This window comes from uncultured Alcanivorax sp. (assembly GCF_947258575.1).
GTDB lineage: Bacteria > Pseudomonadota > Gammaproteobacteria > Pseudomonadales > Alcanivoracaceae > Alcanivorax.
This window is the reverse complement of sequence record NZ_CAMYIV010000005.1, coordinates 56706-170126: the sequence shown is the minus strand read 5'-3', so window position 1 is coordinate 170126 and position 113421 is coordinate 56706. Positions and strand designations below refer to the sequence as shown.

Here is a 113421-nt window from a genome sequence, read left to right as displayed (position 1 = left end):
TTCCGCTTCCACCCGTTCGCTGGGCTGCGGGTAAGCGGCGGACTGGGTGTCATAGATATCGAACTCCCGGGCTTCCAGCTTCTGGTACTGGTAACCGAAGTCCAGACGCACCGGGTAGGCCAGCAACCACGGTTCCTTGAACTCAGCGGCCACACCCAGGCCAACGATCCACTTGTCGCTATCCAGATAGTTAACGTCCACGGAGGCGTCGGAATCCAGCGGTGATTCGCTGAAGGCCAGGCCACCATTGAAGGTAAAGGTGTCGTTGAGGCGGTACTGGGCGCCCAGCCGCGGGATCACCACATCCTTGAAACGCAGCTGACCCACATCGCCATTGACGGTCTGGTCCTTGATGGTGTCGCGCTCGAATTCCTCTTCCAGCGCCGACCACTCCTGCCATTCTACGCTCACCCCGGTGCGCCAGCGACCGGACTGGTAATGCAGGCCACCGCTGAGGATGTTGGGCTGGTAGGAATCCAGGGTGTTGATGGCCAGCATCAGGCCCGGGCTGGAAATTACCCCGGGGATCACCGCATTGGCGTTCACTTCCGTCTTGGTATTGGAATAGCCGCGATAGGCCAGCGCGGTTTCCAGACCATTGAACCAGCAGTCGTCGCCTTCGGCGCAGAAGGTCTCGCCCCAATCCATGTTGATGCCGAAGATCGGCCGGATGGCGGGCTTGGCGGACACTTCCAGTTTTTCATAGCGGGTGTTACCGGCCAGGTCCGTGGTGGCGGCCAGGTCGGCTTCGGCATGCAGGGTAATCCGGGCGGTGGCACCCACGTCGATCCCCCGCCACAGCTGGGTGGCACCGCCCAGATTCAGAAACAGGGGCTGACGGCCATACTCGAAGTACTGCCCTTGCTGGGAGGTCTGGGATTCGAAGGCGAGCATTTCCTCACCGTATTTTTCCACGCCCAGCATCAGGCCCAGATAGAGCGGATGATCGTATTGGGTCAGCGAGGTGAGATCGGTCTTCATGCCGATCAGCACATGCTGGGAGGGAGAGTCCTGAATCACATCACCGTTCCGTACCGGCGCATCCGCGCCGCCCAGGCTGTTAGCGCGCAGCTCATGGTCCGCGTGCATGAAACCGGCGGTGAGTTCGCCGCGCGAATCCTTGGCCAGATAGGCCGGGTTGTAATAGGTGGCTGAGGTCTGGCTGTTGAACAGGCTCAGGGCTTGGGCGGTGGCCAGATCGAAAGGCAACACGCCGTAGGTGGTACCGATGTTACCCATGCTGCCCATGGCAACAGACTGCATCAGCAAACCGCCGGCAACGACGGCAGCGCGTCCCTTGAATGAAACAGACATTGTGCACTCCTGATTTCTTTTTCTGTGTCGCGGGGGTGGCGACAGGGGGATGACACCCTAGTCAGGAGTACACAGGCATTCACATAGGAAGAAAGCGGTAATCGGCGTAATCCGCGACAGATATACGTAAAATTGTTGAAAACAGTGATGCACTTGGCAGGAGAAAGGGGCGCCACGTCCGGCACGAATGTGCCAAAAAGTCGGCAGCGGCCAGGGCACAGATCAGGATATCGGGGTCGTCCGGGCTTCGCCTTGCCAGCAAGGCGCCAACGGGTCGAGGATATCTGCTTCAGGGAAAACAAAAAAAGCCCCGGACAAGCCGGGGCATATTTCAAGGAACTACTGGAGAGAAATCACTGAATGGATGCGCTCTGGTAGCTGAGGTTGATGCCGCCCAGCGGAATCTGCAGCAACACCTTGCCACCATCGAAACCGGCCAGGGTGATCTCCAGGTCCACATCCAGGGCTTCCTGGTTTTGCAGACCGATGAACAGGCGCCCATCGGGCAGGAAGTCCAGCGGCCCTTCCAGTTGTACATTGTCGATGGGCAGGCTCTTCACATTGTGCTCCAGACCCAGCGGCAGGCTCAGTGCCGGGGCATCGAACAGCAGGTCGAACTGGATACGGAACACCAGGCCATCCGGGGTATCCACGATAAGGCCTACCGGCGGCACGGTGCGCGGGCTGTTCGGATCATTGGGATCTTCCGGCTCGTAGCGCACCCGCAAGATGTTGGGGCCGGTGGCGGTGGGCACAGGTGCCAGGCCGATGTTGTCCAGCCCGACCGCCTCAATGAGGTTATCGATGCCAGTGGCACCCAGCAGCCCATCCACAACACCCTGAAGCAGGTCACCGACCACCGGGATAATACCGAGCAATCCACCGGTTTCATCATCCGAGGTCAGTCGCAGACCAATAACCGCCGTCGCATCCAGGTTGGTCAAGGCCACGGCAGTAGGATAGATCACCACGGGGACACCCTGGTTTTCGGCATCGAAATCCAGAATTTCCGTATTCAGCAACCCGGTGATGTAAATGATCTTGTCACCGTCACACTGGGTGGGCTCACCACTGGCTACGTTGTCAAAACCGCAACCGGTATTGGCGTAAGCCACCAACCCTTCCCCACCGGTACCGCGAGGCACAATCATGGTGGCATTGGCCGGTGTATTGGCCGGATCAATGGTATCCCCGGTCAACACCGGTTCGTTGCTGTCGATCTGGAAGTTGTTGTTCACATCAGCACTGGGCAGGTTACCCAGCTCCTGGAAGATGGTATCTACAGCGGTTTCACCCCGGAACAGAATCTCCATGTCAGGGCCACCGTCTTTCAAACCGCCACCGAGCAACGGAGCCGTTTGCAGGGGAAGCCCGTCGGCGGAGCAGATGCCGGCACAACCGGTACCGCCACCATTTCCGGCCATCACATAACGGTACAGGGTGTCACCGGTGTCATCCCAGGGCTGATTGGGTGTAAAGGTGAAGCCACGGGTTTCTACTGTGAGCTCACCCTCCACATCAACCCAGGTGCCGTTGTCGTCCGCTTGTACCAACACGGTATCGCCAAGCACCAGGGTGCTCGGGTCCATGTTCTGGGAGAAACGCACCTTGACCGGGCGGTTGGCCGGCAACCCAACGATGGGCAGCTGGTCAATCACAACCTGATCCGCTTCCGGACTGGAAGACACACACACGCCTTGAGTGCCGGCGTCAATTTCGCCCTGGCTGGCAGTGCTGCTGGCGCAAGGGAAGCCCGGGTAAACGGTGGACGCGAACGGCCCACGGCGAACATCGTCGCCACCGTCATCCACCACGTATTCCGGCAGGGTGAAGTCCAGGGAGTTGTCGCCTTCCAGAGAGTCGAGCATCTGTAGCGGGTTACCGGCCAGGTCGGTGATTTCCGGTGTGGTGGTCACCACATATTCCACGCCGTATTCCACCGGGCTATCCGGGGTAATCACCAGCGCATTACCGCTGAGTTCCCAACTGAAGGGCTCGGCAACGCCACCTTTGCTGAGCATCAGCGAAGTGCCCGCGTTGATGCTTTGCGGCTCCAGCGCTTCGCTGAAGTGAATAACAATGGGCTCACCCGGTTCCATGCGGTCTGCCACATTACCTGGCTGCCAGGACAATTCCGGGCCGTTATCCCCATTCAGAACGGGAACGATGGGATTCACGGAATCGATCGGCTGGATCGGCGCATTTTCCTGATCCAGGTAGGACTCCATACGGAAGCTGAGCACCCCGTAGCTGTTTTCCACGCCCAACACGCGCGGCTCCACCACGGTGATGGCATCGGTATTGAGCTGGCCATCTTCAATCAGGCCAGTGCCCACCAGCTCCAGATGCATCAGGTTCTGGGTAAACGCCCCATTGGCGCGGGCGTCGGAGGTGGAGGTAGCCACATCCATCATCAACCGCAGCTGCTTGGGCGCATCGTCGCTTTCGGCATTGGGGTTGGGGAACAGATAACCGGTAGCATCGGAAATGATCTGTACCGTCACTTCCCCGGAATCAAAGCCCACCGGCACTTCACCGCCAATAAAGACTTCCAGCGCATCACCGGTAAGAATGCCGCCCTTCTTGACCCGCAGCGGGGTGACATCCGGGAAGTTGGGGGTAAACGCCAGCTCCGCATACACGTCACCGGACTGCTTGGATACGGTCTTGTCCTGCAGCAGGGTACCAATCACCGGCACGCAGTTGATCGGCTGACCGGTCAGTTCGGAGGTGATCACCCCTTCATCCAGACAGCCCAGGGAATCATCCGCCGGCGGTGCATTGGTCACCAGTACCGCCCGCTCACCGGTGGTGGGAGAGGTGGTGTCCTGGGGCACGGTGGAATGCGTAAAGCCGGCAATGGTTTCGCCGGACTGGCTGAGCACGCCGTTGACACCCAGCTCATAGGTCTGGCCGGGGGTCATGTCTTCCAGCGGGTCCACGGTAATCGCGGTACGGCCAACCAGCAGTTGTGCCGGCACCAGTTCGCCGTTGCTCATCAGGCTGACGGTGTCACCATAAACCGCCGTGGACGCATCAATGGGCTTGGTGGTGCGCAGCCGGAAACTGGAGAAATCCATGCTTTCGAACTGGTCGTCATCCGGGAAGATGGACTCCACTTCAAAGCTGGCGGCGGTCTGCTGGGTATCCAGCGGTCCTTCCAGAGCGGCGCGGGTGGTGAAATTGAGCTCGCCGTCCTTGAAAGTGGTGGTTTCACCGAGCACGGTGACGCCATTCATGACCACCTTGTAATCCGTTGCCGGAGACAGTGCATCCACAGGGGTCAGCACCACACCCCGGCCATCTGCCACGGATTCCAGGGTGAAGGCCACATCCGCGCCATCCGCATCCTGGAACACGAAATTATCTGCCGTGGCCGATACGGTATGGCTGAACTGTAATGCCACAATGGCACGCGGCGCCAACTGGGTCTGGTTATCCAGCGGGTAGGTGTAGTGCAGGTTGCGTGCATTGAAGGTGGGTGTATCGAAACTCACCCTGTCCTTGTCCCCGCCACAGCCTGCCACCGCAAGGGCGGTCAGTGCTGTCAGGGCGATATTATTCTTTTTCATGGAACACCTCCGTTAGAACTTCACCGTGATAGCGCCGGAAAACACATGGACATCGCCATCAGCGGTTACCACTTCATAGGGGTTCGCCACACCGGGACGGGTGGTGGTCAGCTCGAAATCCCGCTCTTCCAGTTTCTGGAACTGGTAACCGAAATCAAGGCGCAGCGGATAAGCGAGGATGGGCGGGTTCTGGATGATCAGGGATGAGCCCACGCCGACAATCAATTTGTCACTGTCCAGGTAGTTCACGTCCGGGGTCTGGATGCTTTCCAGCGGACTTTCCTGATACGCCACACCGCCGGACAGAATCAGGTGATCGTTCACCGTCCACTCTGCACCAATACGCGGTACCACGATATCCTTGAACTCGGCGAAGGCCTGGTCCTTGACCGTGTCGCGGGCCAGTTCATCTTCCAGGTCACTCCAGTTCTGCTGTTCGACGGTAACGGCAGCGCGGAAGTTGTCGGTGAAGTGATACAGCAGGCCGGCACTGAAGATATCCGGCTGATAGGAATCGATGGTATCGATCAACACGGTAATACCCGGATCAATAACGGTACCGGGAATGGTCAGATTGGATTCCACCGCGGTGCGGGCCTCGGTGTGCCCGCGGAAAGCAAAAGCGGTCTCCAGACCGGTCCAGATGCCGCAGTCTTCCTTGCCGCAGAACACCTTGTCCCATTCCAGATTCATGGACAGCACCGGACGAATCACCGGCTTGGCAGACACGGTCAGCTCTTCGCGCTGGGTTTCACCGGCCAGGTTGGCGCTGGCGATCAGGGTAGCCTCAGAACGCAGGGAAATGTGCGCGGAGGCACCGGTGGTAATACCGTTGGCCAGTTCGAGGCCGCCACCGAGATTGAGGAACAATGGCTGTCGGCCGTAGTTGAAAAACTGGCCTTCCCGGCTGGTGCTGGAATCAAACGCCAGCATTTCCTCACCAAATTTTTCCACGCCGGCAATGATCGCGAAGTAGATCGGGTGTTCAAACTTGGTCATGTCGGTGAGATCGGTTTTCAGCGCAATGACCTGCTGCTGAGACATGGTGTCATTCAGTACGTCACCATCACGAATCACTGACGGCGCGCCACCGTTGGGGTTGCCCTGGCTGACGGCACGTAGTTCCTGATCGCCGTGCAACAGGCCCACGGTCAGCTCACCGCGGGGATCCCGGGTCAAGTAGGCCGGATTGTAGTAAAGCGCCGATGCCTGGGGGTTGAACATGGAAAGGCCCATGGCTGTCCCCACATCAGCGGGAAGCAGGCCATAGGTGCTGGCCGTGTTGCCCATGGCAGCAAAAACAGGGCTCGACAGGGCAGTGCTGACAATGACAGCAGCTCCCCAGCGGGTAAGGGTCTTGGTAGTCATAGCGCTTCTCCGGCGTTTGTTATTAGGGTTTTCGCCTCAGGTTAAGCTCCCAGGCGACAGGAGAACAACACGTGAAGCTATGCAGCCTCTCGCCTATTCCCCCCTGTGTATATGCAATAAGTCAAACAAAACGACGGTGCCAGCGCCGTTGGCAAAAAGTTGGGAATAGTTGAGAAAAGTAGGTGGGAGCACCGGTATTGTTAACTGATGTAACCGGGCGGTTTCGGTTTGCCTTCAGAAAGGCGGGTATGTGACGGGAGGGTAGATGACCATAAAAAAGCCGGCCCGAAGGCCGGCAAGGATTTCATCATCCCGGGATTACTGCTTGATGGGCTCACCCAGGTATTGGAGCTTGACTCCGCCAGCCGGGATTTTCAGGTAGATCTTCGGGCTCAGGATCAGCACTGACAGATTCACATCCACAGCGATATCGTTGCTGTTGAGCTGTTCGATCACCATGCGGCCATCCGGCAGGAACGTCACCGGCCCGGCCAGGTTCATGGTCAACGGGTAGCTGTGCTGGTTGTGGGAACCGTCCAGCAGGATGTGCATGTAAGGGGCATCCAGATACAGGTTCACATCGGCACGGAACTCCGGGCCGTCCGGGGTTTGCACGATCCAGCCTGGAATCAGGCCCTGACGCTCCCACTCATCGAAGACAAAACTGCCATCCGGGTTCTGCTTGCCGCAGAAGTTCTCGGCATCCTCCGGCCAGGCGACACAGCTGTAACGCATGCGCATGAACTGGGTTTCCGTGGGTGTATCACTTTCTGCAATACCGAGAATTTTCACTTTCAGGGTGACAGACGACGCCTGGATCAGGGTCGGGTACAACCCTACCCTTACCGCCGGCCAGGCTTCCACGTCCGCTGTCGAGGGGTCATCGTAGGGCTCGGTAGCGCCGATCACCTCGGAGTTGAGACCGCCGACCACATGGATACCGCACTGCTCCGGCTGATCACAGATCAACGCAGGGTCGGTCACCCCTCCTTCGCTGCCATTGTTTCCCTTGCTCTGATCAATGATCAACGCCGTGGTGTTGGCACCGGGTTCGCCCCCCTGGTACCCCGGTTCGCCCACATCAAAGCGGCCATTACCATTGAGATCTGCAGTGGGCAGATTCTTGAGTGGCTGGAAGACACTGGCAACCGGAGCACTGGCAATGAAATGCAGATGCATGTCCGGCCCGCCCATGTCGCCCGCCGGCGCTCGCAGCATGGCTGTCTGCAGACGCTTGCCATCGCTGGAGCAGATAGCCTCGCCGCTGCTGCAATCATCGGGCTGCTGGGCAGAGGTCTGGTTCACGCTCATCAGGATATAGCGATAATAAGCGCCGGCTTCCCAGGGCTGGTCCGGCGTGAATACCAGGCTGCGGGTGCCCACTTTCAGTTGCCCCGTTACCCCGGTTTCACAGCTGTATTTGCGCTTGCCACCTTCGTCGTAGCGCAACGGGCGACCGGTGCTCGGGTCCAACGCCACTTTTTCCACCCGGAAACTGCCCACGTTGCAGGCATCGGTGTTTTCGAACACCACGGACTCTGCCGCGATATCCTGGGAGAAATTCACCCGGATAGCGCGATCCGCCGGTAGATGCGGCACCGGGTTACGGTCGTCATCGGTGCTAACACCCTGACAGAAGCCATGATTACCGGCTTCGATTTCCCAGTGCTCCTTGTCAGCAGCACAGGGGAAACCCGGGTAACTGGTAAGCACCATGGGCGCGGCATTGCCACCGATACGTTCCGGCAAGCTGAATGCGTCGCTCACGGGGATAACCGGGTTACCGGCCAGGTCGGTGACCTGATCGCTGACCATGGCGGTGTAGCTTTCACCAAATGCCAGCGGCGTGACCGGACGCATGACCAGCGATGCGCCATCCAGGTACCAGTCCACCGTCACATGGCTGCCATTGTGTTGCAGGCCGAAGGTATCACCGGCTCGCAGGGTGGCGGTGTCCAGTGGCTCACTGAAATTCAGGATCACCGCATCGCCGGGGCGTGCATTCATCGCCATACCCTCCGCATCCACCGCTGGCACCATGGATTGCCGTACCGGTGCGGTCATGTCCGGCACCGGTTGCGGGGCATTTTCCTGGTCCTCGTAGGACTTCATGTGGAAGCTGAGCAAGCCAAAGGCGGTTTCCTGGCCGAGTACTTTCGGCTCCACGATACCCACCGCATCAATTTCCATGCGGCCCTCTTTCACCAGTGCCATGCCGTTGAGCTCCACATGCATGAGGGTCTGGCTGAGAGCGCCATTGGCCTCCGGGTTCTCCGCAGTCATGGACACATCCATGTACAGCTTCACCTGTTTGGGCGCCTGATGGGCATCGCTGTAGGGATTGGGCAACAGGTAACCGGACGCATCGGACAGGAAGGTCACCGAGATGGCGCCGGTCTCAATGCCGGCGGCCACTTCCCCGGCCACCTTGACGGTCACGTTGGTGCCGGTGAGCAGGCTGTTGCGGGGAATGCGCAGTGGCGACACATTCGGGTAGTTGGGCAGGTGGGCCAGCTCCGCAAACACATTACCGGTCTGCATGGTGGCGTCCTTGTCACCCAGCAGGGTGGACTGAATCGGCACGCAGTTCATGGTGGCGCCGGTGAGCTTGGCTACCAGGGCACCGGAAGCGTTGCAGGGGTCGTCCTGGTCATCACTGGCACTCAGAACATCCTGTACCAGGGTAGCGCGGGGCATGGAATTACCGGCGACCCAACTCTTCTCGAAGCCACCGGTCAGCTGGGCCTGATCCACACCGCGTACCGACGAGGTGAACTTCAGGGTGTACTGCTGGCCCGGGGTCAGGTCATCCAGCGGGTCCACGGTAACCGCATTGCCCTTGACCAGCAGCGCCGCAGGCACGGTGTCACCCTGGTGCTCCAGCTCCACGGAGGCACCCGCGCCGGTGTCGCCGTACACCAGCGTGGCCGGGTCGAGCATCTGGTTGAAACGTAGCCGCAGGGTGGAAAAATCCATGAACGGCAGGGCATCACCATCGGGAATGATCTGACTGATGGCCAGATCCGGTGTAGCCATCTGGCTGGACATGGGGCCGTCTTCGCTGAGACGGGTGACAAAATCCAGGCCGCCGTCCGGGAACACCGGACTACCCTGGCTGGTTTCGATGCCGTCGATGACCAGCCGATAGTGGGTATGCGCCTGCAATGGGGAAAGCGGCTGCAGGCTGACCCCCTTGCCGCTGTCCAGCGCCTGGGGGGCGCTCAAGGCCACCCGATTGTCGCCGGTATCCGCGCAGCTATCATCCACTTGCCCACAGCGCAGCAGGGTGAAGTGACTGGCATCCACCTCCATGGCGTGGGAAAAGCGCAGTACCAGCGGCGTTTTCGGGGACAGATTCTGCTGCCCGTCATAGGGGTAACTGTAATAGACCTCGGCCTGCTGCCAACCGGCAATGGACGGGGTGTCTCCGGCATCGCCGCCACAGGCGGCCAGGGTCACGGCGGCTGTGACCAGCCATAGATTTCTTGTTCTCATCGCCGATCTCCTAGAATTTCAGGGTGATAGAGCCGGAAAAGACATGGACATCCCCGTCCGCTTCCACGCTTTCGTAGGGCTGCGGGAACGACGGAGAGCGACGGTCGTAGAGATCAAAGGTGCGCGCCTCCAGTTTCTGATACTGGTAGGCCAGATCCAGGCGCACCGGGTAGGCAAGCACCGGCACCGACTTGTAGCGGGCCGTCAGCCCCAGGCCCACAATCCATTTGTCGGTATCCAGATAGTTCACTTCCAGGGAACCGTCGGAATCCAGCGGCGATTCGCTGAACGCTACCCCGCCGGTGACCATGTAGGTGTCATCCAGATGGAATTCGCCGCCCAGACGGGGCACCACGATGTCCTTGAACTCAAGGCGATAGTCATCCTGTGCGGCATTCACCGCCTGGTCCTTGATGGTGTCGCGTTCCAGCTCTTCTTCCAGCCGTGACCATTCCTGCATTTCCACGGTCAGGCCCACCCGCCAACGATCACGACCGTAGGCCAGACCCGCGGCATAAATGTTCGGCTGGTAGGAATCCACGGTGCTGATGGCCAGGTTGATGCCCGGGTCCAGCACCGTGCCGGGGATGGTGATGGTGGAGTCCACCGTGGTGTTGGTGTTGGAGTAACCGCGAAAGCTGAAGGCGGTTTCCAGACCGTTGTACCAGCAGTTATCGCCCTCGCCACAGAAGCTCTCGCCCCAATCCATGTTCATGCCGAAGATCGGACGAATGGAGGGCTTGGCAGACACGTTGAGCGTCTCGTAGCTGGTCTCCCCACCCAGGGTCGAGGTGGCCACCAGTTCTGCCTCGGAGTGCAGGGTAATGCGGGCAGACAAGCCCATATCCAGGCCACGCCAGATCTTCGTGCCACCGCCCAGGTTGAGAAACAGAGGCTGGCGGCCGAATTCAAAGTACTGACCTTCAACGGAAGTCTGGGAATTGAACGCCATCATTTCCTCACCGTACTTCTCCACCCCCAGCATGAACCCCAGGTACATGGGGTGGTTATAGCGGGTCAGTGAGGACAGGTCGGTCTTCATGCCCAGCAGGGTGTGTTGGGAGGGTGAGTCCTGCAGCGTATCGCTGCTGCGAGGTAACGGCGCAGCACCACCCAGGCTGCTCCCACGCAACTCATGGTCCGCATGCAACAGGCCGGTGGTCAGCTCGCCGCGATCGTCATGGGCCAGGTAGGCCGGGTTGTAATAGGTGGCGGAGACCTGGCTGTTGAACAACGACAGGGCCTGAGCAGAAGCCAGATCAGAAGGCAGCACCCCGTAAGTGGTACCGATATTGCCCATGCTGGCCAGTGCCGGCGACATGCACACAACCCCAACACCCGCCAACATGGCTGGCAGCAGTTTCCGTATTGTCATGAAGCTCTCCAAAAAAGACGCGCCCGTAACGGGGCTGTTTTTATTTTCAAATTGCATACACAGTTATGTGCGCAACAAGTTGGCATAAACGTACCAACTTTCCTTCACAAATACATCACGGCAAATGCCTAAACCGTCACCAAATTTACATATATACACAAAAATAAACGCTTCGATATCGAAGCAGGTAGAAGGATGTTCGTAGCTTTTTCGGGGGAGTTAGGCTTTTTGCAGGGGGGAGCGCGGACGGGGAGGAGAATCAGTTCCGGGGCGAGTTCAGTCGTTCGGCACGTCGGCGGGTCAGTACCATCACTGGAATCAGCCCCAGCAGTACCAGGGTCAACGCCGGCGCAGCGGCTCGTTGCCACTCCCCCTCGGCGGTCAGCTCGTAAATGCGCACTGCCAGGGTGTCCCAGCCGAAGGGGCGCAGCAGCAGGGTAGCGGGCATTTCCTTCATTACATCGATGCCCACCAGTAACAGCGCCGTGAGCAGACCCGGCAGCATCATCGGCACATAGACCCGGCGCCCCACTTCCGCCGAGGATGCCCCCAGGGTACGAGCCGCCTCCACCAGGCTGGGGCGCACCTGCTGCAGGGCATTTTCCACCGGCCCGAAACCCACAGCCATAAAGCGCACCACGTAGGCCAGCAGCAACGCGGCCAGGGTGCTGACCAGTACGATGCCCAGCCCCAGATCCGCCAGCCAGCCCTCCACCGCGCTGAAGCTGATCATGATGCCCACTGCCAGCACCGAACCCGGCAAGGCGTATCCCAGGGTCGCCAATCGCACGGCCACGGAGACCGAGGGTGACGGCTGATGCCGCTTCACCCAGGCCAGCCAGCCGGCCAGTGTCAGCACCAGCACGGCAGCCATGGTGCCGAGCAGGAAGGTGCGCCAGATCAGGTTGAGGAAACGGGCATCCACCTGCATCAAGCCATTGTCGATAACCCAGTACAGCAGGCGACTGACCGGCAGCAGGAAGGCCAGAAACAGTACCGCAAAGGCAAACAGGGTGACGCCCCAGGCCAGCCGCGGGCGGCTGCGCAAGGTCTGGCGGCCGCCGATCTCACTGTAGCGGGCGCGGCTGCGGCCACGCCGCTCCAGCCACAGGGCCACCACCACGAACAGCAATAACAGGGAGGCGAGCTGGGCGGCGGCCTGCAGGTTGAACAGGCCATACCAGCTCTTGTAGATCGCCGTGGTAAAGGTATCGAAGTTGAAGATACTCACCGCGCCGAAGTCGGCCAGGGTTTCCATCAGTGCCAGCGCCAGACCCGCCGCGATGCCGGGGCGCGCCATCGGCAAGGCCACCCGGAAGAAGGCGGAAGAGGCCGTGTCGCCGAGGATACGGGCCTGTTCCAGCACCGCCCGCCCCTGGGCCTCGAAGGCCAGCCGGGCAAGCATGTAGACATAGGGATAGAGCACCAGGGACAGGGTGATCACCACCCACAGGGGATGACGGGCGCTGAAATCCAGGGCCGGCAGCCACTGGCGCAGGAAGGTCTGGACGGGGCCGGCGTAATCCAGCAGGTCCACCATCACGAAGGCCAGCACATAGGCGGGCATGGCCATGGGCAACAACAGCGCCCATTGCAGCCAGCGCCGCCCGGGGAATTCCAGGGTGGCCACACACCAGGCCAGGGAGACCCCGAGCAGCAGCACCCCGGCGGTGACCCCCACCATCAGGAACAGGGTGTTGCCCACCAGCCGCCACAGCACCGTGTCGAGCAGGTGCTGCCAGGTGGCCCACTGTTCCTGCTGCCAGGCGGCCAGCAGTACCACAATGGGCACCAGCACCAGCAAGGCCAGCAGCAGAACGCTGGCACCGCTGGCGGAAAGGGCTCCCCGTGTTCGCACCGGTTAGCGGTACCCGGCGCGATCCATCAGTTTGACGGCATCCACCTGCAGGGCGCCGGCCACACTGACGTTCAGATCATCCGATTTGAATTTCCCCCAGGAGGCCACTTCCTCGGCAGGCTCCACGGCGGCATTCACCGGGTATTCCATATTGCGGTCGGCCAGCAGTTTCTGGGCCTGCGGTTGGCTCATCCATTCCAGCAGGTCGCGGGCTTTTTGCGGGTGCGGCGCATGGCGGGTGATGCCGGCGCCGGAGATGTTCACGTGGACACCGCTGCTTTGCTGGTTGGCCCAGAACAGGGACAGGGGCAGCTGCGGATTGTCCTGCTTCATGCGGCCAAAGTAGTAGGTATTCACGATGCCCACATCACATTGCCCGGCGACGATGGCTTCCATCAGGGCGGTGTCGTTGGAAAACACGTCGGTGGCCAGATTCGCCACCCAGCCACGCACAATTTCCTCGGTTTTTTCTTCGCCAAGGCGCTTGATCATGGTTGCCACCAGGGACTGGTTGTAGACCTTCTTGGAGGTGCGCAGGCACAGACGGCCCTTCCATTCCGGTTCCGCCAGCGCTTCGTAGCTGGACAGTGCCGCCGGGTCCACCCGGTCTGTGGAATACACCAGGGTGCGGGCCCGCACGGTCAGGCCGAACCAGCGGTTTTCCGGGTCGGTCAGTTCCGTCGGCACGTTGGCAGACAGTACCGGAGACTCCAGCGGTTGCAGCAGGTCCTTGTCCGCCGCATTCCAGAGGTTGCCGGCGTCCACGGTGATCAGCATATCCGCTGGAGAGCGCTCACCTTCCGCCTGCAAACGGGCGGTCAGGGCGGCGGCGTTGTCGGTGATATAGCGGATTTTCACGCCGGTGGCTTCGGTATAGGCATCGAATACCGGCTTTATCAGATGGTCATTCCGCGAGGTATAGACCACCAGTTCTTCTTCGGCGGCGGGTTCGGAGCAGGCCCACAGCCCGGTAAGCATGACAGCGGCGGCGGCCAGAAACGCAACGGCTCGCATAGTAGAGGACTCCATCAAATGCACAAGGAAACAAGAATGATTCTTAATTGAGGCGCAAGTATGGCAGGATTTCATGCCAAGCTCTAGCCTGATTTGCGTGCCTTACAGACCCTGAGATTGCGGCCGTGCGCGCGCCGGCAAATCCGCACCGCGGCCCATGGCCTGGCTGGCAAAGAGTCGCTTGAGCGGCCCGCCCTGATTGACCCAGCGCATGCCTGTGTTGCGCAGCCAGCGCACCGGCAGGGCTCGCTGGCCAAACAAGTGCTGAAACCCGCGCATGGCATTCTGCATGATCAGGTTCTCACCGCGGCGCCGACGCTGATATCGGGCAAGGGCCGCACTGTCCGCACAGGAACGCCCGCTGCCAACGGCTCGCTCCACCTCTTCCGCCAGCACCGCCGCGTCCAGCAGGCCCAGGTTGACGCCCTGCCCCGCCAGCGGATGAATCACGTGGGCGGCATCGCCCACCAGCGCCAGGCCCGCCGCCACATAACTGCTGGCGTGGCGCTCCTGAATGGGAAAGACCGCCCGCTCGCTGAGCAAGGTGACGTCGCCGAGCGCATCGCCAACGGCCGCTTGCAGTTCGGCGGCAAACTCCGCCGGCGCCTGATCACGCAGCCCCGCAATTCGCTGCGGCCAGCCAGACCAGACAATGGAACACTGCCGCTGCTCACCCTGCTGCGGGTCACTGTAAAGCGGCAGCAGCGCCAACGGCCCGGATTCCATGAACACCTGGCGAGCGCAGGCATCATGGGGCAGCGCAGTAGAGATGGTGGCCACCAGGGCATGATGGCCACTGTCGCGGGCTCCGCCACTGATACCGGCCCAGTCCCGCACCCGGGAGCGGGCGCCATCGGCCCCCACCAGCAGAACCGCCTGCCAGCTCTGGTCCCCGGCGCGCACCTGCCAGCCACCCTGCTCACGGCGGGCGCTGTCCACCGCTGCATTGCAGCGCCAGTCCAGATTGGCAAAGTCCGCCGCCCGCCGGTACAGCGCCGCCGCCAGGTGACCGTTTTCCAATAGCCAGCCCAGGGACTGCGCGCCCACCTCTTCCGCACGGAACAGCACTTCGCCGGTGCCATCCTGATCCCACACCTGCATGGCGTCGTAGGGCTGCACCCGGCTCATGTCCAGATGCTCCCAGACGCCGCTGTTTTGCAGCAACCAGTAACTGGCCTCAGTGAGCGTGGACACCCGCAACTGGGCCGGACCGGAGGGCATCACCGGCGCCGGCGCCCCGTCCAGCACGGTCACATCCAGCCCCTGCTCCGCCAGCAACACCGCCAGCAAGCCCCCGGTCATACCACCGCCGACGATGACGATATGTTGGGAATCAGGCTGTTCTGTCATGGCCGCATTCTTCAAAGGTCGATGCTCGCTGTTGATATGTAGGAGCGCCGCTTGAGGCGCGAATGTCCACGATCTTTAACGCGTGCTGCTGCGTTTGCATTGTCAGCCCGCCTTTATCAAACGCCGAAGCAGCTGCAAGCTCTTCGCGCCTCAAGCGGCGTATTCGCTTCGCTCACGCCTCGGGCCGCACGGAACTACGTGCGTTACTCCGCTACACTCCGTTCCTACAGCAGCTCCGTAGCCTGGTTTTCGCTGTTAACTATTCACTATTAACTGTTAACTGCCTTTCAAAGCCCCATGGCCCGCCGCGCGAACCCCTGCCGCAGGCCGGGCAGAATATCCATGGCCACCAGCCCCAGCTGCCGGCTGTGAGCAAACAACGGTTGCTGGGCCCGGAACATTTCCGGCACCCAGCGCGAGGCCTGGCTGATCAGGGCCTGGTCCTGCTCCCGGCGCTGCACGTATTGCTGCAACAGGGACAGTTTTCCCGGTGCCGACGCGCCGCCCACGGTACATGCCAGCTGAACCAGATCGCGGACGGTCAGATTGAAACCCTGGCCTGCCACCGGGTGCAGGGTGTGGGCGGCATTGCCTACCACCACACCGAAGGGCACCGCCTGGGCACAGGCATGGGTGAGTATCAGCGGGTAACGCTGACGTTCGCCGATGCCGGTAATCCGGGGCGCCTCTGCCGGGCATTGCTGCTGCAACTGCTCCAGCAAAGCACCGGACTCCATTTCCATCCAGGCATCCACCTGATCACGGGGGCCGGTCCAGACCAGGCCAAAACGGCGGTCCGGCAGCGGCAACAGCGCCAACGGCCCATCGCTGAGAAAACGCTCGTAGGCAATACCCTGGTGGTCGCTGGCCAGTGACAGGTTGGCGATCATGGCATCGTGGCCGGTATCGCTGTCCCGGGCGCTCACTCCCAGCCATTCGCGGGTACGCGACTTGGCACCATCCGCAGCGATCAGCAACGGCGTGGTCAGGGTGCGGCCGGATTCCAGGGTGGCCTGATAACCGTCTTCGAGACGGCGAATGGCGCTGAGCCGTTCCGGTGCCAGCACCTGGATAGCGGCATCCGCATACAGGGCCCGCAACAACACAAAACCCAGCCAGCGGTTTTCCACCACCGCCCCCAGCGCCGGCACCCCTTCTTCGCTGGCGCGCAGGCGGGTGATGCCGAGTCGCGAGCGGCGAGATACGTGCACGGTATCGATAGCGGCGGAATGTTCACGAATGGCCTCGGCCAATCCCAACTCATCCAGTACCGACAGGGTGCCGGCGGACAGCGCGGTGCTGCGCGCATCGAAGCTGGGCGTCAGCGGCGGTTCATCGGGCAGGGTCAGAGGATGGCTTTCCACCAGCGTCACCGCCGACGCACCGTGATGCCGCAACAACAAGGCCAGCAACGCCCCGGCCATGCCACCGCCGACGATAAGAATGGGGTCTTGCCTCTGTTCCGTCATCCAGGTTTTCCCGAAACCATATAAGGGGTATCTGCAGGAGCGTATTAGCACCGGTTTTCGCTGTTAACTATTCACTATCAACTGTTAACAGCTTTTTTCATCACCGCTTCGATATCCGCTACTTCCTTCGGCACTTCATGGCTAAGCACATCACAGCCGTCTTTGGTCACCACCACATCATCCTCAATGCGGATACCGATGCCGCGCCACTGTTCGTCCACACTGTCGTCGTCCGGCGCCACATACAGCCCAGGCTCCACGGTCAGCGCCATGCCCGGCTCCAGTTGCCGCCACTGTTCCTGCACCCGGTAGTCGCCCACATCATGCACATCCAGCCCCAGCCAGTGACCGGTGCGATGCATGAAGAAGCGGCGGTAAGCTTCGGTTTCCACCACCTCGTTGAATTCACCTTTGAGCAGTCCCAGATCCAGCAGACCCTGGGTGAGGATATGCACCACTTTTTCGTGGGGGACATTCCAGTGATTGTCCGGATGGGTAGCCTCAATAGCCGCATGCTGGCTGGCCAGCACCAGTTCGTACAAGGCTTGCTGCGGTTTGCTGAAGGTACCGCTCACCGGGAAGGTACGAGTGATGTCCGAGGCATAGTTCTCCAGCTCGCAACCGGCATCCACTAGCACCAGGTCGCCGCTTTTCAGCTTCTGGCTGTTTTCGATGTAGTGGAGGATGCAGCCATTGGCACCGCCACCGACAATACTCGGGTAGGCGGGACTGCGTGAGCCGTTGCGCATGAATTCGTGGATGTATTCCGCTTCCAGCTGGTATTCCATCATGCCCGGTTTGACCGCCTGCATGGCGCGCACATGGGCACCTGCGGAAATGCTGGCAGCGCGGCGCATCAACTTGATTTCAGCGGCGCTCTTGAACAGGCGCATGTCGTGCAGATGGTGGGCCAGGGCAACGAACTCTCCGGGCGGCTGGGCACCGGAACGGACCCGCTCACGGATACTGTTAACCCAGCCCATCAGGCGACGGTCGAATTCCGCATCGTGGCCCAAGTCGTAATAGACCCGTTCACGGCCTTCGATCAGGCCCGGCAGGATCTCGTCGATATCACCAATGGGGAAGGCGTCGTCCGCATCAAAGTCTGCCACGGCACCATCCGGCCCAGCCCGGTAGCCGTTCCAGATTTCCATGGCCCGATCGCGTTCGCGGCAGAACAGCACATACTCGCCGTGCTCCCGGCCAGGCAGCAGCACCATGATCGCTTCTGGTTCGCCAAAACCGGTGAGGTACCAGAAATCGCTGTTCTGCCGGTAGGGGTATTCCACATCCCGATTACGGGTGCGTTCCGGGGCAGCCGGCAGGATGGCAATGCTGTTGGGCCCCATGATACCCATCAGCTCCTGGCGGCGACGATCGAATTCCTGACGGTTGATACTCAAGAGCTCTCCTTGGTAGTGGCAGCGATAACGGCGATTCTCAGTGCCGGGTAGGTGGCGTTTGCGGCGCTGGTGCCGGCTTGTCCTGGTTGCGCATGACCAGCTCAGTGTAAATCATCAGTGCTGCCATCCGGCAATGCTCCGCCACTTGCTCGAACATATCTTCCTGCTCGTCCCCGTCATCGTCCGGCGTGGCCACCTGACTGATCGCTGCCAGGTCGGACAAGGCTTCCTGGATACCCGGCGACAGGTCCTTGTCATGGGTGTTGGCCGATCCGGTACCGAACCCCACCAGAAAGCCTTCGCACCACTGGGCCACTGCCGCCACACGCAGGCCCAGCTCTTCTTCATCGCCGGGCAGCAACAACGCCAGATCGAGACCGGTACCCTGGAACCCTTCGTGAAGCTGATCACGCAATGAAAGCAGTGCCACCGAGAGAGCGCCGTCAAAGCCACCATCAATATCTGTATGGGCCGCCAGTACGCCCATCACTTCTTCATCGTGACCGCCATGGCCAGTGGCCAGCAGCCCCGCCATGACACCTTGCAGTTCACTGGGGGAATGGGCCACACCGGCGGCAGCCAGGCCCTGGGCCAGGGCTTCAAAATCAATCGGGTTGGACATGACTCTATCCGTTTTGCGGGAATGGGAAGGTTATCTCGGCTCCTGTCCGGACGCCGTAAAGGTTCTCAGGCAGCCCGTGAATAATGTGCGCTAAGTGGCTACCAGTATTGAATTTCGTTGACCCCTGCAAACCCCACACCTATAGTTGAAACAACCTGTAATCCGGGTGGGAATGCCATTGCCGGAAAATACCGGCAGGGTGAGGGCCAATAAACAGGCTCTACGGGAACGCCGGGCCGAGAAAGGTCCACACCTTAGGCGAACAGCGTACATTTTGCCATGACGACGGAACAACAACTACGGCAACTGGAAGCCCGCGTCGATGACCTGCTGCGCATCAGTGCGCGCCTGCGTCAGGAAAACCAGTCCTTGCATGAACGCGAGGCCAAGCTGGTGGAAGAACGGGCCCAACTGCTGAAAAAAAACGATGTGGCTCGCAACAAGGTCGAAGCCATTATTTCGCGTCTGAAATCCCTGGAGCAGGAGTCCTGAGCGTGACATCCTGCCTGACACTGATCCACAGCCAATGCGGTGCCCTCGGCCATGTCTAACGAAAACTCCCTGGTAATTCATCTACTGGACAAGGAGTATCGCGTCGCCTGCCCGGCCGGTGAGCAGGACAACCTGCTCGCCGCCGCCCGCTATCTGGACAAACAACTGCGTGAAGTCCGCGATGCCAATGTGATCGGCCTGGAACGCATTGCCATCATGACCGCCCTGAACATGAGCCACGAATTGCTCAACGCCCGCAAGGCGGTGTCCGAAGACTCCGAAAGCGAAGCCCGCGTCCAGGCCCTGCTCACTCGCCTGGAAGACGAAATCCAGGCCTTCGAAGACGCCCGCCGCAAGCTGTAGTCTCTTCCCTCCACGTTTCTACCCCCCCCCTGTAGGAGCGCGGCTTGAGGCGCGAACCGAGCCTTGGCGAGGAAAAGCCCCGACCAACACGCATTCCTTTCTGGAAAGACCTGTCGATCCCCGGCATCCCTGATCGCCCTGCGGGCGATTTCCACGCTGACGCGTGGTTCGTCCCCTGGAAGGGAACTCCTACAGCGACTCCGAGTAAAGGCCAACGAAATCCTTTCCCTGTCAAGTCCTGACCTGTCCCCGATACCACTGTTATACTGCACCCGAGTGCTTCCTGGCCCGTTCGCCAGAGGGTCATGTCCCCGAGCCGATAAAGTAATACCCGGGGGCAAATATTGCCCTGCCTGTGTGCATGTCCGCCTATTGAGCGGAAAGCCTGAAGGTGGGGTTGCTGCCTCCACCTTGAACCTGCGGTTCAAGGGTCAAACCCGCAGCGGCGGACCGGGAAGCACCCTTTATTTCTGCATTGGCCAGCCCATGACCGCAGCTACGCGGCGGCAACTGCGCCGCCAGTTCCGACAGCAACGCCGCTCCCTGACTCCTGGCCAGCGCCGCCGGGCCAGCCACCGTGTCGGAGCTCAGCTGGATCAGGCACTAGGCCATCGCCCGGCCCGCCATCTGGCGCTGTATCTGGCCAACGACGGCGAGCTCGATCTGCTACCCGGGCTCGACCACAACCGCTTCCAGCTTGCCACTACCTACCTGCCACGCCTGGACCCGATCCGCCGTGGCCACCTGCAGTTTCGCCTCTGGCAGCGGCACCACCCCATGCACCCCAACCATTACGGCATTGCCGAACCGGCACACCACTATCGGGGTCGGGCGTTGTGGGCACTGGACGTGATTCTGCTGCCGGCAGTGGCGTTTGACGCCTGCGGCTATCGGCTAGGCATGGGGGGAGGGTATTACGACCGCACGCTGGCAGAGCTGGCGCGCAGGCCAAGGCGACCCATACTGGTGGCGGTGGGTTATGACTTTCAAAAGGTTACGGAGGGAACGCTACCGGTAGCCCCGTGGGACCAACCGGTAGATCTGACTGTTACTACTGGATGTGACTGACAACAACGCCGGCGCTATCTGCGTAGCGTTGGTAATCGTTTTCGTTGCCGCCGTAGGTCAGGCTGCTGATCAGCACGCCCAAGCCGAATATCACAGCCAGTAGCACCAGGGCGTCCGGCTTCTTCTTCATTTTTCTATCCCCAAAAAGCGGTACAGCAATACTCAAAGCGACCCGAAAGTCGTAACAAGAGTGTCATCTTAAAGCTATTACAAAATGTAAAATGCCAACCGGGTCAAAATTTGATCATTTCGCAATGTAAAGTCAAGCACTTAGCCGGCTTTGCTGACGTTTCTTAACAAAAAGGCCCATTAACTGGCTAAAAACACCCGCTTTAAACGCAAATAGTGATTGTGCCAACTATTTCAATTCTGGCCTTCCAGCAAAGTCGCCATGGAGTGACCGAACCACCGCTATTTAGTTCAGTATTAGTCCAGAAACAGGCGGTAGGCCGGGTTGTCGCTTTCCTCGACCATGGGATAAGGCACCTTTTTGAGATCAGCAAGCAGTCGGGAATACTTCCCGGCCTCCACCTGAAAGCCCACCAACACCCGGCCATAGGCCGCGCCATGGTTACGGTAATGGAACAGGCTGATATTCCACTTCTCTCCCAGGGACTGGAGAAACTTCATCAGGGCACCGGGGCGTTCGGGAAATTCCACCCGGAACAGCCTTTCCTGCATATCCTGGCGTGGCGCATGCCCTCCTACCATATGGCGGATGTGCAACTTGGCCATTTCGTTGCCGCTCATATCCACCACTGGGTAACCACGCTCCTCCAGGTCTGCCATCAAGGCCTGAAGGGCTTCCCCGCCCGGTCGCAGCTGGATGCCCACAAAGATGTTGGCATCCCGGTCATCGCTGTAACGGTAGTTGAACTCGGTAATACCACGCCGACCCAGGGCCTGGCAGAAAGCACGAAACGCACCAGGGCGTTCGGGAATGGTCACCGCCAGAATAGCCTCGCGCTGTTCACCCAGCTCCGCCCGCTCTGACACATGGCGCAGACGGTCGAAATTCACATTGGCGCCACTCTGAATCGCCACCAGGGTCTGGTTTTCCACCTGGTGTTTGGCTACCCAGTTCTTCAGACCGGCCAGGGCCAACGCGCCGGCGGGCTCGCAGATGGCCCGGGTATCCTCGAAGGCATCCTTGATGGCCGCACAGATTTCATCGGTGGTGGCGGTAATCACTTCATCCACGTGGTGACGCAGGATCTTGAAGGTTTCCTTGCCAATCTGTTTCACCGCCACGCCATCGGCAAACAACCCCACCTCAGGCAGGATTGCACGGCGATTTTTCTCAAGCGCCACCTTCAGGCAGGCGGCATCTTCCGGTTCTACCGCGATGATTTTCACATCCGGGCGCACATATTTCACATAGGCCGCCACACCGGCGGCCAGCCCCCCGCCGCCCACAGGGATAAAGATGGCATCCAGGTCGCGACTTTGCTGACGGAGGATTTCCATACCGACCGTGCCCTGCCCGGCAATCACATCCGGATCGTCATAGGGGTGCACAAAGGTCAGGTTGTCACGCGCTTCCAGCTTGCGGGCATGAGCGAGAGCCTCATCGAAACTGTCGCCGTAGAGCACCGCCTTGCCACCATGATTGCGCACCGAGTTCACCTTGATGTCCGGCGTAGTGCGCGGCATCACGATGGTAGCCTTGATACCCATGGAACTGGCTGCCAGCGCCAGCCCCTGAGCATGGTTGCCGGCGGAGGCACAGATCACCCCGCGCTGAAGCTGCTCATCGTTGAGCTGACAAAGCTTGTTATAGGCGCCGCGCAGCTTGAAGGAAAACACCGGCTGCAGGTCTTCCCGCTTGAGCAACACCCGGTTGCCAATACGCTTGGAAATCAACGGCGCCGCATGGATGGGGGTTTCCACCGCCACGTCGTAGACGCGGGATTGCAGTATCCGTTTGACGTATTTATCCAGCATGGGGAGTTCCGGGTTGGTGTTTGGTGCGCAGAAGGGTCTAGTCTAGGGGCTGGCCGGGATAAATGCGATAGGTCGGGACTCTCCAGGGTCGAGTCATCGCCACGCCTGCCCTATAATTCCCGCACATTTCTTTTACCCGCACGACAGGACAATTTCATGGACCAGGATGCGCTGAAAAAACAGGTCGCCGAGGCGGCGCTCCGCTTTGTACCCGAGGGCGAAGTCATCGGCGTGGGGACCGGCTCCACCGCCAACTTCTTCATCGACGGCCTGGCCAGCCTGAAAGACCGCATCAAGGGTGCCGTGGCAAGCTCCGACGCCACCGCAGAACGACTCAAGAGTCACGGCATTCCGGTGTTGTCACTGAACGACGTGGACAGCTTGCCGGTGTATGTGGACGGCGCCGATGAAGTAAACGGCCATCGGGAAATGATCAAGGGCGGTGGCGGCGCACTGACTCGCGAAAAAATTGTCGCCGCTGTGGCCCGACAGTTTATCTGTATTGTTGATGGGTCCAAGCAAGTAAAACGGCTGGGGAAATTCCCGCTACCGGTGGAAGTGATCCCCATGGCGCGCTCCCATGTGGCTCGTAAACTGGTCGCTCTGGGTGGTCAGCCAGAGTACCGGGAAGACTTTGTTACCGACAACGGCAACATCATTCTCGACGTGCACAATCTGGATATTCTTAATCCCATCGAGATGGAAGAGAAAATCAATAATATTGTCGGCGTGGTTACCAATGGGCTGTTTGCCAAACGGCCTGCGGATGTGGTGCTGGTGGGCGAGAACGGCAGCGTCAATCAGTATTAAATTCTGTATTCCAAGCAATAAAAAAGGCCGCAAATTGCGGCCCTTTTTTTTCGCAAAGCGAATGACTTAATCCCAGAAGTTGAACCAGGCTTTTTCGCTGGCGTTCTCTTTGGCATTGGCATTCACATTTGCGTTAGCCTTGGCACCGTTGCCATTGACTTCGGCACTGGCATTAACATCGGCTTCAGCGTTGGCCTTGGCGGCTTCCTTCATGTCTTCAGCAGCTTCACGCTCTGCTTCCATGCGATCTTCTGCGGCTTCGCGCTCTGCTTCAGCACGCTCTTTGGCTGCTTCTTTTTTGGCTTCAGCCTCTTCCTTCATGGCTTCTTTCTTGGCCTTGGCTTCTTCTTTCTTTGCTTCAGCCTTCTCTTTGGCAGCTTCCTTGCGAGCCTTGGCCTCTTCCTTCATTTGTTCGGCTTTGGCTTTGCCTGCATCACGCTGATCACGGACAGACTGCTCGGTGGCTTTGGCATCCGCTTCGGCGTTAACAGCAGCGTTGATACCCGCGTTCAGGTCGGCTACTGCTACCTGACTCATCATTGCGGCACCGGCGGTCATCGCCAGCATCCATTTCTTATCCATGCTTTGTCTCCTTGAAACAACAATCAAAAGGCATATTGCCAATATGTGACGCTACCATCGGGAAATTTGCGTCACAGCTCAAGTAACAAAGCGTAAAATCGATAATCAGTCGAGATATTGATCGATAATCGCGAAAATTTTCCGGCGAAACCCCTCATCCTCGTTAACCAGCTGATGGCGCGCTCCTGGCAGCATATGAATATGCGGATCCTGGAATTTTTCCTGAATTACCTTCAAGTTATAACGCCAGTCGACGGTTTCATCCATGTCCCCCTGTATCACCACCGGCGACACCTTAATTCGTGATGCCTTCTCAAAACCCGGCAGCCATTTTTTCAGCGCGGATACCCATACCGCCGACATCCGGCGCGCCTGGAGCGGATCCTGATTTTCAAGAAAATCCAGAAAATCCGGGTCATTGGAGTTGATGGTGAAAACCCGTTTGATACTGCGAGCAAAGGGACGGATAAACGTATGTAGCCAGCGCGCCGACGACCACTTGAACGGCCGTACCAGTGGCGCCAGCAGGATCACATGCTCAAAGGGGTTGGCATCGCCGTCACCGCGACTTAACAGGTAGTCCATCACGATGGCGCCGCCAGTGCTCTGGGCGATTACATGCCAGGGCCCGGGAAAGTGGTTATCCGCCAGCGCCAGACATTGCTCGAGCACATCCCGGTAGGTACGAAAATCATCGATCACCGCCTGGGGGCCAGAACTGAGACCATGGCCGGGCAGGTCATACGCCAGCACCGCATAACCCAGCTCCAGCACATGACCAATGATATGGCGGTACAGGCCCACATGGTCAAAGTAGCCGTGGCAGACCAGCACGGTGCCGCGCGGCTCCCTAGGGCGCCAGGCATGCACCGACAGCTGGTGACCGGCCGCCTCGAAATAACCGAAGCCATGCTCCAGATCCGGCAGGCGCTCTGCGAAATTCAGGCCATAGTAGGCAACGTAGCGCCGGGTGGATTCACTGAGCGGATCAAACGCTTCCCAGTTGAGGGGCTGCCACTGCTGAACAATATGCTCACGGTCGAAAGGATTTGCCATAGCCGGTAAGAGGTCTCCACGGTTTACTCACGGCGGCTTCTGATAATACGGCGCCAGGAGGACGCACACCATGCACCTGACCGCCGATACTCTCAAGGACCTGCCACGCCAACAACGGGTCAACCTGATCAACAGCCTGTCCGGCTTCAAGAGCGCAAACCTGCTGGGCACCCGCGCCAGTAATGGCCAGGAGAACCTGTCCATTGTCAGCTCCTGCTTCCATCTGGGCGCCGACCCGGCCCTGATCGGCATGATCATTCGCCCCCACTCCGTGGACCGGCACAGCCTGGAGTACCTGATGGAAACCGGCTTCTATACGCTCAACCAGGTGCATGGCGATATGGTGCCTGCCGCCCACCAGACCGCCGCACGCTACCCGCGCGAGGTGTCCGAGTTCACGGCCACCGGTCTGACGCCGGCTTACCTGCCTGATTTCCCGGCACCGTTTGTGGAGCAGGCACGCATCCGCCTGGGCATGGTGCTGCTGGAAACCCACACCCTGCAGATCAACGACACCGTGATGGTGATTGGCGCCATCGAACATATCCAGTTGCCCGGCTATGCCCTGGGCAGTGACGGTTATGTGGATATTGAGAAGGCAGGGACTGTGGCCCTTTCCGGCCTGGACAGCTATCACCTGACCCACCGTCAGGCACGCTGGAGCTACCCTAAACCGGACCAGCCCCTGACTCACCTTGAGCCAGTTAACCCGGTCAACGATCAGGGTTAGCCTGCCAAGGGAAACTATTGCACCCTGGCGGGGACTAATTCATTCAAGACGACTCAATACCGCGTCATCGAGAAGGACCCGATATGCAACCACTCAAACTTTCCCTGCTGGCAGGCGCCGCCATGGCTCTGGCCGCCTGTAGCAACCATCCCGCAGGAACCACTGCCATGGTAACCACCGAGCAACTGCAGGGCAGCGCCTGGCAAGTCAACACCGTCAATGGTTCCGAGGTGGGCGACGCGCTGGTTACCCTTAACTTCCACGAACCCGGTCGACTGGCTGGCAAAGCCGCCTGCAACAATTACATGGCCAGCTATACGCTGGAGGATGACAGTTTCACGGTGAAGACCGGTGGCGTCACCATGATGGCCTGCCCACAGCCGCTGATGAAACTGGAGCAGCAGTTTCTGGATGCCCTGGAAGGAGTGAACCAGGCCGATCTCAGTGAGGACGGGCAACTGATCCTCAGCGGCGCTGACGATGTCAGGATCCAAGCCTCCCGTCAGAAATAACCGCGCCAGACACAACAAGGCCCCGCATTGCGGGGCCTTGTTGTGATACCGGTGCTGTTTTGCCGCACTGGATTACTTGACGCGCGGATCCAGCTCGCCGGCTTCGTAGCGCATGAACATGCTTTCCAGGCTGATCGGCTTGATCTTGTCCGCATTGCCGGCGGTGCCAAAGGCCTCGTAACGGTCAATACAGATATCACGCATGGCGGTGATGGATTCTTTCAGGTACTTGCGCGGGTCGAATTCGGCCGGGTTATGGGCCAGGAAACGACGAATCGCACCGGTGGACGCCAGGCGCAGATCGGTATCGATGTTCACCTTGCGCACGCCGTGTTTGATGCCTTCCTGAATCTCTTCCACCGGCACCCCGTAGGTCTCCGCGATCTCGCCACCGTACTCGTTGATGATGGCCAGCCAGTCCTGCGGTACGGAGGAAGAACCGTGCATTACCAGGTGAGTATCCGGGATGCGCTTGTGGATCGCCTTGATCTGCTCGATGGCCAAAATGTCACCGGTGGGCGGACGGGTGAACTTGTAGGCACCGTGGCTGGTGCCGATAGCGATCGCCAGGGCATCCACCTTGGTTTGCTTGACGAAGTCCGCCGCCTCTTCCGGATCGGTGAGCATCTGATCGTGGCTCAGGGTCCCTTCGGCACCAATACCATCTTCTTCACCGGCCTGGCCGGTTTCCAGGGAGCCAAGACAACCCAGCTCGCCTTCCACGGAGACGCCACAGGCGTGGGCCATGGCCACCGCTTCCTGGGTCACGCGCACGTTGTAGTCGTAATCCATCGGCGTCTTGCCATCTTCACCCAGAGAACCGTCCATCATCACCGAGGAGAAGCCCAGCTGGATGGAACGCTGACACACGGAGGGGCTGGTGCCGTGATCCTGGTGCATCACCACCGGGATATGCGGAAACTCTTCGGTGGCCGCCAGAATCAGATGACGCAGGAAAGGGGCACCGGCATATTTCCGGGCGCCGGCGGAGGCCTGCACAATCACCGGGGAATTGGTCTGGTCCGCGGCTTCCATGATGGCGCGCATCTGTTCCACGTTATTGACGTTAAAGGCCGGTACGCCATAGCCATATTCGGCGGCGTGATCCAGCAACTGTCGCATGCTTACGAGTGCCATTGTGTTTCCCCTTCGGTTCCGTGGGCAGCGATGCTGCCCGTTTCCTGTTCAGTCATTGCAAAGACCGCCGCAGCGACCTTTTCTTCAGTCTTTCGCCCGCGCTTCCAGCATGGCTACCGCCGGCAACACCTTGCCTTCCACGAATTCCAGAAAGGCACCGCCACCGGTTGAGATGTAGCTGATGCGATCGGTAATACCGTACTTGTCCACCGCTGCCAGAGTGTCACCGCCACCAGCAATGGAGAAGGCATCAGAGTCGGCAATGGCTTCTGCCATTTCCTTGGTGCCCTCGCCAAACTGGTCAAACTCGAACACACCCAGCGGGCCATTCCAGATAATGGTCTTGGCTTCCTTCATCAGCGCCGCGACGATGTGGGCAGTCTGCGGGCCAATATCCAGAATCAAGTCATCGTCGGCCACCTCTGCCACCTTCTTGGCAGTCGCTTCAGCGGATTCGGCAAATTCCTTGGCGGTAACCACATCCACCGGGATCGGGATATGGACCTTGTCGGCAATTTTCTGCGCCGCCGGAATCAGGTCTTTCTCATAAAGGGATTTGCCTACCGGGTGGCCGGCCGCCGCCAGGAAGGTGTTGGCGATACCGCCGCCCACTACCAACTGATCGACCACATCGGACAGGGATTCCAGCACTTCCAGTTTGGTGGACACCTTGGAGCCCCCAACAATCGCCACCAGCGGTTTTTCCGGTGCGTTCAGCGCCTTGCCCAGGGCATCCAGCTCATTGGCCAGCAGCGGCCCGGCACAGGCTACCGGAGCAAACTTGCCCACACCATGGGTAGACGCCTGGGCCCGGTGAGCGGTACCAAACGCGTCCATGACATAGATATCACACAGGGCAGCCATCTTTTGTGACAGTGCCTCGTCGTCTTTTTTCTCGCCCTTGTTAAAGCGCACGTTCTCGCACAACACCACCTGGCCTTCTGCCACATCCACGCCGTCCAGCCACTCTTTTACCAGCGGCACGTCGCAATCCAGCAGCTTGCCCAGATGATCGGCCACCGGCTGCAGGGAAAATTCCTCGGCATACTCGCCTTCGGTGGGGCGGCCCAGATGGGACATGAGCATTACCCTCGCACCAGCCTTGAGAGCGTGCTCGATGGTGGGCAGGGAGGCGCGGATACGCGCGTCGCTGGTGACCTTGCCGTCTTTCACCGGCACATTCAGGTCTTCACGGATAAGAACACGCTTGCCTGCCAGATCCAGGTCGGTCATGCGTTTGAAGTTCATGTCGTACTTACCTCATTCACGGCCACCCGCTCGGGTGCATCCATTCATTCAAGCTTGATGTGATTCAGCCAGCGTCGCCACCCAGTCGAGCAGTCGGTTCGCATAGCCCCATTCGTTGTCGTACCAGGCCACCACCTGCACCATCTCGCCCTGCACCCGGGTCTGGGTGCCATCGACGATGGCAGATTCCGGCTGATGGTTGAAATCCACGCTCACCAGCGGTGCGTCATTGTACCCAATCAGCGCGCTGGCTTCTTTCGATTGCTGCTGCAGCCACTGGTTCAGGCTGTCACTATCCGGGGTACGCTCCAGCAGCAGGGTCAGCTCCACCATGGCCACATTCAGGGTGGGCACACGGATGGAATGACCGCTTATCTTGCCCGCCAGTTGCGGCAACACCTGTTGTACCGCCCCAATCGCACTACTGGTGGTCGGCACGATGTTCTGTGCCCCGGCCCGGCCCCGGCGCGGATCCCGATGGACATGGTCCAGCAGGGTCTGGTCCGAGGTGTAGGAGTGGATCTCCTTCATCAGCACCTGGCGGATGCCGTAGGCCTGATCCAGCCGGGTCAGCAGCGGCGCAATGCAATGGGTGGTACAGGAGGCCGCCGACAATACCTTACTGTCGTCGCGCACACCCTCATGATTCACGCCATACACCACGATCTGGTCGGCCTGATCAAATGGCACCGCCCCGATAATGACCCGTTTGGCACCGGCAGTCAGATGCCGTGAGGCGCCCGCGTGGCTACGAAAATGGCCAGAGCATTCCAGCACCAGATCCACACCCATCTCGGCCCAGGGCAACTGCTCCGGCTTCGGCTGTTCCAGTAGCCGGGGCGCCTGGTTACCGATACGCAGCATGCCTTCAATCAGCTCCGCCGGCTCCGCCAGACGACCATGGGTGGTGTCATAGCGGGTCAGGTAAAGCAGGTCTTCCGGGCGACCCTTGTCATTGATCGCCGCCAGGGTAAACGGTGCCTGCCAGCCGGCGCCTTCGCGCTCGGCCAGGGCACGGACAAAGGAACGCCCGATACGGCCATAGCCGTTAATCGCGACTTTCACTTAGAGCAGGCTCTCCACGGCCTGCTGCACTGCCTCGGCAGTGATATTGAAGTGCTTGAACAGATCGCCAGCCGGGGCGGAGGCGCCGAAACTGTTCATGCCCACGATCTTGCCGTCCAGGCCCACGAAGCGGTACCAGTAATCGGCGATGGCCGCTTCCACCGCTACCCGGGCACGCACACCGGAGGGCAGCACGCTTTCCTGGTACTCACGGTCCTGGGCCAGGAACTCTTCCACGCAGGGCATGGACACCACGCGCACATTCTTGCTGGTGAGTGCTTTGGCCGCCGTCACCGCCAGCTCCACTTCAGAGCCGGTGGCGATAATGATGGCGTCCGGGGTGCCTTCACCGGTCTGCAGCAGGGTGTAGCCACCTTTCTCGGCATCGACCAGCTGCGCGTCGCCACGCTCCATGCAGGGCAGCCCCTGACGGGAGAAGATCAGGGCGGAGGGACCGTCCTGACGGACAATGGCTTTCTTCCAGGCCACGGCGGATTCCACCGTGTCACAGGGGCGCCAGGTACGCATGTTCGGCGTCAGGCGCAGGTTGGCCATTTGTTCGATGGGCTGGTGGGTCGGGCCGTCTTCACCCAGACCGATGGAGTCATGGGTGTAGACCAGAATGTTGGGCTGGTGCATCAGCGCCGCCATGCGCACCGCGTTGCGGGCGTATTCCATGAACACCAGGAAGGTGCCGCCGTAGGGACGCAGACCGCCGTGCAGACACAGACCATTCTGGATCGCGGTCATGGCGAATTCACGCACCCCGTAATGGATGTAGTTGCCGCTGGCATCATCGGCGGTGACCGACTTGCAGCCTTTCCAGATGGTGTTGTTGGAGCCGGCCAGGTCGGCGGAGCCGCCGGCCAGTTCCGGCAGCAACGGGCCGAAGGCATCCAGGGTGTTCTGGCTGGCCTTGCGAGTGGCAACCTTGTCACCCTTCTCCTGGCACTCGCGGATGTAGGCATCCGCCTGCTCCAGGAAGTTGGCGGGCAGTTCACCGGCCTGGCGACGCAGGAAGTCCGCCGCCAGTTCCGGGTAGGCCGCTTTATAGGCATCGAAACGCTGCTGCCAGTCACTCTGGGCGGCGGCACCCTTTTCGCTACCATCCCAGGCCTGCTTGATCTCGGCGGGAATCTCGAAGGGACCGTGCTTCCAGCCCAGCGATTCCCGGGTCAGGGCAATTTCATCTTCACCCAGGGCGGCACCGTGGGATTCTTCCTTGCCCTGCTTGTTGGGGCTGCCGAAACCGATAACGGTCTTGCAGCAGATCAGGGTGGGTTGATCGGTATTGGCGCGGGCATTCTCGATGGCCACCTGCACCTCTTCGGCATTGTGGCCATCCACATTGGGAATCACCTGCCAGCCGTAGGCACGGAAACGTTCCACGGTGTCATCGGTGAACCAGCCTTCCACCTCACCATCAATGGAAATGCCGTTGTCGTCATAGAAGGCTACCAGCTTGCCAAGGCCCAGGGTTCCGGCCAGGGAGCAGGCTTCGTGGGAGATACCTTCCATCATGCAGCCATCACCCAGGAAGCAGTAGGTGTAATGATCGACGATAGCGTGCCCTTCACGATTGAACTGACCCGCCAGCATCTTTTCCGCCAGCGCCATGCCCACCGCATTGGCAATACCCTGGCCCAGCGGACCGGTGGTGGTTTCGATGCCCGGGGCGTCGCCGTATTCCGGGTGGCCGGCGGTGGGGCTACCCAGCTGACGGAAGTTCTTGATGTCGTCCAGGCTGACGCCGTAGCCGCTCAGGTGCAGCAGGCTGTAAAGCAGCATGGAGCCGTGACCATTGGACAGCACGAAGCGATCCCGGTCGGGCCAGGTGGGATCCTGCGGGTTGTGCTTGAGGAAGCCGCGCCAGAGTACCTCGGCGATATCGGCCATTCCCATGGGCGCACCGGGGTGCCCGGAATTGGCTTTCTGTACCGCATCCATACTCAGGGCACGGATAGCGTTGGCGAGTTCACGGCGGGCGGGGGCACTGGACATGCAGGGCTCCAAACTGGCTGGTGGCTGAAAAGGGGCGCTATTGTCCCTCATGGGGGTAATCGCTACAAGCCGCAAGCTGCAAGCCAGAAGGCAGTCCGCAAACCACTGAAAGGCGGCCATGACGGCATCGGCGACATATCCCTCCCCCCGCCAGCCCGATGCCTTGCCGGTGCCCGCAAAAACCTATATCAATTTATTTTGATTTAGCTGTTCATTACGCTAGAATCCGTCCCTATGAATGCACAAGCACCCGACGCACCGGAGATCACCGATCATCTGGCGGGCTTCCTCAAGGCCGCTGGCGACCCGTTACGTTTGCAGGTGCTGCAGGTGCTGGGCCAGAACAGCTTCGGGGTGCTGGAGCTGTGCGACATCATGGCCATGAAACAGTCCGGCATGAGCCACCACCTGAAGGTACTGGCCCAGGGCGGACTGGTAGAGAAACGGCGGGAAGGCAACTCGATCTTCTACCGCCGGCGCCTGCCCCAGGCGGACAGCGTGGAGGGTGCACTTCACGGCGCCTTGCTGGATGAGCTGGATGATGGCCACCTGGATGCCGGTGTTGCCGAGCGACTGGAGCAGGTACAAAGCCAGCGGGCGGCGCAAAGCCGGGCCTTTTTTGCCCGCCATGCGGAACTGGACGACCAGCAGGAGCTGATTGCCGACTACGGCCAGTACGCCGAGCAGGCCCTGGAGCTTCTCACCCGGGCCTGCCCGGAGGGCCCAGAGAACAAGAGCGCCCTGGAAATCGGCCCCGGAGATGGCCAGTTCCTGCTCGAGCTGGCCGCCCGTTTCGATACCGTGCAGGGCCTGGACAATGCCGAGGCCATGCTGGAACGGGCCCGCCAGAGCCTGGCTGTCGCCAAACGGCAAAATGTGGAACTGATACTGGGGGAATGGCCGGCCAGCGCCACCACCCTGCCCACAGTCGATGCTGTGGTGCTGAACATGGTGCTGCATCATTTGCCCGCCCCCGCCAGCGCCATTGGTGCGGCGGCCCGGCAATTGAATGCTGGCGGCACCCTGCTGATCACCGACCTGTGTCGGCACGATCAGCACTGGGCCCATGAGGCCTGTGGTGATTTCTGGCTTGGCTTCGAAGAAGCCGATCTGGTGGACTGGGCCGGCCGTGCCGGTCTTGAGTTGCAGGAAAGCCAATTTCTGGCCCTGCGCAATGGTTTTCAGGTGCAGGTACGCACCTTCAGGAAGAGTTGAAAGTTTTTGGCGCCTGTTGAAGGCAACGTAACGCACACTTGAATAACGGGAGCACTCCAGTAATGAGTGAATATTCCATCTTTACCTCCGAATCTGTATCCGAAGGCCACCCGGATAAAATGGCCGATCAGATCTCGGACGCCGTTCTGGATGCCATCATCAAGGATGACCCCCATGCACGGGTGGCGGTGGAAACCATGGTGAAAACCGGTATGGCCATCGTCGCCGGTGAAGTCCGCACCAGCACCTATGTGGAACTGGAGGACATCGTTCGCCAGGTCATTCTGGACATCGGCTATGACAGCTCCGACAAGGGTTTCGACGGCGCCAGCTGTGCAGTACTCAACGGCATCGGCAAACAGTCCGCGGATATCGCCATCGGTGTCGACGAGGCCGAAGACAAGGAAATGGGCGCCGGCGACCAGGGCCTGATGTTCGGTTTTGCCACCGACGAAACCGACACCCTGATGCCGGCGCCGATTTATTACTCCCACCGTCTGGTGGAGCGTCAGGCTGAACTGCGCAAGAACGGCACCCTGCCGTGGCTACGCCCGGATGCGAAAAGCCAGGTCACCCTGCGCTACGACAACGGCAAACCGGTGGCCGTGGATGCGGTGGTGCTGTCCACCCAGCACGCGCCGGAAATCAAGCTGGCGGACCTGCGTGAAGCGGTGATGGAAGAAATCATCAAGCCGGTGCTGCCAGAGGAGTGGCTGCACAAGGACACCCTGTACCACGTGAACCCCACCGGGATTTTCGTGATCGGCGGTCCCATGGGTGACTGCGGCCTGACCGGTCGTAAAATCATCGTGGATACCTATGGCGGCATGGCCCGCCATGGTGGTGGCGCCTTCTCCGGCAAGGACCCGTCCAAGGTAGACCGCTCAGCGGCCTACGCCGGTCGCTATGTCGCCAAGAACATCGTTGCCGCTGGCCTGGCCAGCAAGTGCGAGATCCAGGTGAGCTATGCCATTGGCGTGGCCGAGCCCACTTCCATCTCCGTCAACACTTTCGGCACCGGCAAAATCAGCGACAACGCGATTGTCGATCTGGTCCGCGAACATTTCGATCTTCGCCCGCGGGGCATCATCGAAATGCTCGACCTGCGCAAGCCGATCTACCGGCCCACTGCCAGCTACGGCCACTTCGGCCGCGAAGGTTTCAGCTGGGAGAAAACCGACAAGGCTGCAGACCTGGCCAAGGCGCTTTAACAACGACATCACTGCCGGCGTCGTCTCTGCGACGGCGCCGGCAACATCCCGATAACGTCAGCCCAGTGAGGGGCGCTGCAGCGGCATGACCGCGAGGCTCGCAGGGCTGACACAGAAAGAGCAACGGCGCCCATTCGTCAAAAACGAATGGAGAACACCATGAACGCAAAAGCGGACACTTTTACCGACTTTAAAGTGGCAGATATTTCCCAGGCCGCCTACGGTCGCTCCGAGATTCATATTGCCGAAACCGAAATGCCGGCACTGATCACCATCCGCGAAAAGTACCGGGCCGAACAGCCGCTGAAAGGCGCCAAGATCATCGGCTGTATCCACATGACCATTCAGACTGCGGTGCTGATCGAAACCCTGGTCGCCCTGGGCGCGGAAGTGCGCTGGTCAAGCTGCAATATCTTCTCCACCCAGGACCACGCCGCTGCCGCCATCGCTGCCGCCGGCGTACCGGTATTCGCCTGGAAAGGAGAAACCGAAGAAGAGTACATGTGGTGCATCGAGCAGACCTGCCGCGACGGCAACGGCGAGCTGTGGGACGCCAACATGATCCTGGATGACGGCGGCGATCTGACCGGCTACATCCACGACACTTATCCGCAGATGCTGGACAACATCCACGGCATCACCGAAGAGACCACCACCGGTGTGCACCGTCTTTACGAGATGCTCAACAAGGGCACCCTGAAAGTGCCGGCGGTGAACGTGAATGACTCCGTCACCAAGAGCAAGAACGACAACAAGTACGGTTGCCGCCACTCTCTCAATGACGCCATCAAACGCGGCACCGATCACCTGCTGTCCGGCAAGAAAGCGCTGGTCATCGGCTATGGTGATGTGGGCAAGGGCTCTGCCCAGTCCCTGCGTCAGGAAGGCATGATCGTGAAGGTCACCGAAGCGGATCCGATCTGTGCCATGCAGGCATGCATGGATGGTTACGAAGTGGTCAGCCAGTTCAAGGATGGCATCAACGACGGCACCGAAGCGTCCATCAACACCGAACTGCTGGGCACCACCGACCTTCTGGTTACCACCACCGGCAACTTCAATGTCTGTGACGCCAACATGCTCAAGGCTCTGAAGAAAGGCGCCGTGGTCTGCAACATCGGCCACTTCGACAACGAAGTGGACACCGCCTTCATGCGCAAGACCTGGGAATGGGAAGAAGTGAAGCCGCAGGTGCACAAGGTATGGCGCGACAAGGCCGCCGGTGACTTCCTGCTGCTGCTCTCCGAGGGTCGCCTGGTGAACCTGGGCAACGCCACCGGCCACCCCAGCCGCATCATGGATGGCTCCTTCGCCAACCAGGTACTGGCGCAGATGTACCTGTTCGACCAGGGCTACGCCAAGCATTCTGACACCGTGAAGGAAAAAATGCTCAAGGTGGAAGTGCTGCCCAAGCACCTGGACGAAGAAGTGGCTCGCTATATGGTGCAGGGCTTCGGTGGCGTGATCACCAAGCTGACCAAAGAGCAGGCAGACTACATCGGCGTGGACGTGAACGGCCCGTACAAGCCTGAGCACTACAAGTACTAAAGGCTGTTTTTACCACAGCGGGCACAGAGTTCACCGAGGAAAAACAATGCGTATATTGATGGCGATGGTTTTAACTCTGTGTGCTCTGTGACCTCTGTGGTGAAACGGCTTTTGATCGAAAAGGCACTAGCCAAATGAGCAAAAGAATCAGTTTTGAATTTTTCCCGCCGAAAACCGATGCGGGAAAAGAAAAGCTGCTGGCTACCCAGCAGAAACTCTTGGCCAAGAACCCTGCGTTTTTTTCCTGCACCTTTGGTGCCGGGGGCTCCACCCGTGACAACACCCGCGACATGGTCAACCAGTTGCGCAATCAACATGGCGATACGGCTCCGCACCTGAGCTGCATTGGCCAGAGTCGCGACGAAATCCTTGAACTGGTGAACGGTTACAAGGATGCCGGCGTGACCCGCATCGTCGCCCTGCGCGGCGACCTGCCCTCCGGCATGGGTTATGCCCAGAGCGAAATCAAGTACGCCGACGAGCTGGTGCAACTGATCCGCGAGGAAACCGGCGATCACTTCACCCTGGAAGTGGCCGGCTACCCGGAAATGCATCCCCAGGCGCGCAGCTTCGAAGACGATATTGCCCACTTCAAGCGCAAGATCGACGCCGGCGCCAACAGCGGCCTGACCCAGTATTTCTACAACGCGGATGCCTACGGCTACTACCTGGATGCGCTGCAGAAAATCGGCTGCGACGCGCCGGTTTATCCGGGCATCATGCCGATCCTCAACGTCGCCAACCTGGTACGCTTCTCCAGCACCTGCGGCGCCGACATCCCCCGCTGGCTGCACAGCAAGCTCAACGACATCAAGGATGATGACGCGGCAGTGAAAGCCTTCGGCGAGGAAGTGGTCACCCGGCTGTGTGAACGCCTATTGGCCATGGGCGCACCGGGCCTGCATTTCTACACCATGAACCAGGCCGGTCCGAATCTGCGGATTCTGGATAATCTGGGGATGTGACAGGCAGTGAACTGTGAACAGTGAACAGTGAACAAGATAGGCTGGTGTAGCTGCCTATCTTGTCAATTTTTTGGCTCTTGATTTTCGCTATTAACTGTTAACTATTATGCCATTCCGCTATTTCCCTTAGCGTATAACCGTATTTCCCCACCTGCACCCTCCTCCCTAAGCTTGAATATGAACATTCACAGAGCTGGCCCAGGGCCGGTCACAAACTGTCCCTGCGGCGGCTCGCTATTCCCGGCCTACCATCTCCGGGAGGAGGTCTATCATGCCTGCCCGCGCACTGGCTGATTTTCTCGACAACAACAATGTGAACTATCACTGCTATAACCACCCGCCAGCCATTACCGCTTCCGAGGTGGCCCAGTCCAGCCATATTCCCGGACGACACATGGCCAAAACGGTTATCGTGGATGTGGATGGCGAACTGGCCATGGCGGTGCTGCCATCGGATCAATACCTGGAACCGGACCGGTTGCGCCAGGCGCTGAATGCCAACAGCGTCCGGCTGGCTCAGGAGGAGGATTTCAAGGATCGCTTCCCGCTTTGCGAACCCGGTGGCGAACCACCGTTCGGCAATCTCTACAACATGAAGGTGTATGTGGATGACACCATGATCAGCGAAGACTGGCTGGCCTTTAATGCCGGCACCCACACGGAAGTGATCAAGATGGGCATGGGCGATTTTCTCCGTCTGAGCGAAGCCCAGTCCTGCTCCTTCGCCATGCTGCATTGATTTTCACCAGCATCACGATCCCCTCTTACCCCCGCCTTCGCGGGGGTATTTTTTGTCTGCTCACTGCCGACACACTGTCATCCCTCCGCCAGATCACCATGGTATGCTGAGCAAAAATCAGCTGATGGAAATGCTTCGAATGTCCCGCTCCCCCCTGCGCCGTACCAAGATTGTCGCCACCGTTGGCCCTGCATCGTCCTCCGAGTCTCGACTCGATGCCCTGATCCGGGCTGGCGTCAATGTGTTCCGCCTGAACTTTTCCCACGGCAACGCCGACACTCACCGGCAAACCGCGCAAACCATTCGCCACTGCGCCGAGCAATGTGGCGAGCACGTGGCGATTCTGGCAGACCTGCAAGGTCCGAAAATCCGTATCGGCAGCTTTCCCGGTGGCCCCATCCTGCTGAAGGCCGGCCAACCCTTTGCCCTGGATACCGCCCTGGCAGACGATGCCGGCAACGACCAACAGGTCGGCGTGAGTTATCCACCACTCCCGGACGATTGCCAACCCGGCGATGTGTTGCTGCTTAACGACGGCCTGCTGGAGCTGAAAGTCACCGCCATCAACGGCACCCGGGTGGACTGTACGGTGCTGGTGGGCGGCGAGCTGTCGGATCACAAGGGGGTGAACCGCAAGGGGGGCGGGCTCAGCGCCCGGGCGCTGACCGACAAGGATCTGGCTGACATCATCACCGCCGCCGATATGGACGTGGATTTTCTTGCTCTCTCCTTTCCTCGCGATGCTGACGATGTGGAAGAAGCCCGCCTGCGCTATCAGCAGGCCGGCGGCCAGGGCGGCATTATTGCCAAGATTGAACGAGCCGAAGCAGTGGCAGACGACGCCACTCTGGATGCCATCATCGAGGCCTCCGACGGCGTCATGGTGGCGCGCGGTGATCTGGCGGTGGAGATTGGCGACGCCGAACTGGTGGGAGTGCAGAAACATATTATTCGCCGGGCACGAGCACTGAACCGTTTCGTCATCACCGCCACACAGATGATGGAATCCATGATTCATAGCCCACAACCCACCCGTGCGGAAGTCTCCGATGTGGCCAATGCAGTACTGGATGGCACCGATGCGGTAATGCTGTCAGCGGAAACCGCAGTAGGTGAATATCCGGTAGAAACCGTACAGGCCATGGACCGCATCATTCTTGGCGCAGAGCGTACCTGGCAGGAAAGGCGCACGGACCGTCCCATCAACGACAATACCGACAACATCGATGAAGTCATTGCCATGGCCGCCATGCAGGCTGCCAACCGTCTCAGCAACGTCACCGCCATCATCGCCATGACCGAAAGCGGCAACACTCCGCGGCTGATGTCGAGACTGCGCTCCGGCATTCCCATCTATGCCTTTACTCCCTACCCCAGCAGCCAGCGCCGGGTGGCGATCCTGCGTGGCGTGCGCGCTATCCCCTTTGATAGCCATGCCATTGCCAGCGATGAAGTAAACCGCCGTGCAGTGGCGATCCTGGAAGAAATGGGGGTGGTACAGGAGGGCGACCGGGTACTGATCACCAAGGGCAACTACAACGATGCCCACGGCGGCACCAACACCCTGAAGGTGATCCAGGTGGGCGGCAATATTCAGTAGCGCATCGTCGCCACCTTGCGCCTTGTAACAGCCCCTAACCAATCCCATACGCAAAAAGACGTCAGTAACGGAACGGCGGTACTAGACTCATTGTTACCCTTCCCACAGGAAGCATAACAATGAGAATCGGTCTGGTTGTGGACTCGGGTTGTGATCTGCCCAAGGACTTTATTGACGCTAACAACATCCTGGTAATGCCGGTGCCCATCCGCATCGGCAAGGAAATTTTCGTGGATGACCGCGACCCGCAACGGGCCCGGGAGTTTTACGCCCGCCACGAAGTGGACAAGAACCACGACGCGGAAACCGCACCGCCAACGGTGGATCAGATCCGCACCCTGTTCCTGGAACAGGCAGTAGGGGAATTCGACTACGCTCTGGTGCAGACGGTGCCGAAAAGCCGTAGTCCGATTTTCGAGAACGCCACCGACGCCGCCCATGCCATCCTCGCCGACTACAAGAAATACCGGGAAGCGGCTGGCCGGGAAGGACCGTTCCGTATCCGCGTCAGTGACAGCCAGACGCTGTTTGCCGGCCAGGGTGTGCTGGCTGCGGAAACCATGCGGCTGATCAATGACGGCATGAAAGTCGGCGATATCCGCCAGCGCGTCAGTGACCTGACCCCGAAAACCGTAGGCTATGCCGTGGTGCCGGATCTCTATTACGTCCACAAGCGCGCCCGCAAGAAAGGTGACAAGAGCGTGGGTTTCGTCGGGGCCCTGATGGGCTCGGCACTGGACATCAAACCCATCCTCTGTGCCCGCCAGGACCAAACCTTCCCGGTGGCCAAGGTGCGCGGCTTTGAAACCGCCGTGGCAAAGATGTTTACCCACGCCTGCGCCTGCGTGGAACAGGGGCTATTAACCCCCATTGTCTGCGTCAGTTATGCCGGCGACCCGGATGCGGTCTACCAGATGCCTGGCTTCAGCCAACTGAAAGCCACCACAGAGAAACACGAGGTGGACCTGCTGATCAGTCACATGGGGCTTACCGGGGGCGTCAATATCGGCCCCGGCGCCATCAGTGTGGGCTTCATCACCGACCAGATGGATTTCGCCTGACCCTGTCCTGCGGGATGAATTCAGGAGTCGGCAGCGCTATCAGCCCGCCAAACCGCCGAAAAGGGATGGCTGTGCTTTCTTGAGCGCCGCCCGGCAACGGCTTTTCGGCAACACCCATCCTCCTCTATTGCTGGCATAGTAGCGCCAGCCATAGGCAGGCTGCGCCAGACAGCCTGTATTCAGGGCGCCCCGGATTCTGCTTCGGGGCGCTGCATAGAAGGAGGAACCATGTCTGATTCCATCAGTACCTTGAAGAACAAGGGGCTGCCAGCTGACGCGCTGGCCTTTATCGAGTCCCTGCCCGCCGATCAGGCCGGCAAACTGGCCGATGCCGTCCTTGCGGCTCTGGAAACCAAAGACGCCAGAGTCGAAAAAGCGATGAACAACGCACTTAACGTCGTGCCCGGGCCCTTCCGCCGCCCGGTGAAAAAAATGCTGTTCGGTTAAGGAGACAGACATGCATATTGAAACTCAGGCCGAACTGCTCAAACTCAGCCGCTTGCTGGAAAACCAGGAAAGCGATCTGGCTTTCCTGGACGGCCAGAATCTGGACACTCTGGCGTCGTTCCGCAGTGCCATCTCCGGTTTTTTCTACGAGCAGCACCAGGACAGCTATCAGCGCCTGGCCGGCATCAGCAAACTGGTGCCCACCGGTGCCAGCGCCAAACTGGCAACCACCGTGCTCGGCTCGGTACTGGCCGCCGGGATTGCCTCCGAGCTGCCCCCGGAGCGCGCCATCAAGCTGGCTGACAAGCTGCCCGAAGACTTCCTGGCCAAGCTATGCATCCACCTGGAGCCCAGGTACTCCCGGGAACTGCTGGCCGCCATGCCCGACAAGATTGTCGCCTCCGTTGCCAAGACTCTGCTGACCATGGGCGAGCACATCACCCTGGCCCGCTTTGTGGCGGTGATTCAGCCCTCTGCCCTGAAAGCCGTCACCAGCAACATCGATGATGGCGAAGCCATGGTGAAGATTGCCCTTTACCTGGAAGACAAGAGCAAACTGGACACCGTGCTGGCCTTGCTCAGCGAAGCGCAGCAACGGGCCACCCTGAAAGCCGCCACCGACCATGAACTGTGGCCGGCAGTGCTGTCCCTGAACGGGCACCTGAATACCGAACTGCGCGGCCAGATGGGCAACCTGGTGGCCGAACAGGGCGAAACCGTCATCAGCCACATCATCGAAGTGGCCAGTGAACAGCGCCTCTGGACCAACCTGCTACAAGCCGTGAATGCCATGGACAACCAGCATCAGCAGATGGTGGTAAATGTGCCCAAGCTGCGCGAAGCAGACATCATGGAAAGCCTGATTGCCACCGTGGCCAGTGAAAACAGCTGGGATGAGCTGCTCACCCTGTTGCCGCTACTGGATCAGGAACACCTGACGCCGGCGGTGGATGTGCTCACCAGTAGCCAGCCGCAGGCACTGGGCCAGGCGCTGGGGCAGGCCCACGACAGCAAGCTGCTGGGCCTGTTCGGCCACCTGCCTGAGGCGGAGCTGCCCCGTGTGGCCAAGGTGCTCAAAAGCCATGCCGCCGATAACTGGCAAGCCTTCGCGGCACGCAACGGTGATGCCCACGAAATCGAGGCACTGAAAGCGCAAATGGCGTAACAAGAAATGCCGGGCCATCGCCCGGCATTTTTTTATCCCGCGCCTTCGGGATACTGCGGCAAGCCATCATCGATGGCCCACCAGTTACACGCCGAATCCGTATAGATATGAAACGCGGGCCGCGTGGCCAGCGGCTCATTCAGCAGCCCCGCCCGAATCCGTACCACGCCCGGCTTGCTCTCATGGCAGCTGTAAATCGGCGAACCACACTCCCGGCAAAACACCCGCTGCTTGCCCGGCGAAGATTCATAGCGTTTCAATAACGCTTCACCCCTGACCCAATGCAGCTTTCCTCTGGCCACGGGAATATTGGTCACCAGTGCCGTGCCCTGGGCCTTGCGACATTGCTGACAATGGCAGACCTGAATCGGCGCCAGCTCACCGGCGATTTCAAAGGTGATGCCGCCGCAAAGACAGCTTCCCGTATACATATCCACTCCGTTTTAGTTGCTGTAGGAGCTCCTACAAAAAGGCTTCAGCGTCTTTCAACGCACCATACCCTCCACCAGAAAATCCACAAACTGGCGCACCTTGGGCGACAGATGCCGGTGGCGTGGATAGACCACCCACACCGCCGTGTGGGTGCAGGCGTACTGACCCAGCACCGAGACAAGGCGACCGTCGGCCAGATCATCCTCCACGTAATAATCCGGTAGCTGCGCCAATCCCAGGCCCTTACGGGCTGCATCCAGCAGTGCCATGCCGGAGTTGCCCTTCCAGCTTCCCTGCACTTTCCATTGCCGGTGCTGGCCATCCACATCCACCGCCCACTGGTCCGCGGAACCAAGCAGGCAATTGTGCTGGCTCAGCTCCCCTAACGTGTGGGGGCGGGCATGGCGCTGGAAATAGTCGGCGGAACCGACAATGTATTCCCGACGCGGGCAAAGCTTGCGGGCAATCAGCGATGAATCCGGCAGGGCACCGGTACGGATGGCTACATCAAAACCCTCGTCGATGATATCCACCCGCCGGTTGGTGAAATCCAGCTGTATCGACAGTTGCGGATGGCGGGCCAGAAAATCATTTACCAGCGGCGCGATATAGCGCTCACCAAAGGTGGTGGCGCAGGTCAGCTTCAGCACCCCGGTGGGGCGCTGCTGATAATCACTGATCGCCGACAGCGCCTCCTGGAAACCGTCAAACAACTGACCACAGTGGTCGAAGTAGACCGCCCCCGCATCGGTGAGCTTCAAGCGCCGGGTGGTGCGGTAAAGCAACTGGGTGCCCAACTGGGTCTCCAGTCGCGACACCAGCCGGCTCACGTGGGAGCTGGACACCCCCAGGTGCCGGGCGGCATCGGCGAAGGAACCCCGGCGTACTACTTCTACAAAGGCTTCAATACGATCCCAGTGCTGCATTGTTGCTACCTGACAATAATCTCTTGCCAGATTGTGCCTTATAGCCTTATTCGTGTCTGCGTATAGTGAATCAACCATTCGCAATGCTTGCAGCGCGAATCGCGTTAACGCCCTCTACTCGTCAAGAAGGAATCACCATGAAATCCCGTGCCGCTATCGCCTGGGAAGCAGGCAAACCCCTACAGATCGAAGAAGTGGATGTGGCCGGCCCCAAGGCCGGGGAAGTGCTGGTGCAGATCGTCGCCACCGGCGTTTGCCACACCGATGCCTACACCCTGTCCGGCAAGGACCCGGAAGGTATCTTTCCTTCCATTCTTGGCCATGAAGGCGCCGGTATCGTGCAGGAAGTGGGCGAAGGTGTGACCAGTCTGAAACCCGGTGACCACGTGATTCCGCTCTATACCGCCGAGTGCCGCCAGTGCAAATTCTGCCTCAGCGGCAAAACCAATCTGTGCCAGGCGGTGCGCGCCACCCAGGGTCAGGGCCTGATGCCGGACAGCACCAGCCGCTTTTCCCTGAACGGCAAACTGCTGCATCACTACATGGGCACCAGCACCTTTTCCGAATACACCGTGGTGCCGGAAATTTCCCTGGCCAAGGTCAGCAAGGAAGCCCCCCTGGACAAGATCTGCCTGCTTGGCTGTGGCGTCACCACCGGCATCGGCGCGGTGCTCAATACCGCCAAGGTGGAGCCCGGGTCCACGGTGGCCGTGTTCGGACTCGGCGGCATCGGTCTGTCGGTGATTCAGGGCGCGGTGATGGCCAAGGCAGAACGCATCATCGCCATCGACACCAACCCGGCCAAGGAAACCCTGGCCCGGCAGTTCGGCGCTACCGATTTCATCAACCCGAAGGATTACAACAATTCCATTCAGGAAGTGATTGTCGAACTCACCGACGGCGGCGTGGATTATTCCTTCGAGTGCATCGGCAACGTGAACGTGATGCGTTCGGCGCTGGAGTGCTGCCACAAGGGCTGGGGCGAATCCATCATCATCGGCGTGGCCGGCGCCGGCGAGGAAATTGCCACACGCCCGTTCCAGCTGGTTACCGGTCGGGTCTGGAAAGGCTCCGCTTTCGGCGGCGTCAAAGGCCGCACCGAACTGCCCGGCTATGTGGATCGTTACATGAACGGCGAGATCAAGATCGACGAATTCGTCACCCACACCATGGGCCTGGACGAGATCAATACGGCGTTTGATTTGCTACATGAAGGCAAGAGCATTCGTTCGGTGATTCTTTTTTAAGATGCAATGAATTCCGACTGTAGGAGCACCTCTCGAGGTGCGAATCTGCTTTAGAGGGCTCCTTGCCAGACCAGGTTCGCACCTCGAGAGGTGCTCCTACAGCGGCTTCGTCAGAAAGGATAAATCATGTCTGATATCGAACTGGTTTCTGCCACCAAATCCTTTGGTGGCTGGCTGAAACGCTACAAGCACCGCAGTCAGGTACTCAACTGCGAGATGATCTTCGCCATTTATCTGCCACCGGCCGCCGATGAAAACCACGTTCCTCTGCTGTGGTGGCTGTCCGGCCTTACCTGTACCGATGAAAACTTCATGCAAAAAGCCGGCGCTCAACGCACCGCCGCCGAGCTGGGCCTGGCCATGGTCTGCCCGGACACCAGTCCGCGCGGCACCGATCTGCCCGGTGAGCACGACAGCTATGATTTCGGCTCTGGTGCCGGTTTCTATGTGAACGCCACCCGCGCCCCCTGGAGCCAGCACTACCGCATGTACGACTACGTGATCGATGAGTTGCCGGCACTGCTGCGTGACCATTTCCCCCTTAATGGTCGCGAGGCCATCAGCGGCCATTCCATGGGTGGCCATGGCGCCCTGATCTGCGCCCTGAAAAACCCGGGGCGCTACACCTCGGTCTCCGCCTTCGCGCCGATCAGCCACCCGATGCAATGCCCCTGGGGTAAAAAAGCCCTGAACGGTTTCCTGGGTGATGATCAGGAAAGCTGGAAAGCCTGGGATGCCTGCGAGCTGGTCAAGGCCTATGGCAGCGACCTGGCCTTGATGGTGGACCAGGGCGATGCGGATAACTTCTACACCGACGGTCAACTACAACCAGAAGCTCTCAGCGCCGCCTGCGAGGAAGCCGGCGTGCCAATCACCCTGCGCATGCAGCCCGGTTATGACCATTCCTATTTCTTTATCGCCAGCTTTATTGACGATCATCTGAAATATCACTTCCACCACCTGACGCAATAAATCTTTCGAGCAGAGCGCCATCACGTAGGGTGGGTTAGCCGAAGGCGTAACCCACCAGCCAGACACCGCCAAACCACGGCGCAGGTCGATGGTGGATTACGCCTTCGGCTAATCCACCCTACCGTTCTACCGCTTGGTCATCCGCTGTTGTGGATTCTCACGCTTCCATGGCAACGTAACCCGGTTGCTGTTCAACCCGTTTCAGCCAGGCACGAATCGCCGGATAATTCGCCAGAGAAAAACCGCCCTGCCCGGCCACATGGGTGTAGGCATACAAGGCAATATCGGCAATGGAATAATCACTGCCGACAAAGAAGTCCCGCTCTGACAAATGGGTTTCCATAACACTCAGGGCGTCATGGCCTTTCTGCTGTTTTTCCGTCAGTGCCTCAGCGTATTTTTGCTTTTCTCCCAGCACATGAATCCAGTAGCGCGAGGTGGCGATATTGGGCTCGTGGTTGTATTGCTCGAAAAACATCCATTGCAATATCTGGGCTTGCTGAAACGCATCCACGGGCATCAGTTTACTGTCTCTGGCCAGATACCAGAGCGCCGCACTGGATTCGGGCAGCACCCTGTTATCAGGTGTCACCAATACAGGTATACGACCATTGGGATTGATGGCGAGAAATTCTGCGGTGCGGGTTTCACCGCGGGTGATATCCTTTTCGATACGCCGAAAGGGTATTCCCAACTGGGCCATGGCCAGCCGCAGCTTGTAGCAGTTGCCGGACGAGGCAAATTCATAAAGCGTAAACATCACTTTTCCTTGTGATAGAGAGAGACGTATTACCGGTATATCCTTTCAAACCCTTCGGCACTGAAACCGTTCATCCGTCGCTTGCCCACCAGAATAACGGGGACCCCCTTGCCTTCCAGTGCGTCAAATCGTGCCTGGGCTTTCGGATCGTTATCAATATCGTATTCGGTAAAGGGGATATTATTGTCATTGAAGTAACGACGGGCTTTCTTGCACACCCCGCACCACTGAGTGGCATACATGATGACCCTGGCACCACGCGCTGCCGGCTCCGGCACGCCCTTGCCGAGGCTTTCGTAGGTCACGCTCTCGAATGTATTGATGCGGACGTTGACGGCCTGTGCCCGGTCATTGTCGGCAGGCTTGTCACCAAAATGGACACGCCCCTGCGCATCGGTCCAGGTATAGATCTCTGCGCAGGCCTGTCCTGCCAACAGCATGGCACTGGCAAACAGCAGTAACGCTATGCATCCCTTCATGACCCCCCCTCCTTTTGCGTGGTCAGCTTACCGTCAAATCTCACACCGAGAAACCCGCACAGGCGACAGGCATAGCACAGGGTGGATTAGCCGAAGGCGTAATCCACCATTGAGCGGTGGGGTGATTGGAGGCGGCTGGCTGGTGGATTACGCCTTCGGCTAATCCACCCTACGGCCACGAGCATCAAAAAAAAGCCAGGGCATTGCCCTGGCTATGGCTCGGGAGAGCGAGACTAAAACCGGGAAGAGTCAGTCGTTGATAAAACCCGCAAGGCGCTGATTGATGGTGCCCACGCACTCGCTGATGATGTCATCAATAATTTCCGCACAGCTGGGATAACTGTCGATCAGCCCCTGAACCATGCCGGAGGTCCAGATGCCGCCATCGATTTCACCGGAGGTCAGTGCCGCCTTGCCTTTCACGCCCGCGACCAGGTCCTGGATGTAATCGAACTTCATGCCCTGCCCCTTTTCCCGCTCAATCTCGTTGACCTGGGTGGCAACCGCATTCTTGAAAACGCGAGCGGTATTTTTCAACGGACGGAAGATCAGGGCGGTATCCAGCTCGGACGCTTCGGCAATGGCACGCTTCATGTTTTCATGCACTGGCGATTCTTTCGACGCCAGGAAACGGGTGCCCATGTTGATGCCGTCCGCACCCAGCGCCAGGCAGGCCGCCATCTGTGCACCGGTACCGATACCGCCGGACGCCAGCATGGGAATCTTGATCACTTTGGCCGCCGCCGGCAGCAACACCAGATTGGGGATGTCGTCCTCCCCCGGGTGACCGGCACATTCGAAACCGTCCACGGAGACTGCAGCCACCCCCACTTTTTCTGCCTTCAGCGCGTGACGCACGGAGGTGCATTTGTGCACCACCTTTACACCGGCGCCTTCGAACAGAGGCATGAAGGGTTCCGGGTTGCGGCCAGCGGTTTCCACAACGGAGATATTGTTTTCACAGATCACCCGGGCGTATTCCTCGTAGGGCACCGGCTTGATGGTCGGCAGAATGGTCAGGTTGACGCCGAAGGGCTTGTCGGTCATTTCCTTGCAGCGTTTGATTTCCTTGTCCAGATCTTCCGGAGTGGGCTGGGTCAGGGCAGTGATGATACCCAGGCCGCCAGCGTTGGATACCGCCGCCGCCAGTTCGGCATAGCCCACATTCTGCATGCCGCCCTGCACAATCGGATACTGGATGCCCAGTAATTCGGTAATACGTGTCTTCATGAATGGGGTCCCTTTACTGAATTCAGGCCAGCCCCACAGAACCTGCTCCACGGGGCGTTTGGATGGCGCCAACGTACTCAAGGCCACTATTTTGCAGCAATGACAGGAATGTTCACCCCCTCGGGAATTTTGGATAGCACTGGCCCTGGATCAGCCACCAAGCTGCTGTTTTATAACGCTTTCCATTTTCATAAAGGAAAACTATCAATGCGCATGGATTAGACAGCAATATCGCTTTTGTATGCACTCGCCAGGGCTTTTCTGGCCTTGCCCGGCGAGCTGCCGGTCCAGCGCCGCCAGGCGCGACTGAAGGCGCTGTGCTCGGAAAATCCCAACAACAGCGCGATGTCACCCAGGGTCAGAGAGGGTTCCGCCAGATAATGACGGGCCAGTTGCTCACGGGTGCGATCAAGTAGCTCCCGCCAGGTCAGTTGTCGCTCGGCAAGGCGCCGTTGCAAGGTACGCACAGACATGTGCAGCTCTGCAGCCAGGCGCGGCAGGGTTACCGTCGCCTCCGGCATCAGTCTCACCATGGCCTGCTGCAGGGCCCGGTCGAAACTGTCGGAGTCCGGCAGCGCCAACAACATGGCGCGGGCCTGTCGATCCAGCAGATTACGCATGCTGGGATCACTGTGCGGCAGCGGCATGGCAAGAAAGTGAATCGGGAAACTGACGCAGGTGTGGGACTGGGAAAACATCACCGGGCAACCAAAGAACGCCTCATAGGCCTGGCAGGCTTCCTCCGATGGCGATGAAAACACGAAGGACACCGATGTCGGTGAGGGTGGGTCATCGACCAGCCGGCGCAGAAAGGTAATCAGCGCTGCGATGGCCACGGTATCCGCCAGCTGCCCCACGGAGTCTTCCGCGGGCCAGCGCACCTGGATCTGCTCCCCCGCCCCCAACACTTCCACCATGTCCCGGCCGTAAAACAGCGTCTCGTATCGCTGATACGCCTGCATGGCCTCGCCCAGGGTGCGGCAGGTGAGAATCAGGTAGCCGAGCATGCCCACATGGCGGGGCTGCACCATGGCGCCGATGGCCAGGCCCGGCGCCACCTGGTCCGGTCGCAGCGACACCGCCTGCTGTAACAGGTCACGCCACAGCGGCAGGGGCACCAGGTCCGCCGGGCTGCGACTGTCCAGCACGGTGCGTAGAGCCGGTGCCGGCAGGTTTTCCCGGTCCAGCCAGTCCGTGAGCAGCTGCACCCAGGCTCCGGTCACACGCATGGCTGTGGCCATGATCCTCTCCCGCCGTTTGTCCGATGGCATAGATTGTCAAAAATACGGCATGGAACGTCAATACAAACCCGCCCCTCCATCGCACAATGATTCCCTCATCAATCACAACGGGAACGGTGCCCATGGCTCTGATGGACTGGTTCAACAGCGTGTGGCAGAACAGCGGCCTGGCCCCGCTGTGGGAAACGGTGGCTCCCTGGCTGGCCCTGGACGAACGGCAACTGATCTTCATGGTGGCCACGCCCTTTTTTATTGGCGTGTTCCTGTGGGAGTTCCTCAAGATCCGTCACAATGCCGAGCTGGTGGATACCCGGGAATCCATTCGTAATTTCATGCTGGGTGCCGGTTACCAGACTACCGAGTTGCTGTTCGCCGGCCTGATCGCCTTCCCGGTGTATGCCTTTGCCTACCACCACCGGCTGCTGGATATCGAGCTGACCTGGTTCACCGGGGCTCTGTTGTGGGTGCTGACCGATTTCTGCTTCTACTGGATGCACCGCACCTCACACCGGGTGCGCTGGTTCTGGGCCGCCCATGTGACTCACCACTCCTCCGAGCGGATGAACTTTTCCACCGCCATGCGCCAGAACGCCACCAACATTTTCAATGGCGGTTGGTTGTTCTATGTACCGCTGGCCTTTGTCGGCTTCAACCCGGTGTGGATCGGGGTCTGCTACGCCCTGTCACTGGTCTACCAGTTCTTTATCCACACCACCCTGGTGAAACGGCTGCACCCGGCCATCGAGTACGTCTTTAACACGCCGAGCCACCACCGGGTCCACCACGGCCGCAACCCGGACTATATCGACACCAACTACGGCGGCGTCTTCATCGTCTTCGATCGCCTGTTCGGCACCTTCACCCCGGAGCGGGACGAAGAGCCGGTGGAATACGGCATCACCCGCCCGGTGTACAGCAACAACCTGCTGGTAGCCTGGTGTCATGAATACGTGGACATGTTTCGCGACATGAAAAAAAGCGGCTCTATCGGGCAGCGGTTGAAACATCTTTGGAAGCCGCCGGAGTGGGAAAGGGAAAACAGTGAATAGTTAACAGTTAATAGTTGCGCGAATAGCGCCAACAGGGATTTGAACGCATGAGGCCGCGCCCAACCATTGAGCGCGGCCTCATGCGTTCCAGAAAAAACAGCGCCCACTCGCGTCGCTGTTCACTGTTAACTATTCACTGTTAACTGCCGTCGCTAGCGCCTGCTGATAAAACCCCCACGCCATCACCCCCGCCAGCAGATTGCCAAACGCCGCCCCCAACGCCAGGCCACCGAAGTCGCCCAGTTGGTAGCCCAGCCACAACAGGGGCAGGTAGCACAGGAACAGGCGCAGGAAGGAAATCAGCATGGCGCGCATGGGCCAGCCCAGGGCATTACTGGCGGAGACCACCAGCATGCAGATGCCGAGCAGGCCATAGCTGGGTGGCAGCCAGCGGATCAGTACTGCCAGGTAGGCCTGCACCGGCGCCGTCTCCACCAGCAGGCTGGCCAGCGGCGCCGCCAGCAAGGCCATCACCAGTCCCAACAAGACCTGCCAGCCAATCACCATGGCCGCCGCCACGCGCATCAGGCGGCGCACTGTCTCCCAGTCGTTGCCGCCGTAGCAACGGCCCAGCCAGGGCGGCAGGGCCATGGTCATACCCAGCACCAGCACGATGGAAAAACTTTCCAGGCGGCTGGCCATCCCCCAGGCGGCCACCGCCTGGTCACCGGCCCGGGCCACCAGGGCGGTGGCCAGCATGGCCGCCAGTGGCGGCATCAACTGGCTGATCATGGCCGGGCCGGCAATCTGCGCGAACGGCCAGGCGGACACCCGCATCTGTACCAGCATGCCATGGCGCTGCACCCAGCCTTTGCCGCGCAGGGCCAGCACCAGAATGCCCAGGCCGATGGCAAAGGCCAGCAGGGAGGCCAGCGCCGCACCCGGCAGGCCGAAGCCGTCCCAGTCACCCGCGCCAAAGATCAGCAGCGGGTCCAGCATCAGGTTGAGCAGGCTGGTGAGCACCATCATCAGGCCCGGAAAGCGGGTATTGCCGTGGGCCCGGAACAGGCTGTAACCGAAGTAGAGTACTCCGCCCACCCACATGGCCAGCACCTGGATCGCCCAGTAGGGGCGAATCAGTTCGCGAATGGCCTCACTGGCACCGATCAGGGTGAACGCCGGGGTCTGAATCAACCACAGGAACAACACCAGGGCTCCCAGCATCAGGCCACCACCGGTAAGCACCAGGGCACCGAGCCGGTTGGCCTGGTCCTGCTGGCCGGCGCCGATGGCCCGGGAGATCAGCGCGGCGATGGCAATGCCGATCCCCACCTGCACGCCGATCACCAGAAACGCCAGTGGAAAGGTAAACGATTGCGCTGCCAGCGGCGCTGTCCCCAACCGCGCCACAAAGATGCTGTCCACCAGGTAGAACCCGAGTAACGACATGACCCCCAGCGCCATGGGCCAGGTCTGCTGCCAGAGCTGGCGGACGAGGGAGAGGGTGGAGGGAGGAGCGGTCTGGGACAATGGGCAACCTTGGTGATGATTCCAGGTCAGGTGAGACTAGCAGGGGTTTGGTTAACAGTTAACAGTGAATAGTTAACAGCTGCGCGATCAGGGCCTGCTTTGAATTTAAACGTATGCGGCCGCGTCCTGATGTTCAGCACGATCTGATACGTTGAAGGAAGCAACACTGCCTTGTGTCGCTGTTTACTATTCACTGTTAACTGTTCACTGGCTGTCAAAGCGGCTGGATACGATCCATCAGCTTGCCGCTTTCCACCAGCTCCAGGAATTCATCGCCCAGCCGCTGGCTCTCACCCACCGCCTTGCGCCAGTAGGCCTCACGGCCAGCATCATCACCCAGGTAATGCTTGAAGTCGGTGCGGTCGGGCAGCTTGCCGTGGGGCAGGCTGGCCAGGTACTCCCGGGAGGGCGACACCAGCAACAGCCGACGCAGGCGCTTGGGGTCGCCGTTGCGCCAGCGCAGGGGCTTGTCGAACCAGCCGGGGATCACCCGGTCGGTGAAGTGCGGGTAGAGGACAATCCCGGCGCTCTGGTAAGGCAGGTCCAGGTGGTAGTCGAGCATGCCGCCGTCCCGATAGACCCCGTCCGGGGCCCCGGGCAACTCGCTGACCCCATCGAGCACCATGGGAATGGCAGCACTGGCCAGCAGGGCCGCGCGCAGGTTCTCCGCCCGCAGGGAAATATGGTGGGTGGTGAAATCATTGAGCGGCCCCACCGGCAAGTCACTGCCATCCGGGTAGACCAGCCCGCGCTCCATGAACAGGCCGGTGGCCTGGCGGCTGAAAAAGTTGGTGCCAATCAGCCCGGCCAGGCCCAGACCCAGCCCCAGACCGCCGTTGCGAGCCATCAACCCGCGGCTGCGAATCACCACGATCACCAGCCGGTAGTCCTGGTTATGCAGAATGTGCTGGTCGCGGTCCTGCAGCAGCTCGGAGAGCATGGCCGCACAGCGATGGCTGACTTCTTTTGCGGTAATGCCTTTGGGAAAACGTTGGCGGGTGTAGAGCTCCGCCAACCGCGCCAGCCCCTGGGCCGGATCCTGGCCCATGGCGATGGCGGCAAAGCGCCAGCTACCGATAGAGGCACCAATCAGGGTACGACGGCGAGGCGCCCGGGGCAGAAAGTCACCGAAAACCGCCCGGTCCAGCCCGTTGATGCCCAACGCCTTGGGCCCACCGGCCGCACCGGGAACAATGTCCACATCCTCGGCACGCAGGCCATATTCGCGCAAATGGGCAATAGCGTCGGTGCCCGCGCGTAACGTCAAGGCCGGGGCTTTGCTGTGAATGGCGACCACCTGTTCTCTCCGAAACCTGCTCAGGAAAGCTATGCATCCTACCCGCTATTGGCAGATTTCCGAAATTGCATTCCGCTATTAGTGAACGCGGCCGCAAGCAGACGGATTGCTGCCTGGCCTGGGCTCAATGCCCCTCGGCAACAGGAAGGCTTGTGCCGCATCCATTCTCACCCTCACTCCTTGCCTGCCAGAAACTCGCCAAACGCCCGGGTAAACGCCAACGGCTGGCTCATCAACGGCACATGACCGGAACGCGGCAGCACCACATGGCGGGCACCGATCAATTCGGCAAAGGCCGCCTGACCTTCGGCGGGATAGAGGGGGGAGCGGGCGCCGGTAATCACCGTGGCCGGCACCGGAAAATCCGCCGCCGTGGGCCGATAATCATGGCTGCCAGACAGGTAGGCCTGCAGATAGGCACGGATATCCGCCAGCTCCGCCACCGGCAGCAGGCGAGCCCACAGCCCGGACCAGCGGGACGTGGCTCGAAAGGCAGAATGCAACTCGGGGCGACCGGCCACCTGGGCGAGAATATGGGTCAGCTGACGCAGCACTGCCTCGCGGACCCCGGCGGCCAGATTGGCGATTCGCCCGTGATCCGGCGCGCCTTCGAGCAATGCCAACAAGTCCCGCAGTTGCGAGAAGAAGTGTTCCTGACGGTCACCGAACAGGCCATGGGCCCAGTCCGGCTGATTGGCGATGCAGGGCGTCTGATCAATATGCAGATAACGGCCCACCGCAGAGAAATCCCCGTGGGCATGCCAGTGCAGGCTGGTGGTGGCGCCCAGGGAATAGCCCACCAGATGGAAATCCTGCAGGCCGAAATGAGCCACCAGATCTTCCATGTCCTGCATGTGGTTATGGAAGACATCCGGCTGATTGAAACGGGCAGAGGCAGAATGTCCCGCCCCGCGCAGATCCGGCATGTAGAACTGGTAACGACGCAGGAATGGCAGCACAAAGGGAAGCCAGTCGCGCCCCTGCATACCCAGCCCGTGCAGCATCAGCACCGGCTGGCCACGCCCCAGAATTCTCACATGCAGCGACTGGCCGTCCCTGGCAGGAAATAAAGGCATCCCGCTCCCCCGTTCTTCCGTATTGTTATTCGCCGTACAGACACAGGTAGGCGGTATCCACTTCCACCTTTACCTGAAAACGGCTGTCTGCCACCACTTCAAAGGTGTCACCGGCAGCAAATGTCTGCCAGTCGGCAGCGCCGGGCAGCTTCACGGTCAGCGCGCCGCTTACCACCGTCATGGTCTCGTGCTCGCTGGTGCCGAACTCGTAATCGCCCGGCGCCATAACGCCGACGGTGGCTGGTTTCGTTTCGGCTTGAAAGGCAATGGATGCCACCTTGGCATCGAAGTATTCGTTGACCTTGAACATGCAAGGGCCTCCGCTGAGTCAATGGAGGCGCGAGTATGCCAAAACCCGCGGTGCCGTGCCGCTTATTTCCAATCCGTGGCGATCGGGGTGCCCTGGCGAACGGTATTGGTGACCGGGGTTTTGCCGGCAATCTCCAGCAGGCGCTGGCGCTGCTCCTCACTCAGCTCACCGCTGCAGGTCAGGGTACGATCGATATATTCCTTGCCCGCATCATCCCGATAAAAGTGTAGCCCCACCTGGATCTCGCCCAGCTCCCAGCCCTTGCGTTCGGCATACATGCGCAAGGTGATGGAGGTGCAGGCCCCCAGTCCGGATAGCAACAATTCGTAGGGGTTGGGGCCGCTGTCACTGCCGCCCAGGCTCTCCCCTTCATCAGCACTGAGCCGATGCTGCCGGGCATCAATCTGCTGCACATACTTCTCAACGCTATGTACCTGTACTCGCGCCATTGCGCTCTCCTTTTCTTTATCGTCCGCCGCTTTCATACTGAAAACCCTTGTTCAATGACTATGCCATGGAGGCGGCCATGAGCAACACCAATGCCAGCGGCGAGATGGTGGAATGCCCCAACCTTGCCGGCAAACCCACTCTCAAGGCAGTAGCTTCACGCAAAAGCATTCTCGGCAGCGGCCTGCCGATCATTCGTCACCTGCCCAGTCGCGATCAACGTTTGATTGGCCCCTGGTGTTTTCTCGATCATATCGGCCCCACCTCACTGGCCGCCGACAATGGCGTCGATGTGGGAACGCATCCCCATATCGGCTTGCAGACCGTCACCTGGCTGTTCGAGGGCGCCTTGCTGCATAAAGACAACCTGGGCTATGAACAGGAAATCCGCCCCGGCCAGCTCAACCTGATGACCGCCGGGCATGGCATCTGTCACTCCGAGGAGAGCCCTGACGGCTTCAGCGGCGCCATGCACGGCCTGCAATTCTGGATCGCCCTGCCCGCCGAACACGAAGACACCGACCCGGCCTTCAGCCATCACACCGATCTGCCGCAATGGCATCAGGATGGTGCGGATATCACCCTGGTGGTGGGCGAACTGGATGGCCGCCGCTCCCCCGCCCAGGTGTTCTCCCCCCTTGTCGGGGCCGATATCGTGGCGAAAGACGCCTGCTCCCTTACCTTGCCGCTGTCTGCGGACTTCGAGCTGGGACTGTGTATCAACGAAGGCAGCGCCGAGGTGGATGGGGAAACCCTGCAGGTCGGCGAGCTGTATTACCTGGGGTGCGGGCGGGACCACCTAACGCTTACCCTGAGGGCCGGCAGCCGGGTGATGCTGCTGGGCGGCGAGCCCCTGGGGCAGCCGGTACTGCTGTGGTGGAATTTCGTGGGCAGGGATCAGGCGCGCCTGGAAACAGCCATTGCGGACTGGAATGACTGGCCCAACAAACGGTTCGGCGATGTAGAGGCCTATCAGGGCAAGCCCCTGAAGGCACCCAGCCTGGACCCGTCGGTACGGCTTAAATGATGCAAATTGGCCCGTAGGAGCCATGCTCGCATGGCGAACCGCTCAACATGTTCGCCATGCAAGCATAGCTCCTACGACGGCCCGCCAAATTCATTTCACTCTTTGGAATGGGAACACCAGTCCATTATCAAGACCCGCGCACCTGCTGGCAGAATATCTCTACGACTTCACTGTCATACGCCGGGTGAGTGATGATGACGTCATAGCTTTTTCCTTTCTCGATCTCACAATCAACCTGATCCACACCGCTCCACATCGCATAACGGAAAACATTCAGTTCCAATGTCTCGTCAGAAGCAGGGACAACGGTTTCATAGTCAGTCGCCTGACCAAAAATAAAGCCATCAACCAGGGCGTCACCACCGACAGATACAGTCAAAGGCTGTCCGCTTAATCCTGAAAGCGCATGAATCAATCGAATCCGGACCTCACCGTCAGATACAGCTGCCACACTCTGCTGGTAATTTCTCAGAATTGGATCGGCGCCACCTGTGCCACTAACCTGCCCCATCAATACAAGGGTGTAGCTCTGTCCGGCTTTCAACTCTAAAGACTGGTCATCCACCAGGGTAGTCGTGTCGTTATTCACATCGAATACAACACTCTCGACATCTGCGTTGAGTTTGAAGGCCACGCCATCCTGCTCGGTGGTGGAATACTGGCGATTTTCAAACAATGGCTCAGAGAGGTTGTTGCGGGCGACCAGGTCTACGGTGGTATCGGCCGCTGTCGTTCCCGCCAACTGGTTATGAAAGAAGAGTCCGGAAGGGTCACGCAGCAGATCCTCCACCTCATCATTGTCGCCACCGCAACCGGACAACACCACAACCCCGGCCATAGCCAGCAAACCCAGCTTTTTCATTGTTTTCTCCCGAATAGATTACCGCCGCCAGAATTACCACGGCGTGCGGTGTTTTTTTGGTAACAGTTGGCAGTTTGGAGGGGTTCGAAAGGGGGAAGTTCCAGCCGTTCAGTTGAACGGCTGGCAGAACAGGGCGATCTGATCATCGTCGCTGTCGAAACGACGGTAGGCAATGATGGCATCGTAGCTACGGCCACTGCTGACGCTACAGCTTACCTGGTCGATCTCCAGGCCCTGGGTTTCGTTATTGACCGTCACCTCCAGGGTGCCACTGGCATTGACCGACACATAGTTGCTGCCTTCGGCATACTCCAGACCGGATACCAGCGACTGGCCGGCAGCGCCCGGCGTAACAACGCTGAGCTCATCGCCGGAAAGGCGCGACAGGGTATTGATGAAGCGCACCCGGATCTGGCCGCTGGTTACCGTCATTTGCTGGTGCCGGTAGGTGCGCAGTTGGCGGTTGTCCAGGGTGGTGTCGCCCATCAGCACCACGGTATAACGATCACCCGCTGTCAGGGTGCGATTCAGGGGACCGTTGACCAGGGTACTGCCGGAGCTGCTGCCTCGGGCATCGAACGACAGCGACTCGCTGTCGTCATCCAGCTCGATGGATTCGGCGCTGACATTGCCGGTAATGGTGTAGCCCACATCGTCCTGCACCGGACTGTTCTGGTTGTCCACGAACAGGTCCACGGTGACGTCATCTTCGCTGCCGCCACCCACCTGGGTCAGCTGGTTATGGAAATAGATTCTGGCGTTGTCGGAAAACAGGCCGTCGTCGTCTTCCTCATCACAGCCAAAGGTGGAGAGGCCCGCCACGGACGCCGCCAATACCAGACGCAAGAAAATCATGATGCCTCACTCCCGGGTGACTCCTCGCTGCTGCCCTGCTGTTCCAGCAGGGCGGCGGGGCTTTCACCCTCATTGAATTCGCGTATGAAAATGCCCCAGAAGGCCACAAACAGGGCAGCCAGCAGAGGCCCCAGGGCGAAACCGGTGATGCCGAACATGGCCAGACCGCCCAGGGTAGAAAACAGCACCACATAGTCCGGCAATTTGGTGTCTCGTCCCACCAGGATCGGACGCAGGATATTGTCCACCAGCCCGATGACAAAAATACCAAACAGCACCAGGATGGTAGCATTCAATATATCACCCACCGCATAGAGGTAGAGTGAAACCGGCAGCCAGATCAGACCCGCCCCCACCGCGGGAATCAATGACAGCACCGCCATCACCACCCCCCACAGCAAGGCACCGGGGATGCCCAGCCACCAGAAGATCAGCCCCCCCAGGGCACCCTGGGTGGCCGCGACCAGCAGGTTGCCCTTGATGGTGGCGCGGGTCACTTCGGCAAACTTGGCGAACAACAGTTTTTCACGTTCGTCGCCCAGGGGCAGAGCGCGGATCAGCATACTGACCATGGCATCGCCATCGCGAATCAGGAAGAACGCCAGGTACAGCATCAAGCCCAGATTAAGGAAAAACTGGAAGGTGTTCTGGCCCACCGCCAGGGCGCGCTTGGCCAGGAACTGGCCGGCGCCGGTGAAGGCTTCCACGGTCTGCGACTTGATCCGCTCCAGATCGATATCGAAACGCTCGGCAGCGGATTGCAGCCAGGGGAATGCCTGCTTGATGCGATCCACATAGTCGGCCAGGTTGAGCTCGCCGCTCTGCACTTTCTGGAACAGGGACACGCCTTCGGTGACAAAAGAGGACGCCACCACCAGTACCGGAATTACCACCAGCACCACACACAAAAACAGGGTGCACAGGGACACCAGATTACGACGGTGGGGCCACTTGGCGAGCAGGCGTTTCTGGAACGGGTAGAAAATCACACCAATGGCGCAGGCCCAGAAAATGGGGGCGAAGAAGGGTTTCAGCAACAACGCGAACGCCACGCTGACCGCCACCAGCGTAAACAGAAACGTGCCCCGCTCCAGCTTTACCGATATATCCGTATCCTGCATCGCCATCCATTCCCTTTCTGCAAATTCACTGGCTGGTTCAGCTGGCAGCCATCAGCACGCCACCGCCCAGGTAACTCATATAGGCCACAAAGACCAGCAGCAGACCGATACCATTGCCGCGGGTAATCTGCCCCTTGCGACCCCACAGACCAAACCCCATCACAAACAGAGCCATGGTCAGCACCATCATCAGGCTCCAGTCTCGCTGCAGCACCACCGTCTCAACACTCATGGGCTGGATGGCACCGGCGATGCCGACGACCGCCAGGGTATTGAACAGGTTCGAGCCTAGCACGTTCCCAAAGGCAATATCGTGCTCGCCCTTGCGCACTGCGGCGATGCTTGAGGCCAGCTCTGGCAGCGAGGTACCGATCGCCACAATGGTCAAACCGATGACCAGGTCACTGACCCCCAGCGACTGGGCAATATCCACTGCCCCCCACACCAGCAGCCGGGAACTCGCCACCAGCAGGGCCAGGCCCACCACCAACCAGAACAGGGCGGTTTTCAATGGCAGGGGATGCTCGGCCAGATCGGTTTCCACTTCCCCGGCCAACACATCGCCCTTGCCGCTCATGGCAGCATAAATAGACCAGCCCATCAGCAGCCCCAGCACGGCAAGCAACACCCAGGCATCCACCCGGGAAATGCTGCCATCCAGCAACTGATATCCCGCCAGCAACGTCACCAGCGTCAGCACCGGCAGCTCTTTTTTGAGAACCGCAGAATTCAGCGCGATGGGGCTCATGACGGCGACCACCCCGAGAATCAACGCAATGTTGGAAATATTGGAGCCATAGGCATTACCCAGTGCCAGCGAGGGGTTGCCATCCAGGGCGGCCATGGCCGACACCACCATCTCCGGTGCCGAGGTGCCGAAACCGACGATCAACATGCCGATCAGCAGCGGCGGCATACCCGCATGAGCCGCCGTACCGGCCGCGCCTTCCACAAACTTGTCAGCACTCCACACCAGCACAATCAGGCCAGCGATCACGGCGGCAATAGCCAGCAACATGGGGACTCCTTGGGGTAGTGAATCGTGTCAGGCGGGCATTGTGGCAGAGAGCGGGAAGGCTGGCACCTGTCTGTGAGTTGCAAGTTGAAAGTTTAAAGTTGCAAGGCGCGGGAAAGGGCAGATGCCAGACGATCAGCGCCTGCGCCGCGCTTTAAGCTTGCCCCAATAAAACCGTAAAGGCCGCGCTATGTCACTGAGCGCGGCCTTTACAATTACAAACTCTGCCGGATGGTTTTCGCAGCCACATTACCGGCAATCGCGGGCAGGGCCTGAGTCAGGTGGCACCCAGCCCTACCGCGCCTTGCAACTTTAAACTTTCAACTTGCAACTCCTTCACACGTGCTCCTCCCTCCCCGGCTTGATGCCATAGGCCAGGGTATAAAGCACCGGCACCACAATCAGGGTCAGAATCGTGGCGAAGCCCAGGCCGAACATGATCACCACCGCCATGGATTCGAAGAAGGCATCGAACAACAGCGGGATCATGCCGAGGATGGTGGTTACTGCCGCCATGCACACGGGTCGTACCCGGGAAATGGAAGCCGTCATCACCGCCTCGAAGGGCTCCAGGGTTTCCATCTCCAGCTTTATCTGTTCCACCAGCACGATGCCATTCTTCACCAGCATGCCGGACAGGCTGAGAAAGCCCAGTAACGCCATAAAGCCGAAGGGAGCATTAAGCAGCAGCAAGCCCAGGGTCACACCGATGATGGCCAGCGGCACCGTGGCCCAGATCACCAGCGGCTGACGCAGGGAGTCGAACAACAGCATGGTGATAATGAACATGAACAGATAGCCCATGGGCAAACTGCCGAATACCGCCGTCTGCGCATCCTTCGATGCCTTGTACTCGCCGCCCCATTCCAGTGAATACCCCGGCGGCAATGCCAGCTCGGCAATGGCCGGGCGAATCCGGCGCAGCACCTGATCGGCGGTTTCATCGCCAAGCACATCCGGCTCCGCCTGCACGGTCAGGGTGCGCTTGCGATCGCGCCGCAGGATCAGCGCATTCTCCCACTCGGTGCGGAAGTCGGACACGACCTGGGTAATGGGAATATAGGTGGTGTACACCGGCGACCACACCTGCACATCATTAAGATTATCGGCGCTGAGTCGTTCTTTCTCCGGCGGGCGGGCGACAATCGGCAGCAACTGACTGCCGTCACGATAGAGGCCCACATTGCGGCCACTGAAGTTCAACGCCAGGGTATTATCCAGATCTTCCCGGCTGATCCCGGCACGGCGCGCCTGTGCCTCCTGGAACTGGGGACGAATCACTTTTTCCTGCTGGCGCCAGTCATGGCGAATGCTTTCCAGGCCACCATCCTCGCGCATGATCGCCTGGGCCTTCAGGCCCAGCTCGCGAAGGGTCTGTGGGTCCGGGCCGCTGAAGCGGGCCTCGATGGACGCCGGCGGGCTGGGACCGATCATCAGCCGTTTCACTTTGGCAAAGGCCTGCAAATGCTCCTCACCAATTAGCTGCCGGGTGGCGGACAGGGCCGCATCAATCTGCTCGCGCTCGCTCACCTGAACAATCAGCTGGGCATAGCTGGGGTAACTCTTCTCCGGGTTGTAGGGCAGCATGAAGCGCTCGGCCCCACGGCCGATGGTGCTGGTCACCCCGGTGACCTCGTCCATGTCCAGTAGCGATGATTCCAGGCGCTCCACTGCTTCGCGGGTGGCACGGATGTCACTGCCCTGGGGCAGCCAGTAATCCACCAGGAACATGGGCGTATTGGAGGGCGGGAAAAAGGCCTGTTTCACCGCCCCGAAGCCCACCACTGCCACCACCAGCAGAATGCCCATGCCGGACAGGGTCAGCACCCGGTGATGAATGGCCCGGTCCAGCAGGCGTCGATAGATCACGAACAGTTTGCCCTTGTAGGGATCTTCGGCCTCCCCGCCAGCACCGCCCACATCCTTGTCGGAGAAAAACAGGTCCGCGAAGAACGGCACCAGGGTCACCGCGGTGATCCAGCTGAGCAGCAATGAAATCAGCAGCACCCAGAAAAGGGTATTGGTGTATTCCCCGGTGGCATCCTCGGACAGGCCGATGGGCGCGAACGCCATGATGGCGATCACCGTGGCGCCCAGCAGCGGCCAGATGGTCTGGCGGACGATATCCACCGCCGCCTCCAGTTTTGACATGCCCCGCTTCATGCCCACCAGGATGCCCTCGGTGACCACAATGGCATTATCCACCAGCATCCCCAGGGCGATAATCAGTGCCCCCAGGGAAATCCGTTGCAGATCAATGGCCAGCACCTTCATGACGATAAAGGTGCCTAGGATGGTCAGCAGCAGTACGCCGCCCATCAACAGACCGGAACGCACTCCCATGAACACCAGCAACACGGCGATGACGATGGCAATGGCTTCGCCCAGATTGAGCAGAAACGCGCCCACCGAGCTATCCACTTCCTCGGGCTGGTTGTACACCGTGGCCAGTGCCATGCCCGCCGGCCGCTGGTATTCCAGCTCCGCCAGGCGTTGCTCCACCCGCGCGCCGACTTCCACCACATTGACCCCCGTGGAGAAGGAAATCCCCAGGGTCAGGGCGGCGTCACCGTTGAAGCGATAAAGGTGGTCCGGCACTTCCGCATAGCCCCGTTCAATGGTGGCCACATCACGCAAGTAGACCAGCTCATCGGCGCCCGGATCGGAAATCAACAGATCGCCCATGTCCTGTACGGTAGGAAATTCACCGGTGGGGTAGATGCGAATGTACTCATCCCCGACCCGCACCTTGCCGGCCGGATTCACCGTGTTCTGGGTCTGCAACAGGGAAAAGATCCGCTCCGGGCTGATGCCCAGGGACGCCAGCCGGGTGCGGGAAATTTCCACCAGCACCTGCTCCTGACGCTGGCCGCCCACCACGACTTTGCCCACGCCTTTCACCAACACCAGCTCACGGGTCAGGTAGTCGGCGTAATCCTGCATTTCCTGGTAGCGATAACCGTCTCCGGTGATCGCCATCAAAATGCCGTAGACATCACCGAAGTCATCCAACACCTGAATGGTACCGACGCCCGGAGGCAGCTCCGGCTGCAGGTCAGTGAGCTTGTGGCGCAGCTCGTCCCAGATCTGCTTGAGCTGGCTGGCCCGGTAGGTGGGCTTCATTTCCACCTGCACCTGGGACAAGCCATTGCTGGAAATGGAGGTGACGTAATCCACGTAGGGCAAGTTCTGAATGGCCATTTCCACCGGCAAGGTGACTTCTTCTTCCACCTGACGCGGCGACGCGCCCGGGTAGCTGGTAATCACCATGGCGGTCTTGATGGTGAACTCCGGGTCTTCCAGCTGGCCAAGGCGGGAAAAGCTGACGATCCCGCCCACCAGCAGAATCAGGGTGAATAACCAGCTCACCACCCGGTGGCGAATGCTGTATGCGGCGATATTCATTACAGCCCCCGCTCTTTCACCAGCTCACGTACCGTCTGCCCCTCTTCCAGATGATGGACGCCGGCACTCACCACCCGGTCTCCGCTGCTCAGGCCATCAAGAATTTCCACGCCTTCACCGACGACCTGCCCCAGGGTGACCGACACGGCCGACACCGTGCCGATATCGTCCTGCGGCTGATAACGCCAGACAAAGGCGCCCTCCTTGCCATCCTGCTTGAACACGGCTTCCACCGGCACCTGCAGGCGCTCGTCAGCCGCCTTGCGAATCTGGCTAAGATCAATGGCCACGTCCACGCTCATGCCCGGCAGCACCACCTGCCCTTCCGGGTTGGCCATGGTCAGGGTGATGTTGTAGGTCTGGGTGCGCGCATCGGCGCTGGCTTCGTGTTCCTTGTAGCTGGCCTTGAAGGTGCGGTTGGGCGCTCCTTCAAAGCGCACCGTAGGCTGGTAGTCCTCCCCCCCTTTACGCAGGTTGGTAAAGAAGCGTTCGGAGACGGCGAACTCGATGTCGATGTTGTCATCACCCTGCAAATAGAGAATCGGCTCCTTGGCCTGCACAAACTGGTAATTCTCCACTTCGGTGCGCGCCACGGTGCCCGCGAAGGGCGCCTTCAGCCGGGTGTATTCCACATTGTCACGGGCCATGCTCAGGGCGGCCCGGGCCTGACGACGTTTGGCCTGCAACTCGTCGAACTGGGCTTCGGAAATCACCCCGCGCTCACGCAAGCTGATCGCCCGCTGATACTGGCTCTCGGCAAGATCGTACTGGGCCTGGCGATCGGCCAGCTGGTTATTGAAATCCGCCGGATCCAGGGCCGCCAGCAACTGCCCTTTCTTCACCTGTTCACCGGCACGCACCGGCAGCTTGACCAGCTGCCCGGACACCCGGAACGCCAGCTGCGACCCTTCCGTGGCCACCACCCGCCCCGGGTAATGGCGCAGTTGCCCGGCACCGTCACCGTTCACCGTGTACAGCTTCACCGGCTGCGGTAAAGGCGCCTGCGCCGGCGGCTCATCGCCACATCCCGCCATCACCAGAGACAGGCCAACCAGTGCCCAGAAACGTGTCATGCGTGCTCTCCCAGCCCTACGGTACTCATCAGTACCAATTATCACACAACTTGCCGCTGCGTCGTGAAACCTATTCAAAACCCTACCGGATTCTGACCTGAAATGACTGTGGTGTCTTTGTGTAGGGACGCAGCAGGTTTAACGCAGCCGCAATGTTGCTGCGGAATCTTCTTCCGGATGATGGGACCTTAACCCTGACTCCCTGACCACCAACGCCGATTGCGTAGGGTGCACTGAGCCTAAGGCGAACTGCACCATCAAGCGCCGGATCGGTGCAGTTCGCCTTAGGCTCAGTGCACCCTACGTCTTGCAAAGCGGCGGAGATTTACCATAAAAAAAGGGCCGACAGGCGTCGACCCAAGGGGGAATAAGATGCATGGCAGGTGAGTCCACCCAGCCCGCCGTGCGGTGACGGTGAGCGCGTCACGGGGTTGCTCTTCAGCCGGCAAAGGCCGGGCTGCTCAGGCCTTGAGCCAAGCCTCCAGCTCGTCGGCGCCGCCAATGCGCTCGCCTTCGATATACACCTGCGGCGTAGTGCCGGCACCGGTTACCGCGGCCAGGGAGCTGTAGCTCAGGCCCCGGCTGCCAAGTTCGATTTCTTCAAACGCGTAGCCGTTTTCTGCCAGCGCCTTCTTCGCGCGGGTGCAGTGCGGGCAGCCTGGCTTGGTGAAAACGGTTACCCGCTTGGGCAGGGCCGCTTCGCCATTGATGTAATTGAGCATGGTGTCCGCATCGGAGACCTCGAACGGGTCGCCGGGCTTCTCCGGCTCAATGAACATACGGTCGATTACCCCGTCTTTCACCAGCATGGAATAGCGCCAGCTACGCGGCCCAAAACCGAGATCCTGCTTGTCCACCAGCATGCCCATCTTGTCGGTGAACTCGCCGTTACCATCCGGAATGAAGCGGATATTGCCGGCAGACTGGTCACCCGCCCAGGCGTTCATCACAAAGCCGTCGTTGACGGACAGGCAGACAATGTCGTCCACACCGTTGGCTTTCAGCACCGGCGCCAGTTCGTTATAGCGGGGCAGGTGCGTGGAAGAGCACGTCGGGGTAAAGGCGCCCGGCAGGGCGAACACCACCACCGTTTTTCCCTGGAACAGGTCATCGGTGGTCACATCCTGCCATTCATTCCCTTCACGGGTACGGAAGGTGACTTGGGGGACACGTTGCCCTTCGCGATTTTCCAGCATGCTTGCACTCCTTGTGCCAATTAGAGGGTGACTCGTTTGATATGCGATCAATAATAGTCACCCTCTATTCATCCGAAAAACGAATTACTTCTATCTTTACGATTGCCTTTATCTATCAGTCCAGATGGGCGGACAGCATCCAGGCCGCCTTCTCGTGAATCTCGATACGGTCGCTGGCTACGGTGGAGGAACCTTCATCTTCGTGCTCGCCAGCCAGCTTCAGCACCCGGTTGGCCTGCTCGGCAACGGTACGGTGGTCTTCCGTCAGCTCACGAATCATGTCACTGGCAGACGGGTCGCCCACCGCATCCTTCACCGTGGACAACTTGGCAAACTCTGCGTAGCTGCCCGGCGCCTTCCAGCCCAGTGCCCGAATACGTTCGGCAATAGTGTCTACCGCCAGGGCCAGCTCGGTGTACTGTTGCTCGAATAACAGATGCAGGCTGTGGAACATGGGGCCAGTCACGTTCCAGTGGTACTTGTGGGTTTTCAGGTAAAGCGTGTAGCTCTCGGCCAGTAACTTGCTCAACTGCTCGGCAACCTGCTTGTTGTGTTCAATCATTGCGTGGCTCCTTGCTGTGCAAATGTGACGAGGGATTGTTTCCACTCTTCTCTACATGGCTTTCAGAACAGGAACTTCAACCCTGCTCCGCCACGAGTCGGAATTACCGTAACGCCACACCCACGTGACCAACAGAAAATTGCTTTCATCACATCGATAGAAAACGCTGATCTGCGCGACTGTCCAAAATTCACGCTTTACAGGCGCCTTTAGCGCTCGGCATGATGCAGTCTCCTCTAACCGCAAGAAGACCTCGTCAATGACCGCAACCCCGCAACCGGAAACGGATTACTCTATTCTGGAAGAATGGTTGAACGGCTTGACGCACGGCATCGGCGCCGCCCTGAGTGTCGCCGGCACCGTGATACTGATCGTTGCCGCCAGCCTGCAGGGCGATCCCTGGAAAATTGTCGGTTTCAGTATTTTCGGTGCCAGCCTGATTCTGCTCTACAGCGCCAGCGCCCTGTACCACAGCCTGCGCAACCCGAAGTGGCGTGCGGTGTTCAAGATGCTCGATCACTGCGCCATCTATGGCTTGATCGCCGGCACCTACACGCCCTTCCTGTTGGTGAATCTGCGCGGCCAGACCGGCTGGATCCTGTTCGCCGTGATCTGGACACTGGCGCTCATCGGCATCGGCCTGAAGGCCATGTACGGGCACCGTTTCAAACTGATGCGGGTGGGCATTTACCTGGCCATGGGCTGGCTGATCCTGTTCGCCTCCGGGGAACTGACCACTAAATTGAACGAGGTCGGCTTCTGGCTGATCCTGGCCGGCGGTATCACCTACACTGTCGGGGTGATTTTCTACCTGGCCGACCGCTTTATTCCCTTCAACCACGCCATCTGGCACCTGTTCGTAATGGGCGGCAGTGTCTGCCATTTCTTCGCCGTCTACTACGGTGTGCTGCCGGTCTAGGGCCGGACCTTTGCGAAAAAGCATCTGATCACTTGCATGACTCTGATCATTCATTATATATTTTATTTAAATATATTTTATGGAAGTGTCATGCGAACTCTGGATATGGATGCCCTGCGCGATAACGCCACAGAAGCCAGTCAGCTGCTCAAGGCGCTGTCGCACCCGGACCGGCTACTGCTGCTCTGCCAGCTCACCGACGGCGAGCGCAGCGTCAGCGAGCTGGAAGAGTTGGTTGGCGTTTACCAACCCTCCCTGTCCCAGCAGCTGGGCGTCTTGCGCCGGGAGGGACTGGTAGCCAGTCGCCGGGACGGCAAGCAGATGCACTATTCCATTGCCGACCCCAAGGCCCTGGCCGTGCTGGAAACCTTGTACGCCCTTTTTTGTGGAGAGCCCCAATGACGATCGACTGGACGGCCTTTACCCCCTGGTCAGCCCTGGCCGGTGGCGCCCTGATCGGCCTGGCCGCCGCCCTCTTTATTCACGCCAACGGCCGCATTGCCGGCATCAGCGGCATCGTCGGCGGGCTGTTGCGGCCTGCTGCCGGTGACCGCGCCTGGCGGCTGGCCTTTGTATTGGGCATGGTTGCCGCTCCGCTACTGTGGAGCCTGGTGGCCACCTTGCCGCCGCTGATCATCGCCGCAGACTGGCCCCTGCTGATTGCGGCCGGCCTGATCGTCGGCATCAGCACCCGCTATGGCGCCGGTTGCACCAGCGGGCATGGGGTCTGCGGGATCTCGCGGCTGTCTCCGCGCTCCCTGGTCGCCACCCTGGCGTTCATGGGCAGCGGCTTTGTCACCGTCTTTGTGGTGCGCCATTTGCTGGGAGGTGCGGTATGAACCGGTCGCATTTGAGCGCCTTTGTCGTCGGCCTGATTTTCGGCGCCGGGTTATTGTTGGCCGGCATGGCCAACCCGGCCAAGGTACTGGCCTTTCTCGATCTGGCCGGCCCCTGGGACCCGTCCCTGGCGCTGGTGATGGTAGGTGCTATCGCCGTAGCGTCGGCGGGCTTTGCCCTCACCCGGGGTCGCAACCTGGCCTGGAGTGGTGACCCCATCCAGATTCCCGGCAACCGCAAACTGGACCGGCGACTGGTACTCGGTTCACTGGGTTTCGGAGTGGGCTGGGGATTGGCGGGCTTTTGTCCGGGACCGGCGCTGGTGGCACTGGGCACCGGCAGCCTCAAGGCGGTGATTTTCGTCGCCGCCATGGTGGCAGGCATGGCTGCCTTTGAATGGCTGGAAAGGCGCAAGGGCGCGTAAAGGCAGCTGCAAGCTACAAGCCTCAAGCTACAAGGCGCGCCAATGGCCTTCAGGTTCTGAACGGTCATGCCCGCGCCTGGCCCTGAATCGCAGGCAGCAAGCTTGCCGTATACCCCGGCCTTGATCGCGTTGCAGCTTGAAGCTTGTAGCTTGCAGCTCGTTTCTCAGACTCAGGCTGTCAGCAGTTTCTCGATATCCTTGCGGATCGCTTCCGGCTTGTCGGTGGGTGCGTAGCGCTTGATCACCTTGCCATCGCGGTTGATCAGGAACTTGGTGAAGTTCCATTTGATCGCCTTGCTACCCAGCACACCGGTAGCTTCGTTTTTCAGGTAGGCGTACAGCGGGTGGGTGTTGTCACCGTTCACGTCGATCTTGTCGAACATGGTGAAACTGACCCCGTAGTTCTTCTCGCAGAAGGCGCCGATCTCGTCCGCCGCGCCGGGCTCCTGCTTACCGAACTGGTTGCAGGGAAAGCCGAGAATCTCCAGGCCTTTTTCCTGCAGGTCGTCATACAGGGCTTCCAGGCCCTTGTACTGGGGCGTGAAGCCGCACTTGCTGGCCGTGTTCACAACCAGCAGCACCTTGCCTTTAAAGTCGGCCAGCGCCTTGTCTTCGCCACTCAGAGTAGTGGCGGTGTAATCGTAAATCCCCATTGTGTCTCCCATAACAAAACAAACGCCCAGCGGCGCGATGTCGTAACTTAGAGCCTGTTCGGAGTCTATACGCAACCGTGCCGGAGTGCATTTTGTCTCCAGGTGGTGCTTGCGACTGTACCGTGCAGCCATTCCCATCAGAACCCTGTCGCCGGTGCGCTGCGAGCCAGGGGTCATTTTCAGCGGCAACGCGGCGGCGTGTGGGATTCCCGAAAGCGCTTGCCGCGAGCCGCAATGCCCGGGGCGGCCTATTCCCGGTACAGGGCATCAACCAGGGCGTCAGCCACGGCCTGGCTCGATTGCGGGTTCTGCCCGGTGATCAGTCGCCCGTCCGCCACCGCATGGCTGACAAACTTGTCTGCCAGATCCAGTTTGGCACCCAGCTCTTCCAGGCGCGTGGCGAGCAGGAAGGGCATCACCTCATCCAGACCCACTTCCCGCTCTTCTTCATTGGTAAAGCAGGTCAGTGTGCAGTTCTGCACCAGCGGGGTGCCATCTTCATTGCGCAGCCCCACCAGCGCCGCCGGACCATGGCAGACCGCGCCAAGCAAGCCGCCCTGAGCCCAGGTACGCTCCATCACCGCCGCCACCAGCGGGTGATCGGGCATATCGAACATGGCGCCGTGACCACCGGGCACAAAGACACCGGCAAAACCGTCTTCCCAGATCTCTTCCAGGGGCCGGGTGTCCTGCAGGGCAGCAATGGCTTCGGTCCATTCGGCCTTCTGCTCATCATCCGGCACGGAATTGGGGTCCACCGGGATCTTCCCGCCCCGGGGGCTGGCCACTACCACCGGAATATTCTTCTCCCGGAACAGCAACCAGGGCACCGCGAACTCTTCCAGCCACAGGCCGGTCTGCTGCCCCTGGCCCATTTGCGCCGCACTGGTAACCAGCATCAGCAGGGGTTTATCCAGATTCATTACGCCTCCTGTTCGTGTTCAACTGCGTTCCTGTTCTGTTCATCCCAGCACGGCCCATGGCAACATGCTGTGATTGATTCTTCTCACGTTGGGTGCGACGGCGTTTTTCATCAAGCCCGCAGGCGGATTTTTTTGTATGGACTGGCACCAGTTACTCAACAAGGCCCGACTGGGCGGACGCAGCGCCAAGGATGAAAGCGGCCGCACCGCCTTCCTGCGCGACCACGACAAGATCATCTTCTCTGGCGCCTTCCGGCGGCTGGCACGCAAAACCCAGGTACACCCGCTGGCCACCAACGACCATGTCCACAACAGGCTTACTCACTCTCTGGAAGTCTCCTGCGTGGGCCGCACCCTGGGCATCCGTGTGGGCGAACGGCTGCAACAAAGGAAGCTGCTGCCGGACACGGTCAGCGCTACCGACTTTGGCGACATCGTTCAATCCGCCTGCCTGGCCCACGATATTGGCAACCCGCCGTTCGGGCACACCGGTGAGCGCGCCATCCGCGCCTGGTTTCAGGAACGGGGCCAACGCTTCCTCGCCATGCTGGCGCCGGAGCAACAAAGCGATCTGACCTTTTTTGAAGGCAATGCCCAGGGCTTTCGCATCATCACCAAGAGTGAATATCACCAGTACGACGGCGGTATGCGCCTGACCTATGCCACACTGGCCACCTTTCTCAAGTACCCCTGGCTGTCCGTCGATGCCACCGACAGCAACGGAGCCAGCAGCAAGCCCGGTAAGTACAGCGCCTTTGTGTCGGAGGCCGATGCCTTTCGGGAAGTGGCCGTTGCCACCGGCCTGCGGGAAATTTCCTCTGGCCGCTTCTGCCGTCACCCGCTGGCCTATTTGATGGAGGCCGCCGACGACTTCTGCTACGCCATTATCGATCTGGAAGATGGCCTGGAAATGGACCTGCTGCACTGGGACGAAGTCTATGCCCTGCTGCAACCGGCTTTGCCGGATACCCCCGAGGTGCGAGACCTGATCCATTCCGACCTGCGCGACGGCCGCAAGGCCGCCTTGTTACGGGGCAAGATCATCGAGCGTTTTATCGAAGCCGGCGTGGAAGCTTTTGTCGCCAACCACGACAACCTGCTGGGCGGCAGCATGGAAGGGGACCTGATCAGCCATTGCGAACCGGCGGTGCGCGATGTGGTGGAAAACGCCAAGCAACTGGCACGCTCGAAAGTGTTCGAGCATCCACGAAAAATCGAATTGGAAATCGGCGCCTTCGAAGTGATGGGCGCGCTACTGGACGGCCTGATTGAAGCGGCGGTGTCCCATGCCTGTGATAGCGCCCGGAACTATCGCCATGAACGTATCATCGACCTAATCGGCCGACACAGTTTTCCGGAGAATCTGGCGACACTGCCGGAACAGGAAAGGATTTATCAGTGCATCATGCGGGCACTGGATTTTCTTGCCGGCATGACAGACAACTACGCGACCTATCTGGCCAAGCAGTTTTCAGGAATGGCGGAAACGCGGTATTGAAAAAAACCGGGGCTGCGGATGCAGCCCCGGTTTCTGAAAGTTACTGCTTGATCAAAAAGGCAATGTTGGTGAAGTCATAAATTGGCTCACCATCGGTTGTCACCGTATCTTTCTGACTCAAGATCAGCATCTTCGGGCCGGCCTTTTGCAGCACCACGGTATCGTCCGGGCCAAGCGTCAGGGTGACGGTGGAACCGTCATCGCTCCAGGTGCCGTTGAGCGGCTCCGAACCTGTGTTGCCGAAATCCGGATCAAATGCATCTCGGCATCCCTCCACACCACAATCGCCATTCACGGTCGAAAACAGGGTAGACCGATTTTCATTGATCGTACCGGAAAAATCACCGTTCGCAGACAGCGTAAAGCTACCCGTGGAGCTGAAACTGGAAATTTCCGAGTAAGCTTCGGTCAGCCCCGTTCCACTGTTGGCCGCCAATTCAATTGCCAACTCGACAAAGGTATAGGAACCCTCAACACTGCCATCATCCACAGCCGATTCCAACGCATCGAGACGCTGAGAGTTGTCATTGATTGCAGCGATAAGCGCAGCGAAATTGCCATTCACTTCGCTGGCAACCGCCGGTGAATCAGCAGTAAAAACCGTTGTATCCGTACCCTCAACCACTTCCGATGCCATTACATTCGCACTCATCAGTGCAGCGGTGAGGCCAGTCAGAATAAATTTTTTCATCTCTATTATCCTCTATAGATTTCGTGCTTTAACCAACGGCCTCACTGCCAGTTGGCTTGATCCCAATTGAATTGATCCCAGACTGCATCTGGTATGCCACCGTTACAGGCAGCGGCATTGGCATCCGGAACACAGGGGTCTGCATCGTCCGGATCTGCCACGTTGGCGCCAAAGCCATCACTATCCGCATCCACGCTTTCGGTAGAGTCTTCCGGAAAAGCATCGGTGTTGTCGCCCACGCCATCACCGTCCGAATCAGTGGTTTCGGTGGAGTCATTGGGGAAGGCGTCCGCGTTGTCGCCCACACCATCGGAATCGCTGTCCTGGGTTTCGTTGGGGTCATCCGGGAAGGCATCCGCAATGTCACCCACACCGTCGTTATCCGTGTCTGTGGTTTCATTCGGATCATTGGGGAAAGCATCTGCGTTGTCCCCCACACCATCGTTATCGGTGTCAGTGGTTTCGCCAGCATCATTGGGGAAGGCGTCGCCATTATCCCCCACACCGTCACTGTCAGAGTCCGTGGTTTCTGCCGGGTCTTCAGGGAAATCATCTGCATTGTCCCCGACGCCATCTTCATCCGTATCTGTGGTCTCAGAAGGATCGTTCGGGAAGGCATCAGCATTATCCCCTACGCCATCCTCATCCGTGTCCACGGTTTCGGTGGGATCTTCCGGGAAGGCATCCGCGTTATCACCCACGCCATCTTCATCAGTATCGACAGTCTCGGTGGGATCTTCCGGGAAGGCGTCACCGTTGTCCCCCACACCATCACCATCAGTATCGACAGTCTCGGTGGGGTCTTCAGGGAACACATCGGCATTATCACCGACGCCGTCCTCATCGGTATCAGTGGTTTCCGCAGGATCATCCGGGAAAGCATCCGCACCATCGACAACGCCATCTTCGTCGCGGTCCGGATCAAAGGGCGCAGCATCCTGCTCGTTGATCAAGCCGTCGCCATCAATATCCGCATCGCTGCTGTCCGGCGTACCGTCCTGGTCAATATCACTTTCCACTTCCGCCGGCTCCACCACTGTGGTGGTGTTTTGTGCCGTGGTGGTATCCGCGTCCACACCGGTATCTTCGGTTTCAGTGGCAACCACCGTTGCAACCTGCGAGACGGTTGTAGTGGAACCCGGAATGGTCAGCGAGGAAGGATCCTGGGTGACTTCGGCAGCCACATCGGCGATGTTGGAGAAGGTCGAGATGGCTTCACCGCCACTCTGTCCATCTACCTGGCCGTCGTTGAGATCCTCCGACAGGGCCGCAAACATGGAGTCTGCGGTTTCGGTGCTGTTGGGATCCGCTGTCTTGGCGGTTTCTGCCATATCTGCCATCAGTGCCGCCACCGCTTCCACCGCAGTCCGCAACTTGACCACCTGCTCCTGATCATCCTGATCGCTGGTGATCAGAGGCGGGGAAGACAACAGATCTACGCTGTCATCAAGCAGGCCAAAGCCGAACTGGCTGCGTACCTTGCTTTTGGCCAGCTTCAATGCTGCCGCCCATTCATCTGCGGTCACCGTGCCATCATCGTCACCGGCAAAACCATTAGCAGAGCTGTCTGCGTTGGCCAGCGCCATGTTCACCACCAGGGTACTCAACGGCGTCGGATAGTTGGTTTCCCCGGCGGCTACCGCCTCGGCAGAGGTCACTGACAACAAACGGGTAATCACCGGTGCCTGGCCAGTGGTCAGGTCAACGGTGTCGCCGTCGGCCCGCACCTCAACCAGAACCTCGCCGGTGGCTCCCTCAGGAATACTGACACCGGTAAAGGCTGCACTGGCATCGGTAGCACCGGTATCAAGTTGAGGTCCTGCCCCGTCCTGTGCATTGACATCCAGCTGGTACAGCGTGACCGCGGCATTGGCCAGCGGCCCTTTGACAGCGCTGCCCTTCATGGCAGTACCGCCACCAGGCGGCCCCGATGAGCCTCCTCCCCCACCACTGCTGCTGTCGCTACCGCCACACCCGGTAATAGCAACCGCTACCGCCAGGCTGGCGCCCCGTAATAATGCCCTCATAGCCTTTTCTCCCTTATTCCCCGAGAACGGAGATATCAGGCTAGCGGTCGACCGAAAGCCGCGCATCCCCCAAATTGGGTATCAAAATAATCATCGGCATTAACCCGGCAGAACCGAAAGCTGAGGTAATATTTATCGGAAATATGGCTTTATCCCCCATATGGGGGATGCGCGCCTGTCTTGGCCTGCTCAATACTTGTAGCTAACGACTTCGCGCGGGTGAGGGTCAGGGGACGCCCCGCACGACACCAAAAAGCATCCATCCAACGGGGAAGTTGATGGTCAACACGTTTACGCCTGCTGTTTCAGGGGAACACCCCCTTCATGCCTGCAAGAAATTCCTGCTACCACTGATCGGAGCCGGCCTGTTGAGCGCCTGCGCCACCGGGCCCAAGCAATATGCCGTGACACCGCTGGACCCGGCCAAACAGGAGTACGTGGCCAGCCAGCCCGCTGCCCTGCAGCCCGCCTGGCGCAAGCTGTTTCAGGAAGGGCGCCGCAATGAAGTGCTGAACCTGATGGAAATCGGTGCCACCGCGTTCAAGACCGGGGATCTGGATACCGCCCGACGCATCCTGGATGAGGCCATCGCCAATATCGAAAGCGTCTACGCGGACAACGATGCCGCGCGAAAGGCACGCAGCCTCTGGTACGAAGAAGGGGAAAAGGAATTCAAGGGCGAGCCCTATGAACGCTCCATGGTCTATTACTATCGCGGCCTGATTTACCTGATCGATGGCGATTACGGTAATGCCCGCGCCACCTTCCTCAATGGCCTGCTGCAGGATGCCTTCGCCGAAGAAGAGCAGCACACCACCGACTTTGCCTCACTGGTCTATCTGGCCGGCTGGGCGGCGCGACTGGATGGCAACGAGCGTCTCGCCGGCGAGCATTTCGAGGAATACCGCCAGTTCCGCCCCGACGGCCCGGTCCCCGATGACAGCGACAACACCCTGATCGTGGCCGAAACCGGCACCTCCCCACGCAAACTGGCCGACGGCGTCGGTCACTATGAGCTGGTCTACCGTCGCGGCAAGGGCTTTACCGAGAACCGCGCAACGATTTCCGGTGATGACCTCGATCAGAACCTCTACCCGGCGGAAGATGTGTTCTTCCAGGCTTCCACGCGTGGCGGCCGGGCGGTGGATCGCATCATCGAAGGCAAGGTGCAATTCAAGCAGACCACCGGCAACGTGGGCGACGCCATGACCAGCCTCAGCGACAACAGCCTGATTACCGGCATCGCCGCCGGCGCCGGTGGCGGCCTTGCCGCCGGCTTCAACACCATTACCGCCATTGGTGTCGCCGCTCAGGGCATGTCTGCTCGCGCCAAGACACGGGCTGACACTCGCTACTGGAGCAGCCTGCCCGACACCCTGCACTTGGGCAGCGCCCGGCTTTCCCCGGACACCCAGAACGCCAGTGTCACCTTCACCAACAAGGCCGGTATCACCCAGCCGCCGGGTAGCAAACCCGCCCGCATTTTCTTCGACAAGAATGGCAACGGCGTCATTTTCGCCAGTGCCCGTTAACCCACGTTATGGAGAACACCATGCACGCGAAATTCGCCATCGCCGCCAGCCTGCTGGCCAGCGCTCTGATTGCCGGTTGCCAGACAAGCAGCAAGCTGGAGCATGAGCAACGCACCGCGCCGACTACCTACAACAGCGTCACATTCACCGATTATGACCTGAATCGTAATTTCAGTGGCGGCATTCCCGGCCCGCACAAGGTGTTCCGCTTTACCGCCGAAAAGCATGGCATTCGCCGCACACCGGCCAACACCTCGGAAGTCTTTGTCGTCCTGCGTAACCATACCGATTACAACGGCATCCTCGAAGCGCGCACCCAGTTCTTTGACCAGTCCGAGATTCCCACCGACGTGGAACCGCGCTGGCAGCGAGTGGTGGTACCGGCCAACTCCACCAGTGTCTATCTGGAAAAATCCACCACCACCGCGCAACTGAAATACCGGGTGGAAGTGAGGCAGGCAAAATGAAAACTTTCGTCGCTCTCGCCTTGCCCTTCGCCTGGCTGGCCAGCAGTCAGGTTCTCGCTCAGCAGGATCACCCCGCCACCGAGATGATAGCGCCGGCCCAGGTCCCCATGAGCGAGGAAGCCTACGTGGAAAGCCTGCGTGATCAGTCCCAGCGCCCGCCTGAACAAGACGTCATCAGCCGTTTTCGTCAGGCCTTTCCCGACCAGGGGAAACCGCGTATTGCCGTATTCTGGAATCGTGAATTCCCCAGCCGCGTCAGCGACTGGTACAGCCACTACCGCGGCAGTCTCAATGCCAAGGGCGAGCTCAGCGTCACCGGCAAGGAGGCCCGCGAAGAAAAAGGCCGCGCTACCCTGACCATGGAACAGGAAAGCCGCGGCGGGCTACGTACCAGCGATCGCAACGCCATTGCCATGGGTTTGCAGGGCGGGCTTATCAGCGCCTTCAAGCAAGGCGGCGCCACCGTCATTGATCAAGCCATGGCCCAGCGCATCACCGATAACGCCCTGGAAGACGGCACCTTCGAACGCGCCTCGCCGGATCAGTTGCGCCTGCAGATGCGCGCTCTGTCCCAGCAAGCGGATTATGTACTGGAACTGGTGGTAGGCAGCGAATTTGACCGCGATGGCCTCTACCAGGTGCGCGTGCTGTCCGTGAAAGATGCCAGCGTGCTCGCGGTTTTCAACACCGATGGCAAACCGCCAGGCAGTGAAGACCAACATGCCTGGGTGGTGGCTGAAAGCGGCTTCGAAAAGCGCGATCGCCCGCAGCCCATGAGCGCCACCGGCAAGGAAATTGCTCTGCACACCATGGCCCAGATGAGCCAGTAAGCACCTTATTTATCCACGAATTCCATGAGGGGAACACCATGAAAGCTTTCAAACCCATCGCCATCCTCGGTGCCGCTGTGCTGGTCAGCGCCTGTGCGCCGTCGCGGGTCGATAACGCCGCCGGACAGCCTTCCGTATACCAGGACGTAGGCAGTGCCGGACGGGTTCAGGGGGTCGGTATCGAATCCCAGGACGTGGTCGCCATGACCGACAAAATGATGCGCAGCCTGCTATCCAATCCCATGGTCTCCAACCGCCCTACCCCGCCCCGGGTATTGATTGATATGGAAGGTTTCAAGAACGAAAGCACCTCGGTGATCAACCTCAACATGCTTGCCAAACGGCTGCAAATCGAGCTCACCCGTGCCGCCAACGGCCGCATGGTGTTCGTGAATCGCCAGAACCTGGCGGCAATTCAGAAAGAGCGCGAAATCAAACGCGAAGGCCTGGTGGATGGTGGCACCATCCGCAAGACCCAGGCCACCGCCGGGGTCGACTACCAGATGTTCGCCACCATCACCTCCCAGGACGCCATTGATCGGCAAAGCCAGATGCGCCAGCGCTACCACTACATTTCTTTCGAAATGGTAGACATGGAGCTGGGCACCTTGGTGTGGGGCGACGGCTTTGAAATGAGCAAGGCCACCCAAGACAACATTCTTTACCGCTAACCCTTTTACTGTCCGCGGGCGCCACGGGAACGACCGCCCGCAGGGACAGGTATTATCAGGAGACACCATCATGGAACGTATTTTTACCTGCATCCGCTTGGGGGCGGTCGTGCTGGGTTCTGCACTACTGGGCGCCTGCGCCTCCAGTTATCAACAAGGCAGTACAAGCAGCCCCGCCGTGACCACCGTCAACGGCCGGGTAACCACCTCTACGGACACCAGCGCCTACCAGGCACAGGTACTTCAGGCGAGCCAAAACGGTCAGACCGCCTGCGTCAAGGCTGAGGTACAGTCCGGCAAGATGGTCTACCACTCCACTATCGCCCCTGCAGGCAGCTTCCAGGTGCAGCCCCAGCACGGTACCGATGCCTGGCGCTGTGTGGATTACAGCAATGGTGGCCAACATGTCTGGGCCCTGCTTGATACGAACGCCACCGGCACGTCCGATGCCGTCGTCAACGCGGAGCCCCTTGGCAAGGGCCTGCTTGGTATTCGCATACACCAGACCGAAGACAAGCACTTCCTGAAAGTGGACAGCCTGGTGCCGTTGAGCGCAGCAGAAGAAAGTGGCCAGCTACAGAGCGGCGACCTGATCGTGGCCATCGGTGAAGGCAAGGACGGGGAAATGACCACGACCAGTGGCCAGACCCTGCAACAGCTGGTTGCACGCATGCGTGGCGAGCCCGGCACTTTTGCACGCCTGAGCATCATGTCACCCAGCAGCGCAGGCACCCGCGATGTGATTCTGGAACGCCGCGAACAGACAGCCGAACAGCAGGCCGCCATCCAGCAACAACAGATCGATGCCCTGGCGCTCAAAGACAACAGCGGCAAATTCCTGTCGCCCTATACCAGTGATGGCGTTACCGCCGAATGGGTCAACAAGACCATCAACGTGTCCATGGGCAAGGCCACCGGGTCGGCCGTGGGCGGCGTTGCCGGCGCCTATGCCGCCAACAAGGTACTGGAAAACGTCCCCTTCGGCGGCATGCTGGGCGGCTTTCTCGGCTCCAAGGCCGGCAAGGCTGTAGGCGGCAACACGGCGCTGGAAGCCTCCGGTGGCTGGGACTTCATTCGCAGCAGCTCGGACCTGTCTTTCAACTCCATGAATGACATGGCCCGCTGGCTTGCCTCCACCCACAGCACCAAGAGCAACTTTGTGGACGTGATCAAGGCCGCAGACAAAATCTACCCCGGTCTGCAAACCGCCGTGGCCAATTCGGCACGCTAACCAAGGAGCTTGTCATTCATGTCCATACGATGCATTTACCGCTTCACCCTGATCATGGCCAGCCTGCTCCTTGTTAGTGGCTGCATGTCCTATCGATATGTGCCGACAGAGGGAGCAACCCCTGCCGAAATGGATAGCACCCCATTGCCAGTGGCTTTTCAGGTTGAGCCTCCCACTGTGACTGGCAACCCACGGATGGCTAAAAATAATCCGGAATGGAAGAAAATAGCCACTGCCATCGAAAGCTCAATGACGTCGCAGGCACAAGGGTTGTCCGCCGACGCACCGGCAAGTCAGTCTCCGTACTTGTCTGTGCACATGGAGAATTCAAACGTCAAAATGAACTGGGGCCATTTCCTGATGTATATCGCCTCGCTGTTCACACTGCCGAGCAGTTCTGATCTGCAATTTGACAGCGAGCTCACCGTGGAAGCAGGGGGCGAAACGCTCTTCGCTTCCCAGGCCAACGGCAGCATACGCAGCTATATCTCAGTCTATTCACCGTCCGCTCTTTTCGTTGGGAAAAAAGATCCGGCCATTGCTTCCCAGGCACTGACCAACGACATGATGGGGCGCCATCGACAAGCGCTGGAACAATGGGTTGCTGCGGAAAAGCAACAGTATGATCAGGAAGTCGCAGGCAAAGACATACTCGAGCAGCGCCAGTGGCTGATCGATAATCCTCGCAGCCTGTTTGCCGGTGAGATTCTCGGCAATCTGGCCAGCCACACGCCGCGTCGTGACACCCTGGGCTGGCACCAGGAAAACGTGTCCCTGTTCCCGGGCTACCTGGCCTTCCTGTCTGAAGAGGATGCACTGTGGTTTGTTGGGCCTGATGGCCAGCGGGTGATTGATCTGGTGGACGCTGCCAAGGGTGGCACCAGCCAGTCAATCCTGGCTGCCCAGGTGGAAACACAGGGCCCCTATAAAGTGTTCAGTGACGAGGAGATTCGTCGCCTGCGCAAGAGCGGGCTGTCCAGCGACCTGATTGCCGCCATGATCCGCAGCAACGGACAGCAGTCCGCACCGGTCTCCAGCGTTGCCAGCACGGCCCCTGTCTCCCCTCAGGATAACGTGGCCGCCCTGCTTATTCCGGACAACAGCGGTGAATACATGAACCCCTGGACCAGCGATGGCGTGCTGGCAGAGTGGGTCGACAAGGCCATCAATGCCAAAATGGGTAGCGCCATCGGTTCTGCCGCCGGCGCCTATGCGGCGCAGAAAGCGCTGGATAACGTGCCTTTCGTTGGTGGCTTCCTGGGCTCCAAGGTTGGCAAGAAAGTCGGCCACTCAGCCGCCATCAGCGCTTCCGGCGGCATGGAATACATCCGCGAGACGTCCGATCAGTCCTTTCGCAACCTGGATGACATGGCCCGCTACCTGAAAGCCGTCCATGCAAACAACGGCAACTTTCAGGATGCCGTCAAGGCCGCCGATGCCATCTACCCCGGGTTGATGCAGTCCCTCGCGTCCTCACAGTAACAGGCTCCATCGCGCCCGCCCCGGCACAGCGGCCGGGGGTGCGGCGCACTCCCCTCTCAGCCCCCTCCCCCCAGCGCTTCCCGGGCACCGCCATGCCCTCTTTATCCCGCGCCAGTGCCGCTTAACGTAACGATTACAGCCCGGCTGTGAAAATTTGCTAAGGTAATAAACAGGGATGACTGGGACACCCACATGGATATCGAACAAAAACAATGGGATGCGTTGATCGGCCGCATCTACGAAACCGCTCTGTCACCCGGGGACTGGGGCGAATTGCTGGAACCCATGGTCGACTGGTGTCAGCAGCAACAGCAGGATATGGCCACCATGGAATCCCTGCTTGGGCATCTTGATCGTGCCGTGCGCAGCAGCAATCACATGCACTCCCAGGAAGACCAGAACCACCTGCTCAATGACATGACCAATCGTCTGCCCTGGCCCATGCTGATGCTGGATGACCAGCTGCATGTGGTAAAACACAACTCGGCAGCAGACCGCATCATGGCCTCTGGCCCACTCCGCATGGCCGATGGCGGCGCACTGATGCTCAGCGACCCCAAGCTCAAACAGCAACTGCAGCAGGTAGTGCGCCTGCAACGGGGCCGTGACAGCCAACTGTTGCACTCCGAGCAGGAGAAACTGGTGCTGCTGTGCATGCCGGTATTCCGCTCGGACGCGCCCGATGACGTGTCACGCATTACCTCCGTGGTCTGGGTCTTTGCCGACCGCAGCGTCGCCGCGCCCTCGGTCCGGTCACTGGCGGACCTGTTCGGTATCTCACCGGCAGAAGCCCGTTTGCTGCATCTGCTTTGCAAGGTGGGAAACCTCAGTCAGAGCGCCGAACTACTTTCCGTCAGCGTGCATACCGCTCGCACCCAACTCAAATCGATCATGGGAAAAACCGGCATCAGCAGTCAGGTCGCCCTGGTCAGCCGGGCCATGAGCCATGCGTTGCTGGCGACCCCGACCCTCGCCACCCATGATGGTCGCGAAGAGCGCTTTATGGTGCTGCCCGACAATCGGGTACTGAGCTGGTTCGAGTATGGCTGCCCGGAAGGCAAGCCCCTGCTGGTAATGGAAAACCAGGCGGGCAACCTGCCCTGTCATGAACCTCATCATGAATGGTATGTCTCGCAGGGGTTGCGAGTGCTGGTGGTGGTACGCCCCGGCTTTGGCATCTCCACCCCCTGTCCGGACGGCAATTTCGTGGATTTCGCCGAGGACCTGCGCTACTTCTGCGAACGACTGAATCTGCAAAAACCCATTCTGGCCGGCTATTGTTTTGGCGGCCCCTACGCCCTGGCCGCCGCGGCCAGGTATCCGTCACTGTTCGAGCGGGTCGGCGTCATTGGCAGCATCGTACCCTGGCAATACATGCAGGCGGGACAACTGGACCCAATGCATAACCGGCTGCTGAAAATGGTGGACCGGGACCCCCGTCTCTTTATTTCCCTGGGCAAGCTGGCCCTGCGCGGCGTGAACCGCTCACCGGAAAAATTCTTTTCCTTTTTCTCTCGGGTGCTGGATGACAAGGACGCCAGCCTGATCAACGACCCGGCCGTGCAAGCAATCACCCTGCCGCAATTACGGCAGCGCTGGTTTCAGGGCGCCAGAGTGATCATCGATGACTATCTGCGGGTACTGCGGCCCTGGGGGTTCGAGCTGGCGGACATCACCATCCCCACCACGGTCTGGCATGGTGCCCTGGATCGCAGCGTGCAGCTGGAACCAGCCAGGCTGATGGCCCAGGCGATCCCCGACGCCGAGTTTTATGTGCTGGAAGATCAGGGCCGCTACCCGGTCATTGAGTGCTGGCAACAGTTTATCGAGGCCCTGGCGGGCTCAGTGTCCCAGACCATCACGCAGCGCGCCTGATAACGACGGCCTTACTCAGCCACAAAGCTGGCCAGAATCTGCGGCCACCGGGAATAGATAAAAAAGTGACCGCCATCCGGCAACAATGTTAATTCGCTGTTGGTTAACCAACGGTCAAGTTGTATTGCCTGATCAACGGGTACCTGCCCATCCTGTTCGCCATGCCAGAGATACACCGGCAGCGTCAGTGATGATGGTTCCGGGAGTGGCGTGCGAGCCACTGCCTGCAAATCCTGAACGAATCCCATGGAGCCCTGCCGGCACGACTCTCTCAGCGCCAGCAAATAACGTTCCTGATGATCCGGTTCGGCAAGCAGTTTGCGGTCCACCGGCGACCCCAAATGGCGCCGAGGGTTTTTCAGAATCGTGCGTGCCATATGGTCCAGCACGGTCTCAGCCAATCCCGGCGCCTTGTCAGCCAGGGCAACAGCCAGGCGCATCATGCCCTTCAACGGTTTACCCGCCTCGCCACCCGGAGGAGCCAGACTGGACACCAGCCCCAGACGGCTGACTCGGTCTCCCAACCGGGCTGCGCAATGCAAGGCCAGGAATCCACCCAGCGAGTAACCCAACAGATGGAATTGCGGCAGCTTCAGATGATCGGCCAGGCATCGAATGTCCTCTGCCAGATCATCCATTGTCCGCTCGGTCAGCGTCTCCGACTCACCATAACCTGGACGCTCGGCGATAATCAGGCGTATCTGCATGTCCCGCAACACACTGTCACCACCAGGCACCTCCAGACGGGAGCCTCGCACACTGTGACAGAACATCACCGCCACCCCCTGCGGATCACCGTACTCCGCAAAACAGAGCCGCTGCCCATGGGCGCCTTGGCAATAACGTAACCCCGTCGCTTCACTGATCTCATCAGCTACACTTTCGGTTACCGATTCTCTACCCCGGAGAGGGGCCAGACCGGACAATACCAACGACACCAACTCTGCCTGCCGGGCCGTTTCCGTTTTCCGGAAAACGGATTTCAACTGGGTACGCACCGTCTGCTCCGAGACCTGACGGCGCTGGGCAATACTGCGCAGATCATAGCCATGAATCAGGTCCCGGGTGAGATCTGCCTCCGCCGCCGACAACTGATACAGGTCGATCAGGGTTTGCTCATCAATCAAGGACTGGGAATCAGGGTTGGATAAAAACAGGGTGACCGCCGGGGGGTCATTGTCGTCCCTGTCTTTTACCAGGTCAGCCGGGCAAACCAGCAGGGAGACGGAGCGAGGATCACCCGGGGACAACATCAAGGCATGGCTGCTGCCTTCGTTGAGAGACTGCGCGATATAGTGATGGAGCAGTTTATGTTGCTCACGATTATTGATCCTGAAATGGCCATCATGATTGGCCAGCATTTCATGCTCTGCCAGGGTGCGATCAGCTTGCTGGTTCAGCATGATGATATTGAGCCGGTCATCGAGCAACGCCACCCCCATTGGCAGCATTTCCAGTGTGCGATCCAGTAAATTCTGCGACACCGCCTGGGACTCGAACCGGTCAGCCATGTCCAACGCCTGGCGGATATGGGGCAGCAGTTGATCAAGCAGTTCCCGTCTGGCCACAGGGTTCTGATAGATGGCATCGTCATCAAAGGGGTTGGCGGTTTCCTGCAATGCCGACACCAGCGCCGGCCAACGATTTTTATCCTGAGCAGCCTGATACAACAGCAAGGCCAGATCCGATGTGGAAAACCCCGTCATTCCCCCTCCTGTCGCCCCCGAAATTTGCAATCAACTGCACCATGACAGAAGACCAGGCGAGATGTCACTGCTTGAATGAAACCGACCTGGCACCCAGATCAACACCGCCAACCAACCTGGAACAGTTTATTGCGGCTACCGTGATGAAACGGTCAGCTCAGCACCCGCTCTGTTGGGACGAAACGCTGGAGCCAACCTGCTCTCGCAGCAATTCCTTGAAGTCCTCGAACTGATAAGGGAAACGCCAGTTCTCCTGATCCAGTTCATCCACTCGATACCAGCCGAGCGCCTTCACTTCCAGGCGGCCGGCAGTGGGCACATCCAGCTTTTCCGGTGAGCATGCCAGCCTGCAGTCGTAGAGATGGAACCCGTTTTTCATCACTCTTAGGCGCCGGCCCACGGTCACATCCAGCCCGGTTTCCTCATAGGTCTCCCGGTGCGCCGTACACTGCGCCAGCTCATCCGCTTCACGGGTACCGCCAGGCACCCCCAATTTGCCGCCCCAGCGATGGGTGATCAGCAATACCTTGTCGTCATGCAGAATCAGACAACCCGCATTGGCGCGTCGATCGTCTTCCTGGCCGGGCACCCGGGGACAATCGGCAAGGGCCGCGCCGGGCAGCAGCAAGCAAAGCAGCCAGAGCATTCGCTTCATGTTTTTCCCCATGGGCCGGTGATGGGACTCAATAGTTAACAGTGAAGAGTGAACAGTTAACAGCGGCGCGAACAACGTTTTCTACTACCCAACGCAAGAGGCCGCGACCCATAACCTGGCGCGGCCTCAAAAGCTGGAGCAACCCATCAACTCAATCGCGAACTATTAACTGTTCACTATTAACTAATCAGCGGCAGCCGATGTTCTCGCGTCGCCGCGATCACCTCGTCCGGTATCAGGATTTCCGTGGCCAGGGGCAGGTGGTCAGACAGCAGGCAATCTTCCAATACACGGGTATGGCGGCTTTGTAACGCCGGCGAAAGCAGAATGTGGTCGATGTGCCGGTCCGGGGCCCAGCTCGGGTAGGTGTTGAGGCTGTCTGCCTCCACGGTCCGCAGCCCCAGGCTTGCCAACGGCGACGCCTCCAGGTGCTCCAGGCGGCAATTGAAGTCCCCCATCATCACCACATACTTGTAACCTTCAAGCAGCCGGGTCAGATAGGCGAGCTGGGTATTGCGCACCTTCTCGCCAAGGGCAAGGTGGGCAACCACCACCACCAGAGGCTGGATGGGGTGACCATACTTGATAATGATGGCGCCACGCCCCGGCAGGCCGGGCAACCGATGATCCTTCACTTCAAAGGGCTGATGGCGGCTGAGAAAGCCGTTGCTGAACTGGCCGAGACGGCCAAGATTGCGGTTGAGCTGTTGGTGCCAGAAGGCAAAGTCGCCCAACGATGCCAGGTGCATCAGCTGATTCATGTTACGTGAGCGCAGGCTGCCACCGTCCACTTCCTGCAGACCCACCACATCGAAGTGGCTGAGTACCTCGGCAATCTGTTCAATGGTTTCTACGCTGCGCGGGTGCGCGACCAGATGCTTCCAGCTACCGGTGATGTAATCGCCAAACTTCTGGCTGCCGATACCGGCCTGGATATTGAAGCTGAGCAGCTTGATGCTCGTGTCCGGAAGGAGGATCTCACGGGTTTGCCGGGTGCGCCGCACCCCTTGCCGTGCGAAGGAAAAGCCCGCAGGGCGGGCTTTCCAGTCTCGATAGGCGGTGCGGGCACGATCCAGCAGCATAGGGTCTACATTAACCGCCCGTCTTTTCCTTGTTGGCCAGATACTCGATGACCTCGAACAGCTCGTCGGTGGTCTTCAGGTTCTCGCGCAACACCAGGTACTTGCCGTTGACGACAAAGTTGGGCACGCCGGGAATTCTGTATTCCTTGGTCAGCGCTTCTGCCTGACGGACCTTGGTAGACACACCGAAGGAGCTGTACAGACGGTTGAACTTGTCCGGCTCCACGCCGTATTTACGGAAGAAGTTGGCCAGTGCCGGCTCATTGAACAGCGGCTCACGATGCTTGTGAATGGCATCAAACAGGGGAGCATGGATTTCCTCTGTCAGACCCAGGGTTTCTTCCACATAGTAGGCGCGGGCCAGCGGCTCGGCGTTACGCAGGAACAGTACCGGCGTACGTACGTAGTCGATGAAGTCCGGCTTGGACTCCAGCCATGTATCTACCGCAGGCTCAAGGGAGTAACAATGGGGGCAGGCATAGGAGAAGAACTCCCGCACTTCCACCTTGCTGGGGTCACTCACATTGCCGGGCACATCAAGAATCTTGTAGTGGGTATCCACAGCAAAACGGGCATGTTCTTCGGCCGCAACCGCAGCGGTTGCCAGGCCCAGACTCATCAGCAAAGCCGTCACAAAGCGAAGCATTGGTTCCTCTCCTTATTGTTGGTCTCCGCACGGTAGGACCGCCGGAATCATTATTTTCTCCCGTCGCCAGGCAAAAAAACCATCAGCGCACGGAGGACCATTTATCTTTTCATGATAACAACGAAAAAGGCAGCCCGCAGGCTGCCTTTTCTACAAACCGTAACCAATCAGCTCTATTTGGACAAACCAGCAATGTAGCTGGCCACCGCCTTGATCTGGGAGTCACTCATCTTGGCAGCAACGGTCTGCATCATGCCGGCAGGATCATTGGCACGCTTGACCAGGTTATCACCCAGGTCATTACGGCCAGCAGCCCGGAAAGCCTTCAGCTGCTCTTCCACATACTGGGCGTTCTGGCCAGCCAGGTGCGGGTATTTGGCGCCATCGACACCCTGACCCGCCGGGCCGTGACAACCGGAGCAGGACGGCAGGCCGTTGGCCATATCACCGCCGCGGTACAGCTTGGCGCCTTGCTCGACCCAGTCCGGATCGGCTTGGCCGGCTTGCGCTTCCTGGGAAGCGTAATACGCACCCAGATCCGCCATGTCCTGCTCGCTCAGGTTCGCAGCCTGGCCAGCCATAATGGCGTTGTCTCGCGCACCGGACTTGTAATCCTGAAGCTGCTTGACCAGGTAGGCTTCACCCTGACCCGCCAGTTTCGGGTAGTTACCAGCAATCGGCTTGCTACCACCAGGGCCGTGACAAGCGGCACAGGGAGCGGCTTTTGCTTCACCGGCTTCAGCATCACCTGCAGCCAGAGTCGGGTTGGCGACTACGGCAGCCGCCATCAGCACGAACAGTTTGAAAAACTTCATGGCCTATCCTTTCGTACAGCGTCTTATTTGCTTTTGGACATGTACTCAATCAGAGCACGGTATTCGTCGTCGCTACAGTCGTTACACATGCCTTTAGGCGGCATGGCGTTGTACCCTTCCTTCACGTGCTTCACCAGGGTATCCATGCCTTTGGCCAACAGCGGCTTCCAGGCGGCCTCATCGTGGGCCTTGGGGGCACCGGCGGCGCCGGAAGTATGGCAGAAGGTGCAGCTACTGTTATAGCGCTCTTCCACGGTGGCGGCGCTGGCCGCTCCTGCCATCATCATCAATGCAATACCTGCTACCAAACCCTTCATATCCTACCTCTGCTATGCTGGCGTCAACCGCTGGCGAAGTGTGGATTTGCCTTTCCCGTCAAACCCTTGTAGAACGTCGACCGCCCTGGCAACCGCCAGGAGGGTCAGGCGGACGGGATTATATACCAGTCTGGCACGCGCCGTCATATTCCATGTGAAGGGTAAGGTTATGCCACAACATCCCGCTGAAATCCTGCTCCACCAGGCCAGCTTCCTGCAAAGCGCCCAGCGCCTGGACCAGTGCCCGCCTGACGAGGGCCGGGAAGTGGCCTTCGCCGGCCGCTCCAACGCCGGCAAATCCAGTGCCATCAACCGCCTCACCGGCCAGAGATCCCTGGCAAGAACCTCCAAAACCCCCGGCCGCACCCAGCTGATCAACTTCTTTTCCCTGGACGACGAGCGCCGGCTGGTGGACCTGCCCGGCTACGGCTATGCCAAAGTCGCCAAAAGCAAACGCAACGAATGGCAGGAGCACCTGGACCACTATCTGGCTGAACGCCAGGTGCTGGTGGGGCTGGTGCTGATGATGGACATCCGCCATCCGCTCAAGGATTTCGATCTGATGATGCTGGAATGGGCCGCCCAGGCCAACATGCCCATCCATATCCTGATGACCAAGGCCGACAAGCTGAAGTTCGGTGCCGCCAAATCCACCCTGCTGAAGGTGCAAAGCCAGCTCAAGGGGCACCCCGCCCCACTGTCACTGCAATTATTCTCCGCCACCAACGGTACCGGCTGCGACGACGCCTGGGAAAAACTGGGGGAATGGCTGGAAATAGGGTCAGACGCAGACCGTGAGACGTCGGGCGACTAGGCCATCTTTTAGTTAGCGTCAGGCGGGCGACTTTTCTACAGACAAAAAAATCCCCGGCAGCAATTCTTGGGGGAAGGGAACGACTTGCTGCCGGGGAGGCTTGCCACCCCGGTCTCTTTGGGGGAAGAGGGCCGGGGCAAAACACGACGGACCGGTGAGGGTACTGGGGATCGGGGGGTCCGGCCCGTCGCACTTATAGAGACTGCCGTTTTTTGCAAAAAGTTCCAGCCCTTCATCTTCTTTTTTGCCCGACTGTCGATGTGCGTCACAAAACTGGCGCTAAAGGGCACTCCAGTCTCACCTCCGGGCAACAAAAACCTCTGGCTTCACGTGGGAAAAAATTCCTATCTTGCTGATCAGAAAGCACTAATGACCACATAGAAAAATCTGGCACAGCGATTGCTTGATATTTAGACGGCAATCAGCACGCTGAGACAAAACGAGAAGATTTTACGGTTTGCTGAGGCCTGCCAGCACCAATCGGCAGGCAAAAAAAATCCCTGGCAGCAATCTTGGGGGAAGGGAACGACTGTGCTGCCAGGGAGGCTTGCCGCCCCAACCTCTGGGGAGAGATTGGGGAGTCCAAAATGCTACGGATCAGCGAGGGTACTGGGGGATCGGGGGGTGCCAATCCGTAGCTATTCTTTAGGACCGTAGCGTTTTTCCGAAAGTTCCTGCCGGCTTCACCTTTTACATTTTTTACAAGATAAGCTGCGAGCTACTAGCTTCGACGCGGTTGTCGGCAAGCGCCACACTTCCAAACTCTCCACCGCGATTCACCCCAACTCCAAAACATCCCGAAACGCGGGTACAGCCTCAAGGCCTCCCCACCGTCATGTCGCGACTCAAAGCTAGCAGCTAGAAGCTCGCCGCTGCCTTACTGCTTCCACGGCTCGCCCCGCGTACCCTTCATCCGTTTCAGATCCCGATGCATAGCCGCCTTGGCCAGCATGTGCGCAGACACCGGGGCGGTGATAAACAGGAACAGGGTGATCAGCACCTCATGGAGTTGCAGCCCGCGCTCCTGCCAGGAAAAAAACAGCAGTGACGCAATGATGGTGCCGCCCACCCCCAGGGTCGTGGCCTTGGTGGGGCCGTGCAGGCGGGTGTAGAAATCCGGCAACCGCGCCAGGCCGATGGAGCCGATCAGCGCAAAAATGCCGCCCACCACCACAAAAATTGCCACCAGCCATTCGATCAAGACGTTCATAAAAGCTCCACTTGCCTGGCACCGGGTGCCAGGCATTATTCAATGATGTCGCCGCGGGTAATGTACTTGGCCACCGCCACGGTGCTGACAAAGCCGATCAGGGCAATCAGCATGGCGGCCTCGAAGTACAGCTTGCTATCCACCTGGATGCCGTACACCACGATCAGGGCGATGCTGTTGATATACATGGTATCCAGCGCCAGCACCCGGTCCGGCAGGGAGGGGCCGATCACCAGCCGATACAGGTTCAACACCCAGGCCACCGTCAGCAGGCCAAACGTCAACGAGATGGCACTTTCTAGCATTCGAAAATCTCCTTGATAGGCCCTTCGTAGCGCTGCTTGATTTCCGCCACCAGGGCCTGCGGATCTTCCACGTGCAGGGCATGCACCAGCAACCGGGTGCGGTCCTCGCTGACATCGGCGGACACTGTCCCCGGGGTCAGCGACACCGTACTGGTAAGCACGGTAATGGCAAAGCTGTCGCGCAGGTCCAGTGGCACCTCCACAAAACCGGGCTGCAGATCCTTCACCGGCCCCAACACCTTCAGGGCCACCGCCAGGTTGGCCAGCAAAATATCCTTGGCCACCCGCAGCACGAAACGCAGCAGGCCCATGCGATCACGAACCAGCGGCACCTGTGGCCAGAAGGGTCGGGTGCCCAGCGGCAACACCACCGCCAGAATCAACCCCAACAGGGCATGGCCCACACTGAAGCCATTGAGCAGCAGCCAGGTCAGCCACAGCACCAGGGTCAGACTGGGATAGGGAAGCAAGCGCTTCATGAGGCACCTCCCAACACCGCGCGAATATAAATCGTCTGGTCCGCCAGCTGATCGGCCACGCCAGCGCATAGCTGCAGCAGAGGCTCCGCGGCCAGGGTCAACGCCGGGCTCATCAGCAACAGGGCCAGCATGGCAAAGACACGCCGCTTACCGAGTGTCTTGCCGACAACCTCTCCGTGCACCCGCCAGAACAGCGTGGAACCGGCGCGGCTCAGGCCCATCAGGCCAGCCAGCCCTCCCAGCAACAGCAGCGCCCAGTAAGGCGCACTAGGCACCGCCTGCAACAGCGCCACCTTGCCGACAAAACCGGACAGGGGCGGCAACCCCACCACCGCCACCGCAGCAGCAAAGAACGCCGCACCCAGCCAGTTGCCATGTGCCAGTGGCGGGCCGGACTCCAGCCGGTCATCGCTATCGCCCCGGGAGCGGCGCAGCAGATCACAGAGCAGGAACAGGGCGCCACAGATCAGGGTGGAATGGATCAGGTAATAGAGTGCCGGACCGACAGTCTCCGGGTCGCCCAGACTCAGCGCCGCCACCAGCGTGCCCACGGACATGACCACCAGGTAGGCCACCAGCCCGCCCAGCCGTTGCGCTGCCAGGGCACCGATTGCCGCCAGCCCCAGGGTCACCAGCGCCAGCCACCAGAGCAGGTCGGACCCCAGCCCGGCCAGCGGCCCGTCACTGAAGGCCAGTGCCTGCATGCGCAGGATGGCGTAGATGCCCACCTTGGTCATGATGGCAAACAACGCCGCCACCGGCGCAGTGGCATTGGCATAGGTGGCCGGCAGCCAGAAATACAGTGGGAACAGGGCCGCCTTGAGGCCGAACACCACCCACAGCAACAACACCGCCACGGTCAGCAGGATCTGGTCGCTACCCTCCAGCGCCTGGGCCTTGACCGCGAAATCGGCCATGTTGAGGGTGCCGGTGGTGCCGTAGATCAGCCCCAGGGCGATCAGGAACAGGGCCGAACCCGCCAGGTTCAGCACCACATAATGCAGGCCGGCTTTGACCCGCTCCGGGCCACGGCCATGCAGCGCCAGGCCGTAGGAGGCGATCAACAACACCTCGAAGAACACGAACAGGTTGAACAGGTCACCGGTGAGGAACGCGCCGTTGATGCCCATCAACTGAAACTGAAACAGGGAATGGAAGTTGGGCCCCCGGCGATCATCACCGGCGCAGCCATACAACAGCGCCGGCAACGCCAGCACGGCGGTCAGCAGCAGCATCAGGGCACTGAGCTTGTCCAGCACCAGCACGATGCCGAACGGCGCCTGCCAGTTACCCAGCTGGTAGACCCCCACGTCACCCTGGGCCGCCTGCTGCCACAACACCAGCGCCACCGGTATCAGGGCGATACAAGAAAGCAGACCGGTCACTCGCCGCAGCCGTTGCCGCTCGCGGACCTCCAGCAACAGCAGCAAGCCGGCCAGGGCCGGAATCAGGATGGGCGCAATAATCCAGTGCGTCATGAACGTTGCTCCCCGTCCTGACCATCCACATGGTCACTGTGCTGCTCCCCCTGGCTACGCAGGGCCAGCACCACCAGGAAGGCGGTCATGGCGAAACCGATCACGATGGCGGTGAGCACCAGGGCCTGGGTCAACGGGTCGGTGGGGTCGGCACTGGCGCCCACTACTGCCACCTGGTTGATCTTCAGGCCGCCCATGGAGAACAGGAACACATTCACCCCGTAACCCAGCAGAGTCAGCCCCAGCACCACCGAAAAGGTGCGCGCACGCAGGCACAGGTATACGCCGGTGGCCACCAGCACGCCGATAATCAGCGCCACTAACAATTCCATCAGGTGGTCTCCTTCTTGTCATCCAGCAGCGACAGCTTGCCCAGGTTGGCGAGTATCAGCAGGGTGGCGCCCACCACGGTGAGGAACACGCCGGTATCAAACAGCATGGCACTGGCCAGCTCGAAGTCGCCGATCAGAGGCAGGTGCACATGGGTAAAGGTGCTGGTCAGGAAAGGCGCATCGAAAGCCCAGCTGGCCACCCCGGTCAGGCCGGCCAGCAACACACCCAGCGCCACCAGCGGGTGGTAATCGCCGGGGATGCGCTTGTGCACCCAGGTCACCCCGGATGCCACGTACTGCAGCAGTAAGGCCACCGAGGTGATCAGCCCCGCCACAAAGCCACCGCCGGGCAGGTTATGGCCGCGCAGGAAGATATACACCGCGATCATCAGCGCCAGCGGCAACAGCGGCCGCGACAGGGTCACCAGCACCAGCGGGTGGGCGTCATGGGCCCAGGGACGGCCGAAGGGATCGTACTTGGCCGACGCCAGCTTCAGATCACTGAGCAGGGCATAGATGCCCAGAGCCGCAATACCCAGCACGGTAATTTCGCCAAAGGTATCAAAGCCACGGAAGTCCACCAGGATCACGTTAACTACATTGGTGCCGCCACCACCGGGCACACTGTTCTCCAGGAAGAACGGGCTGATGGTGGCGGTGTCGGTGGTCATCACCAGCAGGGCGACCACGGCCACGCCGGTGCCGATCAGCACCGCCAGCACCGCATCACGGCTCACCCGCAGGGGGTTGGAATCGGCCTTGGCCCGCGACGGCAAAAAGTACATGGCCAGCATCAGCAGCAGCACGCTGACCACTTCCACAGAAAGCTGGGTCAGGGCCAGATCCGGCGCTGAAAAACGCACGAAAATCAGCGACACGATCAGCCCCACCACGCTCAGGCAGATAATCGCCATCATCCGCTGGCGATGCAGCACCGTGGTCAGCAGGGCGGCAGCAATCAGCATCAAGGCACAGAGAACCGATACCCCATCCACCGGCAGCATGGCGCGCTCGCCGGTGACACTGGCCAGGTTGGGCAACTGCCATACCAGCACCGCCGCCACCAGCGCCAGCACCCAGGCCACGTAGCCCTGCAGGGAGCCGGTCTGCAATCGCCGGGTAACGCCGGCGGCCAGTCGCACCACCGCCTGGATACGGCCTTCGAACACCCGCTTGGCATCAATCTCCGGCAAGCGCGCATACCAGGCAAACAGCCGCCGACGGCAGGCGTACACTGCGATCCCCCCGACCAGGGCGATGACACTCATCAACAGCGGAATGTTGAGCCCGTGCCATACCGCCAGATGATACTCGGGCAGGGTACCGCCCAGGGTGGCAGTGGCCGCCACCGCAAGCAGTGCCGCCACAGTAATCGCCGGGAACACCCCCACCGCCACACACAGGGCCACCAGGATTTCCACCGGAATCTTCATATAACGGGGCGGTTCCTGGGGCGGGAACTTAGGCAGATTCACCGGCTCGCCATTGAAGAACACATCGTGAATAAAGCGCGCCGAGTAGGCCACCGAGAACACCCCGCCCAGGGTGGCCCCCAGCGGCAGCAGCCAGCTCATGGCGCCCAGCTGGTCGGACTGCAGGGTCTCGGTAAAGAACATTTCCTTGGACAGGAAGCCGTTCAGCAGCGGCACCCCGGCCATGGCCGCCGACGCCACCATGGCCAACACCGCCGTATAGGGCATGTACTTCCACAGGCCGTTGATGCGGCGCATGTCGCGGGTACCGGTCTGCTGATCGATGATGCCGGCGGCCATGAACAGGCCTGCCTTGAAGGTCGCGTGGTTGATGATATGGAACACCCCGGCCACCGCCGCCAGCGGCGAATTAAGGCCGAACAGCAAGGTGATCAGGCCCAGGTGACTGATGGTGGAAAACGCCAGCAGGCCTTTCAGGTCATGCTGGAACAGGGCCCAGACCGCCCCCCACAGCAGGGTGGCCATACCGGCGGTAGTGACCAGATAGAACCACAGGTCGGTCCCCGCCAGCACCGGATAGAAACGCGCCAGCAGGAAGATGCCTGCCTTCACCATGGTGGCCGAATGCAGGTAGGCACTCACCGGCGTGGGCGCCGCCATGGCATGGGGCAGCCAGAAATGGAACGGGAACTGGGCACTCTTGGTGAACGCCCCCAGCAACACCAGGCAGAGAATCACCGGGTACAGGGCATGCTGCTGCACCAGGGCGCCGTTCTCCAGCACCGTGCTCAACGAGAAGCTGCCCACCACATGACCAATCAGCAGCACCCCGGCCAGCAGCGCCAGGCCGCCCATGCCGGTGACCGTCAGCGCCATCCGTGCGCCCTTGCGGGCGGCACTGTCGTATTGCTTGTAGCTGATCAGCAAGAAGGAGCTAAGGCTGGTCAGCTCCCAGAAAAACACCAGAAACAGCAGGTTGTCGCTGGTCACCACCCCCAGCATGCTGAACATGAACAGCAGCAGCAGGGTGTAGAAGCGACCGCCGTCATCCTTGGCCGGCAGGTAATAGTGGGCATACACCACCACCAGCAACCCGATACCCAGAATCAATACGCAGAACAGCAACGCCAGGCCATCCAGGCGCAGGGCCAGATTCAACCCCAGAGACGGCAGCCAGGCCATGGACCACTGCTGCATCCCCCCTTCCCAAATCGGCAGGGACGCCTGGGCCAACAAGCCCAGGGCGGCCACCACCGGCAGCGCCACCAGCAGGGCACACCAACGGCGCCCCAGATGGCGGGTGAACATGGGGAGTAGCGCCGCCAGAAGAGGAAGCAGAACAATTGCAGGCAACATCATGTGCTCTCTTGAATAACAATCCTTGTGCTACCCACAGGCAGCAAAACTCGGCAAGTATGCCATGCCCCCCTTCCCTTGCAAGAATCCCTCCGACAGCAGCAGCTATTACAGTGCGCAAACCGGGCAACAGGAAACAGGCACACACCCCCGTTTGTTTTCTTCTTGTTACACACGCCAGGCGAAAACCAAAAAAATAGGCATTTTTTTGCCCCGATCAACGCTCTTAAATAAGTAGCAACAGACCGCTTTTTTCGCCTCAAAACGGAACTTTACCTTGCCTGAGATTTCACATAATGCGTAGCATAATTCCATGCTAATCATCGTTTTACGGTGACACCATATTCCGCGAAAGCGGGCTACTGATAACGGAGCGCCATGCTGACAGGCATCTTGTCTGGATTCTTGCTCGCACCCCTGGCCCCTGCCCTGCATCGGCTTTTCCCCCGTTACAGTGGCTGGCTTCTCGCCCTGCTCCCCGCCGGGCTGACGCTGTATTTTTTTCTGCAATGGCTACCCGTCACCCAGCAAGGCCCGCTGCTTACCCACATCGACTGGGTTCCTGCGCTGGCCATGCCGCTAAGCTTCATGCTCGACGGCCTGTCGCTATTGTTTGCCCTGATGATCTGCGCCATCGGCGCGCTGATCTTCATCTATGCCGGTCGCTACCTGGAAGACCACCGGGACCTGCCCCGGTTGTATGTGCTGCTGCTATGCTTCATGGCCTCCATGCTCGGCGTGGTGCTCAGCGACAACCTGATCGTGCTGTTCGTGTTCTGGGAACTCACCAGCATCACCTCCTATCTGCTGATCGGCTTCAACCACGAAGACGCCAACGCCCGGGCCAAGGCCCTGCAGGGGCTGATCGTCACCGTGGGCGGCGGCCTGGCGTTGATGACCGGCTTTATCCTGCTGGGCCACATCGGTGGCAGCTATGAGTTGTCAGTGCTGATCACCCGGGGCGACACCATCACCGCCCACCCGCTTTACGGGCTGACACTGGTGCTGATCGTGCTCGGCGCCTTTACCAAGAGCGCCCAGTTCCCGTTCCACTTCTGGCTGCCCAATGCCATGGCCGCACCTACCCCGGTGAGCGCCTACCTGCACTCGGCCACCATGGTGAAAGCCGGCATCTACCTGCTGGCACGGCTGCACCCGGCCATGGGCGGCACCGAACTATGGCTGCTTCTGCTGGGCGGCGCGGGCGCCATCACCATGGTGCTGGGGGTGTTCCTGGCCCTGCGCGCCACCGGTATCAAGCGCATGCTGGCCTATTCCACCGTGATGGCCCTGGGCACTCTTACCATGCTGATCGGCCTGGGCACCCGCACCGCCCTGCTCGCCGCCATGAGCTACCTGCTGGCCCACTCGCTCTACAAGGGCGCCCTGTTCATGGTGGCCGGCATCATTGATCACCAGACCGGTCGCAAGGATTTTCTCGACACCGGCGGCTGGGCTCGCTACCTGCCCGTGACCAGCGCCTGCGCCGGCCTGGCCGCCCTGTCCCTGGCCGGGGTGATGCCCCTGTTCGGCTTTATCGCCAAGGAGCAATTGCTCGAAGCCGGCCTGAACCACGGCCATGCCCTGGCGCCCCTGTTCAGCGCGGCCATCGTGGTCGCCGCCGCCCTGGGGGTGGCCGTGGCCGCCGTGATCGGTATTCGCCCCTGGTTCGGCAAGCCCGCTGCACTCACCCACACCCCCAGCGAGGCACCGCCGGCCATGCTGTTGGGCCCGGCCCTGCTGGCCGGCCTGGGCCTGCTGCTGGGGCTGATTCCCGGGCTGATTGACCGCACCCTGCTCAGCGCCGCTGCCAGCGCCAGCCTGGGCGAGACGGTGACGCAACCCCTGGCCCTGTGGCACGGCATCAACACCGCCCTGCTGATCAGCCTCGGCGCGGTGCTGGTGGGCCTGGTGCTGTTCCGCTACTGGCAGGGCTTCCGCCACTACACCCGCTGGGCGGACACGCTGTCCCGCTTCGGCCCGGAGCAGGCCTATCACCGTCTGATGGATGGCCTGGTCGCCCTGTCCAATGGCCAGACCCGCCTGCTGCAAAGCGGCTACCTGCGCTATTACCTGATCAGCACCCTGCTGACCCTGGTGGCCCTGGTCGTCGCTGCCCTGTGGCTGAACCCGGATGCGCTCAAATTGCGCCCGGACTTCACCGACATCCAACTCCATGAAGCGGTGATCGCCGCCGTGCTGGTCATCGCCACCCTGGCAGCAGTAACCCTGCAATCGCGGCTGGGGGCGGTGGCCAGCCTGGGCGCGGTGGGCTTTTCCATCGCCCTGCTCTATGTGCTGTTCAGCGCCCCGGACCTGAGCATCACCCAGGTACTGGTGGAAACCCTCACCGTGATCATGCTGGTCCTGGTGCTGTTCCGCCTGCCCGGCTTCCTGCGCCTCACCCGCACCCGCACCCGGCTGGCGGACGCCCTGGTGGGCATCACCGTGGGTGGCATGGTCACGGTGCTGTTGCTCAGCGTGCTGGGCAGTCGTTACCACGGCAGCATTGCCCACTACTTCATTTCCGAGAGCGTGCCCGCCGGCTACGGCCGCAACATCGTCAACGTGATTCTGGTGGACTTCCGCGCCCTGGATACCCTGGGCGAAATCTTCGTGCTGGCGCTGGCCGCCACCGGGGTCTACGCCATGCTGAAACTGCGCAGCAAGGGCGACACCACGGAACCGGAGGAGACCCATGACTAGAGAGCGCCGCATACCACCCCCGGACCGCAACGCCCTGCGCACCCAGTCGCTGATCCTGCGCACCACCGGCTTTTTCCTGCTGCCGCTGCTGTTGCTGTTCGCCCTGTTCCTGCTGCTGCGCGGCCACAACGCGCCGGGCGGCGGCTTTATCGCCGGGCTGGTGGCGTCCGCGGCCATCGCCGTGCATCTGTTTGCCATGAGCGAAGCCGGCGCCCGCCGAGTCCTGCGGGTAGACCCCCGCGACCTGATCGCCTGGGGACTGATCCTGGCGCTGGCCGCCGGGGTCATCGGCCTGTTCAGTGGCCAGCCGTTTCTCACTGCCCACTGGCTCACCGTCAGCCTGCCGGTGTTCGGTGAACTGAAGCTGGGTTCGCCCTTGCTGTTCGATCTGGGGGTGTTTCTGGTGGTGCTGGGCACCGCCAGCACCATCATCATCAACCTGGCGGAGCAGGACACATGACCAGCCTGATGGCCCTGGTGGTGGGCGTGCTCTACGCCGCCGCCATTTACATGATGCTGCGCCGCTCCATCGTCAAACTGGTGATCGGCCTGGTGCTGCTGTCCAACGCCGCCAACCTGCTGATCTTCACCGCCGCCGGCCTGCACCGGGATGCCCCGCCGCTGGTGCCGGATGACGCCCAGGTGCCCGCTGGCCTGGTGGCCGACCCGCTGGCCCAGGCGCTGATTCTCACCGCCATCGTCATTGGCTTCGGGGTACTGGCCTTTGCGGTGGTACTGATTCGCCGCGCCTACGAAGTCGTGGAAGCGGACGACATGAACCAGATGCGGGATACCGACACATGAATCTTCTGGTGATCCTGCCCATTCTGATTCCCCTTGCAGCCGGGGCCCTGTCCCTGCTGGGGCGCCACTCCCAGCGTGTGCAGGGCGCCCTGGCGGTCATCGGCGGCATCGCCCTGGTGATCAGTGCCGTGGCGCTGTTACTGGCCACCTGGGAGCAGGGCCATATCGTATCCGAGCTGGGCAGCTGGCCCGCCCCCTTCGGCATCGTGCTGGTCAGTGACCTGCTGGCCGCCATCATGGTGTTGCTCAGCGCCGTCACCAGTGCCGCCACCGCGTTTTACTCCCTGGGCAGCATCAGCATCGCCCATCGCAAGGCCGGTTATTTCCCGCTCATGCACCTGCTGCTGGCCGGGGTCAACGGCGCCTTTCTTACCGGTGATATCTTCAACCTGTATGTATGGTTCGAGGTGATGCTGGTGGCGTCCTTCTCCCTGCTGATCCTGGGCGGCGAGCGGGCGCAGATGGAGGGGGCCATCAAGTACGTGACCCTCAACCTGGTGTCCTCTGCCCTGTTCCTGTCCGCCGTGGGTCTGCTTTACGGCCTGGTGGGCACACTCAACATGGCCGACATTGCCGTAAAGCTGGGGGAAGTGGATTCCGGCATGACCACGGTCATCGCCATGCTGTTCATGGTGGCCTTCGGCATCAAGGCGGCGGCGTTTCCGTTCTTCTTCTGGCTGCCCGCGTCCTACCACACGCCCCAGGTGGCGGTGTCCGCCTTGTTCGCCGGCTTGCTCACCAAGGTGGGCGTGTATGCCCTGTTCCGGGTGTTCACCCTGATCTTCGGCATGGATGACCCGCTGATCCATCAGGTGCTGCTGTGGGGCGCCGGGCTGACCATGGTCACCGGGGTACTGGGCGCCGCCGCCCAGTTCGAATTCCGCCGCATCCTGTCATTCCATATCGTCAGCCAGATCGGCTACATGATGATGGGCCTGGCGCTGGCCTCGGTGAGCGTGCTGGCCCTGGCCGGCGGCATCTTCTACATCATTCACCACATCATCGTGAAGGCGAACCTGTTCTTTGTCAGCGGCCTGGTCTACCGCCTGCGTGGCAGCTACGAGCTCAAGCAACTGGGCGGCCTGTATCGTGACAAGCCCTGGCTGGCCCTGCTGTTCCTGATCCCCGCCCTGTCTCTGGCCGGCATGCCGCCGCTGTCCGGGTTCTTCGGCAAGTTCATCGTCATCCGCGGTGGCGTGGAAGCCGGTGCCTGGGCGCTGGTCGCCGCCGCCCTGCTGGTGGGCCTGCTGACCCTCTACTCCATGACCAAGATCTGGGCTGAGGTATTCTGGAAGGCGGCACCGGAAAACACCGCTTGCGCCGCCAGCGGCAGCAACACCCTGCTCTACGCCACGGTGGCCGGCCTGGCGCTGATCACCGTGGCCATCGGCCTGGGCGCCCAGCCGGTGCTGGTACTGTCCCAGGCCGCCGCCGAGCAGTTACTGGACCCGAGCCTCTATATCACTGCGGTACTCGGAGAGGCGCCATGAGCCCGTTGAGCTGGAACCTGATCCTGGCCCTGATCTGGGCCGCCGTCACCGGCAACTTCAGCGGCGCCAACCTGCTGGTGGGTTTTGGCCTGGGCTACCTGATTCTCGGCTTCGCCCTGCGCGACGTGCCGGACTTCGCCCGCTATCGCAAAAAAGTGCCCCGGCTGTTTCTGCTGCTGGGCCACTTCCTGCGCGACCTGGTGGCATCCAACTTACGGGTGGCCTACGACGTACTCACCCCCACCCATTACATGCGCCCGGCGGTGGTAGCCGTGCCCCTGCGGGCCAAAACCGACGGCGCCATCACCATCCTGGCCAACATGATTTCCCTGACCCCGGGCACCCTGAGCCTGGACGTATCCAGCGACCGCAGCGTGCTCTATCTGCACGTCATGTACCTGGACGACGAGGCGGATCTACGCCGGCAGATCCACGCACTGGAAGACCGGGTGTTGGCGGTACTGGAATAGGAAGCGCGGCAGGTGGCGGGCAACACGACAAACCCGCCGTAGGAGCTATGCTTGCATGGCGAACCCGCTGCCATCTCAAGTAAATTCGCCATGCAAGCATAGCTCCTACGGGGATAATGCAGGCACAAGGAAACGGAGACAGGCATGCTGGAAGGCGCAATATTTCTCAGCTATCTGCTGCTCAGCCTGGCGCTGCTGTGCGCCCTGGTGCGGCTGGTACGCGGCCCCACCCTGCCCGACCGGGTAGTGGCCCTGGAGCTGATGGCCTCGCTCACCGTGGCCTTTATCGGCATCTATGCCCTCAACAACGACCGGCCCGCGTTTCTGGATGTGGCCATGGTGCTGGCGCTCACCGCCTTCCTCACCGCCGTGGGCTTTGCCCGTTACCTGGAAAAAGGAGGCCACCGAGGTGATCAATGACCTGCTGGTATCGGTGATGCTGGTTGCCGGTACCTTCTTCATGTTCCTGGCCGGCATCGGCGTGTTGCGCATGCCCGACCTGCTGATGCGCATGCACGCCACCACCAAGGCCGGCACCCTGGGCGCCGGGCTGGTAATGCTGGCCGTGGCCACCCACTTCCTGGATGCCGGCGTCACCGCCCGCACCCTGGCCATCATCCTGTTCATCCTGCTCACCGCCCCGGTGGCCGCCCACGCCATCGGCCGCGCCGCCTACTTCGTCGGCGTGCCCCTGTGGGACAAGATGCTCAAGGACGACCTGAAAAACCGCTACGACCCGGACACCCACATCCTGGGCAACCCGGACGACGACAAGCAGCCCTAAGGCCGCCAGCCCCATGTAGGAGCACCTCTTGAGGTGCGAACCGGAGCCTTGGCGACGGCATAACCTCCAAGCGCCTCCCTAACGTCACCTCGCCGGGTTCGCACCTCAAGAGGTGCTCCTACAGTTAGCCACGCCCTGCCGAAAGCGCCCTTTTCCGCTACACTCTCTGCATCTTTTAGTCAGCAGAAGTCGAGCCTCATGTCCGCAGCCGAAAAACCCATCATCCTGGTCGATGGTTCCTCCTACCTGTACCGCGCCTTTCACGCCCTGCCGCCGCTCACCACCTCCAGCGGCCAGCCCACCGGGGCGGTGCGCGGGGTCGCGTCCATGCTGCGTAAACTGCTCAAGGACTACGACCCGCAATACATGGCGGTAATTTTCGACGCCAAGGGCAAGACCTTCCGCGACGAACTGTTTGAAGAGTACAAATCCAACCGCCCGCCCATGCCCGACGACCTGCGCGAACAGGTGCAACCCCTGCACGACCTGATCCGCGCCATGGGCCTGCCGCTGATCATCGAGGAAGGCGTGGAAGCGGACGACGTGATCGGTACCTTCGCACGCATCTTCGGCGAGCAGGGCAAACCGGTGCTGATCTCCACCGGCGACAAGGACATGGCCCAGCTGGTCACCGACCAGGTCACCCTGATCAACACCATGAATGACGCCCTCTACGATATTGACGGCGTAAAAAAGAAATTCGGCGTGGGCCCGGAACTGATCATCGACTTCCTCGCCCTGATGGGCGACAAGGTGGACAACATCCCCGGCGTCCCCGGCGTGGGCGAGAAGACCGCCCTGGGCCTGATCCAGGGCCTGGGGTCGCTGGAAAATATCTACCAGAATCTGGACAAGGTGGCCGAGCTCAGCTTCCGCGGCGCCAAGACCCTGGGCAAGAAGCTGGAAGAACACAAAGAACAGGCCTTCCTCTCCTACCAGCTGGCCACCATCAAGCTGGACTGTGAACTCAGCGAAGACCTGGACGACCTGCAACTGCAAACCCCGGACGCGGAGAAACTGGCCGAGTACTACCGCACCCTGGAATTCAAGGGCTGGCTCAAGGAACTGCTGGGCGGCAAGGACCCGGTGGCCGACGACGCGGGCAAACAGGTCGAGATGGATGCGGATGACGATGCGCCCCCGGCCCCCACGTTCAGCCGCGACGCCTACGACATCGTCTATACCCAGGCGCAACTGGACAAGTGGATCGACAAACTGAAAAGCGCCGGCGAATTTTCCTTCGACACCGAAACCACCAGCCTTAACTACATGAACGCGGAACTGGTGGGCTTCTGTGTGGCCGTGGACGACAAGGCCGCCTACATCCCCTTCGGCCACAACTACCCCGGCGCCCCGGACCAGCTCGACAAGCAGCTCGTCATGGACGCCTTCAAACCACTGCTGGAAGACGACACGATCAAGAAAATCGGCCAGAACCTGAAGTACGACATGAGCGTGCTGGCCGAAGACGTGGGCATCACCCTGCGCGGCGTGGCCTACGACACCATGCTGGAATCCTACGTGCTCGATTCCGTGGCCACCCGCCACGACATGGACTCCCTGTCGCTCAAGTACCTGGGCCGCAAGACCATCAGCTTTGAAGAAATCGCCGGCAAGGGCGCCAAGCAGCTCACCTTCAACCAGGTGGGGCTGCACGAAGCCAGCCGCTACGCCGCCGAAGACGCGGACGTGACCCTGCGCCTGCACCAGACCCTGTGGCCCAAACTGGAAAAAGAAGGCCGCCTGACAGAGGTGTTCCGCGATATCGAACTGCCCCTGGTCACCGTGCTCAGCCGCATTGAGCGCAACGGCACCTACGTGGACGCCACCCTGCTCAAGCACCAGAGCCAGTTCCTGGCCAAGCGCATGGCGGAATTGCAGGAAAAAGCCTTCGAAATCGCCGGGCAGGAATTCAACCTGGCCAGCCCCAAACAGCTGGGCGAAATCCTCTACGAAAAACTGGAAATCCCGGTCATCAAAAAGACGCCCAAAGGTGCGCCTTCAACGGCGGAACCGGTGCTGCAGGAACTGGCCCTGGAATACCCCCTGCCCCAGGTGATCATGGATTACCGTGGCGTGGCCAAACTGAAGAACACCTACACCGACAAACTGCCGGAGCTGATCAACCAGCGCACTGGCCGCGTGCACACCTCCTACCACCAGGCGGTAGCCGCCACCGGGCGCCTGTCCTCCAGTGATCCGAACCTGCAGAACATCCCGGTACGCAGCGAAGAAGGCCGCAAGATCCGCCAAGCCTTCCTCGCCCCCAAAGGTAGAAAGATCGTCGCCTGTGACTACTCCCAGATCGAACTGCGCATCATGGCGCACCTGAGCGGCGACAAGGGCCTCACCGACGCCTTCGAAAAAGGCCTGGATATCCACCGCGCCACCGCCGCCGAAGTGTGGGGCAAGAGCCTGGAGGAAGTCAGCGACAACGACCGCCGCAACGCCAAGGCCATCAACTTCGGCCTGATCTACGGCATGAGTGCCTTTGGTCTCGCCAAACAACTGGGCCTGCCCCGCAAGGAAGCCCAGGACTACATCGAGCTCTACTTCGAGCGTTACCCGGGCGTGAAAAAATACATGGAAGACACCCGCGCATTAGCCGCGGACAAGGGCTACGTGGAGACCCTCTACGGCCGCCGCCTCTACCTGCCGGAAATCCACAGCAGCAACGGCCAACGCCGCCAGGCTGCCGAACGCACCGCCATCAACGCCCCCATGCAGGGCACCGCGGCGGACATCATCAAGAAGGCCATGATCAAGGTGCACGACTGGCTGGAAACCACCGACTTCGACGCCAAGATGATCATGCAGGTACACGATGAACTGGTGTTTGAAGTGGCCGAGGATCAGGTGGATGATCTGGTGAAAGAGGTGAAAGCTCGCATGGAATCAGCGGCGGAGTTGAAGGTGCCGCTGATTGTGGATGCGGGGATTGGGGAGAATTGGGACGAGGCGCATTGAGCGCCGGTCTGCCCAACTTGAGTCCAAATAGCCAAGGAAGCAGCATAAGATGAAGGAAGTTTTCCAAGGTCATGCCCTAATCAATTTGGGCTTGCTCGCGGACTTTCACAATCATGTAAATGCCTTGTTAGAAGAAGCGAAATCCACAATTGAAGAGATTGAAAATAACTCGACTTATTGGCTCCATATTTACAATCATGACTTCAAATACCGCTTAAGGGAGTCGGTCTTCCTTATGGTTTTCGGGCACCTCGAAGAGATGCTACTTTTGCTTAGGGAGAACGACATGCCCAAGACCCAGTCAAACTCTCTTATTAAAAAGTTTAGCCCAGTTTTTATCAAAGCCTTCGGTGAAAATGCCCTCCAAAGGAAAGATATCTGCCATATCAAGAGCGCCCTTCTAATAAGAAACACATTGCTGCACTCCTCCGGACGCCCTGACATCATGCGCAACGAAAAAAATATTTTATCTTTAATAGATAAACACCCTGATCATTACTCCATTCGAAATCAGAGAATCATCATCACAGCTTCGGGGCCAAACTCTTTAATAAAAGCTACGGAAAATCTAGTAAAAGATTTAAGCTCAAAACTTTTGCAGGAGTAGCGGACACGAGACATCCTCTTGAATTTAATCACACCCCACAATTACAGAAATCCACATCATCACTATAAAGAAGATGAATGGCCCCATGTAGAAATTAACGTCATCAATTCTTTCGTAATATCTATTTCTTATTGGACCATCCACCAAAACAGGCATTAGCATAAAGACAAAAGAAGACAACCCCATAGCCACACAAATTGAAGGTTTTTCTTTCGTAACCCAGCCTCTACTTTCTAGCCACCAACTCAAGAAAAGGCCACTCGCAACAAACAGTGCAGCAACCAAGATAAAAGCAAAAGGACTATTCATTGTAGCTCCTAATCCCCGTGGTCACGAGGGTCAGTGTAGCGGAGAAAATAGGGGGCACGCATAAACCCATTGCAGAATGGCAATATGCTTTCGGGAGGCCTTCAGGATGATGTTACCATCCATTCTCGGCAGCCCCTGTCCTGCATGAGTTCATTAACACGATCTCCTGATCACAGGCAAGATGCCGCGCCATTCAGGCAATCACTTCTGCGCGTACTCGTCCCCCAGCTCCATCATCAATCTGGATGCCAGATACAGTCTGGGTACGATGGAATCGATTTCGATGTATTCATTTTTGGCGTGGTAGCCCCAGCCGGCCAGGCCCAGGCTCTCCAGCACAGCCGGGTTGCCGGAACGGCCGGCATAGCCGGCGTCTGTGCCGCCAAAGGTGCGCGGGATCAAGATCAGCTTGCGGCCATCCAGCTCGTCATAGATCGCCTGCGCCTTGTGCGCCAGGGCGATGCCTTTTTCGCCCGCCATATAAGGTGGACGGCCCGGCTCCAGGCGCACACTCACTTGCGTATCCGGCACAAGCTGGCTCTCACTGACTTTTTCATTCAGCGCTGCCAGCAATCGTTCACCGGCTTCCTCGCTGAATATTCGCACATCACCGGAGGCTTGCGCGTCAGCCGGAATCTGGTTGCGCTTCAGCCCGGCATGGGCGGTGGTCCAGTTCAGTTGGGCGTCGTCCATATTATCTGCGACTTTTTCAGTCTGCAGTAGCTGGTGAGACAGCTCCAGCAACGCATTGCGGCCCTGATCCGGGGCGGAGCCGGCATGGGCAGCTCGCCCTTCTACCGTCATTACAGCCTGCCCCGTGCCCGCCGCCCCGAGCAGCACACCGTCAGCGCCCAGCATCGCCCTGGCCGGGCTGGGCTCAAACGACAGCACCACATCCTGGCTGGCCCCTTCGTCGGCGATGATCTCACCAGAGCCGGTGGAGCCGATTTCTTCGTCCGGGTTAAACAGCACGGTGATCTGTTCGTAATTCTGCCAGCCCTGCTTCCTGAGAATATCCAGGGCATGCAAAATCACCGCGATGCCACCCTTATCGTCCGCCACACCCGGGCCATAAAGACGATTGCCTTCGCGATATAGCGGCTCGCTTTCCAGAATTCCTTTGGCATACACCGTATCGGTGTGGGCAATCAGCATGATACGCAGAGCGCCATTGCCACTGAGCGTGCCTTTGATGATATCCGCGGTGCCGGTGGTGGTTTTGATGCGGGAGACCTTTGCATCCAACTTGCGTAATCGCGTCTCCACATAGTCCGCCATCCTGGCCACCCCCGGCAAATCATCAGAGCCGGATTCGATCAGCACCATGCCTTCAAGCGACTGAATCACGCCGGCCTCCTGCTTTTCGGCCGCCTCAAGCAGACTGTCGACGGAGGGGGAAGAATCCGAACACCCCATGAAAACCAGACTTGCCAGGCCAATAAACAGAAAGCGCTTCATTCCTTTCATCTCAATGCCTCTTCCTTGCCATTCCAGGCGCGAGCCCGCCTGCTGAGTGAGTCCTGCGTAGTAAATCAGCGTAATTCTGGCAGCACCAAGGTTACGTCAATGTCCCGAAAAAAAGGGACACACATAACTTACCAAATCGGCACTTCGCAGAAGCCCGCCTCGTGTGGTCCCCAGCAGGCCTTACTGATTCATACGTTTTCCCGACATACACCAGCTGCCAAGGTTCGCTCACTACAACAAGCCCAAAGAACAAGAATGCCTCCAGCCCCGCGACTCGCCACCCACTCCCATGCATGGCTGGCCAGGAGAAAGCACCACCTGGCCTTTCGCCTGATCCTGCTGTTTGTCGCCCTGCGTTTGCGCTGGCTGGCATGGCGCGACCCGGCTTTTCGCAAGGAGCTGCAACGACGCAACATCATGATGGTGTGGCGCACCCACGACGGACGCATCGCTCGTTGGTTTCATTTCAGCCCCAATCGCGTTCGCAGCGGTTCCGGCCTGCGCGAGCGTTGCCATATCTCCGTGAGCTTCAAGGATGCCGACTATGGATCAACAACCCGGAACCGGGGTCAGGTCTTGCCCCGTGCCCCAAGTATTCTTGTGGACTGAGACCCAGCACATTTTCTTTTCCTGGCACTCTAGTATATTCCCCGATCCAGCCATCTAGGAGAAAAAGTGAATACACTAATCAATGCGGCAATGGCATTCCTGGCAGTATTTTCAACCTTTTCACACGCCCAGATTACCGCAACGGGCCCACTGAAAGGGAATTACTCTATCCTGCTGCAGGAGAGCGGGCTGGATAACCCTCTTCGTATTGAAGGAGAGACATTGGTTGTCATTATCCCTCCCCCTTATCCGATACTGGACACCGCACATACAACCATGGATAGCCAGGAGAGGCTGGCAGCTACGATGCAGGAATCTGCAAAGCAAGTAAGAAACATCTTTGCTGCCTCAATGAAAGCCTGCAAATGGGACCGACGTCTTGAAGGAAAGTATCTCGTCAAACATTACGAAGAGATGTATAAATGTGCATCAAAAGCCAATGATGACTACTTACAAAATTTCTCAAGTCTGATTAATGCCTATCAGGATGCTTTCAAAGAGCACTACGCCAAGAGCACAGAGAGAAGCCTATACCATCGCCAACTTGCTCACTATCAGTTAATGTTCATTCCCATCACCAAGCAACATTGGGAGATGGATAATTATTTATCTTTCCACCGTTTGACAGGGAAACTTTTCGAGGTAAAAGGCTACAAAAAAGACAAAAAATCTCCATACGGAATTGTCTCTAAAGATGAAAACCTTCAAAAAAGAATAGACAACTTTCAATCAGCCATTCAAAAAAGTGAGGTGAAAATGAATGAGTTCATGGGATCTTTTTCTAATTCACTTCAATGCATCGCAAACATGTAGCCTAAGCCGAAAGAAGGGGTCACGAGGGTCAGGTCTTGCCCCGTGCCCCTCGCACTGTGGTGAAATTGAGGACTGAAATAAAGGACACGCCTACTCTCCTTCCCGCCACACCCCCGGCGACACCCCCACCCACTGCTTGAACGCCCGGTTAAAGGAACTCTGCTCGGCAAAGCCCAGCAGCATGGTGATTTCGAACAGGGACAGGGACGGGTCGCGCAGGTAGCTCTGCGCCAGTTCCTGGCGGGTACGGTCGAGTAGGCCCTGGAAGGTCTGGCCGCTGGCTGTGAGACGGCGCTGCAGGGTGCGCACGGACAGGGCCAGTTCATCGGCCACGCCCCTGAGGGAGACCCGCGCCTCCGGCAGCAGCCGCAGGAACACCTGCTGCACCTGGAAGGCGAACGGATCGTTGCCCGGCAGGGCACTGGACAGGGCGGCGGACTGGCGATCCAGCAGTTGCCGCAGGGCCGGGTTGGCGGTGGGCAGGGGGATGGCCATGTAATCCGCCGGGAAGCGCACCGCCACATAGGGGGCATTGAAGCGCACCGGGCAGCCAAAAAAGGCCTCGTACACCGCCGGGTTGGCCGGCGGCGGGCTGGGAAAGGTCACTTCCGAGGGACTGGGCGCTTCGGGCATGACCTTGCGCAGGAAGCTCACCAGGGCAGCGATGGCGGTTTCGTCCACCAGCAGCCCCAGGGTGCGGCCACCAAACACCGGCCAGCCGATCTCCACCCGGTCCCCGCGGATGACCACCTCGGCCATCTGCACGCCGTAGAACAGCGCTTCGAAACGCTGGTAGGCGTACAGCGCCTGGCCCAGGTTGTCACTGGCCAGAATCAGGTAGCCCAGCACCCCCACGTGTTCCGTGGTGACGCAGTCACCGATCTCCAGCCCGCAGCCGTCGCCGGGGCGCGCGGCCTGGGCCCGCCGCAGCAACTCCAGCCACTGGGGCAGCGGCACCGGCTCGCCGGGGGCCAGCCGGGATACGGCGGCGCGCAGGGTCGGGGCGGCCAGCTGGTGGCGGTCCAGCCAGTCCAGCAGTACCCGCACATAGGCGCCGTTAACGCGGACGGCAGGCAGATTTGGGGTTGTTGTCGACATGGCATGATTGGATAACAGCTTGGCATGATTCGTCAATCACTCGCTGCCACCCACCCCTAGCATGGTCGCGGAACCTAACCGGGAGCCGTGTTATGAACCCCATCGACTTTGCTATCAACGCCTATCAGACTGCGGACATCAAGCAGCTGGTACTGGTGGGCATGCTGCCCTTCTTCGGCCTGTCCGTGATGCTGGAAGCCTGGCGCTTCCGCAACACCAACATCTACAGCCTGAAAGATTCCGCTGCCAGCCTGACCCTGGGGGTCGGCTATGTGTTGCTGGAAGTGGTGGTGAACGCCCTGTTTGTGTTCGCGATTCTGGAATGGGTGTACAGCTACCGGCTGACCACCATTCCCATCAATCTGTTCACCTTTGCGGTGCTGTTCCTGCTGATTGACTTTCTGTTTTATGTCTATCACTTCACCGCCCACAAGGTGCGCTGGTTCTGGGCGACCCATGTGGTGCACCATGCCTCGGAACACATGAACTTCACCACCGCTGGCCGGCAGAGCATCCTCTATGCGTTCAGCGGCCTGTTCCTGTTTTTCCTGCCTGCCGCCTGGCTGGGCTTTGATCCCATGTGGGGCCTGTTTGCCCTGGCGCTGAACCTGGCCTACCAGTGGTTCATCCATACTCAGTGGGTCAAGAAACTCCCGCGCCCCATCGAGCTTATTTTCAACACGCCGTCACACCACCGCGTGCACCACGGCCGCAACCCGGAGTACATCGACCGCAACTTCGGCGGCACCTTCATTATCTGGGATCGTCTGTTCGGCACCTTTGTGGAAGAGCGCGAGGACCTGAAGCCGGATTACGGCATTACCCGCCAGATCCACAGCTACAACCCGATCACCCTGACCCTGCACGAGTTCGGCGCCCTGTTCCGTGACATGGCCAAACCGGGGCCACTGTGGCTGCGGCTGAAGCACCTCTGGGCGACCCCGGAATGGCAGCGGCCCTCACCGGAAAACACGGATTCCAGTGGCGAACACACTGTCGCACAACGGCTGGATTGACAGAGTATCCGGATCGGGAACCGGGGCCAGGGCTTGCCCCGTGTTCCTGATTGTTCTTCCTGCCCTTCCAGCAACTGTTCAAGCAGCCCATAGAGAAATAGGGGGACACGCATAAATTACGATGCGGCATTCAGGGTTGGCGCACCAAACGGTATGATTGGCTTAACATGCCATTCGACAACACTGCTGCCAGGCACTGCGCCTGCCCCTTTTCATCAATCGTCAGCCGAAACCGTTTCCCCAGAGCAGCCTGTATCTGCGCCTTGGTAATCACCTCGTTGTCGACACTGACGGTCAAGCGTTCTCCGACATGCTCACTTGTGAGGCGGGTAAAGCGTTCCACCGCACCGTCATCAATACTGAAATTGAGGAAGTAGTAACCCTCATTTTCGTCGGCCTCCACCCTTTCCACATCCGACTGACCCAGCCACGCCGCAGCGGGGTCGATACTGTAAATTTCCATCTTCCCCACATGACGGGCCACACAGTTGGCCACCGGGTCCGCAAAAGCTGCATTTTCGACAGTAATATAGCTCTGGCCTTCCCGCTCGCTGGCTTTAACGCGAGTGGAAAGAGAGCCCGGCAAGGTTCGAAAACGGTTAATCAGCACCTGCATGTCGGCGTCGGAAGGGGACACCTCTTTTTCACTAGAAACATGATAGATGGCCTGTTGTCCCGATCCCGTCACTCCGTCACAACCCGACAGCAATACTGCAAACAAACCGACCAGCGTCATGTACCTTTTTGTTGTTACCGCAAAATACGGATGAAGTTCCCTTTTCGATAATGACATTACTCCTCCATGTTTTTTCGTTTATGGTTAATCGTTAGGAACCAGGGGCAAACCCTCTCTTGCGATCCCCGATTGGCTTTCCCAATTCATACGTATTCCCGGCCCGCTCCAGCTGCTAAGGTTCGCTCACCACAACCAGCCCACAGAACAAGAATGCCACCAGCCCCGCGACTCACCATCCGCACCCGTGCATGGCTGGCCAGGAGAAAACATCACCTGGCCTTTCGCCTGATCCTGCTGTTTGTCGCCCTGCGTCTGCGCTGGTTGGCATGGCGCGACCCGGCTTTTCGCAAGGAGCTGCAACGACGCAACATCATGATGGTGTGGCGCACCCATGACGGGCGCATCGCTCGCTGGTTCCATTTCAGCCCCAATCGCGTTCGCAGCGGTTCCGGCCTGCACGAGCGTTGCCATATTTCCGTGAGTTTCAAGGGTGCCGACTATGGGGCAACAACCCTGATCCAGCTGCTGGACGATCAGCGGCTGTTTTTTGTCGGAATGCGCCAGGGAAAGATCAGGCTCAACGGCAACATCAAGGGACTACTCTGGCTCAGAACCGTCTCTGAATATCTGGTCCCAGGGGGCGTACAGATATGGCGGCCGCAAACCAAGACCCGGCGGGAAGACAGGGCACGCAGCAACTAGAAAATTTTAGAGGGGAACCGGGGTTGTCGCGCGATAGCCAGGAAGCTATCGCGCACCAAAACTCACTCAGTGGCAGTGGTATGGTTTTTTGCCTGCATGGCACCCGTTGGCGTCAGTACCACCAGAGTGGGCCAGTGCCGTGCCAGAAACCATCATGACAAGAGCAATTACAGCCATTACCTGCTTCATAGTCATTACCTTCCCTTGTTTTTTTGTAGTTCGACCATACTGCATCGCACAACCATCAAGGGCAATCACTGACCAGAACGTCAGTCTTTAACCATTTACTAGCGGAAACCAGAAAACACATCTCGTTGCGATCCTTATTTTTCTTCCTGCCCTGCCAGCAACTGCTCAAGCAACTCATCAATTTCCGCTTTGAGCTGCTTATCCTCAATCTTGTTCGCACTCACTTGTGCACTCTCGAGACTCCTGGTCGCAGCCTCTTTCTGCCCCAGGTCTACTTGCAACTTCGCCATGGAAAGGCCGATTGATGAGAGATGGTCTTTGGCATTGATAGCAAGCGCCTTCTCCCGGGCTTTTTCGTATACCGCCAGCGCAGCCTCCAGGTCTTCGGTGAAGTCCGCCAGTGTTTCCCACTGTTCGGGGTGATCTTTATCGGTATTTTCGTTATCGGTACAAATGGCCTTCAGTTGCGCATAAAAGGAATCAAACTCCGCTTGATCGTCTTTTCTGGCAGCTTCCATCAGCTTTTCAGCCAAGCTATAGACGGCCTTGTAGATTTTGGTGTTAATCATTTTTTCAACTCAAAATTAAAAACGATAACTCGGGGACACGCATAAACCCTCGGCACTCTCATGGCAAACCCGCCACCGGTATGGTCTGCGTATGACACTCACTCAAGGGAGCCCCGTCATTGTAGCCTTAAGCAAGTGCCATTCAGACCTGCCCCCGGGTTTTCGACACCCAAGCTGGTTCAGCCACAATCTCTCCATTCGTCATATTTTACATAAGACCTGCCCAGAACAATTGACCGCCACCCTTACAAACTTTACGTTTTGAAACCTAAACATTGACCAATGTAACAATATTGGATGATCGTGCCAGTTCATCGGAGAGGGAATTCTCATGAAGGTGTATTTGATTGGCTGGGGGTTAATTGTCGTTGCGGTAGCGCTTTCCCTAGGCACACTGGAAGGTAAAGAGGTGGAAATCGAGACCTATGCAAGCTGGATTCTTTATACCGTCGGACTGGTGCTAGTGTCTGCTCCGCGCAAGCACAAGATGTTCGAGAACATCCGCTGAACACAGCCCTGATAGGGCAAAGAGACCAACTCTGGGAGCTTGCCTGCAAGCGATGCCTGTATAGACAAAGGCTTATCGCCAGCAGGCTGGCTTCTACAAGGAGCGCCCTCTACTTCCCGTAATGCTCACGCACCGGCCCCGACAGTTTGCTCGGGTGCCTCGGGGTGGCGCTGGCGAAGTGGGCATAGATCTGTTGCAGGTCGGCTTCCATGTCGTCGCTGGGGTAAATCACCACCGGGAAGGAGAAGGTCTTCGCCTTGTAGTCCGCCAGGGCCAGGATGATCGGCACGTTGGCCTGTTTGGCGATGTGGTAGAAGCCCAGCTTCCATTGCTCGGCGTTGCTGCGGGTGCCTTCCGGGGTGACAGCGATCAGCAGTTTGTCGCGCTGGCGGAATTGCGCCACGGTCTGCTCAACCATGCCGCCCGCCTTCCCACGCTCAATGGGCATGGCGCCAAGCTTGTGCAGCAGCCAGCCCAGCGGGCCCTTGAACAGGCTGTGCTTGATCATCACGTTCACGTCCTGCTGCAAGGCAGAGCGGCTGACCAGGGCCAGCACACCATCCCAGTTGGAGGTATGCGGGCCGCCGGCGATCACGGCGCGGTCGATGTCAGGGAAGGGCCCCGCCCGCCAGCCGGTCAGGCGCAACAAGGTCTGGGCGACCAGCTGGCCGAGAGGAGCCCGGCGTTTGCGGTCATCCGTATGGTGACTCATTAAGTGCTCCGCTATGAAAGAAAGGGAGTATATCGGATTACCGCCCTGCACCGGCGGCTGTCTCCCTATCCGACTGTCGGTAGTGAAATTTAGCTGGACAGGCGCTGGCTACCTCTGTAACGTAGCCAATAGCTAAAAAATCACGCTTGAATCAAGTACTACATTTCGCTGTTTTATTCGTATAACTCGTCCTGCAGTCCACAAGTCCAAGTTCCGTTTTTCAGCTACACAAGCCTTAACCGGCGAAACATCATTATTTTCAGGATTAGTATTATGTCTACAGTGAAAGGTACCGTTAAGTGGTTCAACGAAGCTAAAGGTTTTGG

108 protein-coding genes, 1 other RNA gene and 1 riboswitch (2 of these 110 running past the window's edge) are annotated in these 113421 nt (G+C 59.7%); of the genes, 48 read left to right on the top strand and 61 right to left on the bottom strand.

Translation table 11 applies throughout. The features are described from left to right. The 11 genes from Q0Y02_RS05805 to Q0Y02_RS05755 form a co-directional block, all read right to left on the bottom strand. Positions 1-1314 carry the 5' portion of an outer membrane protein transport protein gene (locus tag Q0Y02_RS05805; RefSeq protein ID WP_297765671.1) on the bottom strand. Its footprint begins 45 nt before the window's first position, so only the first 1314 of its 1359 coding nucleotides appear in the window; its start codon is at positions 1312-1314; its stop codon lies beyond the left edge, outside the window. 353 nt (positions 1315-1667) lie between these two features. Beyond that, positions 1668-4886, bottom strand: coding sequence for an Ig-like domain-containing protein (locus Q0Y02_RS05800; protein ID WP_297765668.1), 3219 nt, complete (start codon positions 4884-4886; stop codon positions 1668-1670). 12 nt (positions 4887-4898) lie between these two features. Further along, positions 4899-6254, bottom strand: a complete 1356-nt coding sequence (locus Q0Y02_RS05795) for an outer membrane protein transport protein (protein ID WP_297765665.1) — start codon at positions 6252-6254, stop codon at positions 4899-4901. A 318-nt stretch (positions 6255-6572) separates the two neighbouring features. Continuing rightward, positions 6573-9749, bottom strand: a complete 3177-nt coding sequence (locus Q0Y02_RS05790; protein ID WP_297765662.1) for an Ig-like domain-containing protein — start codon at positions 9747-9749, stop codon at positions 6573-6575. 10 nt (positions 9750-9759) lie between these two features. Continuing rightward, the gene (locus Q0Y02_RS05785) at positions 9760-11124 is read right to left on the bottom strand and encodes an outer membrane protein transport protein (protein ID WP_297765659.1); all 1365 of its coding nucleotides are present in this window, start codon (positions 11122-11124) and stop codon (positions 9760-9762) included. A gap of 259 nt (positions 11125-11383) precedes the next feature. Beyond that, complete coding sequence (locus Q0Y02_RS05780; protein WP_297765656.1) at positions 11384-12982, bottom strand: iron ABC transporter permease; 1599 nt, start codon at positions 12980-12982, stop codon at positions 11384-11386. Between the two features lie 3 nt (positions 12983-12985). Beyond that, positions 12986-13996: an extracellular solute-binding protein gene (locus tag Q0Y02_RS05775; RefSeq protein WP_297765653.1), complete on the bottom strand. Its 1011-nt coding sequence runs from the start codon at positions 13994-13996 to the stop codon at positions 12986-12988. A gap of 102 nt (positions 13997-14098) precedes the next feature. Further along, positions 14099-15346, bottom strand: coding sequence for an FAD-dependent monooxygenase (locus Q0Y02_RS05770; RefSeq protein ID WP_297765650.1), 1248 nt, complete (start codon positions 15344-15346; stop codon positions 14099-14101). A 287-nt stretch (positions 15347-15633) separates the two neighbouring features. Then, a complete protein-coding gene (locus Q0Y02_RS05765) occupies positions 15634-16815 on the bottom strand; it encodes an FAD-dependent monooxygenase (protein ID WP_297765647.1) in 1182 nt (393 codons plus the stop codon). Between the two features lie 77 nt (positions 16816-16892). After that, positions 16893-18218 carry a Xaa-Pro aminopeptidase gene (gene pepP, locus Q0Y02_RS05760; protein ID WP_297765644.1) on the bottom strand — a complete coding sequence of 442 codons (1326 nt, stop codon included), beginning with the start codon at positions 18216-18218 and terminating at the stop codon, positions 16893-16895. A gap of 37 nt (positions 18219-18255) precedes the next feature. Next, positions 18256-18840, bottom strand: a complete 585-nt coding sequence (locus tag Q0Y02_RS05755) for a UPF0149 family protein (RefSeq protein WP_272962542.1) — start codon at positions 18838-18840, stop codon at positions 18256-18258. A gap of 279 nt (positions 18841-19119) precedes the next feature. On the opposite strand from Q0Y02_RS05755, the gene Q0Y02_RS05750 reads away from it, so the two are divergent. The 4 genes from Q0Y02_RS05750 to Q0Y02_RS05735 all read left to right on the top strand — a co-directional run bounded on the left by Q0Y02_RS05750 (position 19120) and on the right by Q0Y02_RS05735 (position 20763). Next, positions 19120-19332: a TIGR02449 family protein gene (locus Q0Y02_RS05750; RefSeq protein ID WP_035246082.1), complete on the top strand. Its 213-nt coding sequence runs from the start codon at positions 19120-19122 to the stop codon at positions 19330-19332. 51 nt (positions 19333-19383) lie between these two features. Further along, positions 19384-19695 (top strand): cell division protein ZapA, encoded by a 312-nt coding sequence (locus Q0Y02_RS05745; protein ID WP_035246081.1) that lies wholly within the window; start codon positions 19384-19386, stop codon positions 19693-19695. A gap of 277 nt (positions 19696-19972) precedes the next feature. Further along, positions 19973-20156, top strand: a non-coding RNA gene (gene ssrS, locus Q0Y02_RS05740) — 6S RNA. 25 nt (positions 20157-20181) lie between these two features. Continuing rightward, positions 20182-20763 carry a 5-formyltetrahydrofolate cyclo-ligase gene (locus Q0Y02_RS05735; protein ID WP_272962541.1) on the top strand — a complete coding sequence of 194 codons (582 nt, stop codon included), beginning with the start codon at positions 20182-20184 and terminating at the stop codon, positions 20761-20763. On the opposite strand, the gene Q0Y02_RS05730 is transcribed toward Q0Y02_RS05735, so the two are convergent. Both Q0Y02_RS05730 and ilvA read right to left on the bottom strand, forming a co-directional pair. Further along, the gene (locus Q0Y02_RS05730) at positions 20747-20893 is read right to left on the bottom strand and encodes a hypothetical protein (protein WP_156964847.1); all 147 of its coding nucleotides are present in this window, start codon (positions 20891-20893) and stop codon (positions 20747-20749) included. The genes Q0Y02_RS05735 and Q0Y02_RS05730 overlap by 17 nt on opposite strands. A 296-nt stretch (positions 20894-21189) precedes the next feature. After that, positions 21190-22707, bottom strand: coding sequence for a threonine ammonia-lyase, biosynthetic (gene ilvA, locus Q0Y02_RS05725; RefSeq protein ID WP_035246079.1), 1518 nt, complete (start codon positions 22705-22707; stop codon positions 21190-21192). 156 nt (positions 22708-22863) lie between these two features. On the opposite strand from ilvA, the gene rpiA reads away from it, so the two are divergent. Continuing rightward, positions 22864-23517: a ribose-5-phosphate isomerase RpiA gene (gene rpiA, locus Q0Y02_RS05720; RefSeq protein ID WP_273010127.1), complete on the top strand. Its 654-nt coding sequence runs from the start codon at positions 22864-22866 to the stop codon at positions 23515-23517. A 66-nt stretch (positions 23518-23583) separates the two neighbouring features. Here rpiA and Q0Y02_RS05715 read toward each other — a convergent pair whose 3' ends face one another. Then, positions 23584-24099, bottom strand: coding sequence for a hypothetical protein (locus Q0Y02_RS05715; protein ID WP_297765630.1), 516 nt, complete (start codon positions 24097-24099; stop codon positions 23584-23586). A 105-nt stretch (positions 24100-24204) separates the two neighbouring features. Continuing rightward, positions 24205-25155, bottom strand: a complete 951-nt coding sequence (locus tag Q0Y02_RS05710) for an alpha/beta hydrolase (RefSeq protein ID WP_273010125.1) — start codon at positions 25153-25155, stop codon at positions 24205-24207. A 70-nt stretch (positions 25156-25225) separates the two neighbouring features. On the opposite strand from Q0Y02_RS05710, the gene Q0Y02_RS05705 reads away from it, so the two are divergent. Further along, on the top strand, positions 25226-25885 hold the full coding sequence (locus Q0Y02_RS05705) for a flavin reductase (RefSeq protein WP_297765625.1): 660 nt from the start codon (positions 25226-25228) through the stop codon (positions 25883-25885). An 83-nt stretch (positions 25886-25968) separates the two neighbouring features. Beyond that, positions 25969-26397 (top strand): META domain-containing protein, encoded by a 429-nt coding sequence (locus Q0Y02_RS05700; RefSeq protein ID WP_297765621.1) that lies wholly within the window; start codon positions 25969-25971, stop codon positions 26395-26397. 72 nt (positions 26398-26469) lie between these two features. Here the strand turns inward: Q0Y02_RS05700 and fba are convergent, their stop codons facing one another. From fba to tkt, 4 genes are all read right to left on the bottom strand, one after another. Beyond that, positions 26470-27534: a class II fructose-bisphosphate aldolase gene (gene fba, locus Q0Y02_RS05695; protein WP_035246071.1), complete on the bottom strand. Its 1065-nt coding sequence runs from the start codon at positions 27532-27534 to the stop codon at positions 26470-26472. An 84-nt stretch (positions 27535-27618) separates the two neighbouring features. After that, positions 27619-28782, bottom strand: coding sequence for a phosphoglycerate kinase (locus Q0Y02_RS05690; protein ID WP_272962538.1), 1164 nt, complete (start codon positions 28780-28782; stop codon positions 27619-27621). Positions 28783-28830: 48 nt separating this feature from the next. Next, on the bottom strand, positions 28831-29847 hold the full coding sequence (locus Q0Y02_RS05685) for a type I glyceraldehyde-3-phosphate dehydrogenase (RefSeq protein ID WP_297765615.1): 1017 nt from the start codon (positions 29845-29847) through the stop codon (positions 28831-28833). Beyond that, entirely contained in the window at positions 29848-31848 is a 2001-nt protein-coding gene (gene tkt, locus Q0Y02_RS05680; RefSeq protein ID WP_297765612.1) for a transketolase, read from the bottom strand. It lies immediately after the preceding gene. A gap of 234 nt (positions 31849-32082) precedes the next feature. Here tkt and Q0Y02_RS05675 point away from each other — a divergent pair, with 234 nt between their 5' ends. The 9 genes from Q0Y02_RS05675 to Q0Y02_RS05635 all read left to right on the top strand — a co-directional run bounded on the left by Q0Y02_RS05675 (position 32083) and on the right by Q0Y02_RS05635 (position 41799). Then, the gene (locus Q0Y02_RS05675; protein WP_297765609.1) at positions 32083-33063 is read left to right on the top strand and encodes a metalloregulator ArsR/SmtB family transcription factor; all 981 of its coding nucleotides are present in this window, start codon (positions 32083-32085) and stop codon (positions 33061-33063) included. Positions 33064-33125: 62 nt separating this feature from the next. Further along, the gene (metK, locus tag Q0Y02_RS05670) at positions 33126-34274 is read left to right on the top strand and encodes a methionine adenosyltransferase (protein WP_272962534.1); all 1149 of its coding nucleotides are present in this window, start codon (positions 33126-33128) and stop codon (positions 34272-34274) included. 61 nt (positions 34275-34335) lie between these two features. Then, a riboswitch (S-adenosyl-L-homocysteine riboswitch) is annotated at positions 34336-34413 on the top strand. A gap of 20 nt (positions 34414-34433) precedes the next feature. Then, complete coding sequence (gene ahcY, locus Q0Y02_RS05665; RefSeq protein WP_297765604.1) at positions 34434-35822, top strand: adenosylhomocysteinase; 1389 nt, start codon at positions 34434-34436, stop codon at positions 35820-35822. A gap of 134 nt (positions 35823-35956) precedes the next feature. Then, a complete protein-coding gene (metF, locus tag Q0Y02_RS05660) occupies positions 35957-36787 on the top strand; it encodes a methylenetetrahydrofolate reductase [NAD(P)H] (RefSeq protein ID WP_297765601.1) in 831 nt (276 codons plus the stop codon). A gap of 271 nt (positions 36788-37058) precedes the next feature. Continuing rightward, positions 37059-37526, top strand: a complete 468-nt coding sequence (locus Q0Y02_RS05655; protein ID WP_297765598.1) for an aminoacyl-tRNA deacylase — start codon at positions 37059-37061, stop codon at positions 37524-37526. Between the two features lie 139 nt (positions 37527-37665). Next, positions 37666-39126 (top strand): pyruvate kinase, encoded by a 1461-nt coding sequence (gene pyk, locus Q0Y02_RS05650; protein WP_297765595.1) that lies wholly within the window; start codon positions 37666-37668, stop codon positions 39124-39126. A 119-nt stretch (positions 39127-39245) separates the two neighbouring features. Continuing rightward, a complete protein-coding gene (locus tag Q0Y02_RS05645; protein ID WP_297765592.1) occupies positions 39246-40187 on the top strand; it encodes a DegV family protein in 942 nt (313 codons plus the stop codon). Positions 40188-40415: 228 nt separating this feature from the next. Further along, positions 40416-40634 (top strand): hypothetical protein, encoded by a 219-nt coding sequence (locus Q0Y02_RS05640; RefSeq protein ID WP_297765589.1) that lies wholly within the window; start codon positions 40416-40418, stop codon positions 40632-40634. Between the two features lie 10 nt (positions 40635-40644). Continuing rightward, entirely contained in the window at positions 40645-41799 is a 1155-nt protein-coding gene (locus Q0Y02_RS05635; protein ID WP_297765586.1) for a hypothetical protein, read from the top strand. Between the two features lie 32 nt (positions 41800-41831). Here Q0Y02_RS05635 and Q0Y02_RS05630 read toward each other — a convergent pair whose 3' ends face one another. Both Q0Y02_RS05630 and Q0Y02_RS05625 read right to left on the bottom strand, forming a co-directional pair. Continuing rightward, on the bottom strand, positions 41832-42230 hold the full coding sequence (locus Q0Y02_RS05630) for a GFA family protein (protein ID WP_297765583.1): 399 nt from the start codon (positions 42228-42230) through the stop codon (positions 41832-41834). A 54-nt stretch (positions 42231-42284) separates the two neighbouring features. Beyond that, positions 42285-43157 (bottom strand): LysR family transcriptional regulator, encoded by an 873-nt coding sequence (locus Q0Y02_RS05625; RefSeq protein WP_297765580.1) that lies wholly within the window; start codon positions 43155-43157, stop codon positions 42285-42287. A 137-nt stretch (positions 43158-43294) separates the two neighbouring features. Here Q0Y02_RS05625 and Q0Y02_RS05620 point away from each other — a divergent pair, with 137 nt between their 5' ends. Together Q0Y02_RS05620 and fghA are read left to right on the top strand one after the other, a co-directional pair. Next, positions 43295-44404 (top strand): S-(hydroxymethyl)glutathione dehydrogenase/class III alcohol dehydrogenase, encoded by a 1110-nt coding sequence (locus tag Q0Y02_RS05620; protein ID WP_297765577.1) that lies wholly within the window; start codon positions 43295-43297, stop codon positions 44402-44404. 126 nt (positions 44405-44530) lie between these two features. Continuing rightward, positions 44531-45376 carry an S-formylglutathione hydrolase gene (fghA, locus tag Q0Y02_RS05615; RefSeq protein WP_297765574.1) on the top strand — a complete coding sequence of 282 codons (846 nt, stop codon included), beginning with the start codon at positions 44531-44533 and terminating at the stop codon, positions 45374-45376. Between the two features lie 157 nt (positions 45377-45533). On the opposite strand, the gene Q0Y02_RS05610 is transcribed toward fghA, so the two are convergent. The 4 genes from Q0Y02_RS05610 to Q0Y02_RS05595 form a co-directional block, all read right to left on the bottom strand. Beyond that, the gene (locus tag Q0Y02_RS05610; protein WP_297765570.1) at positions 45534-46136 is read right to left on the bottom strand and encodes a glutathione S-transferase family protein; all 603 of its coding nucleotides are present in this window, start codon (positions 46134-46136) and stop codon (positions 45534-45536) included. A 29-nt stretch (positions 46137-46165) separates the two neighbouring features. Next, entirely contained in the window at positions 46166-46615 is a 450-nt protein-coding gene (locus Q0Y02_RS05605; RefSeq protein ID WP_297765566.1) for a glutaredoxin family protein, read from the bottom strand. 249 nt (positions 46616-46864) lie between these two features. Next, a complete protein-coding gene (locus tag Q0Y02_RS05600) occupies positions 46865-47845 on the bottom strand; it encodes a nitronate monooxygenase family protein (RefSeq protein ID WP_297765563.1) in 981 nt (326 codons plus the stop codon). 218 nt (positions 47846-48063) lie between these two features. Continuing rightward, positions 48064-49086 (bottom strand): AraC family transcriptional regulator, encoded by a 1023-nt coding sequence (locus Q0Y02_RS05595; protein WP_297765560.1) that lies wholly within the window; start codon positions 49084-49086, stop codon positions 48064-48066. Positions 49087-49208: 122 nt separating this feature from the next. Here Q0Y02_RS05595 and Q0Y02_RS05590 point away from each other — a divergent pair, with 122 nt between their 5' ends. After that, positions 49209-50135 carry a sterol desaturase family protein gene (locus Q0Y02_RS05590; RefSeq protein ID WP_297765557.1) on the top strand — a complete coding sequence of 309 codons (927 nt, stop codon included), beginning with the start codon at positions 49209-49211 and terminating at the stop codon, positions 50133-50135. Positions 50136-50264: 129 nt separating this feature from the next. On the opposite strand, the gene Q0Y02_RS05585 is transcribed toward Q0Y02_RS05590, so the two are convergent. From Q0Y02_RS05585 to Q0Y02_RS05565, 5 genes are all read right to left on the bottom strand, one after another. Continuing rightward, complete coding sequence (locus Q0Y02_RS05585) at positions 50265-51539, bottom strand: MATE family efflux transporter (protein ID WP_297766139.1); 1275 nt, start codon at positions 51537-51539, stop codon at positions 50265-50267. A 280-nt stretch (positions 51540-51819) separates the two neighbouring features. Then, complete coding sequence (locus Q0Y02_RS05580) at positions 51820-52902, bottom strand: patatin-like phospholipase family protein (protein ID WP_297765554.1); 1083 nt, start codon at positions 52900-52902, stop codon at positions 51820-51822. 173 nt (positions 52903-53075) lie between these two features. Next, positions 53076-53978: an alpha/beta hydrolase gene (locus Q0Y02_RS05575; RefSeq protein ID WP_297765551.1), complete on the bottom strand. Its 903-nt coding sequence runs from the start codon at positions 53976-53978 to the stop codon at positions 53076-53078. 25 nt (positions 53979-54003) lie between these two features. After that, positions 54004-54288: a pyrimidine/purine nucleoside phosphorylase gene (locus Q0Y02_RS05570; RefSeq protein WP_063510004.1), complete on the bottom strand. Its 285-nt coding sequence runs from the start codon at positions 54286-54288 to the stop codon at positions 54004-54006. 62 nt (positions 54289-54350) lie between these two features. After that, positions 54351-54737, bottom strand: a complete 387-nt coding sequence (locus tag Q0Y02_RS05565; RefSeq protein WP_297765542.1) for an OsmC family protein — start codon at positions 54735-54737, stop codon at positions 54351-54353. Positions 54738-54814: 77 nt separating this feature from the next. Between Q0Y02_RS05565 and Q0Y02_RS05560 the strand changes: the two genes are divergently transcribed. Next, positions 54815-55762 carry a pirin family protein gene (locus tag Q0Y02_RS05560; RefSeq protein WP_297765539.1) on the top strand — a complete coding sequence of 316 codons (948 nt, stop codon included), beginning with the start codon at positions 54815-54817 and terminating at the stop codon, positions 55760-55762. Positions 55763-55889: 127 nt separating this feature from the next. On the opposite strand, the gene Q0Y02_RS05555 is transcribed toward Q0Y02_RS05560, so the two are convergent. From Q0Y02_RS05555 to Q0Y02_RS05520, 8 genes are all read right to left on the bottom strand, one after another. Then, positions 55890-56624, bottom strand: a complete 735-nt coding sequence (locus Q0Y02_RS05555) for a hypothetical protein (protein WP_297765536.1) — start codon at positions 56622-56624, stop codon at positions 55890-55892. A 108-nt stretch (positions 56625-56732) separates the two neighbouring features. Beyond that, the gene (locus Q0Y02_RS05550; RefSeq protein WP_297765533.1) at positions 56733-57479 is read right to left on the bottom strand and encodes a hypothetical protein; all 747 of its coding nucleotides are present in this window, start codon (positions 57477-57479) and stop codon (positions 56733-56735) included. Beyond that, complete coding sequence (locus Q0Y02_RS05545; protein ID WP_335626170.1) at positions 57476-58606, bottom strand: AI-2E family transporter; 1131 nt, start codon at positions 58604-58606, stop codon at positions 57476-57478. The genes Q0Y02_RS05550 and Q0Y02_RS05545 overlap by 4 nt, the downstream gene beginning before the upstream one ends. Positions 58607-58637: 31 nt before the next feature. Beyond that, the gene (locus Q0Y02_RS05540) at positions 58638-59618 is read right to left on the bottom strand and encodes a calcium/sodium antiporter (RefSeq protein WP_297765531.1); all 981 of its coding nucleotides are present in this window, start codon (positions 59616-59618) and stop codon (positions 58638-58640) included. Between the two features lie 333 nt (positions 59619-59951). Then, a complete protein-coding gene (locus Q0Y02_RS05535) occupies positions 59952-63020 on the bottom strand; it encodes an efflux RND transporter permease subunit (protein WP_297765529.1) in 3069 nt (1022 codons plus the stop codon). Continuing rightward, the gene (locus tag Q0Y02_RS05530; RefSeq protein ID WP_297765527.1) at positions 63020-64093 is read right to left on the bottom strand and encodes an efflux RND transporter periplasmic adaptor subunit; all 1074 of its coding nucleotides are present in this window, start codon (positions 64091-64093) and stop codon (positions 63020-63022) included. Before Q0Y02_RS05530 ends, Q0Y02_RS05535 begins: the two co-directional genes overlap by 1 nt. 461 nt (positions 64094-64554) lie before the next feature. Beyond that, on the bottom strand, positions 64555-65289 hold the full coding sequence (locus tag Q0Y02_RS05525) for a glutathione peroxidase (protein ID WP_297765522.1): 735 nt from the start codon (positions 65287-65289) through the stop codon (positions 64555-64557). A 115-nt stretch (positions 65290-65404) separates the two neighbouring features. Beyond that, positions 65405-65851 (bottom strand): DNA starvation/stationary phase protection protein, encoded by a 447-nt coding sequence (locus tag Q0Y02_RS05520; RefSeq protein WP_035246021.1) that lies wholly within the window; start codon positions 65849-65851, stop codon positions 65405-65407. Positions 65852-66110: 259 nt separating this feature from the next. On the opposite strand from Q0Y02_RS05520, the gene Q0Y02_RS05515 reads away from it, so the two are divergent. From Q0Y02_RS05515 to Q0Y02_RS05500, 4 genes are all read left to right on the top strand, one after another. After that, positions 66111-66770 (top strand): hemolysin III family protein, encoded by a 660-nt coding sequence (locus tag Q0Y02_RS05515; RefSeq protein WP_297765517.1) that lies wholly within the window; start codon positions 66111-66113, stop codon positions 66768-66770. A 90-nt stretch (positions 66771-66860) separates the two neighbouring features. Further along, positions 66861-67172, top strand: a complete 312-nt coding sequence (locus Q0Y02_RS05510) for a metalloregulator ArsR/SmtB family transcription factor (protein ID WP_297765514.1) — start codon at positions 66861-66863, stop codon at positions 67170-67172. Beyond that, positions 67169-67609: a YeeE/YedE family protein gene (locus tag Q0Y02_RS05505; RefSeq protein ID WP_297765510.1), complete on the top strand. Its 441-nt coding sequence runs from the start codon at positions 67169-67171 to the stop codon at positions 67607-67609. Before Q0Y02_RS05510 ends, Q0Y02_RS05505 begins: the two co-directional genes overlap by 4 nt. Next, entirely contained in the window at positions 67606-68031 is a 426-nt protein-coding gene (locus Q0Y02_RS05500; RefSeq protein WP_297765507.1) for a DUF6691 family protein, read from the top strand. The genes Q0Y02_RS05505 and Q0Y02_RS05500 overlap by 4 nt, the downstream gene beginning before the upstream one ends. Before the next feature lie 170 nt (positions 68032-68201). On the opposite strand, the gene Q0Y02_RS05495 is transcribed toward Q0Y02_RS05500, so the two are convergent. Next, positions 68202-68684 carry a glutathione peroxidase gene (locus Q0Y02_RS05495; protein ID WP_297765504.1) on the bottom strand — a complete coding sequence of 161 codons (483 nt, stop codon included), beginning with the start codon at positions 68682-68684 and terminating at the stop codon, positions 68202-68204. Between the two features lie 248 nt (positions 68685-68932). Then, positions 68933-69607, bottom strand: coding sequence for a type 1 glutamine amidotransferase domain-containing protein (locus Q0Y02_RS05490; RefSeq protein WP_297765501.1), 675 nt, complete (start codon positions 69605-69607; stop codon positions 68933-68935). 136 nt (positions 69608-69743) lie between these two features. Here Q0Y02_RS05490 and Q0Y02_RS05485 point away from each other — a divergent pair, with 136 nt between their 5' ends. Further along, positions 69744-71105, top strand: coding sequence for a deoxyguanosinetriphosphate triphosphohydrolase (locus Q0Y02_RS05485; protein ID WP_273010111.1), 1362 nt, complete (start codon positions 69744-69746; stop codon positions 71103-71105). Positions 71106-71145: 40 nt separating this feature from the next. Here Q0Y02_RS05485 and Q0Y02_RS05480 read toward each other — a convergent pair whose 3' ends face one another. Beyond that, on the bottom strand, positions 71146-71796 hold the full coding sequence (locus tag Q0Y02_RS05480) for a hypothetical protein (protein ID WP_297765498.1): 651 nt from the start codon (positions 71794-71796) through the stop codon (positions 71146-71148). Between the two features lie 41 nt (positions 71797-71837). Next, positions 71838-73823, bottom strand: coding sequence for a thrombospondin type 3 repeat-containing protein (locus Q0Y02_RS05475; protein WP_297765495.1), 1986 nt, complete (start codon positions 73821-73823; stop codon positions 71838-71840). Between the two features lie 278 nt (positions 73824-74101). Here Q0Y02_RS05475 and Q0Y02_RS05470 point away from each other — a divergent pair, with 278 nt between their 5' ends. The 7 genes from Q0Y02_RS05470 (at position 74102) to Q0Y02_RS05440 (ending at position 81911) form a co-directional block, all read left to right on the top strand. Continuing rightward, on the top strand, positions 74102-75355 hold the full coding sequence (locus tag Q0Y02_RS05470; protein ID WP_297765492.1) for a hypothetical protein: 1254 nt from the start codon (positions 74102-74104) through the stop codon (positions 75353-75355). A 20-nt stretch (positions 75356-75375) separates the two neighbouring features. Then, positions 75376-75822, top strand: a complete 447-nt coding sequence (locus tag Q0Y02_RS05465) for a hypothetical protein (protein ID WP_297765489.1) — start codon at positions 75376-75378, stop codon at positions 75820-75822. Continuing rightward, entirely contained in the window at positions 75819-76652 is an 834-nt protein-coding gene (locus Q0Y02_RS05460) for a hypothetical protein (protein ID WP_297765487.1), read from the top strand. Before Q0Y02_RS05465 ends, Q0Y02_RS05460 begins: the two co-directional genes overlap by 4 nt. Before the next feature lie 38 nt (positions 76653-76690). Then, positions 76691-77323, top strand: a complete 633-nt coding sequence (locus tag Q0Y02_RS05455) for a CsgG/HfaB family protein (RefSeq protein WP_297765484.1) — start codon at positions 76691-76693, stop codon at positions 77321-77323. A 70-nt stretch (positions 77324-77393) separates the two neighbouring features. Then, positions 77394-78554 (top strand): PDZ domain-containing protein, encoded by a 1161-nt coding sequence (locus Q0Y02_RS05450; protein ID WP_297765481.1) that lies wholly within the window; start codon positions 77394-77396, stop codon positions 78552-78554. Positions 78555-78893: 339 nt separating this feature from the next. Next, positions 78894-80036: a hypothetical protein gene (locus Q0Y02_RS05445; protein ID WP_297765478.1), complete on the top strand. Its 1143-nt coding sequence runs from the start codon at positions 78894-78896 to the stop codon at positions 80034-80036. Between the two features lie 192 nt (positions 80037-80228). Then, positions 80229-81911, top strand: coding sequence for an alpha/beta fold hydrolase (locus Q0Y02_RS05440; protein WP_297765475.1), 1683 nt, complete (start codon positions 80229-80231; stop codon positions 81909-81911). 11 nt (positions 81912-81922) lie between these two features. On the opposite strand, the gene Q0Y02_RS05435 is transcribed toward Q0Y02_RS05440, so the two are convergent. The 6 genes from Q0Y02_RS05435 to Q0Y02_RS05410 form a co-directional block, all read right to left on the bottom strand. Continuing rightward, entirely contained in the window at positions 81923-83617 is a 1695-nt protein-coding gene (locus tag Q0Y02_RS05435) for an alpha/beta hydrolase (protein ID WP_297765472.1), read from the bottom strand. 157 nt (positions 83618-83774) lie between these two features. Beyond that, complete coding sequence (locus tag Q0Y02_RS05430) at positions 83775-84272, bottom strand: NUDIX hydrolase (RefSeq protein WP_297765470.1); 498 nt, start codon at positions 84270-84272, stop codon at positions 83775-83777. A gap of 179 nt (positions 84273-84451) precedes the next feature. Further along, positions 84452-85354 carry an endonuclease/exonuclease/phosphatase family protein gene (locus Q0Y02_RS05425; protein WP_297765468.1) on the bottom strand — a complete coding sequence of 301 codons (903 nt, stop codon included), beginning with the start codon at positions 85352-85354 and terminating at the stop codon, positions 84452-84454. 10 nt (positions 85355-85364) lie between these two features. Further along, positions 85365-86000, bottom strand: coding sequence for a thiol:disulfide interchange protein DsbA/DsbL (locus Q0Y02_RS05420; protein ID WP_297765465.1), 636 nt, complete (start codon positions 85998-86000; stop codon positions 85365-85367). A 173-nt stretch (positions 86001-86173) separates the two neighbouring features. Beyond that, on the bottom strand, positions 86174-86815 hold the full coding sequence (locus Q0Y02_RS05415) for a c-type cytochrome (protein ID WP_297765462.1): 642 nt from the start codon (positions 86813-86815) through the stop codon (positions 86174-86176). A 23-nt stretch (positions 86816-86838) separates the two neighbouring features. After that, on the bottom strand, positions 86839-87132 hold the full coding sequence (locus tag Q0Y02_RS05410) for a c-type cytochrome (RefSeq protein ID WP_297765459.1): 294 nt from the start codon (positions 87130-87132) through the stop codon (positions 86839-86841). 169 nt (positions 87133-87301) lie between these two features. Here Q0Y02_RS05410 and yihA point away from each other — a divergent pair, with 169 nt between their 5' ends. After that, positions 87302-87946 carry a ribosome biogenesis GTP-binding protein YihA/YsxC gene (yihA, locus tag Q0Y02_RS05405; protein ID WP_297765457.1) on the top strand — a complete coding sequence of 215 codons (645 nt, stop codon included), beginning with the start codon at positions 87302-87304 and terminating at the stop codon, positions 87944-87946. 877 nt (positions 87947-88823) lie between these two features. Here the strand turns inward: yihA and Q0Y02_RS05400 are convergent. From Q0Y02_RS05400 to Q0Y02_RS05375, 6 genes are read right to left on the bottom strand one after another with little or no spacing between them, the layout of a single operon-like run. Beyond that, positions 88824-89156 (bottom strand): Na+/H+ antiporter subunit G, encoded by a 333-nt coding sequence (locus Q0Y02_RS05400; protein WP_297765455.1) that lies wholly within the window; start codon positions 89154-89156, stop codon positions 88824-88826. Positions 89157-89191: 35 nt separating this feature from the next. Continuing rightward, a complete protein-coding gene (locus Q0Y02_RS05395) occupies positions 89192-89461 on the bottom strand; it encodes a K+/H+ antiporter subunit F (RefSeq protein ID WP_035245990.1) in 270 nt (89 codons plus the stop codon). Further along, a complete protein-coding gene (locus Q0Y02_RS05390; protein WP_035245989.1) occupies positions 89455-89940 on the bottom strand; it encodes a Na+/H+ antiporter subunit E in 486 nt (161 codons plus the stop codon). The genes Q0Y02_RS05395 and Q0Y02_RS05390 overlap by 7 nt, the downstream gene beginning before the upstream one ends. Further along, a complete protein-coding gene (locus Q0Y02_RS05385) occupies positions 89937-91418 on the bottom strand; it encodes a monovalent cation/H+ antiporter subunit D (RefSeq protein WP_297765449.1) in 1482 nt (493 codons plus the stop codon). Before Q0Y02_RS05385 ends, Q0Y02_RS05390 begins: the two co-directional genes overlap by 4 nt. Further along, complete coding sequence (locus Q0Y02_RS05380; protein WP_035245987.1) at positions 91415-91750, bottom strand: Na+/H+ antiporter subunit C; 336 nt, start codon at positions 91748-91750, stop codon at positions 91415-91417. The genes Q0Y02_RS05385 and Q0Y02_RS05380 overlap by 4 nt, the downstream gene beginning before the upstream one ends. After that, positions 91750-94542 (bottom strand): monovalent cation/H+ antiporter subunit A, encoded by a 2793-nt coding sequence (locus Q0Y02_RS05375; RefSeq protein WP_297765446.1) that lies wholly within the window; start codon positions 94540-94542, stop codon positions 91750-91752. The genes Q0Y02_RS05380 and Q0Y02_RS05375 overlap by 1 nt, the downstream gene beginning before the upstream one ends. A gap of 375 nt (positions 94543-94917) precedes the next feature. Between Q0Y02_RS05375 and Q0Y02_RS05370 the strand changes: the two genes are divergently transcribed. The 9 genes from Q0Y02_RS05370 (at position 94918) to Q0Y02_RS05330 (ending at position 104367) form a co-directional block, all read left to right on the top strand. Next, positions 94918-97245: a putative monovalent cation/H+ antiporter subunit A gene (locus Q0Y02_RS05370; RefSeq protein WP_297765444.1), complete on the top strand. Its 2328-nt coding sequence runs from the start codon at positions 94918-94920 to the stop codon at positions 97243-97245. Next, complete coding sequence (locus Q0Y02_RS05365) at positions 97238-97705, top strand: Na+/H+ antiporter subunit B (protein ID WP_273010105.1); 468 nt, start codon at positions 97238-97240, stop codon at positions 97703-97705. The genes Q0Y02_RS05370 and Q0Y02_RS05365 overlap by 8 nt, the downstream gene beginning before the upstream one ends. After that, a complete protein-coding gene (locus Q0Y02_RS05360; RefSeq protein ID WP_062815256.1) occupies positions 97702-98049 on the top strand; it encodes a Na+/H+ antiporter subunit C in 348 nt (115 codons plus the stop codon). The genes Q0Y02_RS05365 and Q0Y02_RS05360 overlap by 4 nt, the downstream gene beginning before the upstream one ends. Then, complete coding sequence (locus Q0Y02_RS05355; RefSeq protein WP_297765433.1) at positions 98046-99539, top strand: Na+/H+ antiporter subunit D; 1494 nt, start codon at positions 98046-98048, stop codon at positions 99537-99539. Before Q0Y02_RS05360 ends, Q0Y02_RS05355 begins: the two co-directional genes overlap by 4 nt. Then, positions 99536-100009: a Na+/H+ antiporter subunit E gene (locus Q0Y02_RS05350; RefSeq protein WP_297765430.1), complete on the top strand. Its 474-nt coding sequence runs from the start codon at positions 99536-99538 to the stop codon at positions 100007-100009. Before Q0Y02_RS05355 ends, Q0Y02_RS05350 begins: the two co-directional genes overlap by 4 nt. A 144-nt stretch (positions 100010-100153) precedes the next feature. Next, complete coding sequence (locus tag Q0Y02_RS05345) at positions 100154-100429, top strand: cation:proton antiporter (RefSeq protein WP_290510906.1); 276 nt, start codon at positions 100154-100156, stop codon at positions 100427-100429. A 16-nt stretch (positions 100430-100445) separates the two neighbouring features. Then, a complete protein-coding gene (gene mnhG, locus Q0Y02_RS05340) occupies positions 100446-100793 on the top strand; it encodes a monovalent cation/H(+) antiporter subunit G (RefSeq protein ID WP_297766134.1) in 348 nt (115 codons plus the stop codon). Positions 100794-100991: 198 nt separating this feature from the next. Continuing rightward, on the top strand, positions 100992-103760 hold the full coding sequence (polA, locus tag Q0Y02_RS05335; protein WP_297765425.1) for a DNA polymerase I: 2769 nt from the start codon (positions 100992-100994) through the stop codon (positions 103758-103760). 49 nt (positions 103761-103809) lie between these two features. Continuing rightward, positions 103810-104367, top strand: coding sequence for a hypothetical protein (locus Q0Y02_RS05330; protein ID WP_297765422.1), 558 nt, complete (start codon positions 103810-103812; stop codon positions 104365-104367). A 24-nt stretch (positions 104368-104391) separates the two neighbouring features. On the opposite strand, the gene Q0Y02_RS05325 is transcribed toward Q0Y02_RS05330, so the two are convergent. Both Q0Y02_RS05325 and Q0Y02_RS05320 read right to left on the bottom strand, forming a co-directional pair. Further along, positions 104392-104676, bottom strand: a complete 285-nt coding sequence (locus Q0Y02_RS05325) for a hypothetical protein (RefSeq protein ID WP_297765419.1) — start codon at positions 104674-104676, stop codon at positions 104392-104394. A gap of 201 nt (positions 104677-104877) precedes the next feature. After that, complete coding sequence (locus Q0Y02_RS05320) at positions 104878-106143, bottom strand: glutamate carboxypeptidase (protein ID WP_297765416.1); 1266 nt, start codon at positions 106141-106143, stop codon at positions 104878-104880. Between the two features lie 255 nt (positions 106144-106398). On the opposite strand from Q0Y02_RS05320, the gene Q0Y02_RS05315 reads away from it, so the two are divergent. Both Q0Y02_RS05315 and Q0Y02_RS05310 read left to right on the top strand, forming a co-directional pair. Continuing rightward, positions 106399-106752, top strand: coding sequence for a hypothetical protein (locus Q0Y02_RS05315; RefSeq protein WP_297765413.1), 354 nt, complete (start codon positions 106399-106401; stop codon positions 106750-106752). Positions 106753-106818: 66 nt separating this feature from the next. Then, the gene (locus Q0Y02_RS05310) at positions 106819-107565 is read left to right on the top strand and encodes a hypothetical protein (protein WP_297765410.1); all 747 of its coding nucleotides are present in this window, start codon (positions 106819-106821) and stop codon (positions 107563-107565) included. Positions 107566-107655: 90 nt separating this feature from the next. On the opposite strand, the gene Q0Y02_RS05305 is transcribed toward Q0Y02_RS05310, so the two are convergent. Then, complete coding sequence (locus Q0Y02_RS05305) at positions 107656-108663, bottom strand: AraC family transcriptional regulator (RefSeq protein ID WP_297765408.1); 1008 nt, start codon at positions 108661-108663, stop codon at positions 107656-107658. 92 nt (positions 108664-108755) lie between these two features. Between Q0Y02_RS05305 and Q0Y02_RS05300 the strand changes: the two genes are divergently transcribed. Further along, positions 108756-109679: a sterol desaturase family protein gene (locus Q0Y02_RS05300; protein ID WP_297765405.1), complete on the top strand. Its 924-nt coding sequence runs from the start codon at positions 108756-108758 to the stop codon at positions 109677-109679. Positions 109680-109809: 130 nt separating this feature from the next. Here the strand turns inward: Q0Y02_RS05300 and Q0Y02_RS05295 are convergent, their stop codons facing one another. Then, positions 109810-110472 carry a hypothetical protein gene (locus Q0Y02_RS05295; protein ID WP_297765402.1) on the bottom strand — a complete coding sequence of 221 codons (663 nt, stop codon included), beginning with the start codon at positions 110470-110472 and terminating at the stop codon, positions 109810-109812. Between the two features lie 153 nt (positions 110473-110625). On the opposite strand from Q0Y02_RS05295, the gene Q0Y02_RS05290 reads away from it, so the two are divergent. Then, positions 110626-111117 (top strand): hypothetical protein, encoded by a 492-nt coding sequence (locus Q0Y02_RS05290; RefSeq protein ID WP_297765399.1) that lies wholly within the window; start codon positions 110626-110628, stop codon positions 111115-111117. 66 nt (positions 111118-111183) lie between these two features. Here the strand turns inward: Q0Y02_RS05290 and Q0Y02_RS05285 are convergent, their stop codons facing one another. Both Q0Y02_RS05285 and Q0Y02_RS05280 read right to left on the bottom strand, forming a co-directional pair. Then, entirely contained in the window at positions 111184-111270 is an 87-nt protein-coding gene (locus tag Q0Y02_RS05285; RefSeq protein WP_232222028.1) for a YHYH domain-containing protein, read from the bottom strand. A gap of 170 nt (positions 111271-111440) precedes the next feature. Beyond that, positions 111441-111875: a tetratricopeptide repeat protein gene (locus Q0Y02_RS05280; protein ID WP_297765396.1), complete on the bottom strand. Its 435-nt coding sequence runs from the start codon at positions 111873-111875 to the stop codon at positions 111441-111443. Positions 111876-112206: 331 nt separating this feature from the next. On the opposite strand from Q0Y02_RS05280, the gene Q0Y02_RS05275 reads away from it, so the two are divergent. Next, positions 112207-112383: a hypothetical protein gene (locus tag Q0Y02_RS05275; RefSeq protein ID WP_290537124.1), complete on the top strand. Its 177-nt coding sequence runs from the start codon at positions 112207-112209 to the stop codon at positions 112381-112383. A 109-nt stretch (positions 112384-112492) separates the two neighbouring features. Here Q0Y02_RS05275 and Q0Y02_RS05270 read toward each other — a convergent pair whose 3' ends face one another. Next, positions 112493-113095, bottom strand: a complete 603-nt coding sequence (locus Q0Y02_RS05270; RefSeq protein WP_297765390.1) for a lysophospholipid acyltransferase family protein — start codon at positions 113093-113095, stop codon at positions 112493-112495. Positions 113096-113368: 273 nt separating this feature from the next. Between Q0Y02_RS05270 and Q0Y02_RS05265 the strand changes: the two genes are divergently transcribed. Continuing rightward, positions 113369-113421: the start of a cold-shock protein gene (locus Q0Y02_RS05265; protein ID WP_035245969.1), read on the top strand. 154 nt of this gene lie beyond the right edge of the window; the window shows 53 of its 207 coding nt (coding positions 1-53); the start codon lies at positions 113369-113371; its stop codon lies off the right edge, out of view.

Bases quoted from the DNA above. Each gene is read 5' to 3' on its own strand.
- Q0Y02_RS05350 (WP_297765430.1), top strand. From the start codon at position 99,536: ATGAGCCCGTTGAGCTGGAACCTGATCCTGGCCCTGATCTGGGCCGCC.
- yihA (WP_297765457.1), top strand. From the start codon at position 87,302: ATGCCACAACATCCCGCTGAAATCCTGCTCCACCAGGCCAGCTTCCTG.
- Q0Y02_RS05570 (WP_063510004.1), bottom strand. From the start codon at position 54,288: ATGTTCAAGGTCAACGAATACTTCGATGCCAAGGTGGCATCCATTGCC.
- Q0Y02_RS05510 (WP_297765514.1), top strand. From the start codon at position 66,861: ATGCGAACTCTGGATATGGATGCCCTGCGCGATAACGCCACAGAAGCC.
- Q0Y02_RS05790 (WP_297765662.1), bottom strand. From the start codon at position 9,749: ATGAGAACAAGAAATCTATGGCTGGTCACAGCCGCCGTGACCCTGGCC.
- Q0Y02_RS05575 (WP_297765551.1), bottom strand. From the start codon at position 53,978: ATGCCTTTATTTCCTGCCAGGGACGGCCAGTCGCTGCATGTGAGAATT.
- Q0Y02_RS05325 (WP_297765419.1), bottom strand. From the start codon at position 104,676: ATGAATAGTCCTTTTGCTTTTATCTTGGTTGCTGCACTGTTTGTTGCG.
- Q0Y02_RS05700 (WP_297765621.1), top strand. From the start codon at position 25,969: ATGCAACCACTCAAACTTTCCCTGCTGGCAGGCGCCGCCATGGCTCTG.
- Q0Y02_RS05530 (WP_297765527.1), bottom strand. From the start codon at position 64,093: ATGACACGTTTCTGGGCACTGGTTGGCCTGTCTCTGGTGATGGCGGGA.
- Q0Y02_RS05605 (WP_297765566.1), bottom strand. From the start codon at position 46,615: ATGAAGGGATGCATAGCGTTACTGCTGTTTGCCAGTGCCATGCTGTTG.
- Q0Y02_RS05450 (WP_297765481.1), top strand. From the start codon at position 77,394: ATGGAACGTATTTTTACCTGCATCCGCTTGGGGGCGGTCGTGCTGGGT.
- Q0Y02_RS05585 (WP_297766139.1), bottom strand. From the start codon at position 51,539: ATGGCGCTGGGGGTCATGTCGTTACTCGGGTTCTACCTGGTGGACAGC.
- Q0Y02_RS05640 (WP_297765589.1), top strand. From the start codon at position 40,416: ATGTCTGATTCCATCAGTACCTTGAAGAACAAGGGGCTGCCAGCTGAC.
- Q0Y02_RS05320 (WP_297765416.1), bottom strand. From the start codon at position 106,143: ATGAAAGGAATGAAGCGCTTTCTGTTTATTGGCCTGGCAAGTCTGGTT.
- fghA (WP_297765574.1), top strand. From the start codon at position 44,531: ATGTCTGATATCGAACTGGTTTCTGCCACCAAATCCTTTGGTGGCTGG.
- metF (WP_297765601.1), top strand. From the start codon at position 35,957: ATGAGCAAAAGAATCAGTTTTGAATTTTTCCCGCCGAAAACCGATGCG.
- Q0Y02_RS05465 (WP_297765489.1), top strand. From the start codon at position 75,376: ATGCACGCGAAATTCGCCATCGCCGCCAGCCTGCTGGCCAGCGCTCTG.
- Q0Y02_RS05495 (WP_297765504.1), bottom strand. From the start codon at position 68,684: ATGGGGATTTACGATTACACCGCCACTACTCTGAGTGGCGAAGACAAG.
- Q0Y02_RS05705 (WP_297765625.1), top strand. From the start codon at position 25,226: ATGCACCTGACCGCCGATACTCTCAAGGACCTGCCACGCCAACAACGG.
- Q0Y02_RS05305 (WP_297765408.1), bottom strand. From the start codon at position 108,663: ATGTCGACAACAACCCCAAATCTGCCTGCCGTCCGCGTTAACGGCGCC.
- tkt (WP_297765612.1), bottom strand. From the start codon at position 31,848: ATGTCCAGTGCCCCCGCCCGCCGTGAACTCGCCAACGCTATCCGTGCC.
- Q0Y02_RS05620 (WP_297765577.1), top strand. From the start codon at position 43,295: ATGAAATCCCGTGCCGCTATCGCCTGGGAAGCAGGCAAACCCCTACAG.
- Q0Y02_RS05710 (WP_273010125.1), bottom strand. From the start codon at position 25,155: ATGGCAAATCCTTTCGACCGTGAGCATATTGTTCAGCAGTGGCAGCCC.
- Q0Y02_RS05635 (WP_297765586.1), top strand. From the start codon at position 40,645: ATGCATATTGAAACTCAGGCCGAACTGCTCAAACTCAGCCGCTTGCTG.
- Q0Y02_RS05280 (WP_297765396.1), bottom strand. From the start codon at position 111,875: ATGATTAACACCAAAATCTACAAGGCCGTCTATAGCTTGGCTGAAAAG.
- Q0Y02_RS05380 (WP_035245987.1), bottom strand. From the start codon at position 91,750: ATGGAATTGTTAGTGGCGCTGATTATCGGCGTGCTGGTGGCCACCGGC.
- Q0Y02_RS05375 (WP_297765446.1), bottom strand. From the start codon at position 94,542: ATGATGTTGCCTGCAATTGTTCTGCTTCCTCTTCTGGCGGCGCTACTC.
- Q0Y02_RS05370 (WP_297765444.1), top strand. From the start codon at position 94,918: ATGCTGACAGGCATCTTGTCTGGATTCTTGCTCGCACCCCTGGCCCCT.
- Q0Y02_RS05545 (WP_335626170.1), bottom strand. From the start codon at position 58,606: ATGGCGATGCAGGATACGGATATATCGGTAAAGCTGGAGCGGGGCACG.
- Q0Y02_RS05270 (WP_297765390.1), bottom strand. From the start codon at position 113,095: ATGAGTCACCATACGGATGACCGCAAACGCCGGGCTCCTCTCGGCCAG.
- Q0Y02_RS05795 (WP_297765665.1), bottom strand. From the start codon at position 6,254: ATGACTACCAAGACCCTTACCCGCTGGGGAGCTGCTGTCATTGTCAGC.
- Q0Y02_RS05385 (WP_297765449.1), bottom strand. From the start codon at position 91,418: ATGACGCACTGGATTATTGCGCCCATCCTGATTCCGGCCCTGGCCGGC.
- fba (WP_035246071.1), bottom strand. From the start codon at position 27,534: ATGGCACTCGTAAGCATGCGACAGTTGCTGGATCACGCCGCCGAATAT.
- Q0Y02_RS05490 (WP_297765501.1), bottom strand. From the start codon at position 69,607: ATGAATCTGGATAAACCCCTGCTGATGCTGGTTACCAGTGCGGCGCAA.
- Q0Y02_RS05425 (WP_297765468.1), bottom strand. From the start codon at position 85,354: ATGCTGCTGGATCGTGCCCGCACCGCCTATCGAGACTGGAAAGCCCGC.
- Q0Y02_RS05360 (WP_062815256.1), top strand. From the start codon at position 97,702: ATGACCAGCCTGATGGCCCTGGTGGTGGGCGTGCTCTACGCCGCCGCC.
- Q0Y02_RS05400 (WP_297765455.1), bottom strand. From the start codon at position 89,156: ATGAACGTCTTGATCGAATGGCTGGTGGCAATTTTTGTGGTGGTGGGC.
- Q0Y02_RS05590 (WP_297765557.1), top strand. From the start codon at position 49,209: ATGGCTCTGATGGACTGGTTCAACAGCGTGTGGCAGAACAGCGGCCTG.
- Q0Y02_RS05655 (WP_297765598.1), top strand. From the start codon at position 37,059: ATGCCTGCCCGCGCACTGGCTGATTTTCTCGACAACAACAATGTGAAC.
- Q0Y02_RS05625 (WP_297765580.1), bottom strand. From the start codon at position 43,157: ATGCAGCACTGGGATCGTATTGAAGCCTTTGTAGAAGTAGTACGCCGG.
- Q0Y02_RS05445 (WP_297765478.1), top strand. From the start codon at position 78,894: ATGAACTGGGGCCATTTCCTGATGTATATCGCCTCGCTGTTCACACTG.
- Q0Y02_RS05775 (WP_297765653.1), bottom strand. From the start codon at position 13,996: ATGCGAGCCGTTGCGTTTCTGGCCGCCGCCGCTGTCATGCTTACCGGG.
- ilvA (WP_035246079.1), bottom strand. From the start codon at position 22,707: ATGCTGGATAAATACGTCAAACGGATACTGCAATCCCGCGTCTACGAC.
- Q0Y02_RS05475 (WP_297765495.1), bottom strand. From the start codon at position 73,823: ATGAGGGCATTATTACGGGGCGCCAGCCTGGCGGTAGCGGTTGCTATT.
- Q0Y02_RS05460 (WP_297765487.1), top strand. From the start codon at position 75,819: ATGAAAACTTTCGTCGCTCTCGCCTTGCCCTTCGCCTGGCTGGCCAGC.
- Q0Y02_RS05485 (WP_273010111.1), top strand. From the start codon at position 69,744: ATGGACTGGCACCAGTTACTCAACAAGGCCCGACTGGGCGGACGCAGC.
- Q0Y02_RS05520 (WP_035246021.1), bottom strand. From the start codon at position 65,851: ATGATTGAACACAACAAGCAGGTTGCCGAGCAGTTGAGCAAGTTACTG.
- Q0Y02_RS05645 (WP_297765592.1), top strand. From the start codon at position 39,246: ATGAGAATCGGTCTGGTTGTGGACTCGGGTTGTGATCTGCCCAAGGAC.
- metK (WP_272962534.1), top strand. From the start codon at position 33,126: ATGAGTGAATATTCCATCTTTACCTCCGAATCTGTATCCGAAGGCCAC.
- Q0Y02_RS05455 (WP_297765484.1), top strand. From the start codon at position 76,691: ATGAAAGCTTTCAAACCCATCGCCATCCTCGGTGCCGCTGTGCTGGTC.
- Q0Y02_RS05330 (WP_297765422.1), top strand. From the start codon at position 103,810: ATGAAGGAAGTTTTCCAAGGTCATGCCCTAATCAATTTGGGCTTGCTC.
- Q0Y02_RS05435 (WP_297765472.1), bottom strand. From the start codon at position 83,617: ATGACGGGGTTTTCCACATCGGATCTGGCCTTGCTGTTGTATCAGGCT.
- Q0Y02_RS05290 (WP_297765399.1), top strand. From the start codon at position 110,626: ATGCCACCAGCCCCGCGACTCACCATCCGCACCCGTGCATGGCTGGCC.
- Q0Y02_RS05540 (WP_297765531.1), bottom strand. From the start codon at position 59,618: ATGTTGCTGGCTATTGCCGCCGTGATCGCTGGCCTGATTGTGCTGGTG.
- Q0Y02_RS05300 (WP_297765405.1), top strand. From the start codon at position 108,756: ATGAACCCCATCGACTTTGCTATCAACGCCTATCAGACTGCGGACATC.
- mnhG (WP_297766134.1), top strand. From the start codon at position 100,446: ATGCTGGTTGCCGGTACCTTCTTCATGTTCCTGGCCGGCATCGGCGTG.
- Q0Y02_RS05295 (WP_297765402.1), bottom strand. From the start codon at position 110,472: ATGTCATTATCGAAAAGGGAACTTCATCCGTATTTTGCGGTAACAACA.
- Q0Y02_RS05345 (WP_290510906.1), top strand. From the start codon at position 100,154: ATGCTGGAAGGCGCAATATTTCTCAGCTATCTGCTGCTCAGCCTGGCG.
- Q0Y02_RS05715 (WP_297765630.1), bottom strand. From the start codon at position 24,099: ATGGATAAGAAATGGATGCTGGCGATGACCGCCGGTGCCGCAATGATG.
- Q0Y02_RS05285 (WP_232222028.1), bottom strand. From the start codon at position 111,270: ATGGTTTCTGGCACGGCACTGGCCCACTCTGGTGGTACTGACGCCAAC.
- Q0Y02_RS05745 (WP_035246081.1), top strand. From the start codon at position 19,384: ATGTCTAACGAAAACTCCCTGGTAATTCATCTACTGGACAAGGAGTAT.
- Q0Y02_RS05535 (WP_297765529.1), bottom strand. From the start codon at position 63,020: ATGAATATCGCCGCATACAGCATTCGCCACCGGGTGGTGAGCTGGTTA.
- Q0Y02_RS05410 (WP_297765459.1), bottom strand. From the start codon at position 87,132: ATGAAGGGTTTGGTAGCAGGTATTGCATTGATGATGATGGCAGGAGCG.
- Q0Y02_RS05415 (WP_297765462.1), bottom strand. From the start codon at position 86,815: ATGAAGTTTTTCAAACTGTTCGTGCTGATGGCGGCTGCCGTAGTCGCC.
- polA (WP_297765425.1), top strand. From the start codon at position 100,992: ATGTCCGCAGCCGAAAAACCCATCATCCTGGTCGATGGTTCCTCCTAC.
- Q0Y02_RS05560 (WP_297765539.1), top strand. From the start codon at position 54,815: ATGAGCAACACCAATGCCAGCGGCGAGATGGTGGAATGCCCCAACCTT.
- Q0Y02_RS05690 (WP_272962538.1), bottom strand. From the start codon at position 28,782: ATGAACTTCAAACGCATGACCGACCTGGATCTGGCAGGCAAGCGTGTT.
- Q0Y02_RS05800 (WP_297765668.1), bottom strand. From the start codon at position 4,886: ATGAAAAAGAATAATATCGCCCTGACAGCACTGACCGCCCTTGCGGTG.
- ahcY (WP_297765604.1), top strand. From the start codon at position 34,434: ATGAACGCAAAAGCGGACACTTTTACCGACTTTAAAGTGGCAGATATT.
- Q0Y02_RS05770 (WP_297765650.1), bottom strand. From the start codon at position 15,346: ATGACAGAACAGCCTGATTCCCAACATATCGTCATCGTCGGCGGTGGT.
- Q0Y02_RS05750 (WP_035246082.1), top strand. From the start codon at position 19,120: ATGACGACGGAACAACAACTACGGCAACTGGAAGCCCGCGTCGATGAC.
- Q0Y02_RS05365 (WP_273010105.1), top strand. From the start codon at position 97,238: ATGACTAGAGAGCGCCGCATACCACCCCCGGACCGCAACGCCCTGCGC.
- Q0Y02_RS05420 (WP_297765465.1), bottom strand. From the start codon at position 86,000: ATGCTTCGCTTTGTGACGGCTTTGCTGATGAGTCTGGGCCTGGCAACC.
- Q0Y02_RS05500 (WP_297765507.1), top strand. From the start codon at position 67,606: ATGAACCGGTCGCATTTGAGCGCCTTTGTCGTCGGCCTGATTTTCGGC.
- Q0Y02_RS05390 (WP_035245989.1), bottom strand. From the start codon at position 89,940: ATGAAGCGCTTGCTTCCCTATCCCAGTCTGACCCTGGTGCTGTGGCTG.
- Q0Y02_RS05735 (WP_272962541.1), top strand. From the start codon at position 20,182: ATGACCGCAGCTACGCGGCGGCAACTGCGCCGCCAGTTCCGACAGCAA.
- Q0Y02_RS05555 (WP_297765536.1), bottom strand. From the start codon at position 56,624: ATGAAAAAGCTGGGTTTGCTGGCTATGGCCGGGGTTGTGGTGTTGTCC.
- Q0Y02_RS05765 (WP_297765647.1), bottom strand. From the start codon at position 16,815: ATGACGGAACAGAGGCAAGACCCCATTCTTATCGTCGGCGGTGGCATG.
- Q0Y02_RS05430 (WP_297765470.1), bottom strand. From the start codon at position 84,272: ATGAAGCGAATGCTCTGGCTGCTTTGCTTGCTGCTGCCCGGCGCGGCC.
- Q0Y02_RS05785 (WP_297765659.1), bottom strand. From the start codon at position 11,124: ATGACAATACGGAAACTGCTGCCAGCCATGTTGGCGGGTGTTGGGGTT.
- Q0Y02_RS05525 (WP_297765522.1), bottom strand. From the start codon at position 65,289: ATGCTGGAAAATCGCGAAGGGCAACGTGTCCCCCAAGTCACCTTCCGT.
- pyk (WP_297765595.1), top strand. From the start codon at position 37,666: ATGTCCCGCTCCCCCCTGCGCCGTACCAAGATTGTCGCCACCGTTGGC.
- Q0Y02_RS05505 (WP_297765510.1), top strand. From the start codon at position 67,169: ATGACGATCGACTGGACGGCCTTTACCCCCTGGTCAGCCCTGGCCGGT.
- Q0Y02_RS05515 (WP_297765517.1), top strand. From the start codon at position 66,111: ATGACCGCAACCCCGCAACCGGAAACGGATTACTCTATTCTGGAAGAA.
- Q0Y02_RS05755 (WP_272962542.1), bottom strand. From the start codon at position 18,840: ATGTCCAACCCGATTGATTTTGAAGCCCTGGCCCAGGGCCTGGCTGCC.
- rpiA (WP_273010127.1), top strand. From the start codon at position 22,864: ATGGACCAGGATGCGCTGAAAAAACAGGTCGCCGAGGCGGCGCTCCGC.
- Q0Y02_RS05600 (WP_297765563.1), bottom strand. From the start codon at position 47,845: ATGAAGACACGTATTACCGAATTACTGGGCATCCAGTATCCGATTGTG.
- Q0Y02_RS05730 (WP_156964847.1), bottom strand. From the start codon at position 20,893: ATGAAGAAGAAGCCGGACGCCCTGGTGCTACTGGCTGTGATATTCGGC.
- Q0Y02_RS05610 (WP_297765570.1), bottom strand. From the start codon at position 46,136: ATGTTTACGCTTTATGAATTTGCCTCGTCCGGCAACTGCTACAAGCTG.
- Q0Y02_RS05595 (WP_297765560.1), bottom strand. From the start codon at position 49,086: ATGGCCACAGCCATGCGTGTGACCGGAGCCTGGGTGCAGCTGCTCACG.
- Q0Y02_RS05275 (WP_290537124.1), top strand. From the start codon at position 112,207: ATGAAGGTGTATTTGATTGGCTGGGGGTTAATTGTCGTTGCGGTAGCG.
- Q0Y02_RS05440 (WP_297765475.1), top strand. From the start codon at position 80,229: ATGGATATCGAACAAAAACAATGGGATGCGTTGATCGGCCGCATCTAC.
- Q0Y02_RS05480 (WP_297765498.1), bottom strand. From the start codon at position 71,796: ATGAAAAAATTTATTCTGACTGGCCTCACCGCTGCACTGATGAGTGCG.
- Q0Y02_RS05630 (WP_297765583.1), bottom strand. From the start codon at position 42,230: ATGTATACGGGAAGCTGTCTTTGCGGCGGCATCACCTTTGAAATCGCC.
- Q0Y02_RS05355 (WP_297765433.1), top strand. From the start codon at position 98,046: ATGAATCTTCTGGTGATCCTGCCCATTCTGATTCCCCTTGCAGCCGGG.
- Q0Y02_RS05315 (WP_297765413.1), top strand. From the start codon at position 106,399: ATGCCTCCAGCCCCGCGACTCGCCACCCACTCCCATGCATGGCTGGCC.
- Q0Y02_RS05550 (WP_297765533.1), bottom strand. From the start codon at position 57,479: ATGATTTTCTTGCGTCTGGTATTGGCGGCGTCCGTGGCGGGCCTCTCC.
- Q0Y02_RS05395 (WP_035245990.1), bottom strand. From the start codon at position 89,461: ATGCTAGAAAGTGCCATCTCGTTGACGTTTGGCCTGCTGACGGTGGCC.
- Q0Y02_RS05470 (WP_297765492.1), top strand. From the start codon at position 74,102: ATGGTCAACACGTTTACGCCTGCTGTTTCAGGGGAACACCCCCTTCAT.
- Q0Y02_RS05565 (WP_297765542.1), bottom strand. From the start codon at position 54,737: ATGGCGCGAGTACAGGTACATAGCGTTGAGAAGTATGTGCAGCAGATT.
- Q0Y02_RS05675 (WP_297765609.1), top strand. From the start codon at position 32,083: ATGAATGCACAAGCACCCGACGCACCGGAGATCACCGATCATCTGGCG.